Raw genomic sequence first — 115,343 nt, 5'->3', positions numbered from 1 at the left:
GGTAAACGTGGACAAACCCCCATCCGATATAGCGGGCGTTGTCTTTATTCCCCGGATTTTGTCTTATTTCAGGATGGGAGAGATACGCTTGAAAATAAGGAATTAAGGAGAGACACGTAATGACAAAGGCTGTTATCACGGCATACCAATTGATTTTAATGATGCCTCGTACGTAGAGATAGAGAGAAATCATTGCTAGGATGATCCATGAATAATGGAGTTGCATCGCCATTGCAATCGAGAGAAGATGCAGGAGTGTGTGCCCAAACGATTTGCTCTCTCGCATGTGATATGCCGACCAAAAATGCAACGCACCGAAAAAGAAGAGATAGGAAGGATTATAGATGACGTTTTCAAATAAAAACCATGGATTGAGCCAATACAGGAGTAAAAAAACAAGTTGAATCGTAGGGTTAAAAATTTGTTTAATGACTGCATTAAAAAGCAAGAAAGAGGCTAAATGCAGAGCAATCAAAAAAGTCATTGGTGCCCATGGCGAGTCCCATAGCATGAGCGGAACACCAACTACCAGCGCTGAGAGCGATCCGGGGACATTTCCGACCGCACTGGCAGCATTTCCATAGGATTGCCATACCCCCTTATGTGCTCCAAGATATCCTTTTTCTAGCATTTGAAACTGATCGCCGGTAAGAATTTGATGATTTGCATAGAGGAAGGAGAAAAATAAACCGATCAGTAATCCAAGTGAAAAGAGTAAAGTAAAATTGTTTTCTAGGATTTTAGATTGCAATTGTGTCCTTTAATGGTGACGAAACGTCCAAAGTTTATGAATAACGAATGTAATCAACGGTAATAGTATAACAACGATGAGCGTTTTTATATAACTATTGTATCCAACTAACATAGCAGAGAGGATAAGTGCGGCTAAAAGTGCTCCGAATTGAACTAGAAAGTAGCGAAATGCTTTGAGCGGTGAGAGGGGATGAAGAAAAACATACCGCGACTGCACGGTATAGGAAAAAATAAACGCGACGGAAAAACCGGCCGTATTAGCAAAAAAGAGTGATGAATTAACAGTATAAAGCCATAGAAAAGCAATTCCCAGATGGATAAGCGTTGAAGAACCACCGATTAGTGCATAACGGATCAGTTTGTTCTGATAGAGGTTGACAATAATAGTGTTAATATTCATTTTCGATGATGTATGCCGGTCTGCGTTTGGATTCCATATAGATCCGCCCGATGTATTCTCCCAAAATCCCGATTCCCATGAGCTGAATACCGCCGATAAATAAGATAATGGTAATGAGAGAGGCATAACCCGGACTGTCGATACCGTAAATCAAGGTTTTTACGATGATGACACTGCCGTAGACAAATGCCAAAAAAGCAATAATCATCCCCATATAGAGCCAAATGCGCAAAGGTACGGTACTAAAGCTGGTGATGCCGTCCAACGCAAAATTCCATAGCTTCCATCCGTTAAAACTGGTTGTACCGGCTTTGCGCGGCTGGCGTACGTATTCGACAACCGCGGTTTTAAATCCGACCCATGCAAATATCCCCTTCATAAAACGTTGATTTTCGGGGAGTTTTTGAATTTCTGTGATGACTTTTCGACTCATCAGCCGATAATCGCCGACATTATCGGGGATAGTAACCTGCGAAATTTTATTGTGCAGTTTATAAAAATATTCCGCACTCAGTTTTTTGGCAAAAGAGTCGGAGGTGCGATCGACTCTTTTGGCAACCACGACATCGTAGCCGCTTTCATATTCGCGGATAAAATCTTTGATGAGTTCTGGCGGGTCTTGCAGATCGACATCGATCGGGATGACGACTTCACCTTGGCATACGTCGAGTCCGGCAGTCATTGCGGCTTCTTTCCCAAAATTTCGGGAGAGATTGATGATACGGATATGGGGATAGCGTGCTTTAGAATCCAGCAATACATCGAGGGTCTTGTCCCGACTGCCGTCATTGATAAAAATGATTTCATAGGGTTTTTTGAACGATTCGAGAATAGGGGTAACAGAAGATAAAAAATAACCGATCACTTCTTGTTCATTGTAGCAGGGACAGATGAGTGATATAAAGGGGGGATTTACAAGGCTCATAAATATTTTCCCAAATACCACTCAATTGTTTTTACAATTCCTGTGTCGAAGGTCTCTTCTGCCTTCCATCCAAGCTCAGTTTCGAGTTTAGTGGCATCGATAGCATAACGACGGTCATGTCCTGCACGGTCTTCGACATAGGTGATAAGCTCTTTGTAGCTTTTAGCATCCTTTCGGGGTTTCATGCTATCGAGAAGGGAACAGATACGATCCACGATTTGATTGTTGTTACGCTCATTACGTCCACCGATGTTATAGACTTCTCCACTACGTCCGGTATGATAGACCAGATCGATCCCTTTGCAGTGATCCAACACATAGAGCCAATCACGGATATTTTTACCATCCCCGTATACCGGAATATGTTCACCAGAGAGTGCTTTGCGGATAACGGTAGGGATCAGTTTTTCATTATGCTGTTTGGGACCGTAATTGTTGGAGCAGTTGGTAATGACGGTATTCATCCCATACGTATGATGGTATGAGCGGACGATCATGTCTGATCCGGCTTTAGAAGCACTGTAAGGGCTGTTAGGTGCATAAGAAGTTTCTTCTGTAAACAGACCCGTTTCACCCAATGTTCCGTACACTTCATCCGTACTGATATGGTGGAAACGGCACCCCTCAAATCCCGATTTATAGAGAAACGGTTTTTCCATCCATGCTTTGTAGGCAACATCGATAAGGGTAAACGTACCGTTCACATTGGTTTGGACAAATACACCGGGGTTTTTAATTGAGTTATCGACATGGCTTTCTGCGGCAAAATGGATCACACCTTGAATATCGTATTGTGTGAAGAGCGATTCAACCAACGTTCGATCACAGATGTCCCCTTGGACAAAGATATGACGTTCATTTTGCGGTGCATCGGAAAGGTTTGCCATATCTCCGGCATAGGTGAGAAGATCAAGATTGATCAAACGAATATCGGGATATTTATTCAAAAAATACGGGACGAAATTACTTCCGATAAATCCGGCGCATCCGGTGACTAAAACAGTTTTCATTTGATTTCTCCTAATGTTATCAAACACGCCTTGAGGGAATCTCTCCAATAGGGTATGGTAATTCCAAAATCATTTTTGATTTTTGCTTTATTAAGTAAACTGTAATGCGGACGTGTAGCCGGCGTAGGATATTGATCCGTAGTGATCGGATTTACCTGAGAGGATATATCGGACAGTTCAAAAATAGCTTTTGCAAAATCATACCAGCTTGCAGCACCCTCGTTGCTGTAATGATAGATCTCAGGTATTTTATTATGAATTTTTGGAAGGATTTCTAAAATTGTTTCTGCTAAATCGTGTGCGTAAGTAGGAGTTCCTATCTGATCAAAAATTACCCCAAGGCTATCTCGCTCACGGCCCAGTCTCAGCATGGTCTTTACGAAGTTATTGCCGAATGAGGAATAGACCCAAGAGGTACGGATGATAATCGAATTGCTTGGAGCTGCCTCTAGGATTGCATTTTCCCCATCGCGTTTAGTCCGTCCATAGACCCCCTGCGGATCGGTCGGATCGCTTTCAATGTACGGGCGATGATTTTTCCCATCATACACATAATCAGTAGAGATATGGATCAGGGTACTGTCATCACGTTTGGCAATTTTAGCGAGCATCGAAACAAATCGGTGATTGATACTATCCGTCAGATCGCTTTCACTTTCAGCTTTGTCAACAGCTGTGTATGCGGCACAATTGATGATCGCATCGAAACGATTGTTATCAAAGTAATCTTCAAATTGATAGAGATTGCTTAGATCGAGGGTGCTGCGATCGGCAAAGGTAAACGTGTATTGAGGATAGTGAGAACTCAGTTCTCTCATTTCAGAACCCAATTGCCCGTTAGCCCCGGTAACCAGTACTTTAGACATAGAGATTGACTCCGTATTCAAACAAATCAGCATTCGATAACAGCGGTTGCTTGGTATCTTTGAGTGAGAGTTGAAGTTTATCCGTTGTAACATTCCAGTTGATACCTAGTGAAGGATCATCAAAGGCAATTCCACGATCACACTCAGGGCTGTAATAATTATCGACTTTATACGCAAAAGTACACGTTTCACTGAGTACCACAAACCCATGTGCAAAACCTCTCGGTATTAACAACTGGCGTTTGTTCTCTCCGCTCAGTTCAATCGCAACATGTTGACCAAATGTTGGTGAACCTCGACGAATATCGACAGCTACATCCAAAACACTCCCCTCGATTACTCGTACCAGTTTGGTTTGAGCAAACGGCGGAAGCTGATAATGTAATCCTCGTAGAATACCATAGGATGATTTGCTCTCGTTATCTTGACAAAAAGATATTCTAAATCCTAAAAACTCAGAGAGCTTGTCAGCACGAAATGTTTCTACGAAATAGCCGCGTTCATCTCCGTGGACTTTAGGATCAATGATAATAACATCCGGTATTGCAGTACGGGTAAACGTCATTCGCCGATTTTCCCTTCATTGGCTCTGCGGATCAAATATTGTCCGTATTGATTTTTTGAAAGCGGAAGGGCTAGATCGAGGAGCTTTTCTTTGGTAATGTATCCCATTTCATAGGCGATCTCTTCGATACAGGCAACTTTGAGCCCCTGACGGTTCTCGATAGTTTGAATGAACATACTTGCTTCCAAAAGACTTTCATGGGTTCCCGTATCGAGCCATGCATAACCTCGCCCCATCAGCTCTACTTTAAGAGCATTTTGAGCTAAATAGGCTTGATTAACGGTGGTAATCTCCAACTCGCCCCGCTCACTTGGCGTGATTTTTTTAGCAATCTCAACAACGCTATTAGGGTAAAAATATAAACCTACAACCGCATACGAACTTTTTGGTGCAAGAGGTTTTTCTTCGATGGAGAGGACATTTCCTTCTTTATCAAACTCTGCTACACCATAGCGTTCAGGATCTTTAACCCAGTATCCAAAGACAGTAGCCTTATTCTCCTCGGTTACGTTACTCACGGATTGAGCTAGCATTTTTGTGAGACCATGTCCATGAAAGATGTTGTCACCTAATACCAGACAGACATCGTCATTACCGATAAAATCGGCTCCCAAAATAAAGGCTTGTGCCAAACCATCCGGCGAAGGTTGAACACAGTATTCAAATTTCATACCGATATCGCTGCCGTCACCTAAAAGATCTTCAAAACGGGGGAGATCCGTTGGCGTGGAGATGATAAGAACTTCTCGAATACCTGCGAGCATTAATACGGAAAGAGGATAATAAATCATTGGTTTGTCATAGATCGGAACGAGTTGTTTACTCACTCCTTTGGTGATGGGATAGAGTCGTGTTCCGCTTCCACCAGCTAAGATAATCCCTTTCATATTGCTCCCATAAGATTATTTATACAATTATAGTCAAAACAGATTTTAGATCGGTTTAATCAACTTTAACAGTTCTTTCGCAATAATAACAATATGAAGTTATTAATGATAGATCGAAGCGGTTTTCAGCTGCAAACACGAAAAATGTTACTTGAAGAAGCTCTTAAAAATAGTATTGTTGATACGGCATCGACATTGGGAGAAGTATTTATTGCATTTCAAAAGGATAAATACGATGTGGTTATAGTCGATCATGGGATTGAAAACGGTCAAGGGTGTATCGACCATATTCTCCAAATAAGCCCGGATCAATCGATTTTGGTCGTTAGCGATGCAATACACTGTGTTATACCGAGATGTGAAGATTGTGTTAACAACCATTATATACGCCGTTTATTTAATCCGACACCGATTAAAAATATTGTCCGAATGGTAGAAGGATTCCGTAGATATGAATGTGACCATTATGATGCGGAGACAAATCATATAAGAGGGTAGTTTCATGTATGCAGATACAATTTGGATAGAGCCGAAAAAATTGATTTTAAAAGTGTTGTTTAATGGATTTGTGGAGGGTGGCTCCGAATACTGGATTCGAACCAGTGACCAAGTGATTAACAGTCACCTACTCTACCGCTGAGCTAATTCGGAATAAAACAATGAAGAAATCTCTAAACGTGGCTCCGAATGCTGGATTCGAACCAGCGACCAAGTGATTAACAGTCACCTACTCTACCGCTGAGCTAATCCGGAATGTTTATGAGGGCGTAATTATACGTTATGAAGGCTCAATTGTCAATAAAAATGGGGTTATTTAGAGCGTTTTCGATGAATATTTTCCGTCGGAGTAAAAAAAATCACATTAGAACGTTCGATTTGAGCAATTTTCCCTTGATTTAGCAGGATTTGAAAGCGTTCTTTGGACTCGGTATCAAAGAGGGCATCGATGTCTTCGGCGGTCAAAGGACGTTTGTCAAGGGTTGTCAGTATCTCTTCAGCACTGTAAGTGCTCGGCATTGCCTGCGCATGAGTACGTGAAACGATGTGAATCGGAAGCGATGGGTCAAAATACTGTGACAGTGTATAAAGCTCCTCAAAACCAAGCCCTTGTACCGCATAAGCCGGAGGACGATCAACCGTACCGATATCAATACGTTCACATCGGATATCCAGTAAGATACGGTTGAGTGCTTCTATTTCGCTGAGTGTGTCATTGATACCTTTGACAAATAAAATCTCTAAAAATAATTTCCCTTTAAATAGATGTGAAAATCGGATGATACTTTCGATAATTGTAGCGATTTCTATCCCCTCGGCAGGGCGATCTATTTTTTTGAATACTTCGGCTGTTGCGGCATCGAGAGAAAGCTTGACTTGGTCGAGCTTTAGAAGAGCATTAAAAACATTCTCATCGCTAAGGCAGGCACTGTTGGAGAGAATAAGGGTTTCAACAGAGCCTTTGAGTATATTTATCTGATCGATAAGCTCGTGTAAATGAGGATACATGGTCGGCTCGCCGTTAGCGGTTAGGGTAATGACATCGATATTAGAATGTTGTTTAAGCGCTTCGGTGAGGTCGTTTAGAATAGTATCTACCGGAGTTACAGTGTGCTGGTGTGGCATCGCCGGTGCAGGGGCAAGTTCACAGTAGAGACAGTCAAAATTACATTGTTTATGCGATGCAGAGAGGTCGATCCCAAGTGATACACCGAAACGGCGTGAATGTACGGGACCGAAAATGGTGGACATGATTAGGCTTTTTTACTCACACGTTGGCATTCACGAACGAAGTGTTGTGCATTTTCAACCGGAACATCCGGGAGAATCCCGTGTCCGAGGTTGAAGATATGGCGACGTCCTTCCATGATCTCTTGGATCGCTTCTACACACGCGGTAGTTTGCTCTTTTGAGTACAAACGGCACGGCTCCATATTCCCTTGCAATACGTATCGATCACCGAGCTTTTCTTTTGCCAGAGCCATAGGGGTACTCCAGTCGACTCCGAAAACATCGAAATTTCCATACACCTGATCCAAAAAGGCAGGAACCCCTTTTGGAAACATAATAACAGGAACATGAGGGTATTTTTCTTTTAAATATTCGGCGATTTCGACCATGTAGCTCCATGAAAACTCATCGTATTTACTAGGCTCAATCGCTGCCGCCCAGCTGTCGAAGATTTGAACAACATCGATTCCCGCTTGGATCTGTTTTTCCATGTAAAGTTTGACGACTTCGGTCACTTTTTTGAGTATTTTATGAAGCAGTTCAGGGTTTGAATACATCATTTTTTTGCATATATTGTAGGTTTTGGTCCCTTGTCCCTCGATCATATAGGTGGCGAGTGTCCACGGTGCACCGGTAAAGCCGATCAAAGCTTTATTATCATCACGCGCATCAAGTTGCGCTCTTAAAATCTTGATGGTATCGTAAACATAGGTAAGTTTAGAAGCCGCTTCATCTCCGCCGATCAGTTCATTTAGATCCTCTTCAGACGCGATCGGGTTTTCGAATACCGGACCTTCCCCTTTGATGAAATCAAGTTTCATACCCATTTCATTCGGAACGACCAAAATATCGCTGAACAAAATTGCAGCATCTACACCCACGATATCAACCGGCTGGATGGTGACTTCCGCCGCCATATCAGGAGCATGGCAAAGGTTCAAAAAGTTTCCGGCACGTTTACGCACTTCCATGTATTCAGGGAGATAACGTCCCGCTTGACGCATCATCCATACAGGGGTATAAGGAGTCTCTTTTCCAAAACACGCATCAACGAAAATCTTACTCATGGTGACCTACTTTGCTCAAGAAATAAAGACCAACAGCCAACGCTGTGATGGAAAGTGCGAGATAAAAAAGCTCTAAAGCACTATTATAAGGTGTATGTCCAGCTTTTTGGAAAAAGCTAACGACGAGTACCATAACAACGACTTTGGAAATTTTATCTTTGAGCTGATCGAGTGAATGAACCGCCAAAAGTTGGTTCTCTTTCCCACCTTCATCTTTTGCAGGATCAATATCGGAGATAAAGAGCTCATACAAACCAAATGAGAAAATAATCATAATGACACCGATAAGGTATAAATCGACCGCGCCGATGATACCTCCGACGACTTGTTCGTGAAAATTTTCCGGGTGTGCATGGGTGGCGTACGATTGGATGACATATACAGCGGTATTAAAGATATCAAAACTTGCAACCGCAAAAAGGAGCACAGCCCCTACAAGACCAAAAATAACAGCCAAGATAATAATAAAGCGTGAACTCCAAAGTCCGTGTTCAAAGAGATTTTCGATGAAGTTCATCTTTAGTTTCCTTGCATCTCTACCCATTTTTGGGCAATTCGTACAGCATTGGTTGCAGCACCTACACGAAGATTATCAGCAACAACCCATAAGTGAAGTACATTTTCACGATAAAGGTCATTACGGATACGTCCTACAAAGGTTTCATTTTGATCCATACACAGTGACGGCATTGGATAAATACTCTCTTCCGGTACGTCCATAACGATAATGTTCGGAGCTTTACGCAAAAGTTCTCGTGCTTCATCTGCATTGACAGCACCGTCAAATGTGAGGGTAAGGGTTTCCGCATGACCGCGAAGTGTAGGAATACGGACGCAGGTTGCACTCACCTCGATATCTTTGTGCATAATCTTTTGGGTCTCATTTACCATTTTGAGCTCTTCTTTCGTATAGCCGCTGTCGGTGAAAGAGTCAATTTGCGGAATAGCATTCAGTGCGATACGGTGCGGGAATTTTTTTGGTTCCACATCATCGAGTTTAAATGAGAAAAATGCTTGCATCTGTTCAACAAGCTCTTCCATCGCCGATTTTCCGGCACCGGAAGTTGCTTGATAGGTGCTAACATCGATACGTTGCAAATCGTACGCATCATCAAGAGGTTTGAGTGCTTGAACCATTTGAATGGTAGAGCAGTTCGGATTAGCGATGATTCCGCGATTCCGCCATTGAGCAATATCTTCAGGATTGACTTCAGGGACGACGAGAGGGACGTCCTCAAACATACGAAAATGGCTCGTATTATCGATAACTACCGCACCTGCTTTTGCAGCATAGGGAGCAAACTCAGCCGACACACTTCCACCGGCACTGAAGAGAGCGATTTCGATCTCTTCTTCGGTAAAGACGGTGGGAGTTAGCTCTTTGATAACGAGGTCGTGATCTTTGAACGTAACAGTATTTCCTGCACTGCGTGCACTAGCAAGTGGAACAAGTTTATTGAGAGGGAAATCGATCTCTTCAAAAATACGTAAAATTTCTTCTCCAACAGCACCGCTGGCACCAACGATAGCAACGTTATAACGTTTCATAGGAAGCTTTCCTTGAGGATGAACAGTAGTCACCCGTGAATATTTTTCGCGATTATATCCAATACGGACTTAGATGCGACCTAATCCTCGTGCTTCTAAGAAGAGGTCTTCCGTATCGATTATGGCCCCATCACTCAAAATAGCGGAACGTTCGACGACAGAGATAAGTTCACGAATATTTCCCGGCCAGTTGTATTGTTCCAAAGCGTTACGGGCACTTGGTGTAAATGATTTATTTTCAAAGCCGTACTGTGTGCAGTTTTGGACTAATATTGACTCGGCAATGGAGAGAATTTCTTCGCGTCGTTCGCGCAGCGGTGGAATATGAAGAGGGATAGTGTTAAGACGATAATATAAATCTTCGCGGAATTTTCCGTCGGTTATTTTTTGATGTAAATCCGCATTGGTAGCGCAAATGATACGGACATCGATTTTGGTATTTTTAGAAGCACCCAAACGGCGAATTTCGCGCTCTTGCAAGACACGCAAAAGTTTGGCTTGAAGAGGATAGGGCATCTCGGCAATTTCATCCAAAAACAGGGTTCCCCCTTCGGCTAACTCAAATTGCCCTATTTTCGCTTCGATTGCATCGGTAAAGGAGCCTTTCTCAAAACCAAAAAGTTCACTCTCAATCAGATTATCAGGAATTGCTGCCATGTTGATCGCGACAAAAGGTTTCGAGGTGCGGGATGAACTTTCATGGATGTGACGTGCAAAAAGCTCTTTTCCGACACCGCTCTCTCCAAGAAGCATAATGCTTGCATCCGTTGTTGCGGCTTTGGCAATGCGACCAAGGAGTTTGTCTAATGCAGGTGAACTTCCTAAAAAGCTATTATTCGTGGTGATAGGAGAAAAAGAATCTTTAGGTGTTTTTTTACTCACATTCGCGCTGCGCTCTATGGCGGTAATCAGTGTTTCGATTTCGAAGGGTTTGAGAAGAAAATCTTTTACACCGAGTTGTATCGATTCGATAGCGCGGGTGAGGGTGGCATTGCCGGTGATGATAATTACTTCATACTTTCCACCCAGGGTTTTAACGAACTCGATACCGTCCATTCCGGGCATGTTAATATCACTAATAACGAGATCGAAAGAATCATCGAGTTTTTTAAGGGCATCACGTGCATTTTTAAAAGTGTGAACATCGTATTTATCATAGTCACTCATCGCAATTTCGAGCGATTTACGCATATTAATATCATCTTCGACAATCGCAATTTTCATTTAGAACCCTTATTTTGATAGGGAGATTGTAACAGAGTGATCATTAAACTCGACTGCATAGCATCGTGTCGGAAGGGTGAGGGTTTGGAGACTTTGTACATTGGAAGAAGTTATTGTTTCGTTACTTTTAAGCCGCAGCTCATGCTCGGCGGCATATTCAATAAAAGTACTTCGTTCAAGATTTAAAACAGTTTCAAGTGTCGCACCTGAAAGTCGTGGAAGTGTCAGGATGAAATTGCCGTATTCGGTGCAGGGCTGCATCGCTTTGGATACGGTGAATTGTTCTTCAATGGGTTGAGCATTTTTAGTGGTGAGCCGATATCCTATATAGTAGTTATCGGCTGCGTGGATAAGAGTCGAGATTAATGCAAGACTCGAGAATACGAAAGGGCGATTTCCATTTCGACTTCGCACAGACCCTCTTTAAATGTAGTATTCATGATATTGGCACCGCGAACGATTGCCTCAACCGATGTTTTGGTACTTGATTGTTGCAACATCATATTTTTGATGGTATCTTGCCCTTCGACCTGTACCCCTTTGACCCGTTCTGCGATGAGACGGTATCCGTCCACCATTGCGGCGCGTTTAGCCAATGCGTACGCTTGGGCAGGAGAAGCGGTGACGGAAGGGGCTACCCCTTGACCAGTTACGGTGATAACCAGTTCGTTCTCAGCTTTTAAAATAGGTTCGACACAGTTGCCGTCTGTGCCGCTGTAGACACATTTGACTTTTTGGTCAGAGGATTCATCAGTCGAAAAAATACCCGCTTGCAGTGCAGATACACTGAGCAAAAGGGCGAGAGCAGCAGATAGTCTCATTCTGTTTCCTTGGAAATATTTGGAATAGTTGCTAATGAATAGCAAATACTATTCCAATTCCAAGGTTCCCTCAGGGGTTTCGGACTCTTCTTCCTCTTCGTCTTTCTTCGGACAACGAGAAATACTCGCGACGTCATCGCCTTTAATGATGTAAACACCACTGGTGTTACGCCCCGATTTCGCAATCGTTTGCATGTCGACACGGATCATTTTGCCCGCTTTGGTGAGCGCCATCATATCCATCGTCTCATCAACCATAAGACAACCGACAACCGTTGTTCCGGTTTTGGCATTGAGTTTCATTGCGATAACACCGGTTCCTGCACGGTTGGTGAGGCGGTATTCTTCAGCAGTGGTTCGTTTTCCGATACCTTTTTCACTCACCATCAAGATCTCTTCTTCATCGCTTTTGATAATGTTGGCATCGACAACGACGTCTCCGTCAATTTTGAATTTAATACCGCGAACCCCACGGGTGCTGCGTCCCTGATCACGGGTTTTTTCGATTTCAAATTTGATACACTGCGCGTATTTTGTTACGATAAAGAGATATTTGGTCTCTTCATTTGCGATGTGTGCAGTGATTAATGCGTCATCATCATCGAGAACGATTGCGCGGACACCGTTACTTCGGACGTTCGAGAATTCGCTAAGGGCGGTACGTTTGACAACACCGTTTTGGGTAAAGAATACGAGTGATTTGCTCTCATCAAAATCGGTAGTCGGGATAATCGAGCGGATTTTTTCATCCGCTTCGAGGTTGATGAGATTAACGACTGCTTTACCTTTGGCTGTACGGGAACCTTCCGGAATTTTGTACACTTTGAGCCAGTGGAGCTGTCCGCGATCGGTGACGAACATCAAAGTATCATGAGTGTTGCAGGTATAGAATTTCTCGATAAAGTCATCATCGTAGGTGGTAACGGCAATTTTGCCTTTACCGCCTCGGATCTGTTTTTCATACGCTACCAACGGTACGCGTTTGATGTATCCACGGTGGCTGATGGTGACAACCATCGGCTCATTCGGGATCAAATCTTCGATATTGATATCATCATAGTTGTCTTCAATATCGGTGACACGAGGGATATTGTATTGCTCAACGAGTTCAACGAATTCACCTTTGATAATCCCTTTAAGAACCTCTTCGCTTCGGAGGATGCTCTCAAGATAGTCGATGTGTGCCAAAATCTCTTTGAGTTCATTTTCGATTTTGTCACGCTCAAGACCGGTGAGTCGTTGGAGACGCATATCCAAAATCGCTTGGGCTTGGATCGGTGAAAATCCGAATTCGGAGATCAAACCATTTTTAGCCGCTTCGCCGTCATTGCTTGCACGGATGAGCTTGATAATTGCTTCGATATGATCGAGTGCTTTTTTCAAACCTTCCAAGATATGAGCACGGGCTTTTGCTTTTTCGAGATCGAAAATAGTACGGCGGATAATAACGGTTTTACGGTGGTTGATAAAGTGACCCAACATCTCTAAGAGGGTGAAAACACGAGGTTCTTGATTAAAGACGGAGAGCATGATGATCCCGAACGTAGTCTCCATATTGGTCGATTTATAGAGATTATTGAGGACGATTTCACTCATCGCATCGCGTTTAAGCTCGATAACGACGCGGATACCCTCACGGTCTGATTCGTCACGGATTTCAGAAATACCTTCGATGAATTTGTCTTTTACTAAATCGGCAATGGTTTCGATCAAACGGGCTTTGTTCACTTGATACGGAAGCTCATCAATGACAATAACATCTTTATTCGATTTTTTCTCGATATGAGTTTTGGCACGGATGCGGATACGTCCGCGGCCGGTTTCATAAGCGTCCAAAATCCCTTTTTTACCGTAGATGGTCCCCCCCGTCGGAAAATCGGGAGCTTTGATAAACTGCATGATCTCGATCAGAGAAGCATTCGGATTATCCATCAAGTGTACCAATGCGCTCAAAACTTCATTCGGATTATGAGGAGGGATGTTGGTCGCCATACCGACAGCGATACCACTCGAACCGTTAATAATAAGATTCGGGACTCGTGTCGGAAGAACCTCGGGCTCAAAGGTGGTACCGTCGTAGTTCTCAATCATATCAACAGTGTCTTTTTCAAGATCTTTAAGAAGTTCTCCCGCATAACGGGTCATACGCGCTTCGGTATAACGCATCGCTGCCGCGCTGTCTCCATCAACTGAACCGAAGTTTCCCTGACCGTCTACTAGCGGTGCGCGCATTGCGAAAGGCTGTGCCATACGAACCAAGGCATCGTAAACAGAAGTATCACCGTGCGGATGGTATTGCCCGATAACGTCACCGACGATACGGGCTGATTTTTTGTATTTAGCACCTGCGGAAAGGCTAAGTTTGTCCATGGCATAAAGAATACGTCTATGTACCGGTTTAAGACCGTCCCGGACGTCTGGAAGGGCACGCCCGATGATAACGCTCATCGAGTAATCAAGATAACTGCTCTTGAGTGTGTCTTCTATATTAATGTCATTTATTTCGCTGTTGTCTAGCAGATCGTTCATGCGGTCCCCAAAAGTGAAGATAATATGGCTGATTATAACCGAATGCGCCTTAAAATCTAAAAAATGCTTTGATTTGCTAAATTAGTTAAATAAGGTTACAATTATCCTAGACTATTCGATGGAGCATATACTATAATGAAAAAAATTGAAGCGGTTATCAAACCATTTAAACTTGAAGATGTAAAAGATGCCCTTGCCGAAATCGGTATCACGGGTATGACGGTAAGTGAAGTAAAAGGGTACGGACGACAAAAAGGGCACAGCGAATTGTATCGCGGTGCTGAATATGTTGTTGACTTTCTTCCTAAGATCAAAATGGAAATGGTAGTAGATGATGCAATGGTGGAACAAGTAGTTAACACGGTTGTAGAATCAGCACGAACCGGTAAAATCGGTGACGGTAAGATTTTTATCAGTGATATCAACCAAATTATCCGTATCCGTACAGGCGAAACTGACAGCGATGCGATCTAATCTTTGTACTCGTAATGGCGTTTGAGCCATAACGAGTAATTAAGACACTTCCTCACTCTTCAGTTATATTCTTTCCTTATAATTATAAAATAAGCTTGTTTTTAATTTCACCCTTCAAATTGATTAAAATTTAATCAACCATCTGCACTATTCACTTTCAATTACTCTGTACAATGGTATTCGACATTCAAGTTATAAGGAGAAAAAATGAAAAAGTGGCTTTTAGCTTTATCGCTACTGGGCGTATCGGCATTTGCTGATGACGCTAACGCAACAGCTGTTGTTGAAGCAGTGGCACCTGTACTTAATTCAGGTGATACTGCATGGATGATGATGTCAACAGCATTGGTTATGTTGATGACACCGATCGGTTTGGCATTGTTTTACGGCGGTATGACCCGTTCTAAAAATATTTTGAATACGTTTGCAATGATCTTCGGTGCATTTGCAGTAGCGATGATCGCATGGGTAATCGCCGGATTCTCTATCGCTTTCGGTACGGCAGAAGGCCCGATGAACCAAGTAATCGGTGGATTTGCAAATGTAATGCTTAGCGGTATCAGCTGGACTGATTTTGCAAGTGTTGAGTTGGGACAACTGTATCCTAAATTTGTATTTGTCGCGTTCCAAGGGACATTTGCTGCAATTACCGTTGCTATCGTTGCCGGTTCAGTCATTGAGCGTATGAAGTTCTCTACCTGGATGGTATTTGCATTTGTTTGGACAATCGTGGTTTATGCACCGATTGCTCACATGGTGTGGGGTGGCGGTTACCTTTTCAACGAGGGTGCGCTTGACTTTGCAGGGGGTACGGTTGTTCACATGAACGGCGGTTTGGCTGGACTTGTTTTGGCTGTTTTGATCGGCAAACGTGCGGGTTATCCAAAAGTTGCGATGAAACCGACAAGTGTTATCTTGACGGCTGTTGGTGCCGGTTTACTCTGGTTCGGTTGGTACGGATTTAATGCCGGTTCAGCTTTCGGTGCGAACGCGATTGCCGGTGTTGCTTTCCTAACAACAACCATCGCAGCTTCGGTTGCAACAGTGACATGGATTGTGGTTGAATATATGGTGTTCAAAAAACCGACCCTTCTCGGAGCGGCATCCGGTGCAGTAGCAGGTTTGGTTGCGATCACTCCGGCAGCAGGATTCGTAAGTGTTGGCGGGGCATTAATCATCGGTACCGTTGGTGCGGTAGTAGCATTCTTTGGTGTAACGGCTCTCAAGAAAAAATTGGGTTACGATGATTCTTTGGATGCGTTTGGAGTTCACTTCCTCGCAGGTCTTTGGGGTGCGATTTCAACCGGTATCTTTGCTTTGTACACACCAAATACCGATAACGCTCTTCTTTGGGCAGGGCCGTTGAAAGATTCAGGCGATCGTATGGGACAAATTATGGTTCAAGCTGAATCAGCATTACTTGTAGGATTATTTACTTTGGTCGGTACGATCGTGGTTTACTACATCGCAATGGCATTGACCGGCGGTTCACGTGTTAACGAAGAACAAGAGAGCCAAGGTTTGGATGAGTCTGTGCACGGTGAACGTGGCTTTAACCTATAAGGAGTAAACAATGAAAAAAATTGAAGCGGTTATCAAACCATTTAAACTAGAAGATGTAAAAGATGCTCTTGCAGAGATCGGGATCACCGGTATGACGGTAAGTGAAGTAAAAGGATACGGACGACAAAAAGGGCACAGCGAGTTATATCGCGGTGCTGAATATGTTGTTGACTTTCTTCCTAAGATCAAAATGGAAATGGTAGTAGATGATGCAATGGTGGAACAAGTAGTTAACACGGTTGTAGAATCAGCACGAACCGGTAAAATCGGTGACGGTAAAATCTTCGTCAGCGACATCAGTAAAATTGTCCGTATCCGTACGGGTGAAACAGATATTGAAGCCATTTGATTAAAATTTAATCAATACTTCTTCTACAATCCATTTAATTGGATATATAATGCACACCTTTATCTTAAACTAAAGGTGCTGCATGGATACTGCATACGTTATTGATACCCTCTTTGCCCTCTTTTCAATCACTCTAATTATCTTAATGGTTCCCGGTTTTGCCATGCTTGAAGCAGGTTTGGTTCGGACTAAAAACGTCTCCAGCGTTTTAACCGTCAATGTCATGATTTACGCGGTGGCTTCTATGGCATTTATTTTAATCGGATTTCATTTGGCATTTGGTGATGCTGAGACTACCACTATGAGTAAGTGGGCATTTTTTATGTTCCAAATGGCGTTTGTCGGTAAGGCAATCAATATTATGAGCGGTGGGGTCGGTGAACGGGCTAAATTATTACCGTTGACTTTGTTTACCATTATTATGGGAGCGTTTATTTATCCAACGGCGGTTAATATCAGTTGGGGAAGCGATTGGCTTAAAGATACGCTGTTGGATATCAATATGGTCGATTTAGCCGGGTCTACCGTCATCCACTCTACCGGAGGATGGGCGTTACTTGCGGCTATTTTGGTGATCGGATCACGTAAAGGTCGCTATATAGGTGATCAAATGCGTGTCATCCCTGCTTCTAATATTCCTTTAGTAGTACTTGGTGCGATGCTCCTTTGGATCGGATGGTTCGGATTTAATGGCGGTTCTGTGGGATCGATTGCGACGAAAGAGGCGGCAGACAGTGTCGCTTTAACGATTTTCAATACCAATGTCGCAGGTCTTGCCGGGGCAATTTCAGCAGGGATTTTGATCTACGCTCGTTACAAACTTTTTGATATTACCATGATTCTCAACGGTGCACTCGGCGGGTTGGTTGCAGTTACGGCCGGGGCTCATTTATTTACCCTGTATGATGCGTTGGCAGTCGGATTTATCGGGGGTCTTTTGGTTGTTCTTGCGATTCCTTTATTTGATAAAGTACGTATTGATGATCCGGTTGGGGCATTGTCAGTGCATTTGGTCAATGGTATTTGGGGAACACTTGCCGTAGGAATTTTTGCGAGCGATGCGGCAAAAAACATCACCTTTATGAATCAGCTCAAAGGAGTGGCTGAAATCGCAGTATTTGTATTCACCGTTTCTTTTGTAATTATCTATCTTATCAACAAAGTCTTTCCTTTCCGAGCAACCGATGAGGAGCAGCAGCAAGGACTTGATGTCAGTGAATGCGGACTCGAAGCATACCCTGAATTTAAAAGAGCAATCTGATTTATCACGCCATCGGAACGCGTCCCGATTGGCTACGTTAACACTAGGTTTCCCTCGGCAAGAAGCCCGCGCGCAGCATCCGCGCTTAATTCAAACCTCCTTAACACTTTTGTAACACTTCTACACTATTCTTCTACGGGGCATGTTGCCCTGCAAAAGACTCTTTTAACCACCGCGTTGTATAATTTGTTAATGTTGCTTGAAAAGGGAAAATATGTCTATTTATCGTGAGTATGATATCCGTGGTATTTTTGAAAAAGAGTTGAATGAAGAGACTATTACCCGTTTGGGGTACGCTTTGGCGGATGAAATGAAAGGGTTTGGTGAGTATGTTGCAGTGGGATATGACGCACGAAGCCATTCTCCGATTCTTTTTGAGTATTTGACTGCCGGACTCAATGCGGGAGGGATGAAAGTTCTGGGGATGGGGATGGTTCCGACTCCGGTTAACTACTTTTGTAATTATCAAGAATTTAAGGTGAATGCCGAAGGCAAAGAAGACCCCCTGGGGGGTAATGGTGTAACGGCTTGTGCATCGGTTATGATTACCGGTTCACATAACCCGAGCGAATACAACGGATTTAAAATCACGATCAATAAAGCCCCATTCTTCGGTGAATCGATTTATGCACTTGGTCGCAAGATCGACACATTGGCGTTTCCACCAAAGGTAGAGCGGCAAGTCAGTGAAATCGATGCTTTAAGCCGTTATAAACGTTTTATGGTCGAATCATTCGGCCATTTACGAGGGATGAGCGAGCGGATCGTATATGACTGCGGAAATGGGGTTGCCGGGCTCGCAATCGAAGATATTTTCAATGAATTGGGGCTCAAAACTAAAGGAATTTATGTCGATCCTGATGGCACATTCCCGAATCATCACCCGGACCCGAGTGAAGAGCATAATCTTGAAGACATTAAAAAGCTTCTCGCTTCCGAGGGTGATATTGCATTTGCGTATGACGGTGATGCCGATCGTATCGCCGTATTGACCCCTAAAAACAATATCAAAGGGGACATGATGGCTTTGCTATTTGCCCTCAAGATGAAAAATCCGACCGTCATCGGTGAGGTAAAATGTTCTCAAGTGATGTACGACACATTACGTGAGCGGGGTGCGACTGCCGTGATGTACAAAACGGGGCACTCGAATCTGAAAGTCAAAATGAAAGAACTTCATGCCGACTTGGCGTGCGAAGTAAGCGGACACATATTCTTTGCCGACCGTTATTTCGGCTATGACGATGCGATTTATGCAACATTTCGTATGCTTGAACTGGTGCAAGAAGGTATTGATCTCGATGCGGAGATTGCAAAGCTTCCACAGGTATTTTCAACCGAAGAGATCAAAGTTAAAACGACGGAACAGGAGAAATTCCCGCTTATCGCCAAACTAAAAGAGCTTTTACAAACACCGCCGTCGGATTTTCCTCCTATGCGTGATATCATCGATGTGGACGGTGTTCGGGTGATTTTCGATAAAGGATGGGGGTTGGTGCGTGCGAGCAACACTACTCCTGTTCTTGTGACTCGTTTTGAATCGACAGAGCAAGCCGAAGCGGTACGTTATGAGGACGCACTTAACGCTTTGATTCAAGAAGCTCAAAAACAGTTAAAGGTTTAAGATGAAAACTATCACATTAAGTATGCCGTTGGATATGCATCTGCATCTTCGTGACGGTGAGATGCTCGAATCCGTGGCACCTCTCACGTCTTACAGTTTTAGCGGTGCGCTAGTCATGCCGAATCTTGTTCCACCGGTTACGACGAAAGAGATGGTGAAAGAGTACAAAAAACGAATCAAACATGCTATCGGGCGAGATGATTTCGAACCTTATATGACCCTTTTTTATCAAAATTACAGTCGTGAATTTTTGGAAGATATACAAGATCATATTACTGCGATAAAACTTTATCCCAGCGGAGTAACAACTAATTCTGAGGGTGGTGTATCGAGCTTTGATATTGAAGCAATGCGTGAAACCCTTGAGGCAATGAGTGATCTTGGTATTATTCTTTCAGTACATGGTGAAACAAACGGGTTTGTAATGGATCGAGAAGCCGAGTTTATGTCGGTGTATGAGATGTTAGCCCTTAACTTTCCAAAACTTAAAATCATTATGGAACATATTACCACTGCGGATGCCGTAGCGATGTTGGACCGTCATGAGAATCTGTATGCGACAATCACGGTTCATCATCTCATTATCACCCTCGATGATGTGGCAGGAGGAATGTTGCGTCCTCATTTGTTCTGTAAACCGATTGCCAAACGTCCCGAAGATCGTGCGGCATTGTTGCGTGTTGCACTCGAAGCGCATCCGAAAGTGATGTTCGGTTCTGACTCCGCACCGCATCCGAAACATACCAAAGAGTCGTACGGATGCGGTGCAGGGGTATTTACCGCTCCTATCGCATTGCAACTTTTATGTGAAGTATTTGATGCCCATGAGAAACTGGATAATCTTCAGGCATTCGTCAGCGATAATGCACAGCAAATTTACGGTATTTGTGCCGAATTTAAAGAGGTTGTATTGGTGAAACATGACTTTGTGGTTCCTGATATTTATGGAACGGTTGTCCCCATGAAAGCGGGAGAAATTCTCCGATGGTCGATTGAACGTGTCGACTAAGATTTTGCTGCTCGAAGACGATTTGCTGTTTGGTGAGTCGATCATGGATGTTCTTGAAGAGGAGGGGTTTGAAGTTGTTCATTGTCGAAACGGTCAGGTAGCGCTTGATGCAACTTTCAAAAACCATTTTGATCTCTATCTTCTCGACATCAATGTTCCTCTGATTAATGGTTTATCCCTCTTAAAAGAGCTTCGACGTGCTAACGATACCACACCGACGATTTATCTTACCTCTCATCAGGAGATTGAAACCCTCTCCCATGCGTTTGAAATTGGAGCGGATGATTATCTTAAAAAGCCGTTTAATACCGATGAACTTCTCGTCCGTATTCAGGCATTACTACGTCGTAGTAAAGGGACGAACCGTCTTTGTATCGGAGACTTGTGTCTTGATGAATTGCATAAATGTATTTTGTTAGGGGGAAAAGAGATTCCTTTCTCTCTCAAAGAATATCAACTTATGGCTCTTTTTATTCGCAATGCGGGGGAAATTGTGACCAAAGAGATGATCATGGATAACCTCTGGAACCCCTCTGAGATGATTAGTGACGGAGCGATACGGGTCTATATCAACCGTCTCAAACAAGAGATCGGAAGCGAATTGATCGTTAATATACGTGGGGTAGGATATCGCCTTGTTCCGTAGTTTTACCATCGCTTTAGCATCCTTATACGTGACGACAACCGGTGTTTTAATTGCTGGAATCTATTATGTTCATCAAGTATTGGGTGTTCAAGAATGGGGGATTATCGCATTTGTTTCGCTTCTTATTACTCTTGTGGTCGGAGGTGTATTGGCTAAAATAGCAATTGCACCGTTGCGAGAACATTTTTACCATTTGGAACGTTTTTCGAAAGAGACGCTTCATGAGCTCAATCTCCCGATCAATACAATCACAGCGAATACGCAAATGCTGCGTAAAACGCATAATGATGAAAAGTCCCTCAAGCGCTTAGAGCGGATCGAGGTGGCGGCAGAGATGTTAAAAGAGCGGTATAATGAACTCGATTATTTGATTAAAAAGCAAACAGAGCGCGAATCAATCGAATCCTTTGATTTGCGTGAAGTTGTAGAAGAACGGTTAGGTTTTTTACGTTCTCTTTACCCTGCTGTGCACTGGGAAGTGAATATGGAATCTTGTGAAGTGCGTTTGGATCGGATCGGATTTGGTAAGGTGATCGATAATTTGGTTGAAAACGGGGTGAAATACTCTCCAGTGAACCCTCACATTACTATTTCACAGTACAATTATACCCTCACTATCTGTGATCGCGGAATCGGTATGGATGAGATCACTTTGATGCGCATCTATGATCGTTATTTCCAAAATGATACTACAATACCGGGATATGGAATCGGTCTAAGTCTTGTAAAACGGTATTGTGATCGACATCATATTATGTTGCATGTCTCTTCCAAAATGGGAGAAGGCACGTGCGTTAAACTTGAATTTAAAAAGGGGAAATAAATGGAAAACAGTAGCTGGTTGGAGCTAGCACACTCGGCAGTGGATTATGGGATTATTGGAATATTGGTGCTGATGAGTATCGTCTCATTATGGCTTTTTATTGAGAGGATAATGGCGTATGGATCAGTACGTATCGCTGATTATGAGACCAAAGAGGAACTTGAACTTGATTTGGGAAATAATGTCAGTACGATTGCCACTATCGGATCAAATGCTCCGTATGTCGGATTGCTTGGAACTGTCTTGGGAATTATGATCACATTTTATACGTTAGGTGATGTCGGTGCTGTTGATCCGAAGAAAATTATGACCGGTTTGGCTTTGGCACTTAAAGCAACCGCGATGGGTCTCGTCGTTGCTATTCCTGCTATTGTGTTTTACAATATATTACTCCGTAAAATGGAACGGCTTTTAGCACAGTGGGATATTAACGCTCACCAAAAACGAGGATAAATCTATGAGAATGAAGCGTATCGATACGATAAACGTTATTCCGTTCATCGATATTATGCTGGTTCTTTTGGTGATGGTTTTGACAACCGCTACGTTTATCCGAACGGGTCTTATTCCTGTTGATTTACCCGAAGCCAAAGGGACAGCGGCAGAGCATAAGCCCAGTGAACTCAAGCTTACGATTCAAAAAGACGGGACTCTAATGCTCGGGGAAGAGAAAACACCGATTACTTTGGCAGAATTTGAACAGCGTGTCATTGCCGGCGGTAAAGAGATGACGGTTGTTCTATACAGCGATAAAGAGGCAGCATTTCAAAACTTCGTCGGTGTTATGGATGTCCTCAAACGGTTAGGACATGAACAACTCTATATTGTGACCGATAAGCAGAAATAGTTGTGCATCAAATCAGTAATTACGTTTATGCACGCGATGAACTCTTAGGGTGGGATATTCCTACTGCGCGTCTTCCAAATCCGTATCACGATTTTCCCTACATGGTACTGGAAGGGGTTTTAAGTCCTGCCGAGTGTCGTGCTATCACTGCTCATGCATTAGCGGACAAAGAGGCCGTTCAGGCGGAACTACGTGGAGGTTCCCTCGATACCGCTATCCGTAAAACCGATATCCACACACTTAGCCCTGAACTACGACAAATCTATGATCACCGTTTTGAAGCTATCCGCCAAGAGATCGAAGATTTTTTTGCACTTTCGTTGAGTACGGCAACCGATGTGCAGGTGCTCGGATATGAGAGCGGATCCTTTTATGTCAAACACTCGGATGATGCGAGTGAACTTCGTGACCCACAGGGGAATGTGATCGGCTATCGCACGGTTGCCCCCGAGCGTAAACTCACTACGGTACTTTTTACTACTTCGTACACTCCCCATCCGACAGACCGCGACCATTTCAGCGGCGGAGAATTACTCTTTAACTATCTGTGCGATGAGCATGGCAATACGATAACCCTTCGTCCCGAAGCGGGTGATATGGTCGTATTTTTTAGTAACCCTTATTTCTCCCATGAAGTCCTTAGCGTTAAAGAAGGATACCGTTTAAGCCTAGTTCAATGGCATAATGCTCACAGTTAAGCTATAATTTCCTATCTTTTTTTCAAGGGCATTGATGCGCTATTTTTATACTTCTTTTTTTATTCTTATTATCGGGTTGATTGCCGGATATTTTTTGGGGGGATTTGAGGGGGTTTATATTGCCACTTTATTGGTTGTGTTGGAAATTTCACTCTCATTCGATAACGCCGTGGTTAATGCCAAAATTCTGGATACGATGGAACCAATTTGGCAGCAGCGTTTTATCCTTTTCGGTATGCCAATAGCCGTTTTTGGTATGCGGCTATTGTTCCCGTTGGCGATTGTATCGATTGTAACAGGGATGGGGCTTTTTGAGACACTTCAAGTCGCAATGGATGAGCCGCATCGCTATGAAGCGATCCTCAAAACAACTGAAACGACAATTTTTGCCTTCGGTGGAGCTTTTTTGCTCATGGTTTTTTTGGACTTCTTTTTTCAAGAGCACGATGTGAAATGGGTAACATTTGTAGAGGGTTCCAAAATGATGGAACATTTTTCTGGGGTTGCCAATATTGAGTTAATTACTGCTATTATGGTCGGAATTGGATTGGGGCATATCACTCAGGATTTTGGGGTTGTATTGGCCTTTATGTACGGGGTACTGCTACACTCATTACTCAATATGTTAGATCACTTTCTCTCTTCAGATACAGTCAAAAGCGGTATAGCCGGCTTTATCTATCTCGAAGTGTTGGATGCGAGTTTCAGTTTTGATGGGGTTATCGGGGCGTTTGCTTTAACAAGCAATATCTTTATCATTATGATCGGACTTGGAGTAGGGGCGATGTTTGTACGGAGCATTACCCTTTATTTTGTTGAGCACAAAACACTCTCTGAATTTCGTTATCTCGAGCATGGTGCACACTATGCGATCGGGATTTTGGCGATTATCATGTTGATGAAAATCACAACCCCTATCGGGGAAGCCGTGACAGGAACAATCGGTATCGGACTGATTTCAATTGCCTTTTTGCATTCTATTTGGGAAAATAAACAAGCGAATCAACTGTCGTAAATTTTCTTTGCCGTCTTTTTAGACGGCATCTTTTCTTTTCTTTTTCATCTTATAATATTTGAATATTCCATACATACTTATTATCATCCATGTCGATTCCATTATGAATGAAGCGAGATTCCAGTCGTATACCAGTGATACGATGATAAGCAATGCTCCGATCGTGTTTAGTACGGAGAAGGCTAAATCTTTTGCATCCATCTTTTCAAATTGTAAAAGCATATAAGCGATTATAATGACGATTACGCCAAGTATTCCGGTAAGGTCGGTTAGAGAGAGATTCATAGTATATTCCGAGATCAGGATTGGTGAAGAAGTGTATCGAAGAAGGATTAAAAAGAGGGGGTTTTGTTCAGCAAAATGACACCTGCGTGTCATTTTAATGCTGAACTCACATCATGCCAGGCATACCGCCGCCCATGCCGCTCATATCCGGCATACCACCGGCTTTGTCGTCTTTGATCTCATGGATCGTTGCTTCGGTAGTAAGGAGCATACTCGAAACCGACGTTGCATTGGTCAACGCGACACGTTCAACTTTCAATGGATCGATGATTCCCGCTTCGTACATATCGACGTATTCACCTGTTGCAGCGTTGAAGCCGATATTCTCATTGGTTGCACTAACGATTGTGTTGACGACAACACCCGCATCGTATCCCGCATTCTCAGCGATTTGTTTGACCGGTGCGGAGATAGCGCGAAGGATGATCTCCCATCCGATTTTTTGGTCGCCGGTAAGATCATGCTTCACTTTTGCCGCCGCACGGATCAATGCCGCACCGCCTCCGATAACGATCCCCTCTTCAACTGCCGCTTTGGTAGCTGAAAGTGCATCGTCAACACGGTCTTTTTTCTCTTTCATTTCGGTTTCGGTTGCCGCACCGACTTTGATAACCGCTACACCGCCGGAAAGTTTCGCAAGACGCTCTTGGAGTTTCTCTTTGTCGTATTCGCTGGTGGTTGTTTCGATTTGGGTACGGATCTCTTTGATACGTGAGTTTACCGCTTCTTTATCCCCTGCACCGTCAACGATGGTGGTGTTGTCTTTACTGATAACAACACGTGATGCTTGACCTAGGTCTGCAACCGTTGCGCTGTCGAGTGTACGGCCGATCTCTTCCGAAATAACTTGAGCACGGGTAAGAACAGCGACATCTTGGAGCATTGCTTTACGGCGATCACCGAATCCAGGAGCTTTAACCGCTGTGATATTCAATACACCGCGAAGTTTGTTAACCACGAGCGTTGCCAACGCTTCACCTTCGACATCTTCAGCGATGATGAGAAGAGGGCGTGAGCTTTTTTGAACTTGCTCTAATACCGGTAAAAGGTCTTTGAGATTTGAGATTTTCTGATCGAATAAAAGGATAAACGGATGATCCAATTCTACGATCATTTTCTCAGAGTTGGTGATGAAATACGGGCTGAGGTAACCGCGATCGAATTGCATTCCCTCGACAACGTCGAGTTCGTCATTGATCCCTTTTGCTTCTTCAACGGTGATAACACCGTCACGGCCTACTTTATCCATCGCTTCGGCGATCATAGCACCGATACGTTCATCGGAGTTTGCTGAGATAGTAGCGACTTGAGCGATCTCTTTTTTATCGTTGATCACACGTGATGCGGCTTTAAGCTCTGCCAAAATCGCTTCTGTCGCTTTGTCCATACCCCGTTTCATTTCAATCGGGTTAGCGCCTGCTGTGATGTTGCGTAGACCTTCTTTAAAAATCGCGTTCGCAAGGATGGTCGCTGTCGTCGTACCGTCACCTGCTTCATCCGCTGTGTTGGAAGCAACTTCTTTTACGAGCTGCGCACCCATGTTTTCAAGAGGGTCTTTAAGTTCTACCTCTTTGGCAACCGATACACCGTCTTTGGTAATGCTTGGTGCGCCATAGCTTTTTTGGATGAGGACGTTACGTCCGCGTGGCCCCATAGTAACCTTGACTGCATCAGTGAGTTTTTGTACCCCTGCGGCTAACTTGTTGCGTGCGTCGTCTGAAAAATGGATTTCTTTTGCCATGTTTAGTATTTCCTTCTTATATAGTAGTTAGTTATTTAATGATTCCGAATAAATCGTCGGTCTCAATGACCAAATACGCTTTTCCATCCAGTGTTAACTCGTTTCCGGCATATTTACCAAATACGACAGTATCACCGGAAGAGACGTTTTCTACTTCACTGCTTACGGCAATAACGGTACCTTGAGAAGGTTTTTCTTTTGCATTATCGGGGATGATAATACCCGATGCGGTTTTGGTTGCCTCTTCGAGACGTTGTACCAAGACACGTTTTCCAAGTGGTTGAAAGGTCATAGCGTTTCCTTCTTTAAATGAATTTTTATGTGGGAGATTGTACACGAGTTTGGATTAATTGTCAATGTCTTAGTCACTATGACTCAATTAAGATGAGCTTATATTATATATATTGGATTTAGTGTTTATGTTTGTTTTTACTTTTAGGTTTTAATAAGTAATGGTTCACTATAATTCCACCCTCATTCAATTATCTACACAAAGATGGCTGGGTAGCTCAGCTGGTTAGAGCGCTGGTCTCATAAGCCGGAGGTCGGGGGTTCGAGTCCCCCCCCCGCCACCATCTTACAATCATTCCGCCCATTTAAAACTCCACAAATTTTCTATTTCATCCACACCCATTCAACAATAATCTTAAAAAAATCACATATTGCTAAGTGAATCTTTTAAATAAAACCAGCTTCATATTTTTGTAACGAAAGATATATGATTTGGAGATATACAAAGCGTGCTTAATGTATAATATTTGATTAAATTTTAAAGAAAGTAGTCTCATTTATGCTTAAACCAATGATAAAATTTCTTTTTGCATTAATTGTTGTTACAAGCAGTTATGTTGTGGCAAATGATGTGCCTAATGGGTGCAGTCGAGATCAAAATCCAAACGAGTTTACCATCCTAAGCTATCATGAAATAGCCGATAAAAGTCAAACACTCGATTCAACCTATGCGGTAACTCCATCGAATTTTGAACAACAAATGCGTTGGTTGAAGGATAACGGTTATCACTTTATCAGTATAGACGATATTTTAAAGTATCGAAAAAGTGGTAAGCCGTTGCCTGAAAAAGCTGTTTTGATTACTTTTGATGATGGCTATCAGTCTGTTTACGCGAATGCGTATCCTATTCTCAAAAAATATAAAATCCCATCAGTTATCGCATTGGTCGGCAGTTGGCTACTCAAAGAAGATAAAGTAGATTTTAGTGGGCATATGATCCCACGCAGTGAGTTTTTAAGCCAAAAAGAGATTAAAGAGATGATAGGTAGTGGACTTGTAGAAGTTGCCAGTCATTCGTATGCTTCACACAAAGGAATACAGGGTAATCCGCAAGGCAATTTGCAGCCCGCAATAAGAACGCGCCAATGGATATGCGATAAGCACGCTTATGAAGATGAAAAAAGTTATGAGAAGCGTATCTATAATGATTTATTGGAAAATAATACTTTTTTAGAACGCTATACCGGGCAAAAGCCTCGTGTAATGGTTTGGCCATACGGGCATTACAACATTGAAGTACGCCGTATTGCAGAGAAGTTAGGTATGCCTATCGGATTAACACTGGATGATGGCAGTAATACCCGTATTACACCGTTGTGGGGATTGCGACGAATATTGGTTGAACACAAAATGACGCTACCGGATTTAGAGCTCAATATGTGGGTACGAAATGCTAACTTTACTGACGATGCAAGAACAACAAAAGCCGCCCATATCGATTTGGATTATATCTATGATACCGATCCGGTTCAACAGGAAAAAAACTTGGGTGTTTTACTCGATCGGATAAAAAGCTTGGGTGTTAACACCGTTTATCTCCAGGCTTTTGCCGATCCTGATGCTAACGGTGCGGCGGACTATGTTTATTTCCCGAACCGGAATATACCGATGCGTGCCGATTTATTTAATCGTGTTGCTTGGCAAATTTCAACCCGTACACAGGTAAAGCGTGTTTATGCGTGGATGCCGATGATCGCCTGGCAATTACCTGCCAAAAATCCGGCGGCCAAAGATACGGTAGTGACGTTGCAGGTTGATTCGACCCATCTGAATATGGGATATCCGAGATTGTCTCCATTTTCTCCCACAGCACGGAAAGTCATTAAAGAGATTTATGAAGATTTAGCCAAATCCGTCTATATTGACGGGATATTGTTTCATGACGATGTGACACTTTCTGATTTTGAAGATGACAGTGCTTCGGCACGTGCACAATATAAAAAATGGGGATTGCCGCAAAGCGTCACGGCTATCAGAAGCGATAAAAAAGAATTTCAGAAATGGACACAGCTGAAAACGCATTATTTAGATGAATTTGCCATGGAACTGGCGAAAATACTCAGAAATGAGCAGCCGGGGCTGAAAACAGCGCGAAATCTGTACGCTCAAGTGGCACTTAACAAAGATGCGCAGGAGTGGTATGCGCAAAGTTTGTCTGAATCGATCAAAAATTATGACTATACCGCGATTATGGCAATGCCGTATATGGAACAAGCGGATGATCATCAGCAGTTTTACGACAAAATCGTTCAAAATGTAAAACAGGAGCAATGCGGGTTGGAGCGGACCGTGATGGAGCTTCAAACCGTTAATTGGAGAAAAAACAATGAGCCGATTCCTGCCGGCGAGGTAAGCAACACTATGGAATATTTGTATGATTTGGGGGTTCATCATATTGCCTATTATCCGGACAATGTGTTTACCAACACCCCAGATTCCGATCAAATGAAACAAAGTTTTTCCAAAAAACCGTTGCGTATGCACACTTATCGTACCCGATAAACTAAGAAGGATTTTCTTTGATGACTTTTACTGTAATTTTGCATCTACTATGGCATACCGTCTTAGGGTTTGTGTTTTATTACCCGCTCTTTATGTCAAGTTTGTGGATCATAGGTGCCATCTTTTTTTATTTTAAAAACGAAAAACCTTATCTCAAATATACAATTCCACCCCTTAGAAAGGGTGAAAGCTGGCAAGGGGTCAGTATTTTGATTCCTTGTTATAATGAGGGGCAAAATGCGGTCGAAACCATTACGTATGCCCTGAATGTGAAATATCCCGAATTTGAGGTTATCGCCATTAATGATGGCAGCAAAGATAATACGTTAGAAATTTTGCTAGAGTTGGCAAAAACCAATCCAAAATTAAAAGTGGTTAATTTAGCCGCAAATCAGGGTAAAGCGTTAGGGCTTCAGGCCGGTGCATTAGTGGCTAAATATGAGTATTTGGTTGGTATCGACGGGGATGCTTTGATCGATGAGTATTGTCTGTATTGGATGGTGAAACACTTTATCCGTTATCCGGCAGTTGCCGCCGTAACGGGAAACCCTCGAATACGAAATCGCACAACGTTGCTGGGAAAAATTCAAGTCGGGGAATTTTCTTCTATCGTCGGTATGATCAAACGTGCACAGCGCAGTTTCGGTCGGATTTTTACCGTATCAGGGGTGATTACCGGATTTAGAAAAGCGGCGGTGCATGAGGTAGGCTATTGGAGCCCCGATATGCTGACGGAAGATATCGATGTTACCTGGAAACTGCAACGCAACGGTTGGGATGTCCGTTTTGAGCCTCGTGCTTTGGTGTGGATCTTGATGCCGGAGACGTTGAGCGGATTATGGAAACAACGTTTGCGTTGGGCCATGGGCGGGGTACAAGTTATGCTTAAAAACTTTAAGGTTTTATTTATGCCACGCCAAACCCATCTTTGGGGGCTTATGGTTGAGCTCATGTTAAGTACCTTGTGGGCGTATAGTATGGCATTGGTATTTTTAGTCTGGTTTATTAGTTTATTTGTTCCAGTAGCGTATCTAATGCCTCAGCAATCGCCTATTTTACCGGATCAAACCAGTGTGATTCTAATCGGTGCATGTTTGGTACAGTTTGCCGTGAGTAAATGGCTGGACGGCCATTATGATCAAGGGTTGGGGAAAAATTATTTTTGGATGATTTGGTATCCGTTTGCCTATTGGCTCCTGAATCTGTTTACTGCCGTAACGGCTCTTCCTAAGGTTTTATTCGCTAAAAAAGGTCGCGCTCGTTGGGTTAGTCCGGATCGTGGCGCGCATCAACAGGTCAAAAAAGGTTAAAAAAATGGAAACATTAATTATTAATAAACGCCATGAACTGCCTAGAACCAAACGGATAGTTTGGGACATAATAACTATTTTGCTGTGGGGTGGCTTTATCTATTTGTGGAAGCCGGTATTTCACGTATTTTATCGGATCATTACATTAGGTGCACCCTCAGAAGAGTTATCTGATTGGATTTTTGGTGAAATTCATAGTGTGACTTTTGAACATGCCCTCTATATGCTAATCGGAACCCCTATTGTATTGTTTGTACTTTCAAGACTAAATCGCCATCAAGCTCCCAGTGAGCATTTAATTTATCATTCGAGTGATTATTCCAATTATTTTAAGGTAAGTGATACAGAGTTAAAAGAGTGTGTAAATACTCAACTGGTTACGGTTTATCATGATGATCATGGACATATAACGCATCTGAATAACCAAATTGAAATAAAAAACCAGTAACTTTTTTAAGTGATTCATGTGTTATAATCTTCGAAAATAGCTCCTAAAAGGGATGCGTATCGATGCTGTTAACACTTATATTATTACCGATAGCAACGGCTTTTTTAATACTATACTCCTCTACACGCATACAGTATCTTTTGAGTGCTGCCGTTTTGGGAGTGGGGAGTTTCCTTTCAGTTTCTCTTTTTATGTCTACAGAAAGGGTGTCATTTCATCTCCCTTTTCTCCTTAATGCTATGATTATTGCTGCCGATCTCGTATTACTGATCTATTTTTTGGTTCAAGGGAAGAAGTTTAATAGCCCTAAAGTGATAGTGCTTGCCGCAGCTCAATTGTTGTTGTATATATATGCGGAGTATGCCGCCCCATCCGGAAGATCGGCAGAGATTGTGGTGGATGAACTTTCCCGATTTATGTTTTTGATCATCAATATTGTCGGAGGTATTATCGTCCTTTATTCGGTACGATATATGGAAGATGAGTCAGTTGAACCATATAAAAAACGGCATTTTATTGCTGCAATGCTCCTTTTCCTCTCTGTGATGAATGCCATAGTCTGCGCGAACTCACTTTTGCTTTTCTTCTTTTTATTTGAAATGACGACATTGGCATCGTATCAGCTTATTGCCTTTCGAAATGATGAAATCAGCCGAGCAAATGCCCTCAGGGCTCTTTGGATGAACCAGATCGGAGGGGTGGTGATTTTAGCGGGAACATTGGTCGCAGCTCTCGTTTTGGATACGGTGATGTTAGATACGCTGTTGCAACATTCCGGCGGTATGTTACTGTTTTCTGTAGCCTTACTGAGTATGGCCGCATTGGTCAAGGGGGCTTCGATTCCATTTGACGGATGGTTGCTCGGTGCTATGGTCGCGCCGACACCGGTGAGTGCGATGCTCCATTCGGCGACAATGGTCAAGATTGCACCGTATCTCATTTTGAAGCTGGCGCCGGTACTTGGAACGACGTTACTTGGAGGGGTTTTATCAATAACGGGAGCTCTTGTTTTTGTAGCTGCCGCCTATCTGGCATTGTCACGTTCGATTTTCAAAGAGATTTTGGGATACTCCACTGTGGCGCTTTTAGGGCTGATGATGGCTTTGGCGGCGATCGGCACGAAAGAGAGTATGATGCTCTCGATGGTGCTTATGCTGTTTCATGCCCTCTCCAAAGCACTGCTCTTTTTGGCGGCTGGGGTTTTGGAAAAGCAATATCATCTTAAAAGTATCGAAGAGATGAGTGCTTTGGTGCACCGTGCTCCCAAAACGGTCGGTTTCATAGTACTGGGGTTCGTTTCACTGACCTTGCCCCCGTTTGGGCTTTTTATGGGGAAACTTTTTGCTATTACCTCTGTCGCATCGCTTCTGCGGGAACGCCCTTTATTGCTGATCGTATTGGTATCCATGATCATCGGGAGTACATTGCTGGTACTTCTTTATTTTAAAGTCTCTTCCGCACTCCTCTCCAATCCATCCGATACCGTTCGCACGGAAAAGGAACGTATCCCGCAGGGGTTTAGCATCCCGTTGGTGTTGTTGAGTCTCCTTATCCTGTTTGCGGCGGTCGGATTTATCGTTATCCAGCATGATGTTTTGCTCGCTTTATTTACGTTGCCGCTCCTCTTTGTCTTCGCTTTACCGTCGATGATACGGAGTATGGAGCACTATGACCGTACTGCGATCTACCATTGCGGTGAGAAAGAGTCGTTTGATGCGGCATTGGTCTATTATGAGCCTTCCGTCCGAATAAAAGGGATGATCTATTGGGGATTTGGTATTCTTTTTGTAGCCGTAGCATTTGTCGGGGTGCTCTCATGATCTGGGTATGGATTGCCCTTGCTCCGATATTGGGCGGGTTGGTCTATGGGGGAGAGCGGGTATTGCGAGCTCGGATGCAGCGACGACTTGGCCCTCCGTTCTTACAGCCGTTTTACGATATGTTTAAACTCCTCGATAAACGGACACTCATTGTTCATGCTCCTCATGCGCTGTTGGCCGTTGCCCATTTTTTTGCCCTTTGGTTTAGTGTTGCGGCGATCTTTTTGGGATGGAATCTCCTCTATATTGTTTTTTTGCATCTTATTGCACAAATGTTGCTGATTCTCGCAGGCTACAGCGTACGATCGGCTTATTCGCATCTGGGAGCTAATCGGGAGCTGTTGATGCTCGTCGCGTATGAACCGATATTGATCCTCGTAGCCGTCGGATTGTATTTGGTGAGCGGGAGTTTCGAGATTACTGGGATGATCCAAAAGGGAAATTATTTGGCTCAGTTACCGCTGTTGTTTGCCGCATTGCTGATGATTGTCCCTATCAAAGTAAAAAAATCCCCTTTTGATGTCGGGGAAGCCCATCAGGAGATCGTAGGGGGAGTCGAGATTGAATATAGCGGCGTTTTTTACGAGTTTTTGTATATGTCCCGATTTCTCGAATATCTTTTTATTTATAGCTTTGTTTTTATTTTCGGAGGGGAATCAGTGTGGTTGGGGGCTGTTTTAGTCGCAGGGGTATTTCTGCTCGTCAATCTGGTGGATAACGCGACTGCCCGTGTCCGTACGCCGCAAATGATCAAAATTATCTATATGGCGGCTATGCCTCTGGCAGTTCTCAATCTTGTATGGATACTCCTATGAAGTTTTTTATCCCTTTTCGTAAAAAATCACCCTGGATTTTGCATTACAATGCCGGAAGCTGCAACGGGTGTGACATCGAAATCCTCGCGGCACTGGGACCGAAGTTTGATCTGGAGCGTTTCGGGGTGATCAACACGGGAAATCCGAAGCAGTCCGATATCTTTTTGGTGACGGGGCCGGTGACGTATCGTTCCCGTGAACGGCTCGTAGAGCTTTATTCTCAAATACCTGAACCCAAAGTGGTTATAGCGGTAGGATCATGTACGACGACAGGAGGGGTGTTTCGAGGAATGTATAACGTCGAAGACGGGATCGATCGCTACATCCCCGTCGATGTGTATGTTCCCGGTTGCGCTTCAACGCCTCAGCTCATCATTGATGCTATTGTCAAAGCATTGGATATTTTGGAAGCGAAAAGCAAAGAGATCGAGAAGCCGTTCAAACTCTTCGGTGCAATAGAGACCATAGGCAATAAACTCAGTCGCCTCAACATGGCAAAAAAGGTGGAACTGCATGAGAAAAATTGAGACCACACTTCCAACGCTTTTGGCGGATATCGGTACTTTTTACGAAGCTCGAAAATGGCATTTTTTGAGTGTCAACGGGATCGATCTGGGGGAAGGCAAAATAGAGCTTCAATGGATTTTTTCCCGTTATGGGATAAAAGATGAGATCGTGATCTATTATGCCCTCAGTGATTACACTACTCCTGTCCCCTCGGTCGTGAGCTTGATCCCCTCGGCGTTTATGGGGGAGAGGGAGATCGTCGATATGTTCGGACTCACGGTTGAGGGAGCGCTACGAGGGCTTTATCTTGATGAAGATTCTTTACCCCATCCGTTAAGGGGGGAATCATGAAAAAAACGATCCAAATTCCTCTGGGATCGCAGCATATCTCACTGCTGGAGCCGATCCGTTTTAAATTCGAGTGTGAAAATGAGAAAATCATCGGGGTGGATGCCGACGTCGGATTCGTCCATCGCGGCGTTGAACTGGCGTGTACCCGCAGTTTCGAGTTCAAGCAAGTGGGGTATGTTGTCGCCCGCGTTTGCGGTCTGTGTGCAATCACCCATTCGCTCTCGTATACACTGGCAGTCGAAAAACTGCTCGGTTACGTTGCCAACGACCGGATCAAATATCTGCGGATGCTGATGGTGGAACTGGATCGTATCCATTCGCATATGCTCTGTCTCGCCCACACGGCGGAGAATGCCGGATTTGAAGCTCTTTTTATGCAGATTATGGCCGATCGGGAACTGGTGATGGATCTGCAAGAAGCGATCAGCGGAAATCGTGTTCAGTTTGATTTTATCGCTATCGGCGGAGTGAATCGTGATCTGACCCCTGAACTGAGCGCGCTGATCCATAAAAACCTCGAATTGTTGTCGGATAAAATTGATACTCTGCTAGGGCTTTTTGATAACAACTGGTCGCTTTCATTGAAATACAAAGGGGTCGGTGTATTAACATTGGATCAGGCCTATACCTACAACGCATTAGGGCCTTTGGCGCGTGCGGCAGGGTTAGCGACCGACGTGCGTGTCGAGACGAGCGATTTTCCCTATGAGGCACTAGGGTATACGATGGTTCTTGAATCGACCGGGGATATTCATGCCCGTAACTTTGTCCGTCTTCGAGAGATTCTCAATTCGATTGCGATGTGCCGAAACATTGTGGATAATCTTCCCTCCGGTGAGATTCAGGAGAAGACCAAAGGTAAACCGAGCGGCGAGGCTGTTGTTCGTGTCGAGGCACCGCGCGGGGAGCTTTTTTATCTGGTGCGCGGTAACGGTCAGAATATGCTGGAGAGGGTGCGGATCAAAACGCCGACCTTTTCGGCTATTCCGGCGATGATGGAAGTATTTAAAGGCTCAGAGTACGCTGATGCCCCTGCCATCCTCGCCTCGTTCGATCCGTGCATGTCCTGCACGGCAAAATAGGATAAAATTATGATTCGTTCTATGTTTGAGGCTTTTAAAAATCTTTTTAAACCCGTACATACGGTAAACTATCCTGCAACCGAACTTGTCCTTCCGAAAGGGTACAGGGGATTGATCGAATATGACAAAGAAGCGTGCATTTTCTGCGATAAATGCGAGAAAGTGTGTCCTCCGGGGGCAATTTTGTTCTATCAGCCGCTAGAGGGGGAGAAAGAGTACCGCTACAACCCGTGGCTTTGTATCTACTGCGGCGAATGTGTACGTGCCTGCCCAAAACCGCAAGAGGCGCTATGGCAAAGCGAAACGAAACAGCAATCAGCGCTGAAAGAAGACGGGGCAAACGAGGGATGGTTTGTCTGGGAAGCAGCATGCAAACAAAGCCGTGAAGATTTTAAAGCGGCAAAAATCAAAAACAAGAGTGAGGAATCGGTATGAGAATCGTCATTGTAGGAGGCGGAATTTCTGCCGTTTATATCGCAAATTCCATTATGGAACAAATGCCGGAATCGGATATCCTCATCGTCTCTGATGAAGCGCATCCTCCGTATGATCGGATTCATCTTTGCTCTTTGGTCGATCATTCCAAATGTGCTGAGGGTATTGCCCTGGAACTTCATCCGAATGTACGGTTGGAACTGAATCAAAAAATTGTTTCTATCGATCCCAAGAGCAAACGTGTGTTTAGTGAACATGCCGTTTTCTCCTACGATAAGCTCATTATTGCAACGGGTTCTATCCCGAAATCTCTTTTTGATATTACCGGGATTGATAATGCGGCAACCTTTCGAAGTGTGCGTGATTGCGAAGAGATCGCACGCGGGATTGTCGGAAAAAATGTTGTCATCATCGGTGCGGGGCCGATCGCTTTGGAATTGCTCGACACATTGATGCATAACACGGAGGCGAAAAGCATTACGCTGATCGTGCGAAGCGATTATCTCTATTCTCGTGAGTTGAATTCTGCGGCCGTTGCACTGATACGGGGGATTTTTGAAGCCGATCCGCGTATTCGGATTGATTTTAACGATGCGATTGTCGATCGCGAGATCGTCGGATCGAAACTAACACGCATTTTGACCCGTAAAGGGACGGAAATAGACGATCCTTTCCTCATCTTCGGTGTCGGTATCGATCCGAATATCGCCTTTGTACGTGAATCGTTGGCGTGTGACAAAGGGATTTTGGTCGATGAAACGATGCGCACCTCTGATCCCGACATATTTTGTGTCGGCGAAGCGGCACAGCTTCGTGAGGGTGGATTTATCGCAGGACGGGTCAAAGAATGCACGTTGCAAGCCGATGTCGCGATTGCCAATCTGCTGAGCCGTGAAGCTTTGGAATTTCATGAAGCGGTATCGATCGACGGGCTTAAAGTGGGATCATTTTTATTTGCGGATGTCACTTCACCCACATTTAATCCGAAAGATCCGGATAACGAAACCATTCTTATCTCGCATGAAAATCGAATCGATCAATACATCGTTAATCACGACCGCCTTAAACGCTTTATCGGAATCAATACCAATATCGATCTTTTGAGACTGAAGCGTTTGATGGAACTGGATGAGCCGATCGATGCGGCTTATTTTTATTCCAACCGTCTGATGTCTGAAAACGGGCGGCTGGTTTGCAGCTGTGAAGGGGTACATGAGCAGGAACTGATTACTCTGATCCGAGAAAACGCCGTGACATCGTTCGCTGAACTCAAAGCATACACAAAAGCAGGACGTACCTGCGGACGGTGCAAACAGGATGTATGTGCGATTTTGGAGGCGACCCCTATCGATCCCGAAGAGGCGGCACGGTTAAAACAAGAGCGCGAAGCAGCGGCTAAAGAGGCTGAACTCGCGGTTGTTCGAGAACGGATTGAAAAATACAATCGTATCCACCCGAAAAATCAGCTCAGCAGTGACAATCTCGAAGAGGCGATTGCATCGTTTGAAATGAGTCACGAATACAACCGCTGGGTTTCGATGATCACTGCCTCAATGCATTTGCATCCCAGTTACGAAGAGGTGGTCAAAGAGGGGGTAACACAGCTGAATAAAATCCCGATCATTTGGCTGGAACTCGCCGATTGCAGCGGAAATTCGGAAGGGTTTATCAAAACAGCCCATCCTAAAATCGATGATCTTATCCTCAAATACATATCCCTCGATTACCATGAACTGCTGATGGCGGCATCGGGTGAGCAATCCGAACAAGTTCTGAGGGACATCGTCCAAAATGATGCGGGGAAATACGTACTCATCGTTGAGGGGGCAGTACCGATGGGGCTGGATGGAAAGTTCTTGCGCATCGGCCCAAAAGGGGAAACGGGAGTTGATCTGCTTAAACGGGTTGCCGCCAATGCGGCGGCGGTCATGGCGGTAGGATCATGCGCTTTTGATGGCGGAGTGGTTGCGGCAGCACCCAATCCAACGGGTGCGGTCGGGGTGAGCGAAGCGCTTGGACGCTCTGATATCATCAACCTTCCCGGATGTCCGGTCAATCCGATTAACATTGTCGGAACGCTGTTGCATTACATCATGTTCGATGAATTTCCCAAACTGGACGCTAAAAATCGTCCCGAATGGGCGTACGGATTTAGGGTGCATGACAACTGCGAACGCAGAGGTCATTACGATCTGGATGAGTTTGTCCTCGAATGGGGCGACGAAGGGGCTAAAAAGGGGTGGTGTCTATTCCAGATGGGATGCAAAGGCCCCTATGCCGATCTCAACTGCTCTCTCGTGAAATTTAACGAAGGGACGAGCTGGCCGGTGCAGGTAGGGCATGGATGTTTCGCCTGCGGTCAGGGGAAAATCGCGTTTGACCAATACGCCAATAACCGTAAATTAGAGGAGAAACCGCATGAGTAACCGAAAAATCGTTATCGATCCCATTACGCGGATCGAAGGGCATCTGCGGATCGAAGTTGAGATTGATGAAAATAACGTCATACGTGAAGCGTGGGCATCCGGACAGCTGTTTCGGGGGATTGAGACGATTTTGCAGGGGCGTGACCCCAGAGATGCCGGTCTGATTGCACAGCGAATCTGCGGAGTATGTACGAATGTCCATTACCGTGCTTCCATCAGTGCGGTTGAAGAAGCGTACGGCATCACGATTCCCCATAATGCTGAGATTATTCGCAATCTCGTTACGCTATCGCTGTTCGTCCAAGATCATATCGTCCATTATTACCATCTCCACTCACTTGATTATGTCGATATCACGGGAGCTTTAAACGCGGATTGTCTCAAAGCGTCGCTTGAAGCACAAAAGTGGAGTGCAAACCCCTATCGAAATTCCGTTGCCCATTTGGAGAGTGTGAAAGAAAAACTGAGCAGCTATGTCAAAGCCGGGCGTTTGGGGCTTTTTGCAAACGGCTATTGGGGACATGAGATGTATAAACTCTCTCCGGAACAAAATCTTATCCATATGAATCATTACCTCGAAGCACTCAATATTCAGAGAGATATCTCCAAAGCGATCGCGATTTTCGCGGGTAAAACTCCTCATCCCCAAAATCTTGTCGTGGGTGGAGTAACGAGTGTTGCCGAAATCCTCAACCCTCAGAGATTAAATGATTTCCTCTTTATTATCAAAGATGTGAGAGGGTTTATTGAGCGTGCCTACGTCCCTGATATGATGATGATTGTGGATGCTTATCGTGAGACAATCACATCAGGTGAGGGGAGAGCGAGCGGAAATTTCATGGGATGCGGCGGATACCGTTTTGGCAAACAGTCGGTTCTATTTGAATCCGGAGTGATTAAAGGGCATGATTTTGGGAATATTGCACCGTTTGATGCGGCTAAGATTACCGAAGAGGCGTCACGTTCATGGTATGAAAATAATGAACCGCTCTCTCCCTATGAGGGAGAAACTACACCGTTCTATACCGATCTTAACGAGGATGGAACCCTCAAAAGTGAAGGGAAATACAGCTGGGTCAAAGCACCTCGATACGATGGCGAAGTGATGGAAGTAGGGCCATTGGCTCGTATGATCATCGGATATAGTAAAAACTCTCCGGTGATCCGTCCCTATATGGAACGGTTTATGGAACGTTCCTCTCTGGAACTGATTGATTTTTCCACGACAATCGGGCGCAATGCAGCGCGTGCGGTAGAGGCGCAGATCTGCTGCGATTATCTTTTTGATATGATGAGTGATTTGATCGAAAACGTCAAATATTTTGATGAGACGACATGGACGAAATACAGTTTCGAAGAGATGCCTCATGAAGCGAAAGGGGCGGGAATTTTCGAAGTACCGCGCGGTGTTCTTGGGCATTTTATTCGGATAGAAGATGCAAAAATTGCTAATTATCAGGCAGTGGTTCCGACGACATGGAACGCTTCGCCTAAAGATTCCGCTAATCATCGCGGAGCCTATGAAGAGTCGTTGATCGGCATTACTTTATCGAATCCGGAACAACCGTTGGAGGTATTACGGACGGTTCATTCGTTTGATCCTTGTCTGGCTTGTGCGGTACACGTGATCGATGCAACGGGAAGAGAGTTGTCTGAATATAAACTTATAAGTTCGAACACCTTTTAAAAGTGAATTATAATTCAGTTTTAAAGAACTATCTGTCATAGTAAGAGATATCGGCATTTTATGATCTCTGGGAGATCGAGGAAATGAGTGACATGGATAAGATAGTTTTTTTTCTTGCATTGCAACAGTTCGTTTATGGGATAGGATGGTTAGTCGGGATAAAGCTTATTCCAGAAATACGCAGCGTGGGAATTTGGCTGAGCGGATTTGCTTTTTTTAGCGGGTTATATTTCATGGCCTCGCCTTTGAATGCGGTAGGAGTAGGCTTCTCGCATATTTGGATTGCACAGTTTCTTATTGTTGTGGTCATGATTATGGTTCGACGAGCCAATGAAGCGCTGTTCTTTGAACCCTATCGATGGAAAGAAGATGCGGGTCTTATCATATTTTTTGGGATCATTTCTGTGTGGACTTTGAGTTTCTCAATGCGAACATCCATCATCGTTATGACGGTCTCTTTTATCGTACTTTGGATGGGGATTCGAACGGTCATTATCTCGTATCGTTCTATTGTCAAAGAATTCGGTTTGACGATTACGCTGTTGGTCAATTTACCGATACTGTTTTTTTTACTTGTCAAAGGGGCTCAGGCATTTGCCATTATCAACCATCAGACGATTATCCATGATCCTGATACAGGGCGTTTGGAAAGTACATGGTATCTTGCATTGTTACTTGCCCTGACAGGATTGATGCATGTCAATTATGTTGTTATGCTATTGAAACGGCTTATTCAAAATCTGAATAAAATGTCAAAAACGGATGTATTGACAAATATAATGAATCGACGTGCAGCTGAAGAAGTTCTCTGCCATGAGATAAGAGAGATGGTTCGAGACGGAATCCCTTTTACGGTCTTAATGATTGATATTGATTTTTTTAAGAGTGTCAATGACCGATACGGACATGCAAAGGGTGATGAGGTATTACAGAGTGTTTGCAAGTGCATGCGAGATACCGTTCGGCGAAATGATTATGTCGCTCGGTTCGGGGGAGAAGAATTTTTACTTATTCTCCCCCATACAGCCTTAAAACAAGCCGTTGAATTAGGTGAGCGAATCCGTCAAAAAGTGGCTGATTTGCGTTTTGATACCGAGGATATTAAGATAACCATCAGTATCGGAGTTACCCAATCCAATTCTGATGATAGCGTGATGGAAAATATTTTATCCCGAGCGGATAAAGCATTATATGTTTCTAAAGAGCGTGGGCGTAATCAGCTCAATATCGAAATATAGTTATGAATGTGTATTCGCTATAATTACGTTAATGAATCTTAGACAGGAATAGAATTTGGCACGATTAACAAAAGAAGAACGTAAAGTTTCCATCATGACAAAAGCATTGGAATTATTTTCCAAAGAGGGGTTTTACCAAACGACAATGCCCTCTATAGCTGAAAAAATCGGAATGAGTGTCGGAAATCTTTATAATTATTTTACCTCGAAAGAGATGTTGGCGAAGGATTTAATACTCTATATCGCCAATATACTGGGGGAAGAGATTCGGAAAATCAATGAGAGCCCTCTCAACACCAAAGAGAAAATAGAAGCAATTGTTCATATGTATTTTAAAATTGCACAAGAACGCCCTGAGACGATTGAATATTTTTTGAGAGTTTATCTGTCGAATCGTGAAGTATTTCAAAACTGTTGTGAAGGGATGATCTGTGTATCCGCCTTTGTGACGGAACTGATGATTTTTTTCGAAGAAGGGGTTCGATCAGGCGAACTCAAAGATCAGGAATTTTTTAGCGCATTCGGTCTTTTTATGGGGTACTTGGGCGGGATGGTATTTATAAACGGTGAAAAAATTCTTCCCAAACCGTTGGAGAGTTATGAATCCTCCATCAGCGATAACATCTACAATGCCCTCAAATCCAACTAAACTCAAAATCATTTGGCTGCAGGGAATCACCTGCAACGGCAATACCCACTCTTTTTTAAATGATCCCTTGTTGGGAACGCTTTTGGATGAAGTAGAATTTATCCATCATCCGATCCTCCCCGCTCAAAAAACACTCAAAGAGGTGGTAAAAAAAATTCCTAAATCGGATATCCTCATTTTCGAGGGGGCATACAGTGCTTCTTTTGAGCGTGCGGGGGTGCCAATGGAGACCCTTTTACTTGCGCTTGCTTCCAAAACCAAACATATTATTGCGATGGGAAGCTGCGCAAGCTTCGGAGGGATTTTTAAAGAGGGGGCACCGGAGCATATCAGCGGAATATTATTTGATAAAGAGCAGGAGAGTGGTCCCTTACGTTCTATGCGAGAGAAAGTGATTACCCTCAGCGGCTGTCCCGCCCATCCGAAGTGGCTCAGTTTTGTCATCGATATGATCGTTTCGGGCAAAACGATTGCGGTGGATGAGTATCGCCGTCCGAAAGCGCTTTATTCTTATCTTGTCCATAACGGATGTTTACGCAATGAGTATTTTGAGTGGAAAGTGGACAGCGATCATTTCGGAACCAAAGAGGGGTGTCTCTTTTATGCTCAAGGGTGTCAGGGCCCGATGACGCATGGCAGCTGCAATAAAATTCTCTGGAATGAGGTGAGTTCCAAAACCAGAGCAGGCACACCGTGTGTCGGATGCACCGAACCTACTTTCCCCAAAAGCAATCTTTTCTCGACGAAAACGTACATGTCAATTCCCTCAGAGATGCCGTTGGGGATACCGAAACGGAGCTATCTGGCTCTGGCAGGAGCGGCAAAATCGTTCCATATTAAACGGCTCGAAGAGAGGTTGATCGATGATAACGCATGAACTGATCGAGCGGATCGAGGGGGAAGCGGTACTCGATTTTAAAACCGATAAAAGCGGAATCGTCCGAGATGCCAATATCCGTTTTTTACATTTTCGGGGAATGGAAGCGATTTTGGAAGGGCGTAATGCCCTCGATGCGTTGGTGATCACTCCCCGTGTCTGCGGTATCTGCGGTCATTCGCATCTGATTGCCACGGTGAAAATGATCGAAAATATCTACCAGAATGCAGGGGTCAAGATACGTATCAGCGATAAGGCAAAGGCTATTCGTCAAATCACGCTCTCGTGCGAATTGATCCAAAACCATATCAAATGGCTCTATTTGATAATGCTCCATGAGAGTGGCAAGCTTTTAGAAAAAGAGCCGAAGGTAGCGCTTAAAGCTTTGTATGTATCGTCTCAAGTAAATCAGTTGTGTGCCCTTTTCAGCGGTCAGTGGCCCCATAGCTCGTATGCTATCCCGGGAGGGGTGACGTGCGATCCGACCTATATCGAGGTGATGCAGGCGCTGAAAATTCTCTCCGAAGTGGAGCGGTTTATTGCTGATGAGGTATTGGGATGCACTCCTGAGGCGTTTAACCAAGCGATGAGCCAAAACACATTGTTGAGTCTCAAAGGGGATTTCGGAACCGTATTACGCAATTTTGAGCGGCTTGGACTTTTGGAACAGGGCAAAAGTCACGGTCGATTCTTGGTTCTGGGTGAGACCCAAGAGATTATCGTTCATTTAGAACGCAGCAGTGCGAGTTCGGATAATGTGAGTGAAGATATTTCCAATACCTTTGCGGAAGGGGGAAATACCTATGCCAAAAATGCCCTCTACAACGGAGAATTTTTTGAGACGGGACCGTTGGCGCGTGCTTTGGTTCAGGAACATACAGGCGTGAGTGCTCTGCATCGTTTATACGGAGACAGTGCGGTGACACGGATTACGGCTCGGGTCGAGGAGATGGTATCTTTGTGTGCACACGTGCGGCAGCTTTTGACATCACTTGATCTTTCTCAGCCTTCATTCATTACCCCTCCCTCTATTGAGAGCATCAGCGGGGAAGGGCTCGGGATTATCGAAGCGCCGCGCGGATCACTGATCCACCGTGCTACGATAGAAAAGGGGAAAATAGTATCGTATTCGATTATCACCCCGACGCAGTGGAATCTGGGGAACGGAACGCAAACGAATCTCGGTGTGGCGCAGAAGGCGATGATCGGAGCAGAATCGATCGCGAAAGCGTCGCTCCTATTCCGCACCTTTGATGTCTGTTCGGTGTGTACGACGCATTAAAATAAAACCGATCAGTATTTCAAAAAGGGCTTATATGACTATTATAGATACCATGGACGTATTCGCCGAAAAATTCGAGGGCGTTGATCTGCACGGCAAAAAGATCACCAAAGCCGAATTCGATGACTGCACCTTCGTCTCCTGCGATTTCAGCGAAACCTTTTTTTCCTCCTGCAAATTTACCGAATGCCGTTTCGAAAACTGCAACCTGAGCCTCATGAAGCTCACCAACACCAAAATGAGCGACGTCGAGTTTGTTTCGTGCAAGATGATCGGGATCGACTGGACGATGGCGGATTGGAAGAGCCTTCTCAATGCCGACCCGATCCGCTTTCGCGAGTGCATTCTAAACGACAGCAATTTTTTCGGTCTGAACATAGAGGGATTGATAATGCGGGAGTGCCGAGCTAAAGAGGTCGATTTTCGCAACGGAACGTTTCAAAAAGCCGATTTCACCCTGAGCGATTTCAAAGGGGCGCTGTTCGGCAATACTCATTTGGAGGAAGCCAACTTTACCGACGCTTCCAACACCTCTATCGATATACGCTCCAACCATCTCAAGGGGGCTATTTTCAACCGATATGAGGCACTTTTTCTGCTCGAAACGATGGGAATCGTGTTGGTTGATTGAGGTTTCTACTTCCGCTGTAAAATAACTTTTTCAAAATCTATCACTTACTTATAAAATAATATTTATTTATCGGTCTAAAATGTTAAAAATACCAGTATAAGTCCTAAATTTGAATAACAAACTCCCTTTTTAAATTAAATTTTACCTTTTAAATATTCGTTTAAGTTATCCAGACGTACAATACTGAATGATTGTTCATAAAAATTTGAGGAGGGGACCATGTCCGATAAAATAGAAGCAGTTAAAAAACTGTTTACTTCGAAAAGTTCGCGCGTTGAAACGAACAAGGGTGATACGTATTACCAAGAGTTGTTCGTAAAATGTGAAGCGCGATTAAATGAAATGCGTGCACAAACGCCTGCGAATAGACTCGATTTTTCAGAGCTTTTAGAAGAGAATGGCATTGACAGACGAGAGTTTATGAAATGGGCGAGTGCGACGACAGCTATGTTGATGCTTCCTCCTATGTTTACACCATTGGTTGCCGATGCGGCAGTTATGATGAACCGCGCTCCCGTTATTTGGCTGGAGCTTCAAGACTGTGCGGGTAACTCCGAAGCGCTTTTGCGTGCAGACGGACCTAAAATCGATGAGATCGTACTTGATATCATTTCTCTCGAATATCATGAGACGTTGCAAGCTGCCTCCGGTCATCAGGCTGAAAAACAGCTTGATGAGGCTATGGAACTTTTCAAAGGAAAATATCTTTTGTTTGTTGAAGGTTCTATCCCTATGGGAATGGACGGTAAATACGGAACTATCGGTGCAGCCGGTGAAACGTTCCATGATCATCTTATGCGCTGTTCTGAAAACGCGGCGGCAGTTGTAGCTGTAGGTGCATGTGCTACATTCGGCGGTATTCCGGCGGCTTCTCCAAACCCAACCGGTGCAGTTGGGGTTATGAGTGTGGTTAAAAACAAACCGATTATTAATATCCCTGCGTGTCCGGCTAATCCGGCAAATATGGTCGGGGTAATTTTACATTATTTATTGACAGGACAAATCCCTGAACTTGATTCACTATTACGTCCTAAATTTGCATTCGGTTATCGTATTCATGATAACTGCGAACGTCGTGCACACTTTGATGCGGGTGAATACGTTGAAGAATGGGGTGACAAAGGGGCTCAAAACAATTTCTGTCTCTATAAAATGGGTTGTAAAGGGCCTATGACCTTTAACAACTGTTCCATTGTCCGTTACAACGATGCGGTTAACTGGCCGATCGGTGTCGGACGCGGATGTATCGGATGTTCAGAACCCGATTTCTGGGATAAATACGCGTATGAGCGTCCAATGGCGGATGCAAAAATCAAAGCACCGACAGGTGGAGTAGAAAAAACCGTTGATGAATTCGGTTTGGGCATGTTGACGGCAGTCGGTATCGGTATCGGTATCCACGCAGCAGCCAGTGCCATAGCAGGTAAACGAGAAAAATCAGGAGAGAGCCATGAGTAAACATATTGTAGTTGACCCTATCACACGTATTGAAGGGCATTTGCGTATTGAAGCAGTAATTGATGAGAATAATACCATTGTCGATGCATACAGTGCTTCAACAATGTTTCGTGGTATTGAGACGATTCTACAAGGGCGTGACCCACGTGACTGCGGATTGTTGGCAATGCGTATTTGCGGTGTTTGTACCGGTACACACTATCAACGTTCTATCGAAGCGGTTGAAGATGCGTTTAAGATTACTATTCCTAAAAATGCACGTATTGTAAGAAACTTGATCCAGGGTGCATTGTATGTGCACGATCACTTGGTTCACTTCTATCATCTTCATGCACTGGATTTTGTCGATGTTGTTTCAGCTCTTTCGGCGGATCCGGCTAAAACGGCGGCAGAAGCACGTAAATGGGCAACTGTTGCAGGAGAATCTCCGTATATTGACGGAGAGAGTGAATTTAAAGCGATTCAAGATCGTGTGGCTAAATTTGTAAAACAAGGGCGTTTGGGTATTTTCGGTAATGGATATTGGGGAAATGCTCATTATAAATTGACTCCGGAACAAAACCTTATCGGTGTTGCCCACTACTTGCAAGCATTGGATATCCAACGTGATTTGGCAAAAATGCAGGCAATTTTCGGTGGGAAAAATCCGCATCCACAATCTATCGTTGTCGGTGGGGTAACGTGTGTTCAGGATATTCAAAACCCGGCACGTATCGCACTATTTAAATCACTTCTACTTGAAGGGCGTAAATTTATAAAAGAAGCGTATTTGCCGGATGTCTATATGGCAGGAACAATGTATGCCGGCGAAGCAACCGATTCAAAAGCGACATTTACAGAGCTTATGGCTGGAAAAGGGGTCGGTGGAACCGGCGGTGGATTGCTGAACTATATGAGTTACGGTGATTTCCGTTTGGATGATACCGGTTTTTATAAATCAGCACTTCTCTTCCCAAGCGGTGTCGTTTACGGTGGTGATATCAGTAAAGTAGCCGATGTAGATCAAGCAAAAATTGCGGAAGATGTGACTCACTCATGGTACAAAGGGGATAAACCTCTTCATCCGTATGACGGTCAAACGATTCCGGAATATACCGGTCTTGATAAACGCGAAGACGGTATCGCTTATCTCAAAACAAAAGAGAAATACAGTTGGATTAAATCTCCGATTTACAATGATACCCGTGTGGAAGTGGGGCCGTTGGCTCGTATGGTTATCGGTGTCGCACGAAAAGACAAACGTATTACAAAATACGTTACCGAGTTTTTACAACGCGGCAATCTTCCGATCACAGTATTGTTCAGTACTATCGGGCGTACGGCAGCGCGTGCTATTGAGACCTCACTAATGACTGATGTGATGCTAGAATGGGTAGATGAACTAGCGGCGAATGCTGCGGCTGGCGACCTTAAAACATGGACTGATTTTAATTTCGACGAAGTCAGTATGAGTACCAAAGGTATGGGACTTGCAGAAGCACCGCGCGGTTCTTTGGGACACTGGGTCAGTATCGCAGATGGAAAGGTAATTAATTACCAAGCGGTCGTTCCTTCAACCTGGAATGCAGCTCCACGTGACTATAAAGGACGTATGGGTGCGTATGAAGCGAGTTTGATCGGGACCAAAGTAGCCAATCCTGAACAACCGTTGGAGATCATCCGAACTATTCACAGTTTTGACCCATGTATCGCTTGTGCCGTACACGTTGTCGATACCAAAGGTAAAGAGCTTGCTGTTTACAAAGTAGATACCTCTTGCAGTATCTAAGGAGTTAACATGAATCAGGGGTACAAACAAGTTAAACGTATGACGCCGGCCATGCGCATTATCCATTGGATTAATGCGTTTAGTATGATCGGAGCGATTGCGACAGGTCTTTATATCGGGCATCCGTATTATCAGACATTCATTGCTGACGGTGCAGTCGATAAATATGTTATGGCATGGAATCGTTACGGGCACTTTATTATTGCGATCATCTTTGATGTGACATCGGTTGCGATCGTCTATCTGTATTTTTTCAGCCGTTTTGAAAAGCCGTATAAAAAGGTGATTCCAAATGCGAAAAACCTTACGGAGTTTAAAGATGTCGTCGTCAATTTGATGACGTTGAACCGTAAAAATGAGTTCGACTCAACACATTCGGACAGTTTTAATACGGTCTATTTCACGATTTTCCATTTGCTCCTTCTTTGGATGCTGTTTACCGGTCTCCAAATGTACGTGTGGGGATTGGGATCAGGACTAAGTTCAATCGGATCGTGGTGGCCGTGGATGTTACATGTTGCCACTGACTGGACATTGTATGTGACCGGCGGAAGTAAAATGGATGTACGGTTGTCACATCACTATACAATGTGGTTTATCATTTCCTGGATTGTGTTTCATATCTATTATCAGGTATGGAGAACAATTTTCTGGAAAGAGGCGGATATCGCTATCGTGGTCGGCGGTTCAAAATTCGTCAAAGATGATAAAGCCGGCAAAAAATAGATTCTGCACTTTTAGAGAGGAAGAAATCATTCTTTCCAAGCAAGCCGAAGAAGCGAAAGCTCTTCGGCTTTTTTCATAGAGTTTTCATATATTCCCTGCGGGGGATGGATGAAAGAACTATCGATTTAGTATCATGAAGGATTATTATGGCATTTACGTTAGAGGTGATGACCTCTTTTTCTCAACCTTATATAAAAAATTATTTGATTTCTACGATCCGCTCTTTTAACATTAAAGCAGTTGTTCATCAGCAAAAATCAAAAATTATTTGTGCTTTTGAGAGCAATCACGAAAAACTTCAAGAGTGTATTGAAGAGATTGGACTTACCCTTCCGGCTTCGTGTTTTATGACAAGTTCACAACATTATGATATGGAGGGGGAGCCTGAAGAGCTTCCTAGTTTCGACATTGAATATCCTCTTGGTCTTGGACTTTGTCCGAGTTGTCAGAAAGAGATGTTTGATCCTTCGTCAAAACGTTATTATTATCCCTTTACTCAATGTACCCATTGTGGTGGGCAATACGCTTTTTTTGAACACTATCCGTATGAACGGAGCAATACCTCCCTTAGTTATGTGCAACCGTGTTCGACATGCGAACAGGAGTCCAAAAGTCTCGGTCGTCGTGAAAAACAGGTATTGAACTCATGTCATGAGTGCGGTATCCCCGTCAAATTATTGCATAAAGACAAAGAGCGTTATGCCAACGATCCGGGAAGCTTTAGAACAATGTTTGAAGTCGCCGCAAAAGCATTGCGCGACGGTAAAACATTGTTGATGAAAACAACGATGGGATACCGTCGTTTTTACCGTGCAGAGAAACTGGAGTACGGCTGCGTATTAATGTTGGTTAATGCAACAAAAATCACAGAGTATTGCTCTTTGATTAATGATGAGTTTAATGCATTGCTTAGCATTGAACGCCCTATATTGCATGTGGCGCTCAAAGATGAAAACCTCAGAAATACCTTTGGCACCTCTATAGATGTTAAATATCCTGATGAGGGCTTTTCCATTTTACTAGGAAAAGAGTTGACGCTGCTGGGACTGGACTACATTGTTTATGAAGCATTGGAAAGCCCGTGTGAAGCTGATTTCGTGATGGAATTTGACTTGAATATCCAGTATCAAAGTGATATCCGCCTTTTTATAAACAAAGATATCAAATTTATTACTTCAGGTGAACGGGTTTCGTTCCCTTCACGTTTAGCGATCGGAACTGATACTGTAAGTATCGCGCACGGGCTTGTCGGGATTAGAGATGATAAAGGGATGTTGTTTGATCAAATGGGGCGTTTCACGTCTGCATCAACGTTTAAAGTCAATCAGCTTGAAACAGAGACACCTGCCGTTGAGTCAAATAATTTTCACACTATGGCTGAAGATGAAGCCTCTTTTATGTCGGTTATTGCGGAGCACGGTAAATTCGGAAGTAAAGTTGTGGGGGCTTATTTCCAGGATGAACCGTCATTTCTCTATTATGACGGTAAAAAAGTGATTCGTCTTGTTCCTCCGCATACGTTTAGCGCGGCAGGATTGATCGATAAAATGGGCACTTTGCGTGAGGGCTCGGATCGATTGATGGATAACATCAAAAATAAATTACCGCATGTATATGAGCTACTCTTAGACCTCGAACACAGCGATGTCACTCTTTTCGAAGCGACGGCAATGATTTTGGGGCTGGAAGATAAGAGTTATGAAGGAGTCATGCGAGAAGCTCTAAAATTTATTGGTAAAGGGGGACTTCAAATCGATACCAAAGTGCACGACAATCGATTTAATCATGTCGCCTTTTTATCCAGTATTATCAGCTATCAAATTGCGGGGGTAGATTCAGTATATCTAAGCTATTCTATCTTCGAATCGTTCGGAGACTATTTCAGTGAACTTTTGAATGAAATCAAAGAGAAAACCAAAGCGACGGATATTGTGCTGTGCGGCAGTTATTTCGGAGGGCAATCGCTCTTTAGCCGGTTGCAGAGAAATTTGAAAGCAACGCCTCCGCTATTGAATGTGAATTATCCGATCGGGAAGGAAAATTGCGTTGTCGGTGGGGTCTTCTTATAATCAAAGTGTCCGTATTCTTGTTCAAGGGATAGTTCAAGGGGTCGGATTTCGGCCATTTGTTTATCGTATGGCAAAACAGCATCATATAAAAGGGACAGTATGTAATACTCCTGCGGGTGTTGTGATTGAGGCTCAGGGCATCCGTTGTGCGTCATTTATAAACGCTCTTCGTACCAATCTTCCGCCGCGAGCGCGTATTGATTCAATGAGTATTAGTGATGTACCTGACAGTATCCAATACGATAATTTTGAAATATTAGAGAGCTTTATAGGGGAAGGGAGTGTCGCTATTCCTCTGGATTGTGCCTTATGCCCGGCATGTGAAGCAGAAATGGATGATCCCCTTAACCGCCGATATCGTTATCCGTTTATCAACTGTACTGATTGCGGGCCTCGCTATACGATTATACAAATTCCTCCGTATGATCGTGTCAGAACATCAATGAAACATTTTACAATGTGTCCGGAATGCGAAGCAGAATATAGCGATCCAAATTCTCGTCGTTACCATGCCGAACCGATAAGTTGTCCGCAATGCGGACCTAAGCTGAAAATGATCGATAATAAGGCCAATGTGATAGAGGGCGATCCCCTCGATCTTGCCGTGAAAATGCTCAAAGAGGGGAAAATTATAGCCCTTAAAGGGCTGGGCGGATTTCATCTTATGTGTGATGCCACTTCTGATGCCGCCGTTAGTGAATTACGTCGTCGCAAACATCGCAACGCAAAACCGTTAGCCGTGATGTTTCGTTCCTTGGAAGATTTGGAAACGTATACACTCATCAGTGAGGACGAGAGAAATCACATTGCCGGAGCAATTAAACCGATCGTAATCGTGCGTGCTAAGCAAGGTACGAACATTTCTAAATATATAGCTCCCACTATTGACAGACTGGGTGTTTTCCTCCCTTACACGCCCCTACACCGTCTTTTGTTTGAGCATATCGATTTTCCTTTGGTTGCGACCAGTGCCAATGTAAGTGATGAACCGATTATTGTCCGCACCGATGAGATTGTGAGTCGATTGGGTAATGTGGTTGACGCTGTTTTAACTCATGATCGTACCATCGTGAATGCTCTCGATGACTCCGTAGTGCAAATTGCACAGGCTAGGGTGGTGATGCTCCGAATGGGTCGCGGGTTTGCACCTCGTACTTTTCCTTTGATGAAGATGCTTAATGAAAGCGTTTTGGCAGTCGGGGCGCACCAAAAAAGTGCTATTGCACTCGGTGTAAAGCAAAATATGGTGCTTAGCGGTCATATCGGTGATCTGGGAAGTGTGGAAGCTGAGGATTATTTTGATAGGACGATACAAACCTTTAAACGGTTTTATGAATGTGAACCGACAGTGATTGCCAGCGATTTGCATCCGAACTATAGTTCGACACAGTATGCTGTTGCCACAAAGAGAGAGCATGTCACTTTGCAGCATCATTATGCCCATATTCTGGCGTGCATGGCAGAGTACACTCTGAATGAAAAAGTGCTTGGTTTTGCATTTGACGGGACAGGATACGGTGATGACGGGACACTTTGGGGCGGGGAAGTTATGATTGCCGATACACAGGGATATACACGGATCGGATTTTTAAAACCGTTTACCTTGCTTGGAGGCGATAAAGCGATTAAAGAGCCACGCCGAATCGCATTGTCACTGTTGTTTGAGTCTTATAGTCTGGAAGAGGTACTGGAGTTGAATTCTCCTACAACAGAAGCTTTTTTACCCCATGAGATAAGAACACTTCATCATATGTGGTTGAAAAAAATCAATGCTCCTCTGAGCAGTTCGATGGGTCGGCTGTTTGATGCCGTAGCATCCTTGGGCGGATTTATCCAAACGCTTGATTATGAAGGCCAGGGGGGGATGATCATGGAATCTTTTGTCGATCCATCGATTACGGAGCCGTTTGAATTTACTCTTTTGAACGGAGTGATTGATCTCTCTGAAATGGTGAAACAAATTATTGTTTTAACGGCTAAAGCGGATGTGAAACGGATTATCGCAAGCCGCTTTATCGCTACGGTTGAAGCAATAATGTGTAGATTCGCTAATCTACATCCTGAATTACCGATTGTCATCGGCGGAGGAGTATTTCAAAACCATGCGCTAATGTCCCGCCTTTATCGAGGGTTTGACTCGAACCGATTTTATGCCCAACAGCAAACCCCGATTAATGACGGATCCATTGCTTTAGGCCAACTTTATTACGTTATACACAACACAAAGGAAAAGAATGAACGCTAACGTTGCACTGATCGGGTCAGGAAATGCATTTTTTATGGATGAGGGGATCGGACTCTACGCCGGAAAATATCTCAAAGAGAACTTTACATATGAGCCCGCATTGGATATTGTTGACGGTGGAACCCTCGGGTTTCGTCTGATGCCGCTGCTCCAGGAATATGAGTATGTCATTATTGCCAATACCAGTTCCGATGATTCCAAGGCAATAGGGACGATTGATGTAATGAGCGGCGATGAGCTTATTGCCAATCAAGGGATCAAAAAAACGGCGAATGAAGTCGAGATCACGGAGATGCTCCAAATCTGCTCAATGGCCTCGCATTGTGCTCAAAGCACGATGATCAGTATTGTTCCTGAGGACATTATCAGCGTCTGTGTTGATGTGACTCCGGCACTGCGTACCGGATGGGATAGATATATTGAGGTTATTATCGAAGAACTCGCCAAATGCGGTATCACCGCGACCCGCAAAAGTGATGTGATGAGTTTGGATGAGATTTTAGAACAGTTTGCCAACCCGAGCATCGAACATGGAAAAGGGTTCTGATTCATGTCGGTTGTTGTATTGGGAGTCGGTAATGTTCTCGAAGAGGATGACGGTATCGGGATTTACGCGTGTGCCTATCTGAATGCCAACTATACCTTCAGCCCAGATATAGAGATCATCAACGGGGGGGTTGAGGGGATCAATCTGCTCAACCTCTTTTTAGAAAATGACCGCATTATTATCCTCGATACGATCAACCTCGACGATGAGGCAGGGAGCATTTACAATATCCCCTCGTATGAACTGAGCGGGTATGGGCTTAACAGCGGCGGAGCGCATGAGGTCGGAGTGATGCAATGTCTGGACATGATCGAGCTGATGGGGCATCCGCTCCCGGAATCAAACGTTATCGGGATTATCCCCAAAAGCATCACGTTTCATATGGGACTGAGTAGAGAGCTTACAGAGAGGTTTGATATCTATATAAATACAGTTATTAACTATCTAAAAACTATAAATATCGATGGGACAGCAAAAGAGACACTTAAGAACCTTACAGAGATTATCGATGCGTTTAAATACCCGAGCCGATAGGGGTCTAAAAATATGAGATTTGCCAAAATGAAGTTTCGATATAATGATGTCAACACACACAAGGTGACACTATGACGATTGCAATGAATAAAGCGATTGAGGATTTGCAGGAACTTACTCCAAATGAAAAAGGGTTTGTCGCACAATACCTGATTTCCTCTCTTGATACAGTACAGGATACTGATGCCCAAACTGAGTGGGCGGAATTGGCGAAAAAACGTTTCGAATCCTTGGAAAACGGTGACGTACAATCAGTAAGTTGGGAGAGTATCAAAAATCAGATTTTAGGTGCTTGAATGAAGCCGTTGCGCTTTCATCCTGATGTGAGCGTCGATGTCAAAGGCGCATATGAGTGGTATGAAGAGCGCTCAATCGGGTTAGGGTATAGATTTATTTCCCAACTAGAACACTCGTATGAAGCAATCAGCTATTTTCCGCAGATGTGGTCTCCTTTTGAACATGGATTCCACCGCTATGTTTTACCTCATTTTCCATTTTCTGTCATTTATAAAGAAACCCACGATGCCATTTTTGTACTTGCCGTGATGCATAATAGCCGTAAACCCGGATACTGGAAAGAAAGATTATAAAGCTATGCGTTTAAATACCCGACCCGCTAGGACGGAAATAGAGTTCTTCTAAAATCTTTGAGCGATCCTTGAGAGGGGTGTTAAATTTAAACTCCGCCTCTTTGAGGTAGTAGGGGAAGTGCTCATTGCTCACCCCTTTAAAGGCAGTAATAAACTGTTCAAAATAGTGCCAAAACTTGCTGATTGCATTGTCATATTCGGAAATTTTGATGATTTTACTGGTTCGCATGAATTTCGAAAACTCTTTAGTATAAACATCTTCAAGATTATCTTCCAAAAACTGTTGTTTATACATGCTTAACGAAGGCATCAGCAGAGTATAAACATGGTTTCCATATCCGAAGGTTAAAAAGTTATGAGAATCAAAAATAGCTCCCTTATCATGCCGTTTGGATTTTTCGATGTAGAGGTATTCTTCGTATTGTGTTTCTGAAGATCGATTTAGATTGTATTGATCTTCGCAATATTCAGCCGCTAGGTGACGGAATTTTTGATAATAGTTTAGGACTGTCACATAGCTAAGGTTGAGATTTTTGGATGCGATCAAAGCATTTTCATCGCGACAGAATAGATCGATCATCTGGAGGGTATTTTTCACTTTTTCCGGACTGTACTTTTTTTTACACGCGGAACATTTGACCATTCCATCACCCAGATGATAGAGTATATGATGACAGTAAATGCAGTGACGCAGCTCTTTCATAAGGGATATTGTAGCAAAGTACAATGTGACTTAACTATTAAAATATCCAAAGCAGGCTTGTTAGATAGGAAGTGTCTTCTTTTTTGACGTCTATCGGAGGGCAACTGTCATAACCGTATTTTGCTGTGAAACTTAGATTTAATTTTCCGTATATGGGAACAATCAGTTCGAGTGTCTGCACAGAGACATAATCAGAAATATCACCGAATTTGGGTTGATAATAGCCCAAATAGCTGAGTTTTGATTCGTTTATGAACGTTTGAGTAAAAGCAAGGTAAGTGTTGAGGCGGATGTTGTTTTCATTAGGATTGCTTTGTTGGTGTGCATAATTGATTTTTTCCAATAATCCGTCAGCACCAAAATACCCTTTCCCCCATTCGCTGGAATTTAAAAAGCGCCAACGCAACCCCGTTCCAGCCAGTGAGCGTGCATTAATATCTTTGAATTTGTCTTGTTCGGTTTGTAGGAAAAACTCGCCTGTAAACTCTTTGCGCTCATCGATGGCATGTATGTAACGCAAATGGGCATAGGTCTTATCTTCGTTCTTTGTCCCGTTGGATTTTCCGTAATCATAGGTTACTGTCCCCCATACTACATAGTCGATTCCTTGATCGTATTGCAACAATACTCCAAGCGAATATTCATCTTTTTGGGTGTTACCGCTTTTGGAACTGAGCGATCCGGAAACGTTTCCGCTCATGCCGGTTTTTGTACCAATATCAACCGGTGCGATGGTAACGAGAGCAAACAATGAGGTGGAAATAAACAAGGAGAGGAAAAGGAAAGAACGCAATAGAGACCTTTAAATGAAATAGGGTGCGAATTATAGCATCACGGGTGAGGTAACTTTTTTTAGATAATTAAAAATTAAATTGTTAACACCGTTATTATTAGGTTAAATGAACTATTTTGCTTTTGTGATAAACTGCTTTCATAAAGATAAAGGGGAGATTATGAAAGCGAAATTTTTTAGTACCGTTTGTATTGGTGTATTGGCCGTTAGCCCCATGGTTTGGGGTATGGATATGGGTGAAAATCATTCCCATCCGAAAAATACGGTAGTATCCGAGCAAACGATTCATGCCAGTGGAACGGTTAAATCGATTGCGGAGAATCATGAAAGTATCCGAATTTTTCATAATCCGATCCCTGAGCTGAAATGGCCATCCATGACAATGCCGTTTGATGTGATCGACCATGAGTTGACCCATCCGTTGTCAGTAGGCGATAGAGTCGATTTTGAATTCATCCAAAAAGACGGGAAAAATGTCATTGTACGGATGAAAAAACAATGAAGCGTGCGGCTTATATCTTAACCATGGTATTCATTGTTTCTCTGGGTGCTGAGGAAGGGGTTAAGTCACCTATTTCTGTACACGTTAAAGAGGGTAAGAGTGTCTACGCTCCGGTAAATCCTCCGATCAATTTAAGCGAAGAAGCACGTATTCAAGAACGTGATCAAAATGCAACGCGTCACGGTGCTCAACAATGAAAAAAGAAATTTTATGGTCATTAGCGGCACTTTTGGTATTGTCCGGTTGTTCGGCACTTTCCCAAAAGGAAGTATTTGATTCGATGAATCAAATGACTGCAAAGCGCGGAGCAGGAAACCTCACTTGGCTTAAAACGCCCCAAGAAGTAGATGAAGCTGGAATGCGTGTAAATACCCTCTTGAAAGAGCCTCTGAGTGAAGAGAATGCCGTTCGTATCACTCTCATTAATAATCACTCTCTGCAGCAAACGTATGAGCGGATCGGAATTGCCCAAAGCGATCTGGTGCAAGCGGGTTTAGTGACTAATCCGTTACTCGGGTATTCGGTCGGACATGGCGGGGGGGTGAGCACTACAGGGGTAACTGTGGAAATTGCTTTTTTAGATTTACTCTGGATACCGCTGCGCAAAGAACTCGGAGGTTTGGCTCTGGAAGAGACGAAGCTGAGTGTCGGGGATGAGGTGCTTAGAACCGTTCGGGATGCGAAAAAGATCTATATCGATGCACGTGTTGCACAAGAGGCAGTACGATTGAATAGTGAAGTGCTTAAATCGTATGAGGCATCAGTACAATTGGCAATGCGTCAATATAGCGCAGGCAATCTTTCTAAGCGGGACTTCTTGAAAATTCAGGATGAATACGCCCATGCGCGCCTTGAATCGATTCGTCTGAATCGGGAAAACGCAATGGCACGTGAAGCTCTCAATAAAATGATGGGAGTATACGCTGAGCAAACCGAATATCAACTGGATACGAAGGCATTGAGTCTCTCTGCAGCATTGCCGAAAAGTGACGGGCTCGAACGCCTCGCCCTTGCTAATCGCCTCGATATTGCCGCAGCTATGAAAGCAGTCGAATATGCGGCAAAAGAGGCAGGATATACCGAAAATACCCGTCTTCTCTCCGAAGTAACAGTGGAAGGGGGAAGTGAAAAAAGTACCGATTCGGCACGTTTCAATACAATCGGGCTTAAAATCCCTATTCCGATTTTTGACATGGGGCAGGCTCGTCTGAGCCGTACTCAAGCGTATTACAATCAGAGTGTTCAACGGTTATATGAAATAGCAGTTAATGTTAGGAGCCAAACGCGTGAAGCATACGCGCAGACCCGTTATGCCTATGAGAGTGCGGATGAGTACCAATCAACAATCGTAAAAGCCAATCAAAATATTATGGAAGAAACTCAGCGCTACTATAACGGTATGTTGGATGGTATTTATGAACTTCTCTCAGATCAGCGCCGCTATAGTGAGGCGAAGATAGAAGCCGTGAGGGCGATAGGGGAATACCAAAAAACGCGAGCAGATTTAGAGTATGTAATGGGAGGGGATCATAATGCAACAAAATAGACGCGATTTCTTAGGACTTGGAGCAACGTTACTCGCATCTGCCGGTTTGGCCTCTTCTCTTAAAGCTGAAGAACATGATCATAGTGGGCATGGTGCATCATCAATGCCTAAACGCCAACTTACTCTCGTCAAAGATCCGAAACGTGTTCTCTCTCCCGCTACGCTCATTACGCCTCAAGAGGGAAAAAATTACAATCCCGTTGTGACGCTAAACGGATGGAGTCTCCCTTATGAAATGAAAGATGGGGTCAAAGAGTTTCGCATTGTTGCCGAGCCTGTTGTGCGTGAGTTCGCTCCGGGGATGGTGGTGAACTGCTGGGGATACAATGGAACAAGTCCGGGACCGACAATCGAAGCGGTTGAGGGGGATCGGGTACGCTTTATTGTGACGAATAAACTACCGGAGCATACGGCGGTTCATTGGCACGGATTGATTCTGCCGAATGGGATGGACGGTGTCAGCGGATTAACACAGCACGGTATCGAACCGGGTGAAACCTATGTCTATGAATTTACCCTCCGTCACAGCGGGACGTTTATGTATCATCCCCATGCCGATGAGATGGTACAGATGGCAATGGGGATGATGGGTATGTTTATCGTTCATCCCAAGAGCCCAAAAGAACATAAAGTAGAGCGTGATTTTTGTTTTTTACTCTCCAGTTATGATGTTGCACCCGGTACGTATATTCCAAATCCCGCGACAATGACCGAGTTTAACCTTTGGAGCTTTAACAGCCGTGTTTTTCCGGGGATTGACTCGATGAATGTACGGCAAGGGGATCGTGTCCGTATTCGTGTCGGGAATCTCACCATGACCAACCATCCGATTCATATGCACGGCCATCCGTTTGAAGTGACCTGTACCGATGGAGGATGGGTGCCAAAAGGGGCGCGTTGGCCTGAAGTTACCATTGATATCGGCGTGGGACAAGTGAGAGCGTTTGAATTTGTTGCCACCGAAGAGGGGGATTGGTCGTTTCACTGCCATAAATCGCATCATACGATGGGACCGATGGGACACAGCGTCCCCAATATGATCGGAGTAAAACAAGACGATCTCACCGAAAAAATCAGCGATTTAATGCCCGATTATATGTATATGCCGATGGGTAAAAACGGAATGGCGGAGATGCAGGATATGACCGATATGGGGATGGCATTGCCGGAAAATACACTGCCGATGATGACCGGACAAGGGCCGTTTGGTCCGATTGAGATGGGGGGAATGTTTACCCTCGTAAAAGTTCGTAAAAATCAGCCTAAAGGGGATTACTCCGATCCGGGTTGGTACGAGCATCCGCAGGGAAGTGTAGCACGAAAAATATAAATAGGAATATTAGTACTATTTATGTAACAAAAAACGAGATTAGTCCTAAAAATATATAAGAAATGAAAAATTTTAGTTTCTTTTTACTCTAAAAACTTATAATCACTTATTCTGAATGATTATTCATAAATAGGGGCTTGAAAATGGAAATGGGATTAATGATCATTTTTTGGTATGGCATCTTGCACGCCTTCGGGCCGGATCATTTGAGCGCGATTACCGATTTTTCGATCGGTAAAGAGACGAAAAAAACATTTTGGATTGTGGGAGCTTTTGCCATCGGGCATGGGATAATGCTTTTTATGTTTGCAAAAATCTTGCAGTATTACACCTTGCCTGAAGAAGTTTTAGCGTATGGGGATGTGATTGCATCGAGTGTGATTCTCTCCATCGGGCTCTATTTGCTATACATGGTCTATGCGAATAGAATCCATTTGAAAACCCATACCCATGAGAATAAAAGACATGTTCATATTTGGTTCGGAAAGGAACACCAACACGAGTCTTCTTCGACTACATCGGCTTTTGGAGTGGGAGTTTTGATGGGCATCGGAGGGGTGCGCGGTATGTTGGTGACTCTCGGAGTACTACATGGGCAAGCAGTCGATTTGACGATGGTTTTGGCTTTTATCGCAGGGGTTATGGTGGTCTTTTTTAGTTTCGGTTTGGTCATTTCTTGGATCAACAGAGATATTATGACCAATATCAAAAATGTACGACGTGTTTTCGCTACGGTTGGAGCTATTTCAGTCCTCGTGGGCGGAAATATGCTTTTGGCATAATAATAGAAAATTTAAATAATAAGGATTTTAATAATGTGTAAAGACTGCGGCTGTTCTATTACCGATCATGATCATCATGACGATCATCACCACGACCACGACACTCATCATCACGATCACGGAGATCATGACCATCACTCTCATAGCCATCATGCGGCACATGAGACACTACATCATAATCCGCAGTTGAACGATTCTAAAACGATTGCGGTCATCAAAAAGATTTTGGATAAAAACGATCAGGAAGCGCATCACAACAGAGAGCATTTTAATGAGCACGGGGTATTAGCGATAAACCTTATGAGCTCACCGGGAAGCGGAAAAACAACCCTTTTGGAGAAAATGGCAGATTTGGCTCCGTTTAAATACGGGGTGATTGAGGGGGATTTGGAAACCTCACGCGATGCCGATCGCCTTATCGCCAAAGGGATCAGTGCGGTACAGATTCAGACGGGAAGCGCGTGTCATCTGGACGCGTTTATGGTTCATAAAGGATTGCATGATCTGCCGTTGGCTCCTTTGGATGTCTGTTTTATCGAAAATGTCGGAAATCTCGTCTGTCCGGCGAGTTACGATGTGGGATCGCATTTGAATATCGTTCTTGTCTCTATCCCTGAGGGGGAAGATAAGATCGCCAAATATCCGGTGATGTTCCGAGCTGCCGATCTGATTCTTATTACTAAAACCGATTTGCTCCCGTATTTTCAATACGACATCGAGCGCGAAAAAGCAGAAGCGCGAAAGATCAAACCGAATGTCGATATTTTAGAGGTGAACATCAACGATGAAGCGTCACTAAAACGGGTTATCGAGTGGATCGAATTTAAACGAAAGATGAGAGCCTAATATGTGTTTATCGATACCTTCAAAGGTCGTCAGTATTGATACCGAGAATAATGTTGCAACCGTCGATACGATGGGAATTCAGCGAACCGCAGGTTTGGATCTGATGGAAGAAGGAAGTGTGCAAATCGGCGATTATGTACTGCTGCATATCGGGTTTATTATGAACAAAATCGATGAAGAAGATGCTCTCGAATCGCTGAGAGTCTATCAGGAGATTTTAGAGAAACTTGACGAAGAAGATCGTCGGCAGTTAGTACTCAATGATGATAATTGCGTCAACCGAGAAGCTCCATGAGCTCTCTCGAACTCAAAGATCTTTATGACGGATTTCGCAATCCCGATGTGATTAAAAGCTTTCAAAAGTTGATCGCTGCCGAGGCAGAAAAACTGGATCGTACCGTGAACATCATGGAAGTATGCGGCGGTCATACCCACACGATTATGAAATACGGTTTGACCCAACTGTTACCCGAGAATATCAACTTTATTCACGGTCCGGGATGCCCCGTATGTATCATGCCCAAAGAGCGGATCGATCATGCCTACACCCTTGCGATGCAAGAGGATGTGATTTTGCTCACGCTGGGAGATATGATCAAAGTTCCCGGAAGCCACGGATCGCTCCAAGATGCCCGTGCCAAAGGAGCGGATGTCCGTTACGTCTATTCGCCGATGGATGCGCTGAAAGTAGCGGAGGAAAATCCGACCAAAAAGATCATTTTTTTCGCGATCGGGTTTGAGACGACCACCCCTATGAGTGCCGCATTGCTCGATGTGGTCATCAAACGCGATATCAAAAACATCTTTTTTCATATCAACCACGTTACCGTACCCGAAGTGATGAAAGAGTTGATCGATAGCCGTGATGAACACGTCAACAGCTACGACCACCGTATCGATGCCTTTATCGGACCCTCGCACGTCAGCGTAATCAGCGGATCGAAGATTTATGCGGTTTTCCCCGAACATTACCGTATTCCCGTCGTTGTTGCGGGATTTGAACCGGTTGATGTGATGGAAGCGATTTATATGATGATCAAGCAGTTTAACGAGGGACGTAGTGATTTAGAAATCCAGTATAAACGGCTTGTCACCCATGAGGGGAACCTCAAAGCCCAAGCATTGATCGAGAAGTATTTTGAAAAAGTGGATCTCTTCAAATGGCGGGGGATGGGAAATGTTCCCAACAGCGGTTTGAAACTGCGTGATGCATTTTCGGCGTACGATGCCGAAGTGCTTTACAAAGAGGTGCTTCCCTACGATGAGATCGACGATCACAAACTCTGCATCTGCGGCGATATTCTGCGCGGATTCGCAAAACCGCAACAGTGCAGTGTGTTTGGAACGGCATGTAAGCCGAGCTCTCCATTGGGGAGTTGCATGGTAAGTTCAGAGGGGGCATGCGCCGCTTATTATAAATACGGGAATCTATTATGACAAAAAATATTGTACTCGCCCAAGGCAACGGCGGGGAAGAAAACGGTGAACTGATCTCAAAAATATTTTACAAACATTTTAAAAACGAGATTTTGGAAAAAAGCGAAGATGCAGCGATCATCGACGGGGGGCGTTTAGCCTTTACTACCGACAGTTTTACCGTCAGCCCTATCTTTTTTGACGGCGGGGATATCGGGAAACTGAGTATTTGCGGTACGTGCAACGATCTTGCGATGATGGGGGCAAAACCGACTTATATGACGTGCGCGGTCATCGTCGAAGAGGGGTTTTCGGTCGAAGAGTTGGAGAAAATCGTCCGCTCGATGAAAAAAGAGCTGGAGATTAACGGTGCACTGATCGTTTGCGGTGATACCAAAGTGGTTCCGCGCGGAAGTGTCGATAAGATTTTTATTAACACGACGGGTGTTGGTGTCGTTCAAAAGAGCGGGATATCTTCGAACAGCGTGAGTGAAGAGGATGTGATCATCGTCTCCAACGAGATCGGCAAACACGGTGCGACGATTTTCGCCAACCGAGAGGGGATGGAGTTCAGCAGTAACCTCCAAAGTGATTGTACGTCGTTGTGGCCATTGGTCGAAAAACTTCTCTCTGAGGGGATAGCGGTCACCGCAATGCGCGATGCGACGCGCGGCGGTGTGGCGGCGGTGTTGAACGAATGGGCGAAGCAGTCCAAGGTATGTATCGAAGTCAACGAAGAAGCTATTCCGGTGAGCGATGAGGTACGGGGAATCTGTGAGATATTGGGATTCGAAGCGTACAATTTGGCGAATGAGGGGACGTTTGTCCTCGCCGTTAAACGTTCCGATGCCCAGCGTGCGGTGGAAGTGTTAAAAACATTCGAAGAGGGTTCAAAGGCGAGCATCATCGCCTCGGTAACCCATCAGCATGACGGACGGGTTCTCCTTCTCAGTCCGTGGGGATCGAAACGGTTTATGGATTTGCCGACGGGTGAATTATTGCCTCGAATCTGCTAAACGGGATAAACGTTGCGTATTTTATTGGTGGTCAGTGCTTTTAATTCACTATCGCAGAGAGTATTTTGTCATCTCAGAGATCGGGGTGAACAGGTCGGAATCGCTTTTGCGATCACCGAAGAACAGCTCATCACCGAAACGGAAGCATTTCTCCCCGATATTATCATCGCCCCGTTTTTAAAGAAGAGAATCCCGGAAACGATCTGGAGTACGATATCGACGTTTATCGTCCATCCGGGGATTGCCGGAGATCGCGGTGCCCATGCGCTGGATTGGGCCATTTTGAACCAATCCTCTGAGTGGGGAGTGACGATACTGCGCGCCAACGGCGAGTACGATGCGGGGGATATTTACGCCCACGGGACATTTGCTATGCCGCAGGGAAGCAAAGCGTCGATTTACCGTAACGAAACAACAGCTTTATCGATACGGTTGGTGGATGAATTGTTGAGGGTAGTCAATGATCTGACATTTATTCCGATAGCTCAACACTCAGAGAGCTTGAGCGGCTCGGCACACAGAGCAATGACACAGAGCGATCGTCGGATCGATTGGGAAAACGACACGACCGAGGAGATTCTCACCAAAATCCGATCCGCCGACAGCCATCCGGGTGTTCTCGATACTATCTTAGGATTGGAGTGCACCCTTTATGGTGTTCATCGTGAGGGGCGGCTTCGCGGGGGGATCAAAGAGATTTTGGCCAAGCGCGAGGGGGCAATTTGTCTAGGGACGAAGGATGGAGCGATCTGGATTACCCATCTCAAAGAGCGTCATCTCCCCAGTATCAAACTCCCCGCAACGTATGTTCTCAAAGATCGGCTCAAAGGGGTGATGGAAGATCGATTGCCGCTGTTTGTCGATCCGACCATGGAGACGTTCAAAGAGATTACTTATGTTGAGCGCGATGAGATCGGGTATCTCGGATTTGATTTTCATAACGGTGCGATGGGTGCCCATCAGTGTGTTCGATTGAAATACGCGTTCGATCATCTGAAACAATCGGGGATTAAACTACTTGTATTGACGGGGGGAGAAGCGTTTTTTTCCAACGGCATCCATCTGAACATCATGGAAGATTCAAAAAAATCGGATGAAGACGGATGGTCGAATATCCATTCGATGAACGAAGTGGTCAAATCGATTTTATTGTGCGATGAGGTGCTTACTGTGAGTGCCCTGCGACGTAATGCTGGGGCAGGCGGAGTCTTTTTGGCTCTTGCTGTCGATTTGGTTGTTGCGCGCGAAGGGGTTGTTCTCAATCCCCATTATCAAACCCTCGGGCTTCACGGGAGCGAGTATTGGACGTATACTCTGCCTCGCCGTGTCGGAGAGGAAAAGGCTCAGGAGTTGACCGAGAGCTGTTTACCGATCAGTGCCGTGCATGCAGAGGCTATCGGTTTGGTTGACACGGTTTTATCGGAAAATGATGAAGCTTATTTACAAGAGCTTCATCTGTATTGCAAGGGGCTGTGTGACGATGAAGATCGTTATTATGAGCTTTTGGACGCCAAACGTCAAAAAATAAATCACACTTCTTTTGTGGAGGAGATTCAGCGTCACCGCGAGGCGGAGCTTGAGCAGATGTATCCGAGTTTTTATGATTCTCTCAGCGATTTTAACCGTCTGCGCAAAGATTTCGTTTACAAGCTTTGTCCGATACAGACCCCAAATTATTTAAAAGGAGACCATTATGCATGAATATTCGATCGTGCAGGCACTGTTAACCCAGTGCGAGGATATAGCACGTGAAAATGAAGCCGAATCGGTAAGCAAAATCATCGTTAAAATTGGCAAAATGTCGGGCGTAGAACCTCATTTGCTGGAGATTGCGTTTAATACATTCAAAGAGAAGACGGTGTGTGACGGTGCCGATTTTGTGTTGAATGTACAGCCGTTGGTGATCGAGTGTAAAGCCTGTGGTGTACAGACAACGTTGGAAGAGATTTTTTATAAATGTCCTGCTTGTGAAAGTTTGGATGTCAAAGTAATCGATGGTGAAGATATGTATTTAATGACCTTGGAAATGGAGTAGAAGATGCAAGAATATTGGGAATTGTATATGAAAACAATCGATGGCAATATTGCCTCGGTTTTAGTGAATGCGGGGATTTCAGCTGATCTGCCGAGTGAGGATAAATTCACTGTCGGATTTATCAAACTCGCTATGAAAGCCCCGAACGATAAAGGACTTATTTCAGAAAATGAAGAAGCCCAACTCAGTTTTATCGAAGATAAAATCGAGATGGAGTCGCTGCGTTACCGTATTGGAAGTTATGTAGGTAAGATCGTCTCTAACGGTGAGATGACGTTTATCTATTATCTCAAACACGATTTTGAATGGCCGGATATGGTTCAAATGGCGATGAAAGAGTTCACTGATTACAGTTATGAATACGGTTCTAAAATGGACAGTGAATGGGAGATTTATTATAAACTCCTGTTTCCGACCCCTATCGAATGGCAGATGATTCAAAATCATAAAGTGTGTGATCATATGCAAACACAGGGTGATTCGCTTCACTTACCGAGGGCGATTGAGCATAAAGCGTATTTTGAAACGAGTGAACAGCGCGATGCTTTTATCCTTGTAATCGAATCTGAATCATTTAATGTAAAAGAACTTATCGATGCTAATGAAAACACCTCGATGATAGGGCTTAGTTTTTATCGCCAAGATAAACCTTTTTATTATGATATTGACAGTTTAACGCTGCATCTGATTGATCTATCGGTTCAAAATGGCGGAGCGTATGATGGCTGGGAAACCAGTGTCGTAAAAATTTCGTAATAATTCGCTGAAACCCTATTCACTTTTAAGAAAGTTTAATCTAATCACGGTAATAATGTGGGTAAGAACGTCTCACATAAATATCAAAAAAGGGGTTAATAATGAATACGGAAGAAATTATGAAAAAGATCAAAGAACACGAAGGGTTATCACGTCGTGATGCTCTAAAGATGATGGCTCTTTCCCCGGTAGCCGCATCGGTACTGGCCGGTACGGCAGCTCCTGCAACACTCGAAGCATCCTCCTCCAATGCAGTAGGTAAAATTGTGATTGTCGGCGGAGGTTCAGGGGCATTGATGGTGCTTGCCCGTTTACGCCGAGCATTGTCTAAGCCCGATATCACGATTATCGCGCCCAATGAAAAACATGTCTATCAGCCGGGTCAGATTTTTGTCGCGGCAGGTGAATATGAGCCTGAAGATATTATTTTTGATAATACCGGATACATCGGAGACGATGTAACATGGATCAAAGACGAAGTTGCCACGTTCGATCCCGATAACAATAAATTAACCACCAAAAAAGGGACAATTGTCGATTACGATTATCTTGTGGTTGCGGCCGGAGTCCAATACCATTATGAACAAATCGAGGGGCTGAGTGTCGATATGCTTGGTAAAAATGGTATTGCGAGTGTCTATCAAAGTGACCTTGCCGCAGGAACGGCGGAGGGAGCAACCATTACCCGTGATTGGTTCAATGCACTTCATGAAGCGGCAAAAACCTCCAAACCCCGTGTTATCTGCACACAGCCTTCCACTCCGCTTAAATGCGGCGGTGCACCGCAAAAAATTCTTTATCTCAGCGATGATTTCCTCAAGCGTGACAAACTAACCGCAGATTTTATTTTTGCGACTGCGGGTGAAAAGCTTTTTGCTCTTCCTGAAATTGATGCAGCTATCCATAAAGTACAAAAAGGGTACGGCAATATTACCAATAAATTCTCTCATAATCTGATCCGAATCGATGCAGAGAAGAAAATAGCGACGTTCCATCATAAGTACCAAGAAAAGGGTGCGTTTGATAAAGAGTACAACGAATATGAGATGATTGATAAAGAAGAAGAGGTAGATATGGAATATGATTTTATCCACATCTCCCCTCCGACGGCAGCGGTTGATGCGGTTGCTAACTCGTTGCTCGGATGGCAAAAAGGGACAGCTAAAGGGTGGCTTGAAGTGGATCGTGAGACGCTCCAGCACCGCCGTTATAAGAATGTCTTCGGTATCGGAGACGTATGCGGCATTCCGGTCGGAAAAACAGGAGGAAGTGCACGTCACCAAGGACCGATTGTGGTTGGGAATTTGATCTCGGTTATGGAGAAAAAAGAGCTGACATTGAAATTTGACGGTTATACCGTCTGTCCGCTCAAAGTTTCATACGGTCAGATTATTATGGCAGAGTTTAACTATGACGGTTTAGCACCATCCTTTCCTCTCGATCCGGCACAGCCGCGCTGGGTGTGGTGGGCATTTGACTTGTATATGCTTCAGCCGATGTACCGTTATTTGATGCTCAACGGATTGATGTAATCGATATCTCCTCGGGAGTAATCCCGTAGGATTTAAGCAGTAGTGCCGCACTGTTCACATCGCCCTTCTCCAGTTTGAGAGAAGCGGCATAAATTCTCCCTAGCATTCCCGTATGCGTTATAAGTGCATCTTCGATTTCACGGTTTGGATGAAGCGTTTGGAGCAGGCTCTCCATCGGAACGTTCATCAGTCCCTCCAATAACGAAAGCATTGCTATAAGTTGAATTTGTTCTAATTGATTTTCAGTGGGATAAGGGGTACATTTCTCCAATAATGAGATCATTCGATCAATTCGATTTTGGGCAAACACGGCATGAGAATTTTTTTCATCGATTGCTCTGGTCCCCGATTTGGAATATATGATCAGCAACAGCCACTGCATGAGAGAGCTTTTGCCGAAACGTTCGATAATATCTCGTATAGAAATGGCCCCTTCAATGTATTCCGGATGGGCTGAACGGAGAAATTGGAACAGCTGCAGTGTGAGGATACCCTGATATTTAAAAGAGTCACATACCTCTTCCATCGGAGCATTATCTTGAAGCAGTGTAAAAAGCTCCATAACATCCATGTACTGCGGATCAATCCGCTTTTGAGTTATGACATGCGCATGAGCAAAATAGAACCCTTGAAAATACTCAAAACCCAGTTGCTCATACGCTTCGGCCATTTCATAAAATTCTACTTTTTGGGCGATGAGTTTCATTTTGCCATATGGATTGGGAGAAAATGAAAACTGCTCGATATCGGTTTGTGTCACATCAAATTTTGCGAATTCGATATAGGGGAAGAGAGGCATAAAGGCTTCGAGGTAGTGTGGATTAAAAGATGCATTGTCCAAAGCAAACCGATGCCCAAGTGAGTGAAAATGGCGAATAGCTTCATGAATACGGGCCGTGATCTTCATTGTTTCCGAGAGTTCGAAGACAAATTTCTCTTTGGGTAGGGTACGCAGGATATCAGTCAGCAGCAACGGCCCGTCTGTATTGATAAAGGCTAACGTATCTCCGAATGCCGAAGTAGACCCGATTTGGTTGAGAAGATTGACCAATACTGATGCAGTAGCATGTCTCGGATCATCGATGACACACTCTCCATAACTGTCGCGATAAAAGAATTCATAGCCGATAATGCTCTCTGATCGGTCTAAAATAGGCTGCCGGGCAAGATTAAGAGTGTTGTGCATCATTGTGACTTTATATTTTAATGTCTTAAGTGTAGCGTAATTTGAGTATTATTTCAAAAAACAATAGATGGATTAAGCATGCAAGATCATAAAACGATTTATTTTAAAGATTATTTACCCAGCCCTTATAGTGTTGTCTCCTGTGCACTTGAATTTATTATTGAAGAGAGTTCGACACGGGTTGAGAACATTATGGAGATTAAAAGATGCGATCCCAATGCAAAAGAGTTGAGACTCGATGGAGAGATGCTCGATTTAGAACTTATTTGGGTGAATGATATTCTCTACTGCGAAGAGATGTATACTAAAACCGAAGAGGCTTTGATCCTTCCACTGGATTGCAATAGTGCCCGTATTCGGATCATTAATCGCATTTATCCGGATCAAAATACCGCGTTAGAGGGATTGTACCGTTCTGGCGGTATTTGGTGCACCCAAAACGAACCGGAAGGGTTTCGCCGCATCACCTATTTTATCGACCGACCCGACGTAATGGCAAAATTTACTACTAAAATCATTGCCAACAAAGAAACGTGTCCCGTATTGCTCAGTAACGGGAATTTACGCGGTACGGCGACGTTGGAGAATGGTAAACATATGTCTCTTTGGGAAGATCCTATCCCAAAACCGTGTTACTTGTTTGCTCTCGTAGCAGGAGATTTGGGTTCTATTACGGATACATTTATTACGATGAGCGGGAAAAAGGTCGATTTGGCGATCTACTGTGATCGAGGCAATGAAAACAAGTGTCACCATGCGATGCGCAGCTTGAAAAAATCGATGGAATGGGATGAATATACCTACGGATGCGAATACGATCTGGAAGTCTATAACATTGTGGCCGTAGACAGTTTCAATATGGGAGCGATGGAAAACAAAGGGCTCAATATTTTCAACTCCCATTATGTACTAGCGGATGAAGAGACGGCAACGGACACTGATTTTATGGGGATCGAGAGTGTGATTGCTCATGAGTACTTTCATAACTGGACCGGAAACCGTATCACATGCCGAAATTGGTTTGAGTTGACACTCAAAGAGGGGCTTACGGTTTTTAGGGACCAATCTTTCAGTGCCGATATGAATTCAGAGCTGACTCAGCGTCTGGATGATGTTCGTGCTTTGCGTGAACGTCAATTTGTCGAAGATGCCGGTCCCACTTCCCATCCGATCAAACCGGATCATTATATGGAGATCAATAACTTTTATACCGCAACCGTTTACGAAAAGGGTGCGGAAGTGATTCGAATGATGCATACATTGTTAGGACGCGAACGGTTTCGGACGGCAATGGATCGATATTTTGAGAATTTTGACGGACAAGCGGTAGGAACGGAAGAATTTTTATGGGCAATGGAGACACAAAGTCCGGTTGATTTGACCCAGTTCAAACGATGGTACTCCCAAGAGCGCACTCCGACCCTCAGAATTTCGGTGCAATACCGTCCGGATTCCGCTGAACTGGTGATGAAAATCATTCAGAATGTTCCGAAAAATGCCCAAAATAAGGAACAGCTTCCGTATGCGATGCCGTTTAAAATGGCTCTTTTAGCTCCCGATGGGAGTGAATATCCTCTGATAAGCGATGATATAACTCTCTTGCACGAGAATGTACTATGGATTGAAAATCAAATACATGAGATTTGTTTTAAAGAGATTTCCCAGCCGCCTCGCCTCTCTTTAAATCGCGGGTTCAGTGCACCGGTCATCATTGAATGCGACACAATCGATTACCCGTTTTTGATGGCAAATGAGCGTGACGGATTTGTCCGTTTCGAAGCGGCACACCGTTTTGGAATTGAAACATTGGAATCCATGATGGCGGGCAATGCGGTTAACGAACACTATATCGAGAGTTACGGTGCCATGTTGTGCGATCCGACAGTCGATCCGATGTTTAAATCCCAAATATTAGAACTTCCGACCATCACCACTTTGATGCAGCGTCAGGAAATTATCGATGTAGCGGCAATCGTGAAGGTTCAGGAGGAATTGAAGCGGGTGATTGCGAGACGTTATTTCACCGAATTGCAAACTATGATTAATGCCTTATTTGATCCGTCCAATGTTTTGATCGATGGTGAAAGTATGGGGAAACGCGCTCTCAAAAATCGATTGTTGGGGCTTGTAATGAGTTTGGATGAGGAATCGATCCGATACTTGTGTATACGCCAATATCGAGAATCGCTTTCCATGAGTGACCGTTTAAGTGCCCTTGATCTACTGGAAAACTATGCTCCAAATGATGTTGGCGAAGCGTTAAATGATTTCTATAGCCGCTATAAAGACCAAACGCTGGTCATGAACAAATACTTCGGTGTTTGTGCCTCATCTCGTCGAGAGGGGACTCTCGGACGCGTTTGGGCATTGCAAAATGATCCTGCATATGATCCTAAAGTCCCTAATCTTGTCCGAGCGTTGATCGGTTCGTTTGCCCGAAATCCGGTCGCTTTTTATGAGGTAAGCGGTGAAGGGTTTAGATTTGTAGCGGACAAAGTGATCGAGATCGATGCGCTTAATCCGCAGATCGCTTCGGGTCTTGCTGGGGCATTTAAAAATTACGGGAAACTTTCCGTCCTGCAAAAAGCGCAGATGGCGATGGAATTAGAGCGGATCAAAAACCATCCGGATCTTTCGAATAATGTATTTGAGATTATTACAAAGATTTTAGAAGCAGAGTAAACGCAACAATGTTCACCATTTCAACTGCTGGATAAGGTGATCGTAAACTTGCTGAATTTTATCGCTGTCAGGAGAGCCTTTATAATCCATTTGTGCACGTGCGACAGTCGTATTTTGATCCTTGATCGTGATGCGGATATATCCGTCAAAATCGGACCCCAATGATTTGCTTTGGGCATTGGTGCAGTGCGCGCTGTGGATATAGACTTCTGCTGTGTATTTTCCCTTTGGATCGTCTTTAAAGCCGCTTTTTAACGAACCGCTATCGATGATATGCAGTGAGGAAGGCGGATGGTTGATTGCATTGCGATCATTAATCTCTGTAAAGATCTCCCGTTCCAAACACCCGCTTAACGCGAGTGCACAGAAAAAGAAAAAGAGGTTTTTTCTCATGCGTTACGCGTGTGAGTGCTGAGTGCAGCAAGTGTGACCATGGGAGTGAGAATGTCCGTGAGTTTCTCCGTGATGGTCATGTTCCCCCAAGAGGGAATCAAAGTTGTCCGAAGTTACCTCTGCGAGCTCATTGGCATAAAAAAGCTTTAGGGCATCGCTTATTGTCAATCGCTCTTCTCCTGCAAAATAGACTTTGATTCCATAGCTTTTCAAGAGGGCGAACGGGTTTAATCCCAAATGGGAAGTGATGAGAACATCGACATTGTTCGCAATGAGGGTGCGGGCGACGTCACGTCCTCCGAGTTGTTCCATTTTGATGACATCGATCTGTGTTGCATCGGTCGCAAAAGCAAAAAATTTGGCGTTCCCGAAAAGGGGAGCGAGGGCAGCGTCGAGGGATGATGTTCTAATCGGCATGGCGATAATCATAATAAATCCTTAATGGTGTGAGCAGCTCATATCAGGCTGCATGAGGGTAAGCTGATTGGCTAGAAAAGCGTTCAGCGATTGTTCGACACTCACGGAAATGTTGTCGTGATACACCGCTAACCCTTTTCGTGCAAATCCTTGCAACGGCGAACCGCCTATTCCTGATACGATCAGGGCATCGGCTCCGAGAATACAGATATTTTCGACGGCACCGCCGCATCCGCTGCTTTTGTGCCCTTCGTTTTTAACGACGAGAACATCCACGGTTTTCCCTTCGGGACTCAGTTCAACAACGGTATAAAAGTTGGCTCTGCCGAAATGGGCGTCCCGTTTTGAGAGAAGCCCTTGGTGTTCATTGGTAGGAAAGACTATTTTTCTATTCATAGTGAAACTCCTTATGTAAAATATCTGGAGATAATTTAACATATGTAAAATTAAAATGATATTAATGGTAGCTTATAAAGAGTATAAGTTGTATTATATTGATGATTATTCCCTATTTGAAGGCTTCAGAAACTGTTTGGGTTAAAATGACTATAATTAACATATGTAAACAATAGGAAATACGATGAAGACCGGTAAAAAACGCAACATTACCTTTAAACCCACGTGCTTTTCATTCGGCCCTTTAACGCAAGCTCCCAAAGAGATGATGCAGTTGCGTGATGATGAACTCGAAGCGCTTTATCTCGCCGATTTCAAAGCGCTCTATCATGAAGAGTGTGCACAGGCGTTAGGGGTATCGCGTCCGACGTTTGCCAAGCTGATCAAGCAGGCCCGCAAAAAAATGGTAGAGATGATAATGTACGGCAAAGGGATCGAGCTCATACGGGAACCTCATAGTTTTACCCTTGTATTTCCTACCGATGATCGTATTTCTGTCCACCCTTATTTCCTGGTAGCAAAATACTTTGCATTTGCCAAAGTAGAAGATGGGGTTATCGGATCAATTACTTATAAAGAGAATCCCATTTATAAAGAGCTTTTCCAAAGCAAAAAAGAGATTGTCAATGACGAGAGTGCCAAAGGATTGGCGGCAGGCCGGATCATTCCACCCCTTTTAGAAGACGCAAACATTTTAGTAGCGCGAACATTGGGCGATGGAATACGTCGCAATATAGAAGGAATGGGGATAAGCATTGCCCTAACCGCAACCAGCGATCTTGATGCGGTGGTTGCAGAGCTTATAGTCTGAAAAAGCTGTTAGAGTTTATTTTCCATACCCATAATTGTCATAAAGATACCCAGCGATAGAGGTTGCTTCTTCTTTGGTTAAATTTCCTTTTTGCGAGGGCATAAGACCGAAACGATCGATCGATTGTTTCATACAGAGTGCTTTGGCCGCTGTGGGGTCAAAGATGTAGTCGACGATGAATTTCACCGCTTCGGGTTTGGCAGTTTTAACATCTTTTACATGGGTCATCACTCCCATAATCGGCGGAGCGATCATCGTATTCATTTCTTCAAATGAGGGTCTTTGTTTTAGATGGCATGCAGCACATTTTTCCTCAAATAAAATCGATCCTTTTTCCTGAGCCATTACACTCACAGCTGCGAAGGAAAAGAGAAGCAGACTTACACTGAACAGGCGTGATTTCATAATAAATCCTCCATAAATAATCTAGTATTCATTCTAATGTAGTTTAAATTAACTTATTATTAATATAATAATAAATAAATAATATATTTTTTAATAGACATGAAGAGAGTAAAGAGATGGTAAGAATTGAAATCCCCGGAATGGATATATTGGAAATTGAACATTTGATTTTGGACTATAATGGGACAATAGCGACCCTCAGGAATTGATAATTCCTTTGACCCACCCCTCCATCGTCTCATTGATCGCATACATAGGAGCTTCCAAAAAGGTAATGACAAAGTTCTCACCCATATCGCACACTCCGATAGAACGGGGGCGTGGTGCCATCATTTCAGGTCTTGGGAGTTTCTGACCGAAACAAAAGACAACCATCTTTGCCGCTTTCATTGCAGGGTTGATTTCTCCATCGAGCCCCTCTGTATGTGCATAGTGGTCAAATTCACCGATGTAAGCGGCAACCGGATTGGATGCGATTTGTTCTTTGAGATAGTTGATGATTAGATCAACATCAGAGTACATGGACTCATTTTTAGCGATTTCAAGAGTATAAATCGGGTATTTTTCCATAAAAATAGTTTGTTTCAACGTGTATTTCCTTAATGATAATTGATAGATTAGAAAAAATAGTTACATTCCCGGGATGCGGGGAATATATCCCATTTTCGACAGTTTGTAATACCACCCCCAAGCGATTTTCATCCAATGTCCAACAATCGGCATCGGAATCAGGGTCGCTTTTTTGTCATCGCGGTAAATGAATCCGGCACCGTTACCCATATCCATAACACAAAGGATATTGATGTGTTCTTTGTACCCTTTTGTTTCTCCCAATTTTAATTCATACTTTAGTGCGCTGTTATGCGCTGCATTTCGCGCCATAACTTCCGCAATGTGCCCTTGTTTTGCTTTCCAATCAGGTCCTTCGAGTGCGGCTGCATCGCCGATGGCGTACCATCCAGTTACCCCTTCGATCTCACAAAAATCGTTGATTCGGATAAAACCGGCACTGTTTTGAGGCAAATCAGACTCTTTGATAAAGCTGTGTGCGTCTCCTGCTGGGATAAACATCGTGAGATCGCTCTCCAACGTACTTCCATCTTCAAACACGACAGAGTTTTCTTCAAATCGAGTGATCTTCTTTCCGTACCGGGAGTTAAATTTATTTCGTCGGAACATTGTTTCCATCATTTTGAGCGCTTTTTCTCCCATTCGTGCACCGGGACTTGCCATCGGAGCGAAAAAGGTCATTTCATAATTGTCACGAATTCCGAGTTTTTTGAGATGATGGTGGAGGTTGAAAAAAAGTTCAAACCCCGGGCCTCCGCGAACACCGCTTGGGTCGTTGGGATTACCGCCGAAACCGAATGCGATTTTTCCGCTGCCTTTTTTTACTAAAGCGTCAATTTTTTTCTTGAGGAGGAGTGATTGTTCCGGTGCACCGCAGATGGAAAGGGTATGCTCAATTCCTGTGTGTTTCATTTTACTTGCACCCGTTGCTATAACGAGATGTTCTACGGTACGACCCCCGCCATTTTCGAGCGTGATGATTTTTGCATCAGCATGGATAGAAATAACGCGGTCAACGGTAAGGGTAAATCCGTGACGTGCAGCAATCTTATCGAGAGAAAAAGCAACATCATCAAAACTGTTTGTCCCAACCGGGATCCAAATTGCAATGGGATAGATGAACACATAGCTTCGATCGCTGATGAGCTCAACTTCAAACCCCTCTTTGCGGTAATAAATGGCTGCTTCGACTCCGGCGATACCTCCACCGATGATAAGAACATTTTTCATCATTATTCCCTTATTATTATGATATACAAATAATAATTATTGCTTTTGCCTATCGACAAGAATTATAATACCAATGACGTTTAAAGTCAATAGTATAGTTTATTTATATCGTCAATTTTTTGAAGAGAAAAGCTTTTTGATGAAGGTTGTTATTGCACGCAGTATTAAAATAAGAGGGTAGAGGATAGCGGTATAAACCAGAGGGTGTAGGAAGTTTCCCCTCTCGTGCATATGTGTAAACCTAGTAAAAGGTTCACTTAGCAGATCAGGGTGAACAATAATGCTCAGTAATAGTGCAACAGCACTAAAAAGCAGTATTTCCCTGAGTAGCTTTTTTTTCATTGTTACATCAATCCCCGCATCATTAAATGCCAATACATCGGTTTGAGCATATAGAGATCAAATGCCCACCAACTCCATCGTTCTTCACCTACTGCGAGAGGAAATGATGGTGCTGCACCGAGATAGTTGAACTCAGCAAGGATAATTTTACCATACTGTGTTTTGAGGGGACACACCGTATATCCGTCAAACTTCTCAGTGAGGGCTTTTTTCTCCATTTGGGCAATAAGGTTTTTGACCATAATCGGACCGTGATGGCGTGCGCTTCCTCCTGTTTTGCCCAGAGGGATACCGCAAACGTCACCGATTCCGAAGACGTTTGGATATCGGGTGTGCTGCAGAGTCTCTTGGTCTACTTCAAGCCATCCTGCGGCTGTCCCTTTTTGCCATCCCAGTGGAGAATTTTTAACCGCGTCAGGGGCAGACATCGGAGGGACGATATGGATGAAATCGTATTCCAAAGGGACACGTTCAACGGTGGTAATAACCTCGTACTCTTCCAAATCTTCATCATACGCCCCTTTTGTCTCCACTTTGGTTTCGAAAGTAGCGATTTTTTTCTCGGCATCGATGGCAACGAGGTTGTGTTTGAATTTGTTGGTGATATTGCCATAGCGGGGTTGGACTACTTTGTTCAAGGTTTCATTGACAGCAGGGACACCGAAGAGTTTATCGCCATTCAATGCAAAGGTAAAGTCAGCGCTTAATTTGGCCTGTTTGAGATAATCATCTGCGAGATATAGAATTTTTTGCGGGGCTCCGCCGCATTTGATCGGAGTTGCGGGTTGGGTGCAGATGACACGAGGATTCCCTTTTTTAGCCGCTTCCTTGACATCATTGAACCATTTCCATGTGATAGGTCCGCCATCAGCTGTCCCCTTTTCGGCATTATTGAGATAAACGCTTGAAATACCGTTTTTGCCGATCATATCGGCAGTGAGACCTTCAATTTTTTCATAATGGTAGACGAGCCCTGTGGCGACAACGAGATAATCGTAGGGTACTTTTTTGCCTTTACGGGTGATGAGGGTGTTATTGTCCGGATCAAACGTAGCCACTTCGTCTTTAATCCATGTGACATCATCGGGAATCAGATCGAGGTTACTTCCGATGATATCTTCAGGCTCATATTCACCTGCCGCGACGAAAACTTGTCCCGGTTGGTAAATGTGCACTTCATTGGGGGCAATAATAGTGATGTCGGGATTGGAGAGGGCACTGCGCAAACGGGCCATTGCCATAATTCCTCCGGCACCGCCGCCGACGATAACGATTTTTCCTTTAGCATCGGATGCGGACACTTTTGTTGTGGTTGTCGAAGAGGCGAGAACACCCGCCGCGATAGGAGAAAGTCCCATAAATTTCAACGCGTCACGGCGGCTCATCCCCGATTGGGGTGGTTCAAATAGTTTTTGATCGAGTTTAGACACAGATGCTCCTTAATATTGATAGCGCACAAATGCACGAAGTTCTTGAGAATGATCTAGATTTGGGTATAAAGGATTGTCCCAATAACAGGTTGTGTTTGCTCGATAATGATGATCGAGATAGGTATATCGTAATTGCGCGGAGAGGTTCTTACCGACGATAGGTATGTTCCAATACCCCTCATACGCGTTACCCCGTGTAGCAATTTTGGAACCGATAGCAGTGTCTTCAGCCCATGTCATAGGACTCCAATATTTACTACCATAGTTATATTCGACTCCAAAGCGTCCGCCGTTCGTCATCATATCGGGGAACAGAAACCCTGCCCAAAAGCTATAGCCGGTTTGATTTTCAGTAGAACCGAGCATTCGGTAGCCGTTGTTAGGGTTTGTTGACGTCATCGCAATACTTGCAAATACGGTGGAATTGTCCAGAAAGTCAATATCCTCATTTAAACCGTCAAGCTGATAAGAAAGAGCTGCTAGGTGGGTTGTTCCTGAAGCCGTTTTAATGGCATTATCCGAAATACGTTCCCCTTTTGAATTCATAATCATCGAATATTGAGCCATGAGTTTATTTTGTCCATTATCATAAATAGACATTGGCAGTATGATAAAATCAACTTGATTATCTGCATCACTTGTATTGACATCAATATAAGGGGTAGGTGTATCTCTGTTTACCGGATCATGTGCACGGCCATAAACGACTTTCAGATATGAACCCGGTAAAAAAACTTTATCCAGATTGAACTGCATCATTGCGCCATCAATTTCCATGTTAGTGATATGAGCAAGCGGTGAACCGGTATCTTGTGTTCCCTCCCGGTGATTTGCTAAGAACCCATCTGTTGCGGCACGACGGCCCACGCTGGCATTGATTGGTACATCTGAATCTTGTCCGAATTTATAGACCAAATAAGCTTGGCGTAAACGTACAGTGACGTCATTAGGACGAGAACTTTCTTGCCAAATTTTATCTTCTGCAACATTGGTATCGGCTCCCCAATTATAATATGCGGCAAGTTGACCGTTGAAGAAAAGATTATCATTTACTTTTGAACCCATACCTAGCCAAAGACGATTAGTAAGGAGGGAAGGGTTGGAAAAGTTTTTACCTGCGAGCGAATCGGATACTCCGGTTCGTGTTTTCGCATTATCAGCGTATTGATATCCAATATTGTGGTAGGCACTTCTAAAGTCGATGTCCCATTTGATATTATCATTGGCACTTTGAGAATTAACTTTTGAGAGAATATCTCCTTGCGTGACTTGTGTCTCTTTGAGTTCTGTCTGGTTTTCTTGGACTATGCCTTGCGCTTTTTCAAGCTTCTCAATTTTTTGCATCAGCATATTAATTTGAGCTTGCATTGCCGCTTCATCGGCAAAGAGGCTTCCACTGACAACTGTTGCCACTACAATCGATAAAGAAATTTTCTTCATTCAACATCCTTGAAATTAAATAATTTTTGCGTTGTATTTAGCAATAACAAAAACAGGGCGAATATAAGACACTTAAGAAGATGAGGTAAACGACGAAAAAAATCGTCGTCTTAGTAATTAGCAATTAGGGATATTTCCGCTGTCTTTTGCATTTGTATGTACGAAATCGTACAAGTGTTCTTCCACTTTTTTGAATTTGTCACTTTCGATAAATTCTTTACCTGCCGGGCATGCTTCAATCATTTTTTTGTTTAAAGTTCCTGCTTTATAGGCTTTTTCCCAATCAGCTTGTTTAAATTTGGCCGCAAATACTGCACCTGTAAATCCGCAGCTTTCTTTGAGATTTTTTTGATAGAGTTTTTTACCTTTATCAGCATCTGCGGAAGCGGAGATGCTTAATACGCTCATAGAAAGTAGAGCAACTAGGGCAGTTTTAGTGAATGTTCTCATTTTAGAGTCCTTTTTATTGCATATTTGGATTGACCAGGTGTATAAAATTACCCAAATGGTCGATGCGGAGATAGTACCTTTTAGAATATAAAAATAATATAAAGTTAATTAAAATATTACATGACATTATAATTGCAAGTTTAACCGTAAAATAATGTTTTTTTATATTGTATTATAATGTATGATATGGGGATAGAAAACACGTATATTTTATTAAAACGTATTGTGAAGAAATGTAACACTGCCTGCTTTCGTGATATATTTAGTATAAAATACAAGGCTAATTTTAAGGATGTGATATAAATGTGATGTAATGGGGTTATAATCAACTTTTATGGAATTCATCTAAGGAGAAGATATGGCGAGATTAGTTGTCCTCGGCGGCGGAGTCGCCGGACATACTGCAGCAACATTTGCGGCAGATTGGCTCGGAAAAGAACATGAAGTGGTAGTCGTTACCCCAAACTCGAAATGGAACTGGATACCTTCCAATATTTGGGTAGGTGTCGGCGGAATGACAAAAGAGGACGTAACATTTGATCTTGCTCCTGTCTATGAAAAAGCGGGTATTACTTATAAACAAGCTAAAGCGGTTAGTCTTAATCCTGAGGGAAATGGAACAACGGATAAATCTTTTGTTACCATCGAATATACAGGACAAGGAAAAGCAGGTCAAAGCGAAGAGGTCACTTTTGATTATCTCATCAACGCTACCGGACCAAAACTAAATTTTGCAGCAACTCCGGGTCTTGGCGATGCTAACGGTTTAGGTGAGTTCACTGTTTCTGTATGTACTGCGGATCACGCGGATCATGCGGCTCATGAGCTTACAAAAATCATGGATAAAATGCGCAAAGGCGAACGTCAAAAAATCCTAATCGGTACAGGTCACGGTATGTGTACGTGCCAAGGTGCGGCATTCGAATATATTTTCAACGTTGAACATGAAATCCGAAAAGCGGGTCTTCGTGACATGGCCGATATCCAATGGATCTCCAATGAATCATTCATGGGTGACTTCGGAATGGGCGGATTGCACATGAAAGTGGGCGGTTACGTTGTCAGTTCACGTATCTTTACCGAGTCTTTATTTGCTGAACGCGGCGTAAACTATATTACAGGTGCGCATGTCAACAAAGTAGAAAAAGGTAAAGTTACCTATGAACTTCTCGACGGTACAACCGGGGAAGAGACATTTGACTTCTCAATGTTGATTCCACCGTTTGCCGGTGTAGGTCTTAAAGCCTATAACAAAGCGGGTGAAGATATTACCGATACTGTATTCGCACCGAACGGATTTATGAAAGTTGATGCTGACTATACGCCAAAACCATATGCTGAGTGGAAAGCGTCTGACTGGCCACGTACTTACCAAAATCCGACATTCAAAAACATGTTCGCAGCAGGGATTGCATTTGCACCTCCGCATATCATCTCTAAACCGATGAAATCACCGAACGGTACCGTTATCAACCCGACTCCTCCGCGTACTGGTATGCCAAGTGGTATCATGGGTAAAGCGGTAGCGCACAGTGTTTGCGATTTGATCAAAAAAGGTCCTAGCGCACACTTGCATGAAGCTTCTATGGCGGAAATGGGTGCGGCATGTGTTGCATCTGCCGGTAAAGGCTGGTTAGACGGGCAAGCGGCAGCAATGACTGTTTATCCGGTTGTTCCTGACTTTGAAAAATATCCTGGAACAGGCCGTGATACTGATTATACTTTCGGGGAAATCGGACTTGCAGGTCACTGGATCAAACACATCTTGCATTATTTGTTTATCTATAAAGCAAAACTAAAACCGTTCTGGAAAGTAATTCCGGAATAAATATCGATTTAAAAATAACGTAATAGGAGACTATAATGGCAGTAAAACCTGAAGAATTTAACTTCGCGAAAAGTGATCAATTTCATACCGCGATGATCCCTGGAAAATTTGCACGTGCTATGCGTACATGCAAAATTTGGCAGTTTATCCGCTTCGTAATCATCAATCTTAAAATGATTATCGTTGTGAGTAAAAGTCACTAACACATTTTCCGATGGCTTTCATGCCATCGAGATTTCTTTTTAAAGTTATCCGCAAATGGTTCAACCACTACTCAAATACCCTGACCCTAATATCCGCCTGATCTCGGCTAATGTCCGTTTCTTTAATGATGAACTTCATACTTGGATCACTGATATGATCGATACCATGAAGGCACATGAACTTGATGCTTTGAGTGCCATTTTCATCGGTGTCCAATACAGTATTATTGTCCTTAAAGAAGCTGATATCTACACACCCTATATCAATGCCAGATTGATTAAACACTCAGGAACCTCTACCAAGACAGAACGGAGTATCTATTATGAAGGGATCAGTGTTGATGTTGACCGTTATGAGAGTGTGACGGTTGTTTATGAAGACGAAAACGCTGAACCTCATTATCGTGATCTTTCCGGAGATCTTGCCCGTATTTTTCAGCAACAGATTGATTATTGTTTCGGCAGTACGTTTGTGGATCGTGTTGATAAAGAGATGAAGCAGAGGATTAATGATCATCTGGAACATGGTCTTGTTGCGGGAGGCGGATCCTGTCCAATTATTTTTTATCGCGATTATTTTAAACGTGGGGCAAAATATCTGATTTCATTTACCGCTTTGACTTTTGTTCTCCCTTTTTTTGTTTCACCGACGATTCGCGAATGGGTTTATCGTGTTGATATATACGTGTTGATTGCAATACCGTTATTGTTGCTTTCGTACTTTTTATACGCGCAGTATGAAGCCAAAGTGTATAAACAGTGTACGAGTTGTCAAACCGGTAATATTATCGGCACTACGGCAATTTTGCTTTTTCAATATGCAATTATCAGTTTGGGCGTTTTTCTCTGGGTTGCACCAAAATAATAAAATATTATAATTTTAACGGTTTTTGAGTATCATATTCGTAAAATTGATAAATGCTAAGGAATCCGTATGCCGCTACCGGATATGTCCCATTTAGTTCGTTCAAAAGAGAGACTCCTTTCGGAAAAGGACGCTATTCTACATGAATGGGTTGAATGTGAATTGTGTATTTCCATCTTAGAACGACATGAGATTGAACCTGATTTTTTTCGAATTCACTATGCCGGAAGCGTCTATGATTATTTTATGGGGGTAGTTGCCGGAAATATGGCGATTGGAGAGTGTCCGGTAATCGCCGATTTGATCGACTATTTGAAAAATAAAGATCTTCGGGCTGATGAGCTTTTTGCGTTGTGTACCCACTTTAAACGTTCCGTTTTGAATGCTACGTATCGTTTAGAGATCAATACGCAACCGATTTTCAATGCGATCAGCTATTTGTTTGACCAAAATTTTGCAAGCGTCCTAAAACTTTATACGGATACGATTTATCAAAAAGAGCAGGAAGCGCTTAATGCTTCCAAAGCAAAAGAATATTTTTTATCCAATATGTCCCATGAGATTCGTACACCGCTCAATGCTATTTTAGGGTTTGTCTCACTTTTGCGGGACGAGACAACCAATCCGCGCTATCAGCAGTATCTTGATATTATCTCCAACAGCGGCGAAAACCTCCTCCATATTATCAACGATATTCTTGATTTCTCCAAACTCCGAAGTGGGGAATTTACGGTCGATCCGCAACCTTTTAATGTGCACGATGAAATATCGCACACTATGGAACTTTTCGTGCCGAGTGCCAACTCCAAAAGTATTACCCTGACCAGTTTTATCGATCCCTCAATCCCTTATGAGATTATCGCCGATGCATTGCGGATTAAACAAATTGTTGGAAATTTTCTGAGCAATGCCATCAAGTTCAGCCATCCGGGCGGAGCTATCCATGTAGAAGCAAGATGCAACGATGGGATACTTATCCTCTCCGTTAAGGATCATGGAATCGGTATCTCAGTGGGGGATCAAGAACGCATTTTTGATGCTTTTTCCCAAGCGCAAGAGGGGATAGTGAAGGTTAATGAGGGGACAGGTCTGGGGCTGTCGATTTGTAAGCAGTTAGCGGTACATATGGGTGGGACAATAGAGCTTGAATCCATTACAGGGGAAGGGAGTATTTTTAATCTCAAGATCCCTGTCATCGTCAACCGTGAGAGTGAGGTTATAAAATTTGATGCCTCTTTGTTTGCAGATACCCGATTCGGTCTTTTAACGTACGACTCTTCGGAGAGTTATAAACTTGAATCGCTCCAACGCTATTGGGACCATTTCGGACTCAATATCCAATTGGTTACAACGGTTCAAGAAGAGTGTGATCTTCTGATTTTTCTGGAAAGCTCGATGGATGATGAAAAGCGTGAAATCATTATCCGTAATCATATCCCCTCTGTCGCCATTTTGGATTTTTTAGATGATCGATACGATACGATTGAAACGATTGTCCCTTTGACCTTTCCGATTTACTGTACCAAGCTCCAAAGTGTATTGAGTGAGGTTTTAGGGGTAAATCAATCTTATTACCCTATTGACAACGGAGCAAAAGGGAAACGTGGATTTGTAGGAAAAATTTTGGTAGCGGAAGACAATATTGCCAATCAGGAGCTTATTAAAATTATTTTGGAGAAGTACGGTTTGGATTATATCATCGCTTCCAACGGGGAAGATGCATTGAATTCGTATCGTGCAGAGCATTTTGATCTTATCTTTATGGATGAACAGATGCCTAAAATGAATGGAAATGAGGCAACTGCGGCGATTTTGGAGTATGAAAAAGAGACGTTGAGAGAACATACTCCAATCGTGGCATTAACCGCTAATGTGATCAAGGGGGCTCGTGAACGCTCCATTCAAAACGGTTATGACGCTTTTTTGGGTAAACCGATTGTAATGCGCGAAATAGAACATGTGTTTGAACGCTATTTGATACCCACTTTGTTGCCTTGGCGTGAGCCTATTGCTTCTAAAACAATAAGCAGTCGAAGCGGAATCGATATGGATCATCTTAAAAGTGCTTTGATGCTTGAAGAGGAGCAGATTGAACATTTGCTAAAAATCTATCATCACAAGATGGAACATTCGCTGCAAGAGTTTTACGGTGCGATCAAAAATAAAGCCTATGTCGATATTGCATTCATTGCCCATGCGATTAAAGGTTCCAGCGCTAATTTTCGTTTTGAAGAGCTTTCCAGACTTGCCAATGTCATTGAAGAATTTGCGGTAAGTGAAGATGAAGATTTTGATTATCTTGAAGCATATGAAGTGCTTCGATCGGAATTTATCAAAAAGTTTGTGTAGATACTATTCTTCCAAATAGTACCCGACTCCCGAAGCATTTTTAATCACATCGGTCGGGAGTTTGGATCTGAGTCTCCAAACGAGTGTCCGTACACTGTTATCGGTCGCCCCTTTCGTCTCCCAAACATAATTGATCGCTTGTTCAAAATCAACGACACTTCCCAGTTGTGCCACCAAAAGGCGGATAAAAGCATTCTCTTTTTTGGTGAGTTTAATTTTTTGGTTTTGGTAATAGGTTTCACCCAATCCGGTATCGTGACGATACCCCTCGCCAAATTCAACAATCGGTTTATCGGAGAGTTTTTTGGCATAGACCAGTTTTTCGAGTTCTTCGCGATCCGATTTGAGTTCGTCGATATTGGAATTTCGTTTTCGCTCTTCTTTGAATCGGTAAAGTGCCATTTGAATAGTGGTATGGAGATTGATAGGATCGAACGGTTTTACAATATATCCGTAAGGCTCTGTTTTTTTCGCTTTAGCCAGCATATCGTTATCCGAATGTGCGGTTAGATAGATAAAAGGAAGCGGATTTTTATCTCGGATAAATTGCGCGAGTTCAATCCCGTCCATTGTCTTTTGCAAACCGATGTCGATAAGCGCGATATCGGGATTATAAATTTTAATTTTATTACGTGCAGTTACGGCATTATCGGCAATCGATATGACATCATATCCTTGTTTTTCAAGTGACATTTTCAAATTCATAGCCGTTACTTCATCGTCTTCTACCACTAGCACTTTGATGGCACTCATTAAGACCTCTTGAAATATCATAATTTGTGATGATTTTATCACAGTTTTTTAAAAAATTAATAGTTTGATTGGCAATAGTCATAATTTTATTGTTTCCTATTTCTCTTTCGTAACATAGGTTTTTTAGGGGAACTTCAATCCAAAAGGGTATAATCGCGACAATACACCTTGCTTAGGGATGCGCACAATGCTTGATTTTGATAAATTTACCAAATATTCCAAACCGGGACCGCGCTATACGAGCTATCCGACTGCATTAGAGTTTAGTGATGCTTTTAATTATGAGGGCTATCTCGACAAGCTTCATTCTCAGGACCCTTCGCGGCCGCTTTCGCTTTATTTCCACTTGCCGTTTTGTAAAAATGCGTGTTACTTTTGCGGTTGTAACGTCGTTTTTACCTCTAAAGAGGATAAGAAAGAGCGTTATATCGATTATTTGACACGTGAACTGCAAATTTTGAGTACCCACATTGATGTCAACCGGAGTGTTATTCAACTCCATTTCGGTGGAGGAACACCAACGTTTTTCGATGCGGATCAAATGCACCGAATCATTAGCGTGATTAAAAGTCATTTTAAAAATTTTACCGCCGATGCTGAAATCAGCTGTGAGATCGATCCTCGTCATATCAATGACGATCAGATGCGTGTCATGAGTGAAGCAGGGTTTAACCGTGTGAGTTTCGGGATTCAGGATTTTGACGAAAAAGTTCAGGTTGCCGTTCACCGTGTTCAGCCCTATGATATTACCAAAGCCGCGATGGAGTTGGCGCGTAAATACAACATGGTGAGTGTTAATGTCGATCTTATCTACGGATTGCCTCACCAAAGTCTGGAGACGTTTCAAAAGACCCTTGATTTAGCAATTTCGCTCGATCCTGACCGTTTTGCCGTATTTAACTATGCACATGTACCGTGGCTCAAAAAAACGATGCGTAAAATCGATGAGACGACCTTGCCTCATCCGGCGGAGAAACTTGCCATTATGCGTTATACCATCGATCACATGACCGAACGCGGCTATCGCATGATCGGAATGGATCATTTTGCCAAACCTCAAGACGAGCTCTTTAAAGCGATCGAAAAAGGGGAGTTGCACCGTAATTTCCAAGGCTATACGACCAAAGGGGGTGCGGATTTGATCGGTATCGGTCTGACTTCTATCGGAGAGGGAGCCGATTACTATGCCCAAAATTTCAAAGAGATGGACGCATATGAAGCTGCTATCGATGCAGGAAAATTACCGTATGAGCGAGGTGTAAGTCTGAATGAAGATGATCGTATCCGCCAATACGTTATTATGGAACTGATGAGCAATTTTAAACTTGATATTGGCCGATTTGAGCGGCTCTACGGGGTAAAATTTTCAGACTACTTTGCCGATGCTATTGAAGAGCTCAAGCCATTCGAAGCGGATGGTTTGCTCACAATGAGTCCTACATCAATAGAATGTTCGGTTACGGGAACGCTTCTTGTCCGTAATATTGCGATGCCATTTGATGCTTATATGAAACGTCACGCAAGCTCTGACAAAGCATTCAGCAAAACGGTGTAAGTGAATGGAAAAACGCGAACTCTTTCATTTTACGGACACCTCTGATGCTTGTATCAAATGCGGGAAATGTATCCCGGTTTGTACGATCCACAATGTCAATCCCGATGAGGTAACGTCTCCTCGCGGTTTTATCGATCTGCTCGGTGCGTATGAACGGGGTCAGCTGGAACTGGACAAAAATGCCAAAGCTATTTTTGAGAGCTGCTTTTTATGCACTAACTGTACCGATGTCTGCCCTAAAGCACTTCCGACGGATATGGTAATCGAACAGGTTCGTGCCGATATCGCCGATAAATACGGTATTGCGTGGTTTAAGCGGGCGTTCTTTTATTTGCTCCGTCACCGAATGACGATGGATATTCTCTTCAAACTCGGATATGTTTTCCAGACGTGCGGATTCAAAATCAAGGCAGAGATTAACTCGATGCAGCCGCGCTTTAATCTGCCGATTATCAAAAAGGACCGCCTTCTCCCTTCTATGGGGAAAACCTCGTTTCTCAACAGCTATCCGGAGAATATCCCTAATGGAGGGAAACGACGTGTGGCGATTTTCATCGGGTGTTTGGCGAACTATAACTACACTGAAATAGGGAAGGGGCTTTTAGAGATTCTTGAAGCGTTGAACGTTGATGCATTTATCCCGAAAAAGCAGCTTTGCTGCGGTGCACCGGCTTATTTTACGGGTGATTTTGCGACGGTCGATCATAACGCCAAAAAGAACATCGTCTATTTCGAGAGTTTTATCGATGACGTTGAGGCAATCATTATCCCTGAAGCAACCTGCAGTGCGATGATCAAGATTGATTACGAACACTTTTTCCACGATCAGCCTGAGTGGCTGGAACGCGCCCAAAAGCTCAAAGGTAAAATCTTTATGGCAACCGAGTGGTTGGAACAAAAAACAGAGTTAAAACAGCTTTTGGCATCCAAAGGGCGGAGTGATCTTACGGTTACCTATCACGATCCGTGTCATGCTCGTAAAATGCAGGGGATTTATCAAGAACCACGCCGTCTTGTTAGTCAAAACTACACGATTACCGAAATGAGTGATCCGAATGCCTGTTGCGGTTTCGGCGGTGTGACGATGCAGACGGAAAATTTCCATTTTGCCCAAGCTGCCGGAAAACCGAAAGCGGCTATGATTGCTAAAACTGGGGCTCAGATCGTTACCGCCGAGTGCAGTGCCTGCCGTATGCAGATCAATAATTCTATGAATGAGGCCGATGTCGATGTGGTGTTTAAAAACCCGATCGAGCTGATCGCCGAAGCGTTGCGAAAATGACTACGATAGAGGTCGAATCATTTTTAGAAACGTTTCAAACGCTTGTGATGGCTTCCATCACCCCTGAGGGTGAACCGCATGCCAGTACGGCTCCTTATGTTCGTGTGAAGAACGATTTTTACATCTTAATCAGTACTGTTGCTCAGCATGGGTGTAATCTTCTGGTAAATCCAAATGTATCTTTACTCTTTGTCGAAGATGAGTCGCAGTGTGTTCAGCCCTTTGCCCGTAAACGGGTGACGATCGAAGCAACCGTATCGGAGATCAATCGTGAGGATTTGCATTATTTAGTAGTGATTGACCGCTTTCATGCCCATTTTGATTCTCAACTTGTGGGTTCTCTTACCCAAATGGGGGATTTTCATCTTTTTAAACTCTCCCCTCAAAAGGGCAGTGTCGTTATGGGGTTCGGTAAAGCGTATCGTTTGGATCATAATTTAGAGGTTATGAGTCAAATTATGGGTCAGCACCAGCAGAAGCGATAAAGGGATACAATGGAATTTTGGAACCACATTTACGAGCATTTCAACCCCGTAGCGTTCAACATTTTTTCCATTCCCGTCCACTGGTACGGACTGATGTACGTCCTTGCACTCCTCTCAGCCCTCGTGATTGCAAAATGGATTGTAAAAAAAGACGGTATTTCGATCACGAAAGAACAGCTCGATGATTATTTCGTATATGCCGAAATAGGGGTTATCCTCGGGGCGCGATTAGGCTATATCCTCTTTTATGACACCCATACGATGTATTATCTCACGCAGCCTTGGCAGATTTTCAATCCGTTTATCGACGGGCAATTCGTCGGAATTCGGGGGATGAGTTTTCACGGGGCGATACTGGGCTTTTTGATCGGTTCGTATTTGTATCATCGCCGTCACGGCATCCCTTTTGGTCGCTTAATGGATTTGGTGGCGGTATCGGTTCCGTTAGGATACGTGTTCGGACGGATCGGCAATTTCCTGAACCAAGAACTCGTGGGACGCGTTACCGACGTGACCTGGGGGATTTATGTCTATGACACCCTACGTCACCCCTCACAGCTGTATGAGGCATTTGTCGAAGGGATTGTAGTCTTTGTGATTATTTATACGTATCGCCATCGTAAAGCGTTTGAAGGCGAGCTGATTTTACTTTATGGGTTTTTGTACGGAATCGGGAGGGGAATGGTCGAATTTTACCGCGCTCCAGACGCGCAGATCGGCTACATCGTCGGTCAATGGATGACACTGGGAATGGCATTGAGTTTTGCGATGGCGGGAGTTTCAGCTATGTTGTGGGTTTATTTTAAGCGACGTTCATGGTGAGCTTGTCGAAGGATAATGGTTCGACAATCTCAGGACGAACGGGGAGCTTACGCAAAACGGATACAGAAATAGTGTATCCCTTCTTCATAACGATATTCCAGATTAAATCGGTGTAGATCACATACCGATTGGGCGATGTAAAGCCCTAATCCTAATCCCCCATCTCCCCGTTCGGTGACAAATGCCTGCAACGCTTCTGCAACCGGACGTTTCAACGGTTCACCGCTGTTTCGGATGCATATTGTTTCAGTATTGCAGGCTATCTCTATCGGCAGTGAGGATGCATGCCGCACCGCATTATCAATCAGGTTTTGGAGTGCGCTGGTAAAGAGTGCTTCATCGACGGTCATGATTTGCTCACATCCACTCAAATGAACATTTTCTCTTCCAATCATCAAGTTATCGAGTGCGCTTTTAATCATTGTATCTAGACTCTGCGGAGTTTTAGCTAATGAAAATGCGTGCATTTTCTCGATATCGGCCATTTGACGGATCAGATGTTCGAGCCGTGAGAAGAGTTTGGAGAGTAGGTTACGGTTAGGGCTTGGCTCTTCGAGTTCGACGATGAGTTTCCCTTTGGTAATCGGGGTTTTGAGTTCATGCATAATATTGCGTAAAAAAAGTTCGCGCGATTTTTTGAGTCTGTTTTGTTTTTCCAATGCATCATTAAGAGCATTGGAGATGAGAGCGATTTCATCTTTTCCGTTGCTGTGGATATCGATAATCTCTTCCCCTTCACCGTAGCGCTGTATTTGCTCATAGAGATGTTTCAGGGGGTTGAGATTGCTCCAGAGCAACAGATACATACTCACCAACCCTCCCATCAGAGCACAAAACAAAAACCAGACGAAATAGTAGGTCGGTTCTTCGGCGGTATCCCGATAATACATGGTACAGTGTTCACGTGATAAGGCATACACGAATCCGTCATTATCTTTGTAGATAGTGACTTTTACATTACGTGACCGGAGTTTAGAGCGCATTGGCGGAGGTATCGGGATCGGTTCACAGCGGGGTGACAAGGTATCAATAGGTTTAAATCCCGCTTCTTGGAGTTCTTTGTTCTGTTCCATACAGCTTCGGATGGACGATTCTTCAAGGATACGTGAGAGCTCCATCGACCTATGGGCAAGAAGATGAAATTTTTGCTCTTTTTGCTCATTTAGTGCTGAAATAAAGAGTAATGATAAGACAATAAGGGCTAAAGCAAAGAAAGCGTGGAGTTTAAAAAAAACGGAGTGACGGCGTGAAATCATAGGGTAAATTGATATCCCATACCCCGAATAGAGCGGATGAGAGTAGGGTGTTTGGGATTCGTTTCGACTTTTTGGCGGATTCGGCTGATAAGGACATCGATACTTCGTTCACTGCTCTCCCAGCCGATCGATTCGACGTTGTTAGCGATAAAATCACGAGAGATGATTTGGCGTCGGTGTTTGATCAGTAGACTCAGAAGTTCGAATTCGGCGCGGGTGAGGGGGAGAAGCTCTCCCTCTTTATAAATACCGTTTTCATCAACCCGAAAAGTATCACTGCTGGCCTGAATCGTTTTTCCATTGATTCGGCGAAGAAGACTTTGAATCCGAGCAACGAGCTCTCTGGGCTCATAGGGCTTGGGGAGGTAATCATCGGCACCGAGTTCCAATGCGATGACCTTGTCTCCCAAATCACTCCGAGCCGAAGAGATAATGATGGGGATATCACTGCGCTCACGAAGCGCTTTGCACACATCTAACCCATCCATATCGGGGAGGGTAAGATCGAGTAATACCAAGTCGTAGGATTCGATTCCTAAAGAGGCTAATGCCGCCTTGGGATGGGCATATGAAATCACCTCCATCTGATAACGGCTCAGATACTGCGTGAGCAGATCCGAGATTTCGAGGTCGTCTTCAATCAGGAGGATTTTTATCATGCAAAATTACTTTTTATCGCACGCTTTGCAGTTCATACCGCCCATTTTGCCTTCACCCATTTTCATCCCCTTCATATCACCTTTCATCCCTTTCATATCGCCTTTTTGACACATTTTAGGAGCATTGGCTTCAAATGTTTTGCGTTGTTCAGGAGTGAGTACCGCCATCATTTTTTCGTGTTGTTGGTTATGGAACTCTTTTCCTTCTTCACGAAGTTTTTGAATTTGAGCTTTTTGGTCATCGCTAAGACCCAATTTTTCAAACGGTTTAGGAAGTTTAGATGTATTGCAGTCACATTTCATCATTCCTTGACCGCCCATCATTCCGCCATATTGCATTGGACAGGCCATTAATGCTGTTGCACCGAGGATCAGTGCGATACTTAGAATCTTTTTCATAGGGTTTCTCCGTTGTGGGTATTTTATCTTAGTATCATATCTCCTTACCCATAACAGCATAACAATAGAATGTTAATAATGTTAATGAAAGGAGTCTTCATTTTGCGTTTCGGTGATTCGTAAGAGGGTCAAAAACAGTACCGTAATAGCCGGTCCGATAATCATTCCCCAAAATCCGAAAGTGGAGAGCCCTGCGATGATCGAGAAGAAAATGATGAGTTCGTTGATTTTTTCTTGGGGCTTGATCAATTTTTGGTTAATTACTTTGATAATGACCGGTTTGATAAACGTATCGGCGATCACAGAGATGACAATAATGGTATAAAGCGCGATGAAAATGGCATTTTCACTATCTCCCAATGAGAATTCAAAGAGAGTGAACGGAAGCCACATAATGACCCCACCCACCACGGGGATGAGGGAAGCGAAGCCGTACATGATTCCAAACAGCAGACCGTTGTAGCCCATGTATTGGATGGCAATCCCGAATAATGCCCCCTCAAATACCGCCGTGGCTAAAATCGAGTAAAAAACGACGCTCATTGCCGAACGCATTTCAAACATAATCAAAGTACTCTCTTGTTGCGGAAAGTGGGCGGAACGTTTGAAAAATTCAAAAATATTACTCCCGTAATAGAGCGCAATAAAATAAAAAATCAAAATAAAAATGGCTCCCGAGAGAAATGACATTGCAAAACTTCCGATAAGTGTGGCATATCCAAGGATGTGCTGACTGAGTTCAGCGGGATTGAATCCGGCTAATGAAGCTTCTATTTTGGGCTCGATACGAGAGAGGGCAGGGGGAAGATGGCTTACCCAGCTGCGGAGCTTGAGATCTATGGTTGAGAGGGTGGTCGGATCGAGATGTTGAAGCATAAGGGAAAAATGGAATAAAAAATAGCCAAGCGGTGCGAAAAAGAGCAATGCCAGGAGAAGCGTTGATAATGTTGATCCCCATAAGCGGCTTCGCGTAAGGGTAATAAAACCCATTTGGATATGGTGGGTCGAGATGGCTAGAAGGATTGCGACGATGATACTCATCCAAAACGGTTCATACAGCCGATATATTGCATACGATACTATGAGCAACAGTATCAGGGTAAAATGCTCTTTTTTCATCCTGTCCCTTTAGTCAAATAGCGCATTCTGAGGAATACCGAATTTTAGCAATTCATAGGTTTTAGGGGTAGCCAAACGTCCGCGAGCCGTACGCTCCAAATAGCCGTTGGCAAGAAGGTAAGGTTCTAATACATCTTCGATCGTCCCTTCATCTTCACTGAGAGCGGCGGCAATCGTACTCAGACCCATCGCACGTCCTTTGGCCTCCATCAGCAGTTTCAACAGACGTATATCCATCTCATCAAATCCGTTGGCATTGATCCCCAGTTGATCGAGAGCATAGCGGGAACGTTCATGTAAAATGGTATTTTCGTTGGCAACGTCGGCAAAATCCCGAACCCGTTTTAAGAGGCGCAAGGCTATACGGGGAGTTCCTCGAGAGCGTTTGGCGATTTCATGCGCTGCTTGTTTATCGATGCTTTTGCCCAATTTTGTAGCGGCTTGAGTGATGATAATACACAGCTCATCAGGGGTATAAAACTGCATCCGAAAATTCATCCCGAAACGATCGCGCAGAGGGTTTGAAAGCATCCCGGCACGGGTCGTCGCACCGATAAGGGTAAAGCGGGGGAGATCAATTTTGACCGTTTGTGCCGCAGGACCGGAGCCGATGATGATGTCAAGGCGGAAATCTTCCATCGAAGGGTAAAGAATCTCTTCGACCGCAGGCGATAGTCGGTGTATCTCATCGATAAAGAGGATATCTCCCTCTTCGAGGTTCGTGAGGATCGCGGCGAGATCACCGCTTTTCTCGATCATTGGGGCGGCAGTGACTTTGATATTACTTCCCATCTCGTTAGCGATGATAAGGGCAAGAGTTGTTTTACCCAACCCCGGAGGGCCGTAAAAAAGGACGTGATCGAGCGCTTCGCGGCGTTTGCTGCTGGCTTCGATAAAGACTCCCAGATTCTTTTTGATCTGTTCTTGACCGATATAGTCATCCCAAGCACTTGGACGCAGTGAGGTTTCAGTAACTTCTTCGGCGTTAAATTTTTCGATTTCGACTATGCGTTCCATTGGTTTTAATATCTTCCTATCAGCGAAGGGTTCACATCGGAATTATTGATGCATTTTTGATAATCTACAGTGTCGGTAAACATGCAGGGACGTCCATTATAAGGCTGGTCATAGGAGTAGGATTTTACACTTTTACTTGAGCACCCTTCCAATATTAAGAGAATGAATATGAATAAAAGTTTAATAGATATATTCATCACTTGGAAATCCTCTATTTTGTACTTCGGTTTTGTAGTTAGCAGCAGCTTCTTTGACCGCCGCCGCGCCGTTCATATATTGTTTGACAAATTTCGGTACGAACGGCTCATAGAGCCCCAACATATCGGAAAAGACCAGCACTTGACCGTCTACCCCGTTGCCCGCGCCGATTCCGATGATGGGAATGGAAACACTCATCGCTACTCGTGTTGCGACGTCCGCTTTTACCCCTTCGATGACGAGGATAAAGGCTCCTGCTTTTTCCAGCGCTTGAGCGTCAGCGATCAGTGATAGGGCTTCGTCTTCGGTTTTACCTTTGACTTTATATCCCCCTTCAGCCCGAACGGCTTGGGGTAACAGCCCGATATGTCCGCACACTGCGATTCCGTTAGAGGTGAGATGGTGTACCAGATGGGCTTTATCCGCCCCTCCTTCGATTTTGACCGCGTCAGCTGAAGTTTCTCGGTAGACCTTCATTGCGTTTGAAAAAGCGGTTACTTCATCGATATAGCTTCCAAAGGGCATATCGGTAATAACAAAGGTGTTCGGCGCCCCTTTACAGACGGCATTGGTATGATAAATCATTTGATCCATCGTGATGCTCAGTGTGTCGGGATTGCCGCCGAAGCTCATATTGAGGCTGTCTCCGACGAGGAGAATGTCGGCACTCTCAGACAAAAGACGGGCAAAAATGGCATCATACGCGGTAATCATTACGAGCTTACGAGCACTTTTGCATTTTTGAATCGAACCGATTGTCAGCTTTTTCATTGTTGTCTAAACTCTCATTATGTATTAATGGAGATAGTTTACCCAAAATTTCCCTCTCAAAGATATTGCATGACACTTTAAAGTACATGATTAATGAAAAGCTCGATATAATTCACCCATTATAGGAGAGTTCATTATGGGGATACGGAGTGCTCTGGAAGCCAATTTCGACTTTGAAATCATTGACGAATTTTTAGATCATTACGCGATGATGACAGAGGTAATGGAATCTTTGATTATCGATTTAGGTAACGAAGAACGTTGTCATCGCAGTATTGAAGAGCTTTTCCGTATTTTTCATAACATTAAATCGGCTTCCGGCTATTTACAAATTCAACCAATGGTTCGTTTATCGACATTTGTGGAAGATGCACTTGAACAGCTTAGAACCCGAGATAAAGTTGTGAATGAAGAGACCATTACGTGGCTAATCAGCGTCTCTGATATGTTTATGCAATGGCAAGAAGATTTCAAGATGGATAATGAACTCTCTAAAATCCATTTTACCCTTTTAATTTTACCCGATATGGAGAAAGCGTGAAGCAACTCGTAGCTTACATTACTGCAGGATACCCTGACAAAAATTTTACAATCGATTTAGCCTTGGCTCTCGGTGAAAACGGTGTTGATACCCTTGAACTCGGAGTACCGTTTTCCGACCCTGTTGCCGACGGTCCCGTAATCGAAGCAGCAAATCAGCGAGCCCTCGAAGCGGGATTCCGTTTTTCCGATCTTTTAGATATCTCCGAAGCTATCGCCCCGAAAATCGATACTTTATGGATGGGGTATTTCAACCCGTTTTACCAATACGGTATGGAAAGATTGCTCGACAAGGCTAAAAGTATCGGCGTAAACGGTTTGATTATTCCGGATGTACCATACGAAGAGGCCAAAAACTATCATAGCCTTTTTGAAGATCGTGGTTTGGCCAATATTACATTTGTCGCTCCGACGGACGGTGAAGCGCGTATCGCGACCATCACGGCGGAGGCGCGTAAATTTGTCTATCTTGTTGCGTATGCAGGGATTACCGGAAGCGGCAAAGCGGAAGATTTGGCTCCGGTTTTAGAGATGATAAAACGTCACACGCAGACCCCCGTCTATGTCGGCTTCGGTGTCAACGAACAGAGTGCGCGTGAAAAAGTGCAGGGGGCAGACGGGGTTATTGTCGGTTCGGCGATCGTTAATGTCCTTTTGGACGATAGCCTTTCCAACACTCAAAAAATCGCTAAATGCTGTGAAATAACTCGCAACATCAAATCTCTTATCAATGCATAGTGTTGACGGAGTGTCAGTAGATAAATAATGTCTCGGTGGATTGCTTTTTTACTTTTCGTCACACTGAGCGCTTCTGCGGACGACACTCTTTATGATGAGTTAAAAAAAGAACAATCCGAAACCACTCTCTCGGATACCTCGCGACCAGACTCGTTACCTTCAATCCCAGAACCTTTTTATGAAAACCGATCTCCGGATTATGTTCCGTACTATATTAATGTCAATGATGAGCTTCCACCTCGATATAAAAACCTGATCGGAGATTCGGTCTCTCTCCAGTTCCTTATGATTTCATCGATCGGATTTTTGGCTATATTGCCTGATAGTATTACCAACTGGAATGCTGAAAAACTAAAAGAACGTTCCCTCGCGCAACGGTGGAAAGATAACGTTTCAACGACACCTGTTTGGGACAATGATAACTGGATGATCAACTACATCGGGCATCCGATCTCCGGTGCTTTTTATTACAGCTTGGCACGAAATGACGGGATGACGATCGGTGAATCGGCAGCGTTCTCCACCTTGATGTCCACCTTCTTTTGGGAATACGGCTATGAGAGTTTTGCCGAGATCCCCTCGATTCAGGATCTTATCTTCACCCCTTTATTGGGATCAATTTTAGGCGAACAGATGTTTACCCTTCAGAAAAAATTGGATCAGGCGGGGGGAGTAGTATTCGGTTCAAAAACATTGGGCACTATCAGCTATTTTATCTTGGACCCTCTGGGAGATATTGCCTATGGAATTGGCGAAACCCTTAACAACTTTAATTTCGATGCGGATGTGACGATGAGTATACAAACCTATCCGCAAGCCAAAACTCTACCGTACGATTTCAGAGTTCCTCAAGAAGATTCATTGTCGTTCAGAGAACGTGAATACGGTTTTGTTATAACCATTCGGTAGTGTAAAAAACCACCCTTTCATTTACGCGGCTTTAGGTATAATACGCTTATAACTTCGGTTATCCACGTGGGGGCGACATGGCTTCGACTGGATCAAGAAGGTTTAGGTTGCATCGCCGGACTGAGCAGCTCCGTTATACGGCTCACACTTGCTTAAACGCAAACAACACTAATTACCGTCCTGCTTACGCTGTAGCGTAAGTTTAATTAAACTTTAGGACTGCGCTACCTTCCTATGCTATAACTGGAAGGGCTTGGCGTATAACCCCTGTGATAGCTATATTCTTGGAATGTCTCGGACTTGAATGAATTTAGAGAATTGGATGATGTAGCTTTGCACGTTGTGTGATAGTCATCTGAAAAACAAACAACGTTACTAAGCATGTAGACGCCTTTACTTCCTTGGTTTAGGACTCCGGTTCAATCCCGGACGCCTCCACCATCTCTTTACTTTTATATCCTTTCATATACCCTCTATCCCTCCAATAAAACCCCATAGAATAGGGATTTGTTTCGTATTATTCCTTTTAGTTCCTTTTATGTAATTTCAGTATATCCACAAAATTAATGTGGTTTTAAATGTAGTTAGCTCACAATGTTGTTTAGAAGAGTATAAAATAACTACATAAAAGAGAAAGCTACGATGGCCAATCGAAAAGTAAGCCCACTCACCGATACAGAAATTAGAAACGTGAAGCCAAAAGAGAAGAAGTATAGTATTTCGGACGGTAACGGTTTACAGCTTACGATTACACCGGATGGAAGAAAGTTTTGGGAGATACGCTATACAATTGACGGTAAAGCGAAACAAACGACCGCCGGAATATACCCGGCCGTTTCTCTCAAGGATGCAAGAGCGAAACGTGATGAACTCAAATCAAAAGTTTCCAAAGGCACCGATCCGATCCGGGAGAAAAAAGAGCTAAAGATGATTAAACAAGCAGAGGAACAAGATAGCCAAAACACATTTGAGAAATGTGCGGCTGATTACTTTGAATTGATTCGAGGAAAAATCAGCGAAGGTCACTTTAACAAACAGTGGGGACGTTTAAAGTTAAATATCATTCCTTTCATCGGGGATATGCGAATGAGCGAAATCAAGCGTGATGATATTTTAGTTTATCTTACCCGCATTCAAGATCGAGGAGCGATTGAGGAAGCGCATAGGGTTTACAATATCGTTTCTCAGGTCTATCAGTATGCGGTAGCGAATCATCGATGTGAAAGAAACATCGCCGTCGATATAAGTCCGAAATGGACTTTAAAACCGGCTGTAAAACAACCCTATCCTACGATTACTGATCCAAAAGAGATTGGCAACTTACTTCGAGCTATCGATATTTATAATGGTACATACACGGTTCGTTGTGCTTTGCAGATAATGCCTTATCTTGCTTTACGACCAGGTAATATTGCAAAAATGGAATGGAGCGAAGTAGATTTAGATAAAGCTATCTTAACGATCCCCGCCAAAAAGATGAAAATGAATCGGGAACATTTGGTTCCTCTGGTTCCTCAAGTGATTGATATTCTCAGAGAATTAAAAAAACTAACTGGTAAAGGGCAATTTTGCTTTAGTACATCACGTACAGGTAATAGTAAATTAAGTGAGAATACATTACGAATGGCATTGTTTCGTTTGGGGTATTCTAAAGAAGAGATTGTTCCTCATGGGTTCAGAGCGATGTTTACTACTTTAGCGGAAGAGAATATTGAAGTACATGGTTTTAATAGTGATGTTATTGAAAAATGTACTGCTCATGAACCCAAAAATAAAGTTCGAGCGGCGTACAATCGAGCCGAGTATTGGCAAAGTCGGGTTAAATTAATGAATTGGTGGGCGGATTTTTTGGATAAAGTGAAAACGTCAACGGAAAAGTGACAAAATAAATCAACCGTTTTTATTTCACTTGTAAATTTTTATTGAATCAACAGTCTTGCCATACTCAGCTTCGATCATTTTCCATGTAATTTTTTCAAATACTTCAAATACTGTGGACTCATCCGTACCGAGAACCTTACTAAGCAACTTAATTTTCTCTCCATAATCAAGGGTTGGATGATATTTGTAAATACAAAACATGAGCGAATGAATGACTCCATCTTTTCTGAACGCATCTGATATTTGGCCGTTTGTTTGCTGAATTAGAGATTGAAAATCATTGGAGATACTTAACAGAATAAGATTGGTCGTGTTTTGATCCATTCCATTGATTAGACGGATTTTATATTGAAGTTGGTGTATTTCTACCTCGTTTAAATGAGTAAAACTATTATTGATAAGAAAACTTGGTAGAGAGTCATTGAGCTGAAAGATGTTTTGATATTCGATATCCGATTCTTTTGGACTATGCCGAATCTTATCTATATAAACTAAAAAGCGGTAATAGAAATCTGTGAAAAAATCAAATTTATTTGAGTGTTTCAAATGTTTGGTTACAAAGCCGAGATAGTCTAATTTCGATCTTTGCAATAACATTTTGAAATCTTCAAGCGTCTCGAACTTCGATATCTTTCCAGTGTCTAAAAACTCCTGAAGCTCTTCTTTCGAAAAATAAGTTTCCAATAATTTGAAAATAGGTCTACCTTGCCTCTTCCAAACATAGTAGCTTGGTTTTGATATATCCATAATTTTTAAAATAGTTTGTATCAAGTAAATGCTCCATATGTATAAAATGCTTACTTTATTGTGATTGTATCAAAAAAATGAGTAATATCTTGACACAGTAAGTATTTTATAGTAATATTCAAATATATACTTTAAAAGTAAGTATATTATACTAAAAGTCAATGGATGTATGCATGGAAGAAAAATACTATACGTCAGATGAAGTCGAAAAAGGTATAGACCAATTGCCAAAAATATCGAAGACAACTCTTAGAAATTTGAGGATGCTCCGGAAAATTACTTATACAAGAGTTGGTCGGCATTGTGTTTATAAAAAAGAATGGATTGAGGCCTATATCAACTCGAATATCCGTTCTGCTAAAAACAACACTTTGGGGGATACACATGAAAAATAGTACTTATCTTTCAAAATCGCTTCAATCAAAAGGAATCGATTTTGAGAATGTAGACAACAGTGCTCAAATTATTCAAAAGTCGCCGGAGTCAAAAGAACTGTATTCTGATTCTCTATTGCGTCCGCGAGCTGCTTCGCGGTATTTGTCAATGAGCGAGAGTGGGCTGTATCAATTATTAAAGAAGGGGGTACTAGTCTCTTACAAGCTTTCACCAAAGGTTACTGTACTAAAAAAATCGGAACTTGATGAATATGTCCAACGATGCATGAAAACAGCATGATTTGTACTGCGGAAGTGTGATATGTCTCAAAATCATTTAAGAAATCACTTAAAAAGCGAGTTTGCGCAAATTCCTAATGCGCTGATCGAAGATAGAGAATTATCGGCTACAGCAAGAGCGTTGTTTTGCTACCTAGCAGTCAAGCCCGATGATTGGAAATTTAAGATGAAAGATATTGCGGATGCACTGTTAATTTCTATACCGACACTACGCAAAGTTATTGCGGAATTGAGCACGACAGGTTGGATTGATGACGGTGGGCAAAATCGAGGAGAAAAAGGAGAGTTTGGTGCAAAAATCTTTTCTATCTATCCAACAAAATATCAGAAAATAGGGAGTTTTGAAGAGTGCAAGGTGAAAAAATCACCGCAACGGCAAAAACCCGCATCGGTAAAAAACCGTAGCGGTAAAAACAGCGCACTTAATAATACTCAGTCTAAAAAATACTCAAAGAGAATAAATACTTCATCCTCTTCATCTCCTCCAATTTTGAAAGAAGATGAGTTGGTTGGTTGTGAGATCGTCACAACTCCTAATCCCTATTCGGGACTTCCCGAAAACATTGAGGAGTTGTCCCGTCAAATCGTTATCGATGGAATCAATTCGATCGCTAGGGAGCGAGGGGGTGATTTTAACAAGTACCGCGAGGCACTTGTTAAAGAAATTCTCTCTGGTGGAACTAGAACGATTACAAATATCCGTAATCGTCGATCAAAACTGACTAGAGAACGGGGTGAGCAAATTCAAGCAGGTTTGCAAAGTCATGGCTTTGCAAATATTTTCGATTATCTTGAGGAGGAAATGAATGAACAAAAAAACGCTTGAAATGTGTAGTCGGATTGAATCATATTTGAAAACTCCGATCAAACATCTTGAGAGCTTGGGTCAAGGCGAAGATGTCAAAGTGCTAGAAGCAATGAGGCAGAAATATGAAAATGCAATTTATGACCACATGCGAAAGAATGGTCTAAAAAAAATGTCATTTCAACTTAGTCAGAATTTTTCGACTGAGTACAAAATCTTGTTTGAAGGAACAAAAGATGAAAACAAACACTAAAACCTTAGTCTTGGCCGCGTTGCTTCTCGCGTCAACGCCTCAAGTTGTTCTTGCGGGTGGGGGCGGTATCGCCGGAGCATCCGAGCCTACGCAAATTTTGAACAACATACAGCTTGTAAATCAGTATGCAAAACAAGTTCAGCAATACCAAACTCAATTGGAAAGTTTGACGAATCACATACAGCAAACGCAAATGATGGTTCAAAATCTTCAAATGCTCCCGGCGACCGTATGGCAAAAATTCGCAAATGATGTGATGAGCTTAAAAAACATTGTTCAGCAAGGCCAAGCCGTGAGTTTCGCGGCGGCAAACCTCGATTCACAATTTGCTGAAAAATACAAAGGGTACACAAGTTATGAAGCATCGGCCGCGCAATCGCTCGATGCTCGGACATCTTCGTTCACGCAACAATACAGAAACATAAATCAAAGCACGCGCGACAGCACTAACGGTACGCTCAAAGCCCTCAACACTCAGATGAACGCCCTCACTTCGGATGAGGCAACGATGAATATGTTGCAAAGTCAATCACGATCTGCTGACGGACAGCTAAAAGCAATTCAGGCGGCCAATGAAATCGCACTTCATCAAACCGACACATTGAAAAAATTGCAGTACACGTTAATGACGCAAGCATCAACACAAGCGTCATACATGGCGGCGACAAATGACAAAGAAACGGCGCAACGTGCGTTATCTGAACGTCGCCAACAATACACGATACCTAATACTAATCGGGCGGGCAATACTCGCCGGTATGAAAACTGGCGGTAACCTATGTCATTCAAATTTGATCCGATAAATCAAAGAGTAATTGAGGTTAAGGAAGCATCGAGATGGGAGCGTTTGAAACGTACCCCTGCTTCACCTTTATTGATCTTCAAGATTGTTTTCCCGGCTTTGTTGTTGTTCACTGTAGTCATGTATTACTGTTGATCCCATTTACATTTTAAAAATAGTAGGAGATTCACAATGAAAAAGGTTATTTTGAGCGCGGTATTGGCCGCTATGGTTTTGAATTTCACCGGTTGCGGTGATGATCGTAACGATGGGTTCAAAGAGCGTAAGCAAACACAAGGTGAACCGGATATTGATCGTCCTGGAAACACCAAACGTTATGAAAACTGGCGGTAGTTGCTATGAAGCGGCTCATTATTTTTTTTGGACTATTGCTCCCGGGTTTTCTGTATGGAGCGATTGACCCGGCGGCAAGTCACGGAGACACGCTTTTAGCGTCCTTTGAAGCGGCAAGTACACATTGGCGTTCGGTAATCGTTCCTGCGGCTATGTGGGTATTTGGTGCGCTTATAACGATAGATTTGGTCATTGAATTCGGAAAAATCGCCATGAGCGGAAAAGTCGATTTTAGCGATTTTATCCCTCCGCTGATTCAAAAGACGCTCATTATCGGATTTTTTATGATGCTCTTTCAATACTCGGATTGGCTTGCGACAATCCCGGATTCATTTGCGAAACTTGGGGATCAAGCATCGGGTGAAACAGTTGACCCCGATAATATTATTGCGAATGCGCTAAAAATCGTTCTTTCCTTAATGGAGGGGCTTTCGGTTTATCATTTGATAGATTCGATCACACTTTTTTTCAGCGCGATAATTATTTTAATTGCATTTGGTTTGATGGCGGCTCATCTGATTATGGCGTATATAAAATCTTATGTAATGTTGGCACTTGCTCCGCTTGTATTTTCATTGGCGGGGTTAACCCAAACGCGACAAATGGCGTATAACCCCATTTTTGCAAACATTAAGGTCGGTGCGGAGATTTTACTATTAAAGCTTTTTCTTGGCCTATCCATTACGATGATGCACGATTTCGCGGCGCACGTCGATAATGACAACGGCTCAATTTTTGTGATGATTATCATGTCGATCGTAATGGCTTCCGTTGTTCATATGTCGTCGGGGATCGTCGAAGCCCTTTTTTCCGGTACTGTCGCTCAAACCTCGACCGCCGGGCTTGGAACGGCGGCGGCTGTTGCCGGTGGTATGGCCGCCGGTGCAATGGGAGCCGCAAAAGGTGCGGCCGGAATGGGCGCGGCGGTCAAAGCCGCCTCTAATCTTGCTAAAGAGCAAAGAGCCGGGGGTGATTCCTCGGCTTCAACGATGAAGAATCTCAAATCAGCTTTCAAAGATGATTTTAAACGCTCTATGTCCGGAGAAAATCACGGCGGAACAATGGGTGGACGTATGGCGTTCAAAAACTCAACTGATTCGATCGGAACCACAAGAGATAAATTCAGAAAAGACCTCGCGGACAAAAGCGAGAAAACTCAAGCCCAAAACGCTGTTAATGCGACTCGCAACGAAGAAGATGCCCAACAAGCAGCTTACAATAAAGGGTAAGTAATGACACTCTTATTTAATCCAAATTATGAAATCTTTGACAGAACTATGGGAGAGTGGGAGCGGTTGGCGTTTTATGCTCTTGTGGTCTATTTTCGGGAACGGCTCTTGGTTGATCCTGAACAAACAGAATTTACAATTGATGCTGAAACACTCAAGCGGGTGATCGATTTTGAGATGGTATCCGAGGGGGATGAGTACGCCGCCCGGTATCAACAAAAATTCGAGTTTAACAATGATCCTCGAAAAGGTACTCCTATTAGTCAGTTATTCGACATTGTGGGACAGCTTAATTTCGAGATGGAGCTAAGAGAAGCGGATAAAATGACAAGATTCTCACCGTTTGCTTCGGTGAGTGCTCCGCAGAGTTTTGAGACGTTTACGATCGTATTGAACCATGTGTTTCACCGGTTGATCGTTGAACATTACAAGGTATTGATCTGTCACGATTGGATCAAAGCGGGGTTGAGTGATTTAGGTGCATTGGAGATATTCGACGCGATCATAGAACAACCGGATAGTTTCTCAATGATGATCCCGATCGATGAGACGGATGAGTACACGGACGCCGTATTAACGTATGCGCCCGGTATTGAAGAGATCAATGCAAAAACGGATCACCGACTTTGTATCGAGCCGGTCGAAGAGGGCGGCAAAATCGTTGGATTGAGAATTGTCGAACGTATTAATGCCTATTACGAATCAAATGAATCGGCGGCTTAATGATTCAATCGATGAACTATTAAACTTTGTAGCCATGATCGAATTTATAAAAAGCTAAAAATAGGGGCAAATAAGATTCCCGAAATAAGAGAATATGGCTAAAAAAGAAAGGTATAGTAAATGACAAGAATTAGTCTAACTATTAACTTTTGTAGCCATGTTTTAGTTTATCAAGAATCCAAAAAACGGGCATCAAAATCGTCATAACGATTCTCAATAGGAGGGGGTCACCTCCGCCCATGTGGCTCGGTTCGTCAATCTCTTTTTGGTGTTCCATGTTCAGACCTCAAAATGGTATTTAGATGGAACTATTTTATCACTCTTGTCATTTACTATACTTGACAAAAAAAGGTATTTATAAAACCGGATTAATGCGTATATTTTCGTATTAATCCGGATTAAAACGTACTTTTGCGGATTTCTCTATTTGGGGTTAAACAGTACGGAAAAATCCGGAAAAATCCGGATTATAACATGGGATAAACAAAACCGAAATAACCCGCAAAAATACGCAATTTTAGGCATTTTTACGCAAATTTGCGCAATTTTCCGCATTTATGCGCACTTATACGCAATTGCATGAAAAAGGGGGAGATCAGTTGCGTAAAATGTTACAAAATACGGTTGAATCTCAGGACAAGATAGGATAATGCCGCACATTTTGCAAGCAAAAAGTACACATTATCATCTTGAACTTACTCACGCTTCGCGTTCGACGTTGGAAAGGGAAAGGTCAAAAATGGGAAGAGCAAAACTATCGAAAGAAGAATTTAGAGGTAAAAAAATTAGTGTCCGGGTCAACGAATCGGAGTTGGCGGAGATCACCGAAAGGGCAAAAATGTACGGGATTCTACCGTCCGAATTTCTCCGCAGTCTATCGTTGAATTATCCGGTTAACTCCAAAGTGGATAAGTGGGCTTTTAAAGAATTATCTGATAGCCGGGCAGACCTTGGCCGGATCGGTGGGTTGCTCAAAATGTGGTTGAATAACGAGAGCAGAAAACCGGGATTGGATGAGAGGGAAGTTATTAATCTATTGGCGCAGATCAAAGAATCACAAGACTTCTTAACTCTATGCGCTAAAAAACTCGTTTCAAAGGAGTGAGTCATGATCGTTAAAAAAGTAGCAAAAATACGGAAAGAGGGCGGGGGGAGTTTCGGCGGTTTGGCCGACTATATTATGGACGTTAAGAACGAGGGAGAAAAAGCCCGGGATCATCAATTTACGAATTGTAATTTTGCTGATGATATACCCTTGAGCATTAGAGAGATCGAAGTGACTCAAGCTCTTAATACGTTATCAAAAGGTGATAAAACCTTTCACATGATCGTTTCATTCGTCGAGGATGAAAATCCATCCCTTGAGATGATGAGAGCTATAGAGGAAGAGTTTGTAAAATCGCTAGGGATGCAAAATCACCAACGTCTTAGCGTGATCCATGACAATACGAACAATCTACATATGCACATTGCCATCAACCGGATCGATCCCGAAACATTTACGATCAAAGACCCGTTCCGGGATATGTACACTCTCCAAAACAAAGCGATCGAGCTTGAGGAAAAATACAACCTCAAACGAACCAATCACTTACCAAAAGACCGGGAACCGGTACACATCAAAGACAAAGAGATTCATTCCGGCGTAACGAGCTTTTTATCATGGATCAAAGAGGACGTTGCCGGCGAGATCAAGGAGATTTTAAAAGATGAAACCAAATCCCTTGAGGACTTGCAAAAGACTTTAAACAAATACAACCTTGAGCTACGAGAGCGCGGAGCCGGGATCGTCATTTCAGACAAAGACCGGTCATTATTCGTCAAAGCCTCTGACGTTGACCGTGGATTGTCTAAAGGCAATTTAACGAAGCGTTTCGGTGAGTTCAAACCCTCCCGGATCGATGAACCGGCAGTGACCAAATTCGGTGCGAAAAAGTCCTCTTTATGGGATGAATACCAAAAAGAAACCAAAGAGAAACGCACCACCAAAAAAGAGCTACTTGAAACGCTCTCGAGTAAAAGTGAAAAAGCATTTAAAGAGCTAAAAGACGATTATGGCCGGCGGCGAGAGGAGCTTAAAAACAATCCGACGTTAAACAACCGGGTGAAGCGTGAAGCGTACCGGATACTAGGTGAAGAACGCGCCAAAGAGTTTAAATCCCTCAAGGATCAATTCACCGGTGAGCGATCGAAGATATACAAAGATAACGAGTTTAAGACCTATACCGATTACTTGACCGATAGAGCCGCAAACCGTGATTTAGAAGCACTCAATATTTTACGCAGAAAATCAACCAATGATCCGAGCGTTAATGCATTGATCCTCAAGGATGGAGAACGTGAGAACCAATATTTACGAACACTACCGGGACAAAAACCGCACGTATCGAAAAACGGTGACATCTTCTACAAAATCGACGGCGGCAAGATCATCGATGCCGGGCGATCGTTGAAATTCGTTTACGATAAAAGTGAAAAAGCTCTCCGGGAGTTTATGGACTTGGCCAAGATCAAATTCGGGACGATGAGCGCACTTGTGATCCAAGGGAGCGATGAGTTTAAAGAGCGGGTGGGTGAGTTGAACAAAGCAATGGGATTGAAGCTACACGTAGTAAATGACAAGAATAGAGAGATTGGGCAGAATCGGTCGGAGAAAAAGGGGATGGGATTGTAGCTGTTAGATCAATCAAGTTTCCTGTTGTTTTTTACCTATCAAGTGTTCAGATATAATCACTTGTATCTTACAGTAATGAGGCTAATGGTAAGCCTCTTTGTTAGAATGTAACCTGAGTAGTTTTACAGAAGTTGATGAGAGTAAACTTTTAGTTCATTAGCTGAATATTAAATTTAATACCAAAATTTATATCAATAATTCCACCGATTTGTGGTGACACATTACTTAATGTGACTTGTTTAGGTTGTTTGAATAGGTTAACTACTTCAAAAAAAATGTCACGATCCATAAACTCTACAAAAGTTACTTTGTACTTCTTGTTGTTCACAGAGAACTGTATATTTAACTGCTTGTTTTTATTCTCTATAATAGCAGTTGAACCATTTAATAGTTCTATTGATAAATCCTCATCTTTTAGATAATCTAAAACGCGGTCTTCATCGGATAGATTTTCATTTTCTTCATAATAGGCTTTTTCATCCTCACTCCACAGACTTTCCGCTTGTATCTCTTCTGCGGTCAGTTCGCCATTTTTTCTTCTTGATATATATTCTTCTCGTTCTTGTTCTTGCTCTTGTTCAAACATAACATCGGCAATATCATCTGTTGCAAAGTTAACTAAAAATTTTAATTCTTCTATCTTAAGCATTTTAAACTCATCTTATTGATTGATCAGCTTTGCCATGTACCCTTTGGCTATATCTAGAGCTATACCAAGTGTGAAGCCACCAATTTCTTTCATTTTTTCTTTCGTGTTATTCCAAACAGTATCATTTCTAAGTGCATCTAAAAAATCATGTCCTTTGGAAGTTATTCTAAAAATCATAAAGATAGCAAATCCTTTCATCACCACCGGTTTTGATGTCTCTATTAAGCCATCTTCAATTAGCAATTTTATGTGCTCTGAAAGTTTTTTATACTCTTCATCACTACCGTCATAAAGTGAAATATCATTTGATTGGATATTTCCACCCGGAGCTAAATTTTCCTCTAAATATATCATGATATCTCTAAGAAGGTCTAAATCTCTTTTCATGGCAATTCCTTCGCTTTTTTAATATTTGGCATTATATTTTGCCACATGTTTGGTGTACATTTGCCCATACAAACGTACAATTTTTTCTTGATGTGAACTTTTCACCATGCTTGCCGTTGTGTATCTGTCTTTTTAGAATATATCAATTCTCAATAACTTATCTACTTTATCATTTACTTTTGTATCTTATAAATGAAGAGATAGGAGGGAGAAAAAAGGGATGGGATTGTAAACCCGTATAAGAGTATCTGTAAAAATGTTTGGCAAATAAAGAAAAATTTGGTATGCTTTTTGAAGCTTTATAGAACTTTGCTTGCGTTCCCGCCATTTTTGGTATGCTAAAAAGTTTCGTCGGTGTCGTCGTATTGACCAAAACAGGCAATACAGGTAAGGGGAACAAATCTGGATTAATTATGCCTGCACAAATTGTCAAGGACAACATCATGTTTATTATTCATCACTCACAACTTGCAGATTCATTGTCTAAGCAACTAAATGCGTTAATCGAAAAACATCTCATAGAAACGTATATTCAAGAGTCGTTTACTGGTCTTGAAATCTCTTATGATGACATCAAAGTTTCAAATGGTCAATTACACCGATTGATTTCTTCTTCAATACAAATCAAAAGAACAGTCTTGCTTGATATGGTTGCAAAAGCTATGGGATACGGAAACCATCATTCTATGAAAAGTATCATGCAACGGCAAGAAAAAATAATTGATTTAAGAGGTAGGGGATTCGAATGGAATAATAATCTTAGCTTTGATGACTTTTATCAAAATCATTTTTGCCTTTTACGCCATTACACATCTTCAGCGCTCTTACGATCAATAAAAAAAGAAGGTTTGTTGCCTGTTTCATTATCTGGTGTAAAGTCGTCAAACTTAGATGCAATGAGTCCTAAAAATCAAAAAGACTATGTTCATTTTGTGGCGAATGAGGATAGGGTTTATTCAGAAAATGCCGTAAGGGTGCATGGCGGAGAAGAAATCGTTTTGACGGTTAAAGTTCCGCTCATATACCTTGAAGCAGATGACTATGGAGAAATATATTCCAAGAAAAACATCGATCCCAAAAATCAGTTAGTTTTATATGAAAAATTGACTAACGATCTTTTTCGAACTTGTAGGGTTCAGCATCCAATAGCTCCACATTATATTGTGGATATTAAAAGTATTTGAATAATATGATTTTATCATTGACCCCTGTATAGAGCAGGGATCAATGTTCTTTCAGAGATTCTACTAATTTACGATTTATTTAACCCAATTTTTAAAATTATTATATCCATCATCTGCATTCCACTTGTAAACGGAGAAAAAATTTGACAAAGGTATATTTTCTTTTAATGGCAACGTATGTTTTGTAGTAACTTTTGAACTACTGTCTATTTCTGTATAGTAATACCATTTCCCATCATCCTTTTTTTCAATTAAATCATATGAATTATTATCCGTAGCATATACCCCAATATAATCTAATGGATTTTTACCTAAATCTTTTGTCGCACTGTTTTTACACTTAATTCCATTAATATGAACCCCAAAAATATGTTTACCTTTTTTCAAGCTTTTTAATAGTTCATATCTAACCCATCGTCGGCTATAGGTTTCTGAACCAATTAATACACAAGTGTTAGATGTGTATGACAAGCCATTATTGATTAGTTTTTTTAAAGCCAAATTACTTTCTTTTTTAGCCTTCTCCCACATAGAAGAATCAAAATATCCGGCTTCTCCTGCATTTAATTTAAATTGCCCATGATTTCGAACTACATTGGCTCTAAAATCTATAACATCTTGGTAATGAAAACTAAAGAAAACCCTACTTGCCATTAGTAACTCCATTCAAGCAAAATTGAATACACTCGAAAAATGATTTAATATGATCTGTATTGGCTATAAAAATATAAGCAATTAATAAAATCAAAATGCCAAAATAAAAAGGAAATATGCTAATTGAAAACATTATTCTTACAACTGACTGTACATTATTTTTAAATTTCGTAGTACTCATATTAAATAAATCATCATCATGATCCATTCTATACTTGATAATCCATTTATGTAATTCTCTATACAATCTTTCTTGTTGTAAATAATATGCGTCAAGAAACCAAAATGCAAATAAAGGGATAAATGCTATAAATGTATGATTGCTATTGCCTTTTATTAAAAGCGTTGCAGCCACTAAGGTTACAGCCCAAGTTTTAACGTTAAAAGAATTACTAGCCATTCTTTTAATAATATCTTGAACTAGTTTTATCTCTTCAATTAAGATTTTTTCTTTGTCTATACTAGCCATCTGTTAGTTCCTTTCGATAGGCTTCAAACCATTATTCAGCCATCCACTGAAGATGATATATTTTGTCAAACTTTCTCTTACCCATAAAGCTTGTTCATTTTTACCAGATATTTCATCTTTATCAATATAGTAATACAGGCCTAGATACTCTTCACCTTTAAAATTCTCTTGGAATCCATTCCCATATTTTTTAATAGGTAAAATTGCCACCATCTTATCTTTAATCCCATCAAAATACCCTAGTTCCCAAGGCATCCATCTAGATGTACTAGAATTTTCAGAAGTAGCATAAATCAGACTTTTTGATTGTTTCATTCTTTTTTGTAGTATTTGAGCTGTTTCTTTTGTTACGTTGTCTCGACTGAGTAATCTGTCATTAATCCAATCAACATATACCTTATATCCAAAGCTTTCAAGCTCACGCTTTAAAGCCGGTATTATCGCTCTGTCATTATAACTGTGGGATAAAAAAATATCGAAACTATCAGAGTCACTTACATAGACAGAATGTGCTGATTTAAACAGTCTATTTGCATTTAGAGAGTCATAAGACTCTGAGAATGTGCTATAGCTATTCCTGTTTAGGTCATCATAGTTAAACAACGCCATAAATTTAATTCTCCTTATTGATTTTTATAATCTTCAAATATCTTAAATGCACAATTTCCATCATTTATCATATCAACACATTCTATTTCTTTGTTTAGTTCTTTTGCATATAAAATTTCCATTTCAACCCATTCTGAAAAGAAATTATTTTGTGGATCATTTGTATTTTTCGTTCTAATGAATAATACTTTCTTTGATTGCTGAATTCTCTTTTGTAAAACTATTTTTGTGTACTCACCTGCATATTGTCTCTTCAAAAAATCAGTATCATTAAACCAATCACAATAAACATGAAGATGTGATTGATTCAAAGATTTGATTATTTCTTTCACTAACCCATTATCTAAAAAGCTATGTGATATAAAATAATCAAATGTTTTTTTATTTTGAATTGAGTCATTTTCTATTCGTTGCAATAAATCTAAAGGCTTCATATCAAAACTTGTTTTTTCTGACATATACGATTTCTTTTTACCTTTGAAACCTTTTCGCAGTTTAACGTATCGTCCAAGGCTCTGTAAATGTTTAAACGCCATTATTCTAATTTGGCTATTTCGCTCACTATCATTCAATTTATAAAAAAATTCCAATGATTTTTCACATTCATATTTTTGCAATTCTTTTGCTATTTCCATTTTTTCTTCAGTAGTTATACCTTTTCTATGGTATGCATTAATAAAAATATCAATATATAAAGGTTCTACCTCTTGAATAAGTTCTTTAGCGTCATCAAATTTTTTACTTAACTTTGAGATACGAGATTTTGTTTTTTCTTGAAGCATTTTTATTTTTTTTATACGTTGTTCTTCATTAAAATTATCTCTATGTAACTTTCTTTGTCCCTCAGACAACATATGTTTTACTTTTGGAAGTCCATATAAATAGAATTGAGGTTGTATAGGTTTGTATCTTTTCTTTTTTCCAACTTTTACTAAAAAGTCATCTTTTTCCTTATAAAGTTTATATCTTTGTTCAATTATCCCCCATTCATAAGGGTATAGTTCTTTAAATAGAGTAAGTACATCTTCTTTGCTGTAGTTATATGGTAATACTGATTTAATAATATTTAGTGGAGATTTTAGAGATTCATTAAAGCTCATAATTTCTCCAACGTATTTTCTTTTTGTCATTCCAGGCATATGTAATTTTATCTGTCTTTCATTTTTAAAAAGTATACAACACTATAATTTGTTTTGTTTTATTAAGATACAATTTTTGACTATCAGTATTTTTTTTATATTAAATTACTTATTTTCAATCAAAGATTGTCTATATCTCAGGTAGAAACAAACTTGCATACGATAGTTAGATTAAGCTGAACCATTACAAATTATTGACACTATTACGATATAGTGTTATCAAGTGCACGATAAAAGTGTGGTAATATTCCGCACCACAAAATATGACCGTTTTGAAACGGCAATCATTAGGCTAAATGCCTTACAAATAGAAAGAACACAAAGATGGGAAACATACTTATCAACGTTAAAAACGAAACCGGCGGTTTTGAGTTTATCGGTTCACGCGGAGCAGGTGAAATTATCCGTGAAAAGATGAAGCCTGTATTGGATCAAAAGGGTGAAGTAACCCTCGATTTCGCGGGAGTAGATCAAGTTACTCAATCATTTATCGATGAGTTCTTTGGAATTTTTATTCGTGCTTTCGGGATTGAATACATCCGGGGCAAAGTAAAACTTGTCAATGAAACTCAAGGTATCAAAGATACTATTAACTTTGTTATCAAATACTCTAAAGAGCGTCAATCCGCTTAAAAAAAGTCCTCATCTTCTTCGAGGACATCCCCAACTAAAAATCTACGTTGAAAATCTGCAAAATCATGTGCAATGAATGATTGATAAAATTCAAATGCAACGACAACGCCTTTCCACGGGGTCGATAGTTTCTTAGATGTTATATTTTCATCTTTGTCACAGCGTACAAGTGTGTCATTGGAGATAATAACGAAACTCCCACCGGTCATTCTCAATATTTCAAACATTGCTGACAATCCAAACCCGGCATTTTTGGGAGCACCATACATGCGAGCGCGTGTAGAGGTAATTCCTTTTATTAATGCTTTTTGTATGGCTTCAAATTCATTGTCAACATCCGTGAAATTAAGACGCATATTTTCTAAAAATCCTACTCCACGATCCGCAACAACAAATTGTATTTTTTTCTTGGATGTAAAGTATTGTGCCATTGTGTAACCGCCGACGGAAGAGTGTGAATGATCGGAGACGTTATTCATTAGCTCCGAAAAAAGATATTGCAAATAATTTTTTAACTCTTTCCGATCACCTTGGGATAGAGTGGTAAAGTTTTGAAGCATAACATCTGTTAAGTGGCTACATATTGCTTCATGTCCTCGATTGTGCGTTTCAATGTTTTCAACGGGGCTATACGTCTTATTTGGCTTGTGATCGTTCAAAATTACCGTTCGGATGTATTCGCTTCCGGTTGTAATATCTAAGTGAGCATCATTTTGATAAGCTCTAATCATAGCCGCATAGATAGGTTCAGCATAGGAGGGACTTCCAAAGTTGATATTCGTGCCATCGAACAGATGCATATAGTTTTCGATATTGTCGATGGTAATGCCCATATAGTAATTCCTTTTGTGATTACGAATTTTATCTTTTTTTTAATAACTTCATATTTTATATTAGGCCAGAATAATGGGTATAAACTCACAAAAAAGCTTTTTCCTCTATAATGCTATTGATTTCTATGAAAAAAATCGAGTGTTATCAAGTATAAAAAGTAAAATTTTTGATTATGGATTATAAATGAGTATAAGTATGAAAACATATGCTTTTTTAATTATGAATAAAATTATTAAAGCTCTTCCACTAGCAATACTACTCTCTATCATTATGAGTATAGGTCAAGTAATTCAACCAATGTTCACTAAAATTTTTACTAGTGAATCAGTAAAGCTATATGACACCTTGAATGAAGGTGTAATTACAATCAATCAAGCTGATTTTATAGAATGGTTTTCTGCTTACTTCTGGCCATGGTATTTAATCCCATTTCTGTTAATAGTAAATTTTGCCTTTAAAGGTGAAAAGATCAAGAAAGTGTTGGTTTATTTAACTTTTCTTATTTTCTTATGCTTGATGGCTACAGATTTTTTGTTTTGTGTTTATAAAAATCCAGAGGATCATTTGTTAGCCAATATAGTATCAAATTTGATTGGTAGCCCAATAATCGCAATAATAATAATACTGTCTTTAGATACAGGAAATATAATCAATCAATATTTTGAAAATGAGCGTACAATTTACCGTAATTTGGTAAATGCAGTTACAGTTATTTGTTTAGGAATTTTGATAGCTTATGGTGCTTACTTAATAGATAAAAATATTTATGCTGTTACAGCATCTAAAATTGATTTATCAGTGAAATTTCCAGTACAAGGAGCTTACGGTATAGATTGTAGATTTCACTCGAAGTTTCCAGCCGTTTCACAAACATGTTTCCACTTTTTCAACGGCGAATCAGGCTGTAAAATTGTAGCGTAAAGCTACACTTCGGTCTCTTCTTTTTTCTTCGATTTTAGT

The 115,343-nt window shown here is 42.7% G+C and carries 124 protein-coding genes, 3 tRNA genes and 1 other RNA gene (1 of these 128 running past the window's edge); 80 read left to right on the top strand and 48 right to left on the bottom strand.

Translation table 11 applies throughout. The annotated features are described in order from the left end of the window. The 7 genes in view from PHI47_RS04035 to rfbA are tightly spaced (at most 9 nt apart) and all read right to left on the bottom strand, a layout consistent with a single transcriptional unit that may run on beyond the window. A protein-coding gene (locus PHI47_RS04035) for a 3-deoxy-D-manno-octulosonic acid transferase (protein WP_299934019.1) crosses the window boundary here: on the bottom strand, window positions 1–751 show its 5' portion. Its footprint begins 560 nt before the window's first position; the window shows 751 of its 1,311 coding nt (coding positions 1–751); the start codon lies at window positions 749–751; its stop codon lies beyond the left edge, outside the window. 9 nt (window positions 752–760) lie between these two features. Further along, on the bottom strand, window positions 761–1,153 hold the full coding sequence (locus tag PHI47_RS04030) for a GtrA family protein (protein WP_299934017.1): 393 nt from the start codon (window positions 1,151–1,153) through the stop codon (window positions 761–763). Beyond that, complete coding sequence (locus tag PHI47_RS04025) at window positions 1,143–2,078, bottom strand: glycosyltransferase family 2 protein (RefSeq protein WP_299934015.1); 936 nt, start codon at window positions 2,076–2,078, stop codon at window positions 1,143–1,145. The genes PHI47_RS04030 and PHI47_RS04025 overlap by 11 nt, the downstream gene beginning before the upstream one ends. Continuing rightward, window positions 2,075–3,088 (bottom strand): dTDP-glucose 4,6-dehydratase, encoded by a 1,014-nt coding sequence (rfbB, locus tag PHI47_RS04020; RefSeq protein ID WP_299934013.1) that lies wholly within the window; start codon window positions 3,086–3,088, stop codon window positions 2,075–2,077. Before rfbB ends, PHI47_RS04025 begins: the two co-directional genes overlap by 4 nt. Further along, window positions 3,085–3,954 (bottom strand): dTDP-4-dehydrorhamnose reductase, encoded by an 870-nt coding sequence (gene rfbD / locus PHI47_RS04015; RefSeq protein ID WP_299934011.1) that lies wholly within the window; start codon window positions 3,952–3,954, stop codon window positions 3,085–3,087. Before rfbD ends, rfbB begins: the two co-directional genes overlap by 4 nt. After that, window positions 3,947–4,519 (bottom strand): dTDP-4-dehydrorhamnose 3,5-epimerase, encoded by a 573-nt coding sequence (gene rfbC / locus PHI47_RS04010; protein WP_299934008.1) that lies wholly within the window; start codon window positions 4,517–4,519, stop codon window positions 3,947–3,949. Before rfbC ends, rfbD begins: the two co-directional genes overlap by 8 nt. Next, the gene (rfbA, locus tag PHI47_RS04005; RefSeq protein ID WP_299934006.1) at window positions 4,516–5,406 is read right to left on the bottom strand and encodes a glucose-1-phosphate thymidylyltransferase RfbA; all 891 of its coding nucleotides are present in this window, start codon (window positions 5,404–5,406) and stop codon (window positions 4,516–4,518) included. Before rfbA ends, rfbC begins: the two co-directional genes overlap by 4 nt. Window positions 5,407–5,499: 93 nt before the next feature. On the opposite strand from rfbA, the gene PHI47_RS04000 reads away from it, so the two are divergent. Then, window positions 5,500–5,904, top strand: coding sequence for a hypothetical protein (locus tag PHI47_RS04000; protein WP_299934004.1), 405 nt, complete (start codon window positions 5,500–5,502; stop codon window positions 5,902–5,904). A gap of 78 nt (window positions 5,905–5,982) precedes the next feature. Here the strand turns inward: PHI47_RS04000 and PHI47_RS03995 are convergent. The 10 genes from PHI47_RS03995 to gyrA form a co-directional block, all read right to left on the bottom strand. Next, window positions 5,983–6,057: transfer RNA gene (locus PHI47_RS03995), tRNA-Asn, on the bottom strand. A gap of 27 nt (window positions 6,058–6,084) precedes the next feature. Then, window positions 6,085–6,159: transfer RNA gene (locus PHI47_RS03990), tRNA-Asn, on the bottom strand. A gap of 57 nt (window positions 6,160–6,216) precedes the next feature. Continuing rightward, window positions 6,217–7,155: a radical SAM protein gene (locus PHI47_RS03985; RefSeq protein WP_299934002.1), complete on the bottom strand. Its 939-nt coding sequence runs from the start codon at window positions 7,153–7,155 to the stop codon at window positions 6,217–6,219. A gap of 2 nt (window positions 7,156–7,157) precedes the next feature. Further along, a complete protein-coding gene (gene hemE / locus PHI47_RS03980) occupies window positions 7,158–8,201 on the bottom strand; it encodes a uroporphyrinogen decarboxylase (protein ID WP_299934000.1) in 1,044 nt (347 codons plus the stop codon). Further along, window positions 8,194–8,718 carry a YqhA family protein gene (locus PHI47_RS03975; RefSeq protein ID WP_299933998.1) on the bottom strand — a complete coding sequence of 175 codons (525 nt, stop codon included), beginning with the start codon at window positions 8,716–8,718 and terminating at the stop codon, window positions 8,194–8,196. Before PHI47_RS03975 ends, hemE begins: the two co-directional genes overlap by 8 nt. Before the next feature lie 2 nt (window positions 8,719–8,720). Then, window positions 8,721–9,749 carry an aspartate-semialdehyde dehydrogenase gene (locus PHI47_RS03970; protein ID WP_299933996.1) on the bottom strand — a complete coding sequence of 343 codons (1,029 nt, stop codon included), beginning with the start codon at window positions 9,747–9,749 and terminating at the stop codon, window positions 8,721–8,723. Window positions 9,750–9,818: 69 nt separating this feature from the next. After that, the gene (locus tag PHI47_RS03965) at window positions 9,819–10,973 is read right to left on the bottom strand and encodes a sigma-54 dependent transcriptional regulator (RefSeq protein WP_299933994.1); all 1,155 of its coding nucleotides are present in this window, start codon (window positions 10,971–10,973) and stop codon (window positions 9,819–9,821) included. Between the two features lie 9 nt (window positions 10,974–10,982). After that, window positions 10,983–11,387: a hypothetical protein gene (locus PHI47_RS03960; protein WP_299933992.1), complete on the bottom strand. Its 405-nt coding sequence runs from the start codon at window positions 11,385–11,387 to the stop codon at window positions 10,983–10,985. Continuing rightward, a complete protein-coding gene (locus tag PHI47_RS03955; protein WP_299933990.1) occupies window positions 11,336–11,794 on the bottom strand; it encodes an LPP20 family lipoprotein in 459 nt (152 codons plus the stop codon). Before PHI47_RS03955 ends, PHI47_RS03960 begins: the two co-directional genes overlap by 52 nt. Window positions 11,795–11,842: 48 nt before the next feature. Next, entirely contained in the window at window positions 11,843–14,323 is a 2,481-nt protein-coding gene (gene gyrA / locus PHI47_RS03950; protein WP_299933988.1) for a DNA gyrase subunit A, read from the bottom strand. A 135-nt stretch (window positions 14,324–14,458) separates the two neighbouring features. On the opposite strand from gyrA, the gene PHI47_RS03945 reads away from it, so the two are divergent. From PHI47_RS03945 to PHI47_RS03890, 12 genes are all read left to right on the top strand, one after another. After that, the gene (locus PHI47_RS03945) at window positions 14,459–14,797 is read left to right on the top strand and encodes a P-II family nitrogen regulator (protein WP_299933986.1); all 339 of its coding nucleotides are present in this window, start codon (window positions 14,459–14,461) and stop codon (window positions 14,795–14,797) included. A 207-nt stretch (window positions 14,798–15,004) separates the two neighbouring features. Continuing rightward, on the top strand, window positions 15,005–16,360 hold the full coding sequence (locus PHI47_RS03940; protein WP_299933984.1) for an ammonium transporter: 1,356 nt from the start codon (window positions 15,005–15,007) through the stop codon (window positions 16,358–16,360). Between the two features lie 10 nt (window positions 16,361–16,370). Then, entirely contained in the window at window positions 16,371–16,709 is a 339-nt protein-coding gene (locus PHI47_RS03935; RefSeq protein ID WP_299933982.1) for a P-II family nitrogen regulator, read from the top strand. A gap of 82 nt (window positions 16,710–16,791) precedes the next feature. After that, window positions 16,792–17,970 (top strand): ammonium transporter, encoded by a 1,179-nt coding sequence (locus PHI47_RS03930; RefSeq protein WP_299933980.1) that lies wholly within the window; start codon window positions 16,792–16,794, stop codon window positions 17,968–17,970. Between the two features lie 214 nt (window positions 17,971–18,184). Beyond that, complete coding sequence (locus PHI47_RS03925) at window positions 18,185–19,594, top strand: phosphomannomutase/phosphoglucomutase (protein ID WP_299933978.1); 1,410 nt, start codon at window positions 18,185–18,187, stop codon at window positions 19,592–19,594. A gap of 1 nt (window position 19,595) precedes the next feature. Next, window positions 19,596–20,603, top strand: a complete 1,008-nt coding sequence (gene pyrC, locus PHI47_RS03920; RefSeq protein WP_299933976.1) for a dihydroorotase — start codon at window positions 19,596–19,598, stop codon at window positions 20,601–20,603. After that, window positions 20,593–21,249, top strand: coding sequence for a response regulator transcription factor (locus PHI47_RS03915; RefSeq protein WP_299933974.1), 657 nt, complete (start codon window positions 20,593–20,595; stop codon window positions 21,247–21,249). The genes pyrC and PHI47_RS03915 overlap by 11 nt, the downstream gene beginning before the upstream one ends. Next, window positions 21,239–22,072 carry a HAMP domain-containing sensor histidine kinase gene (locus tag PHI47_RS03910; protein WP_299933972.1) on the top strand — a complete coding sequence of 278 codons (834 nt, stop codon included), beginning with the start codon at window positions 21,239–21,241 and terminating at the stop codon, window positions 22,070–22,072. Before PHI47_RS03915 ends, PHI47_RS03910 begins: the two co-directional genes overlap by 11 nt. Beyond that, window positions 22,073–22,525, top strand: coding sequence for a TonB-system energizer ExbB (gene exbB, locus PHI47_RS03905; RefSeq protein ID WP_299933970.1), 453 nt, complete (start codon window positions 22,073–22,075; stop codon window positions 22,523–22,525). It begins immediately after the preceding gene. A 10-nt stretch (window positions 22,526–22,535) separates the two neighbouring features. Further along, window positions 22,536–22,919, top strand: coding sequence for a biopolymer transporter ExbD (locus tag PHI47_RS03900; protein ID WP_299933968.1), 384 nt, complete (start codon window positions 22,536–22,538; stop codon window positions 22,917–22,919). A 2-nt stretch (window positions 22,920–22,921) separates the two neighbouring features. Beyond that, window positions 22,922–23,617, top strand: coding sequence for a 2OG-Fe(II) oxygenase (locus PHI47_RS03895; protein ID WP_299933966.1), 696 nt, complete (start codon window positions 22,922–22,924; stop codon window positions 23,615–23,617). A 34-nt stretch (window positions 23,618–23,651) separates the two neighbouring features. Continuing rightward, window positions 23,652–24,632 (top strand): DUF475 domain-containing protein, encoded by a 981-nt coding sequence (locus PHI47_RS03890; protein WP_299933964.1) that lies wholly within the window; start codon window positions 23,652–23,654, stop codon window positions 24,630–24,632. Between the two features lie 18 nt (window positions 24,633–24,650). Here PHI47_RS03890 and PHI47_RS03885 read toward each other — a convergent pair whose 3' ends face one another. From PHI47_RS03885 to groES, 3 genes are all read right to left on the bottom strand, one after another. Next, complete coding sequence (locus tag PHI47_RS03885) at window positions 24,651–24,917, bottom strand: hypothetical protein (RefSeq protein ID WP_299933962.1); 267 nt, start codon at window positions 24,915–24,917, stop codon at window positions 24,651–24,653. Window positions 24,918–25,023: 106 nt separating this feature from the next. Then, a complete protein-coding gene (gene groL, locus PHI47_RS03880; RefSeq protein WP_299933960.1) occupies window positions 25,024–26,658 on the bottom strand; it encodes a chaperonin GroEL in 1,635 nt (544 codons plus the stop codon). A gap of 31 nt (window positions 26,659–26,689) precedes the next feature. After that, window positions 26,690–26,950 (bottom strand): co-chaperone GroES, encoded by a 261-nt coding sequence (gene groES, locus PHI47_RS03875; RefSeq protein WP_299933958.1) that lies wholly within the window; start codon window positions 26,948–26,950, stop codon window positions 26,690–26,692. A gap of 206 nt (window positions 26,951–27,156) precedes the next feature. Between groES and PHI47_RS03870 the strand changes: the two genes are divergently transcribed. From PHI47_RS03870 to PHI47_RS03745, 26 genes are all read left to right on the top strand, one after another. Then, window positions 27,157–27,233: transfer RNA gene (locus tag PHI47_RS03870), tRNA-Met, on the top strand. Between the two features lie 227 nt (window positions 27,234–27,460). Beyond that, on the top strand, window positions 27,461–29,452 hold the full coding sequence (gene pgaB, locus PHI47_RS03865; protein WP_299933956.1) for a poly-beta-1,6-N-acetyl-D-glucosamine N-deacetylase PgaB: 1,992 nt from the start codon (window positions 27,461–27,463) through the stop codon (window positions 29,450–29,452). Between the two features lie 20 nt (window positions 29,453–29,472). Continuing rightward, window positions 29,473–30,762, top strand: coding sequence for a poly-beta-1,6-N-acetyl-D-glucosamine synthase (gene pgaC, locus PHI47_RS03860; RefSeq protein ID WP_299933954.1), 1,290 nt, complete (start codon window positions 29,473–29,475; stop codon window positions 30,760–30,762). Window positions 30,763–30,766: 4 nt separating this feature from the next. Continuing rightward, on the top strand, window positions 30,767–31,210 hold the full coding sequence (pgaD, locus tag PHI47_RS03855; RefSeq protein ID WP_299933952.1) for a poly-beta-1,6-N-acetyl-D-glucosamine biosynthesis protein PgaD: 444 nt from the start codon (window positions 30,767–30,769) through the stop codon (window positions 31,208–31,210). Between the two features lie 62 nt (window positions 31,211–31,272). After that, window positions 31,273–33,030 carry a proton-conducting transporter membrane subunit gene (locus PHI47_RS03850; RefSeq protein ID WP_299933950.1) on the top strand — a complete coding sequence of 586 codons (1,758 nt, stop codon included), beginning with the start codon at window positions 31,273–31,275 and terminating at the stop codon, window positions 33,028–33,030. Beyond that, window positions 33,027–33,845, top strand: coding sequence for a complex I subunit 1 family protein (locus PHI47_RS03845; RefSeq protein WP_299933948.1), 819 nt, complete (start codon window positions 33,027–33,029; stop codon window positions 33,843–33,845). Before PHI47_RS03850 ends, PHI47_RS03845 begins: the two co-directional genes overlap by 4 nt. Then, window positions 33,842–34,372: an NADH-quinone oxidoreductase subunit NuoB gene (gene nuoB, locus PHI47_RS03840; RefSeq protein WP_299933946.1), complete on the top strand. Its 531-nt coding sequence runs from the start codon at window positions 33,842–33,844 to the stop codon at window positions 34,370–34,372. The genes PHI47_RS03845 and nuoB overlap by 4 nt, the downstream gene beginning before the upstream one ends. Beyond that, window positions 34,359–34,703, top strand: coding sequence for an NADH-quinone oxidoreductase subunit C (locus tag PHI47_RS03835; protein ID WP_299933944.1), 345 nt, complete (start codon window positions 34,359–34,361; stop codon window positions 34,701–34,703). Before nuoB ends, PHI47_RS03835 begins: the two co-directional genes overlap by 14 nt. Further along, on the top strand, window positions 34,700–35,785 hold the full coding sequence (locus PHI47_RS03830) for a nickel-dependent hydrogenase large subunit (RefSeq protein WP_299933942.1): 1,086 nt from the start codon (window positions 34,700–34,702) through the stop codon (window positions 35,783–35,785). The genes PHI47_RS03835 and PHI47_RS03830 overlap by 4 nt, the downstream gene beginning before the upstream one ends. 9 nt (window positions 35,786–35,794) lie before the next feature. Further along, window positions 35,795–36,220: a 4Fe-4S dicluster domain-containing protein gene (locus PHI47_RS03825; protein WP_299933940.1), complete on the top strand. Its 426-nt coding sequence runs from the start codon at window positions 35,795–35,797 to the stop codon at window positions 36,218–36,220. After that, complete coding sequence (locus PHI47_RS03820) at window positions 36,217–38,646, top strand: hydrogenase small subunit (RefSeq protein ID WP_299933938.1); 2,430 nt, start codon at window positions 36,217–36,219, stop codon at window positions 38,644–38,646. The genes PHI47_RS03825 and PHI47_RS03820 overlap by 4 nt, the downstream gene beginning before the upstream one ends. Then, a complete protein-coding gene (locus PHI47_RS03815; RefSeq protein ID WP_299933936.1) occupies window positions 38,639–40,333 on the top strand; it encodes a nickel-dependent hydrogenase large subunit in 1,695 nt (564 codons plus the stop codon). Before PHI47_RS03820 ends, PHI47_RS03815 begins: the two co-directional genes overlap by 8 nt. A 92-nt stretch (window positions 40,334–40,425) precedes the next feature. Then, window positions 40,426–41,571, top strand: coding sequence for a GGDEF domain-containing protein (locus tag PHI47_RS03810; protein WP_299933934.1), 1,146 nt, complete (start codon window positions 40,426–40,428; stop codon window positions 41,569–41,571). Window positions 41,572–41,626: 55 nt separating this feature from the next. Next, a complete protein-coding gene (locus tag PHI47_RS03805) occupies window positions 41,627–42,220 on the top strand; it encodes a TetR/AcrR family transcriptional regulator (protein ID WP_299933932.1) in 594 nt (197 codons plus the stop codon). After that, entirely contained in the window at window positions 42,201–43,097 is an 897-nt protein-coding gene (locus PHI47_RS03800; RefSeq protein ID WP_299933930.1) for a hydrogenase, read from the top strand. The genes PHI47_RS03805 and PHI47_RS03800 overlap by 20 nt, the downstream gene beginning before the upstream one ends. After that, window positions 43,084–44,379: a nickel-dependent hydrogenase large subunit gene (locus tag PHI47_RS03795; protein ID WP_299933928.1), complete on the top strand. Its 1,296-nt coding sequence runs from the start codon at window positions 43,084–43,086 to the stop codon at window positions 44,377–44,379. The genes PHI47_RS03800 and PHI47_RS03795 overlap by 14 nt, the downstream gene beginning before the upstream one ends. 34 nt (window positions 44,380–44,413) lie before the next feature. After that, complete coding sequence (locus PHI47_RS03790) at window positions 44,414–45,010, top strand: pentapeptide repeat-containing protein (protein WP_299933926.1); 597 nt, start codon at window positions 44,414–44,416, stop codon at window positions 45,008–45,010. A gap of 219 nt (window positions 45,011–45,229) precedes the next feature. Then, window positions 45,230–46,468 carry a hydrogenase small subunit gene (locus PHI47_RS03785; RefSeq protein ID WP_299933924.1) on the top strand — a complete coding sequence of 413 codons (1,239 nt, stop codon included), beginning with the start codon at window positions 45,230–45,232 and terminating at the stop codon, window positions 46,466–46,468. After that, complete coding sequence (locus PHI47_RS03780) at window positions 46,461–48,236, top strand: nickel-dependent hydrogenase large subunit (protein ID WP_299933922.1); 1,776 nt, start codon at window positions 46,461–46,463, stop codon at window positions 48,234–48,236. The genes PHI47_RS03785 and PHI47_RS03780 overlap by 8 nt, the downstream gene beginning before the upstream one ends. A gap of 9 nt (window positions 48,237–48,245) precedes the next feature. Next, complete coding sequence (locus PHI47_RS03775) at window positions 48,246–48,962, top strand: cytochrome b/b6 domain-containing protein (protein WP_299933920.1); 717 nt, start codon at window positions 48,246–48,248, stop codon at window positions 48,960–48,962. 146 nt (window positions 48,963–49,108) lie between these two features. Continuing rightward, window positions 49,109–51,031 (top strand): hypothetical protein, encoded by a 1,923-nt coding sequence (locus PHI47_RS03770; protein WP_299933918.1) that lies wholly within the window; start codon window positions 49,109–49,111, stop codon window positions 51,029–51,031. Beyond that, a complete protein-coding gene (hypF, locus tag PHI47_RS03765) occupies window positions 51,015–53,276 on the top strand; it encodes a carbamoyltransferase HypF (protein WP_299933916.1) in 2,262 nt (753 codons plus the stop codon). The genes PHI47_RS03770 and hypF overlap by 17 nt, the downstream gene beginning before the upstream one ends. After that, window positions 53,266–53,823: a hydrogenase maturation protease gene (locus PHI47_RS03760; protein ID WP_299933914.1), complete on the top strand. Its 558-nt coding sequence runs from the start codon at window positions 53,266–53,268 to the stop codon at window positions 53,821–53,823. The genes hypF and PHI47_RS03760 overlap by 11 nt, the downstream gene beginning before the upstream one ends. Before the next feature lie 3 nt (window positions 53,824–53,826). After that, the gene (locus tag PHI47_RS03755) at window positions 53,827–54,357 is read left to right on the top strand and encodes a hydrogenase maturation protease (RefSeq protein WP_299933912.1); all 531 of its coding nucleotides are present in this window, start codon (window positions 53,827–53,829) and stop codon (window positions 54,355–54,357) included. A gap of 71 nt (window positions 54,358–54,428) precedes the next feature. Beyond that, window positions 54,429–54,653, top strand: coding sequence for an addiction module protein (locus PHI47_RS03750; RefSeq protein WP_299933910.1), 225 nt, complete (start codon window positions 54,429–54,431; stop codon window positions 54,651–54,653). Beyond that, the gene (locus PHI47_RS03745) at window positions 54,654–54,947 is read left to right on the top strand and encodes a type II toxin-antitoxin system RelE/ParE family toxin (protein ID WP_299933908.1); all 294 of its coding nucleotides are present in this window, start codon (window positions 54,654–54,656) and stop codon (window positions 54,945–54,947) included. It begins immediately after the preceding gene. A gap of 10 nt (window positions 54,948–54,957) precedes the next feature. Here the strand turns inward: PHI47_RS03745 and PHI47_RS03740 are convergent, their stop codons facing one another. Next, window positions 54,958–55,650, bottom strand: coding sequence for a transposase (locus tag PHI47_RS03740; protein WP_299933906.1), 693 nt, complete (start codon window positions 55,648–55,650; stop codon window positions 54,958–54,960). Between the two features lie 37 nt (window positions 55,651–55,687). Further along, window positions 55,688–56,443: a DUF481 domain-containing protein gene (locus tag PHI47_RS03735; RefSeq protein WP_299933904.1), complete on the bottom strand. Its 756-nt coding sequence runs from the start codon at window positions 56,441–56,443 to the stop codon at window positions 55,688–55,690. Window positions 56,444–56,603: 160 nt separating this feature from the next. Between PHI47_RS03735 and PHI47_RS03730 the strand changes: the two genes are divergently transcribed. From PHI47_RS03730 to PHI47_RS03670, 13 genes are all read left to right on the top strand, one after another. Then, window positions 56,604–56,945: a copper-binding protein gene (locus PHI47_RS03730; RefSeq protein ID WP_299933902.1), complete on the top strand. Its 342-nt coding sequence runs from the start codon at window positions 56,604–56,606 to the stop codon at window positions 56,943–56,945. Then, window positions 56,942–57,142, top strand: coding sequence for a hypothetical protein (locus PHI47_RS03725; RefSeq protein ID WP_299933901.1), 201 nt, complete (start codon window positions 56,942–56,944; stop codon window positions 57,140–57,142). The genes PHI47_RS03730 and PHI47_RS03725 overlap by 4 nt, the downstream gene beginning before the upstream one ends. Further along, the gene (locus PHI47_RS03720) at window positions 57,139–58,491 is read left to right on the top strand and encodes a TolC family protein (RefSeq protein ID WP_299933899.1); all 1,353 of its coding nucleotides are present in this window, start codon (window positions 57,139–57,141) and stop codon (window positions 58,489–58,491) included. Before PHI47_RS03725 ends, PHI47_RS03720 begins: the two co-directional genes overlap by 4 nt. Next, window positions 58,478–59,821, top strand: a complete 1,344-nt coding sequence (locus PHI47_RS03715; RefSeq protein WP_299933897.1) for a copper oxidase — start codon at window positions 58,478–58,480, stop codon at window positions 59,819–59,821. The genes PHI47_RS03720 and PHI47_RS03715 overlap by 14 nt, the downstream gene beginning before the upstream one ends. Window positions 59,822–59,964: 143 nt before the next feature. Further along, on the top strand, window positions 59,965–60,603 hold the full coding sequence (locus PHI47_RS03710; protein WP_299933895.1) for a hypothetical protein: 639 nt from the start codon (window positions 59,965–59,967) through the stop codon (window positions 60,601–60,603). 33 nt (window positions 60,604–60,636) lie between these two features. After that, window positions 60,637–61,449, top strand: coding sequence for a hydrogenase nickel incorporation protein HypB (gene hypB, locus PHI47_RS03705; protein ID WP_299933893.1), 813 nt, complete (start codon window positions 60,637–60,639; stop codon window positions 61,447–61,449). Window position 61,450: 1 nt separating this feature from the next. Further along, complete coding sequence (locus tag PHI47_RS03700; RefSeq protein WP_299933891.1) at window positions 61,451–61,744, top strand: HypC/HybG/HupF family hydrogenase formation chaperone; 294 nt, start codon at window positions 61,451–61,453, stop codon at window positions 61,742–61,744. After that, window positions 61,741–62,886 (top strand): hydrogenase formation protein HypD, encoded by a 1,146-nt coding sequence (gene hypD / locus PHI47_RS03695; protein ID WP_299933889.1) that lies wholly within the window; start codon window positions 61,741–61,743, stop codon window positions 62,884–62,886. Before PHI47_RS03700 ends, hypD begins: the two co-directional genes overlap by 4 nt. After that, window positions 62,883–63,881 (top strand): hydrogenase expression/formation protein HypE, encoded by a 999-nt coding sequence (gene hypE, locus PHI47_RS03690; RefSeq protein ID WP_299933887.1) that lies wholly within the window; start codon window positions 62,883–62,885, stop codon window positions 63,879–63,881. Before hypD ends, hypE begins: the two co-directional genes overlap by 4 nt. A gap of 12 nt (window positions 63,882–63,893) precedes the next feature. Further along, window positions 63,894–65,582: a hydrogenase maturation protein gene (locus tag PHI47_RS03685; RefSeq protein ID WP_299933885.1), complete on the top strand. Its 1,689-nt coding sequence runs from the start codon at window positions 63,894–63,896 to the stop codon at window positions 65,580–65,582. Continuing rightward, window positions 65,575–65,916 carry a hydrogenase maturation nickel metallochaperone HypA gene (gene hypA / locus PHI47_RS03680; protein WP_299933883.1) on the top strand — a complete coding sequence of 114 codons (342 nt, stop codon included), beginning with the start codon at window positions 65,575–65,577 and terminating at the stop codon, window positions 65,914–65,916. The genes PHI47_RS03685 and hypA overlap by 8 nt, the downstream gene beginning before the upstream one ends. Before the next feature lie 3 nt (window positions 65,917–65,919). Further along, window positions 65,920–66,672: a DUF695 domain-containing protein gene (locus PHI47_RS03675; RefSeq protein WP_299933881.1), complete on the top strand. Its 753-nt coding sequence runs from the start codon at window positions 65,920–65,922 to the stop codon at window positions 66,670–66,672. 101 nt (window positions 66,673–66,773) lie between these two features. Next, complete coding sequence (locus tag PHI47_RS03670; RefSeq protein ID WP_299933879.1) at window positions 66,774–68,204, top strand: FAD-dependent oxidoreductase; 1,431 nt, start codon at window positions 66,774–66,776, stop codon at window positions 68,202–68,204. Here the strand turns inward: PHI47_RS03670 and PHI47_RS03665 are convergent. Next, complete coding sequence (locus PHI47_RS03665) at window positions 68,188–69,393, bottom strand: hypothetical protein (RefSeq protein WP_299933877.1); 1,206 nt, start codon at window positions 69,391–69,393, stop codon at window positions 68,188–68,190. The two genes, PHI47_RS03670 and PHI47_RS03665, sit on opposite strands and share 17 nt — an antisense overlap. Window positions 69,394–69,468: 75 nt before the next feature. On the opposite strand from PHI47_RS03665, the gene pepN reads away from it, so the two are divergent. Beyond that, window positions 69,469–72,072, top strand: coding sequence for an aminopeptidase N (pepN, locus tag PHI47_RS03660; protein ID WP_299933875.1), 2,604 nt, complete (start codon window positions 69,469–69,471; stop codon window positions 72,070–72,072). Between the two features lie 12 nt (window positions 72,073–72,084). Here the strand turns inward: pepN and PHI47_RS03655 are convergent, their stop codons facing one another. The 3 genes from PHI47_RS03655 to PHI47_RS03645 are packed head-to-tail and all read right to left on the bottom strand — an operon-like array spanning window position 72,085 to window position 73,278. After that, on the bottom strand, window positions 72,085–72,465 hold the full coding sequence (locus PHI47_RS03655; RefSeq protein ID WP_299933873.1) for a hypothetical protein: 381 nt from the start codon (window positions 72,463–72,465) through the stop codon (window positions 72,085–72,087). A 3-nt stretch (window positions 72,466–72,468) separates the two neighbouring features. Further along, window positions 72,469–72,894, bottom strand: coding sequence for a NifB/NifX family molybdenum-iron cluster-binding protein (locus PHI47_RS03650; protein WP_299933871.1), 426 nt, complete (start codon window positions 72,892–72,894; stop codon window positions 72,469–72,471). 9 nt (window positions 72,895–72,903) lie between these two features. Continuing rightward, window positions 72,904–73,278: a NifB/NifX family molybdenum-iron cluster-binding protein gene (locus tag PHI47_RS03645; protein ID WP_299933868.1), complete on the bottom strand. Its 375-nt coding sequence runs from the start codon at window positions 73,276–73,278 to the stop codon at window positions 72,904–72,906. A 184-nt stretch (window positions 73,279–73,462) separates the two neighbouring features. Between PHI47_RS03645 and PHI47_RS03640 the strand changes: the two genes are divergently transcribed. Next, window positions 73,463–74,089 (top strand): DUF134 domain-containing protein, encoded by a 627-nt coding sequence (locus tag PHI47_RS03640; RefSeq protein WP_299933866.1) that lies wholly within the window; start codon window positions 73,463–73,465, stop codon window positions 74,087–74,089. A 15-nt stretch (window positions 74,090–74,104) separates the two neighbouring features. Here PHI47_RS03640 and PHI47_RS03635 read toward each other — a convergent pair whose 3' ends face one another. The 6 genes from PHI47_RS03635 to PHI47_RS03610 form a co-directional block, all read right to left on the bottom strand. After that, window positions 74,105–74,494 (bottom strand): cytochrome c, encoded by a 390-nt coding sequence (locus tag PHI47_RS03635; RefSeq protein ID WP_299933864.1) that lies wholly within the window; start codon window positions 74,492–74,494, stop codon window positions 74,105–74,107. Between the two features lie 198 nt (window positions 74,495–74,692). Then, complete coding sequence (locus PHI47_RS03630) at window positions 74,693–75,082, bottom strand: DUF6858 family protein (RefSeq protein ID WP_299933862.1); 390 nt, start codon at window positions 75,080–75,082, stop codon at window positions 74,693–74,695. Window positions 75,083–75,124: 42 nt separating this feature from the next. Further along, window positions 75,125–76,294: an FAD-dependent oxidoreductase gene (locus PHI47_RS03625; protein WP_299934309.1), complete on the bottom strand. Its 1,170-nt coding sequence runs from the start codon at window positions 76,292–76,294 to the stop codon at window positions 75,125–75,127. 344 nt (window positions 76,295–76,638) lie between these two features. Beyond that, window positions 76,639–78,066, bottom strand: coding sequence for an FAD/NAD(P)-binding oxidoreductase (locus PHI47_RS03620; RefSeq protein ID WP_299933860.1), 1,428 nt, complete (start codon window positions 78,064–78,066; stop codon window positions 76,639–76,641). A 9-nt stretch (window positions 78,067–78,075) separates the two neighbouring features. Then, window positions 78,076–79,506 carry a DUF3373 family protein gene (locus PHI47_RS03615; protein ID WP_299933858.1) on the bottom strand — a complete coding sequence of 477 codons (1,431 nt, stop codon included), beginning with the start codon at window positions 79,504–79,506 and terminating at the stop codon, window positions 78,076–78,078. A 117-nt stretch (window positions 79,507–79,623) separates the two neighbouring features. After that, window positions 79,624–79,956 carry a cytochrome C gene (locus PHI47_RS03610; RefSeq protein WP_299933856.1) on the bottom strand — a complete coding sequence of 111 codons (333 nt, stop codon included), beginning with the start codon at window positions 79,954–79,956 and terminating at the stop codon, window positions 79,624–79,626. A 358-nt stretch (window positions 79,957–80,314) separates the two neighbouring features. On the opposite strand from PHI47_RS03610, the gene PHI47_RS03605 reads away from it, so the two are divergent. From PHI47_RS03605 to PHI47_RS03590, 4 genes are all read left to right on the top strand, one after another. After that, the gene (locus tag PHI47_RS03605) at window positions 80,315–81,784 is read left to right on the top strand and encodes an FAD-dependent oxidoreductase (RefSeq protein WP_299933854.1); all 1,470 of its coding nucleotides are present in this window, start codon (window positions 80,315–80,317) and stop codon (window positions 81,782–81,784) included. A gap of 35 nt (window positions 81,785–81,819) precedes the next feature. Beyond that, window positions 81,820–81,987, top strand: coding sequence for a hypothetical protein (locus tag PHI47_RS03600; protein WP_299933852.1), 168 nt, complete (start codon window positions 81,820–81,822; stop codon window positions 81,985–81,987). Window positions 81,988–82,042: 55 nt separating this feature from the next. After that, on the top strand, window positions 82,043–82,852 hold the full coding sequence (locus PHI47_RS03595; protein ID WP_299933850.1) for a peptide deformylase: 810 nt from the start codon (window positions 82,043–82,045) through the stop codon (window positions 82,850–82,852). 69 nt (window positions 82,853–82,921) lie between these two features. Continuing rightward, on the top strand, window positions 82,922–85,201 hold the full coding sequence (locus tag PHI47_RS03590) for a hybrid sensor histidine kinase/response regulator (protein ID WP_299933848.1): 2,280 nt from the start codon (window positions 82,922–82,924) through the stop codon (window positions 85,199–85,201). Window positions 85,202–85,204: 3 nt separating this feature from the next. Here PHI47_RS03590 and PHI47_RS03585 read toward each other — a convergent pair whose 3' ends face one another. Beyond that, on the bottom strand, window positions 85,205–85,975 hold the full coding sequence (locus PHI47_RS03585; RefSeq protein WP_299933846.1) for a response regulator: 771 nt from the start codon (window positions 85,973–85,975) through the stop codon (window positions 85,205–85,207). 166 nt (window positions 85,976–86,141) lie between these two features. Between PHI47_RS03585 and hemN the strand changes: the two genes are divergently transcribed. From hemN to lgt, 4 genes are read left to right on the top strand one after another with little or no spacing between them, the layout of a single operon-like run. Continuing rightward, a complete protein-coding gene (gene hemN / locus PHI47_RS03580) occupies window positions 86,142–87,509 on the top strand; it encodes an oxygen-independent coproporphyrinogen III oxidase (protein WP_299933844.1) in 1,368 nt (455 codons plus the stop codon). 4 nt (window positions 87,510–87,513) lie between these two features. Further along, entirely contained in the window at window positions 87,514–88,791 is a 1,278-nt protein-coding gene (locus PHI47_RS03575; protein ID WP_299933842.1) for a (Fe-S)-binding protein, read from the top strand. After that, on the top strand, window positions 88,788–89,276 hold the full coding sequence (locus tag PHI47_RS03570; protein WP_299933840.1) for a pyridoxamine 5'-phosphate oxidase family protein: 489 nt from the start codon (window positions 88,788–88,790) through the stop codon (window positions 89,274–89,276). The genes PHI47_RS03575 and PHI47_RS03570 overlap by 4 nt, the downstream gene beginning before the upstream one ends. A gap of 9 nt (window positions 89,277–89,285) precedes the next feature. Beyond that, the gene (lgt, locus tag PHI47_RS03565) at window positions 89,286–90,098 is read left to right on the top strand and encodes a prolipoprotein diacylglyceryl transferase (protein WP_299933838.1); all 813 of its coding nucleotides are present in this window, start codon (window positions 89,286–89,288) and stop codon (window positions 90,096–90,098) included. 47 nt (window positions 90,099–90,145) lie between these two features. On the opposite strand, the gene PHI47_RS03560 is transcribed toward lgt, so the two are convergent. The 6 genes from PHI47_RS03560 to panB form a co-directional block, all read right to left on the bottom strand. Next, on the bottom strand, window positions 90,146–91,354 hold the full coding sequence (locus tag PHI47_RS03560) for an ArsS family sensor histidine kinase (protein ID WP_299933836.1): 1,209 nt from the start codon (window positions 91,352–91,354) through the stop codon (window positions 90,146–90,148). After that, on the bottom strand, window positions 91,351–92,013 hold the full coding sequence (locus tag PHI47_RS03555; protein ID WP_299933834.1) for a response regulator transcription factor: 663 nt from the start codon (window positions 92,011–92,013) through the stop codon (window positions 91,351–91,353). The genes PHI47_RS03560 and PHI47_RS03555 overlap by 4 nt, the downstream gene beginning before the upstream one ends. 6 nt (window positions 92,014–92,019) lie before the next feature. Next, on the bottom strand, window positions 92,020–92,412 hold the full coding sequence (locus PHI47_RS03550; protein ID WP_299933832.1) for a hypothetical protein: 393 nt from the start codon (window positions 92,410–92,412) through the stop codon (window positions 92,020–92,022). 81 nt (window positions 92,413–92,493) lie between these two features. Beyond that, entirely contained in the window at window positions 92,494–93,531 is a 1,038-nt protein-coding gene (locus PHI47_RS03545; RefSeq protein WP_299933830.1) for an AI-2E family transporter, read from the bottom strand. A gap of 9 nt (window positions 93,532–93,540) precedes the next feature. Continuing rightward, a complete protein-coding gene (gene ruvB / locus PHI47_RS03540) occupies window positions 93,541–94,548 on the bottom strand; it encodes a Holliday junction branch migration DNA helicase RuvB (protein ID WP_299933828.1) in 1,008 nt (335 codons plus the stop codon). Between the two features lie 180 nt (window positions 94,549–94,728). Continuing rightward, window positions 94,729–95,517: a 3-methyl-2-oxobutanoate hydroxymethyltransferase gene (gene panB / locus PHI47_RS03535; RefSeq protein WP_299933826.1), complete on the bottom strand. Its 789-nt coding sequence runs from the start codon at window positions 95,515–95,517 to the stop codon at window positions 94,729–94,731. A gap of 136 nt (window positions 95,518–95,653) precedes the next feature. Here panB and PHI47_RS03530 point away from each other — a divergent pair, with 136 nt between their 5' ends. The 5 genes from PHI47_RS03530 (at window position 95,654) to PHI47_RS03510 (ending at window position 99,585) form a co-directional block, all read left to right on the top strand. Further along, entirely contained in the window at window positions 95,654–96,058 is a 405-nt protein-coding gene (locus PHI47_RS03530; RefSeq protein WP_299933824.1) for an Hpt domain-containing protein, read from the top strand. Next, a complete protein-coding gene (trpA, locus tag PHI47_RS03525) occupies window positions 96,055–96,795 on the top strand; it encodes a tryptophan synthase subunit alpha (protein ID WP_299933822.1) in 741 nt (246 codons plus the stop codon). Before PHI47_RS03530 ends, trpA begins: the two co-directional genes overlap by 4 nt. A gap of 27 nt (window positions 96,796–96,822) precedes the next feature. Continuing rightward, on the top strand, window positions 96,823–97,704 hold the full coding sequence (locus PHI47_RS03520; RefSeq protein WP_299933820.1) for a DUF3943 domain-containing protein: 882 nt from the start codon (window positions 96,823–96,825) through the stop codon (window positions 97,702–97,704). A gap of 68 nt (window positions 97,705–97,772) precedes the next feature. After that, window positions 97,773–98,145, top strand: a transfer-messenger RNA (tmRNA) gene (gene ssrA / locus PHI47_RS03515). A gap of 201 nt (window positions 98,146–98,346) precedes the next feature. Further along, window positions 98,347–99,585 (top strand): integrase arm-type DNA-binding domain-containing protein, encoded by a 1,239-nt coding sequence (locus tag PHI47_RS03510; protein WP_299933818.1) that lies wholly within the window; start codon window positions 98,347–98,349, stop codon window positions 99,583–99,585. Between the two features lie 24 nt (window positions 99,586–99,609). Here the strand turns inward: PHI47_RS03510 and PHI47_RS03505 are convergent, their stop codons facing one another. Next, complete coding sequence (locus PHI47_RS03505) at window positions 99,610–100,356, bottom strand: hypothetical protein (RefSeq protein ID WP_299933816.1); 747 nt, start codon at window positions 100,354–100,356, stop codon at window positions 99,610–99,612. A gap of 149 nt (window positions 100,357–100,505) precedes the next feature. Here PHI47_RS03505 and PHI47_RS03500 point away from each other — a divergent pair, with 149 nt between their 5' ends. From PHI47_RS03500 to PHI47_RS03465, 8 genes are all read left to right on the top strand, one after another. Next, window positions 100,506–100,727 (top strand): hypothetical protein, encoded by a 222-nt coding sequence (locus tag PHI47_RS03500; protein WP_299933814.1) that lies wholly within the window; start codon window positions 100,506–100,508, stop codon window positions 100,725–100,727. After that, on the top strand, window positions 100,717–101,007 hold the full coding sequence (locus tag PHI47_RS03495) for a helix-turn-helix domain-containing protein (protein ID WP_299933811.1): 291 nt from the start codon (window positions 100,717–100,719) through the stop codon (window positions 101,005–101,007). Before PHI47_RS03500 ends, PHI47_RS03495 begins: the two co-directional genes overlap by 11 nt. 21 nt (window positions 101,008–101,028) lie before the next feature. After that, on the top strand, window positions 101,029–101,832 hold the full coding sequence (locus PHI47_RS03490; protein ID WP_299933809.1) for a helix-turn-helix domain-containing protein: 804 nt from the start codon (window positions 101,029–101,031) through the stop codon (window positions 101,830–101,832). Continuing rightward, window positions 101,813–102,064 carry a hypothetical protein gene (locus tag PHI47_RS03485; protein WP_299933807.1) on the top strand — a complete coding sequence of 84 codons (252 nt, stop codon included), beginning with the start codon at window positions 101,813–101,815 and terminating at the stop codon, window positions 102,062–102,064. Before PHI47_RS03490 ends, PHI47_RS03485 begins: the two co-directional genes overlap by 20 nt. Then, window positions 102,048–102,839 carry a P-type conjugative transfer protein TrbJ gene (trbJ, locus tag PHI47_RS03480; protein ID WP_299933805.1) on the top strand — a complete coding sequence of 264 codons (792 nt, stop codon included), beginning with the start codon at window positions 102,048–102,050 and terminating at the stop codon, window positions 102,837–102,839. The genes PHI47_RS03485 and trbJ overlap by 17 nt, the downstream gene beginning before the upstream one ends. Before the next feature lie 198 nt (window positions 102,840–103,037). Continuing rightward, entirely contained in the window at window positions 103,038–103,199 is a 162-nt protein-coding gene (locus PHI47_RS03475; RefSeq protein ID WP_299933803.1) for a hypothetical protein, read from the top strand. Between the two features lie 5 nt (window positions 103,200–103,204). After that, window positions 103,205–104,428: a P-type conjugative transfer protein TrbL gene (trbL, locus tag PHI47_RS03470; protein WP_299933801.1), complete on the top strand. Its 1,224-nt coding sequence runs from the start codon at window positions 103,205–103,207 to the stop codon at window positions 104,426–104,428. A 3-nt stretch (window positions 104,429–104,431) separates the two neighbouring features. Then, a complete protein-coding gene (locus PHI47_RS03465) occupies window positions 104,432–105,151 on the top strand; it encodes a hypothetical protein (protein WP_299933799.1) in 720 nt (239 codons plus the stop codon). Between the two features lie 142 nt (window positions 105,152–105,293). Here the strand turns inward: PHI47_RS03465 and PHI47_RS03460 are convergent, their stop codons facing one another. After that, complete coding sequence (locus tag PHI47_RS03460; protein ID WP_299933797.1) at window positions 105,294–105,428, bottom strand: hypothetical protein; 135 nt, start codon at window positions 105,426–105,428, stop codon at window positions 105,294–105,296. Window positions 105,429–105,800: 372 nt separating this feature from the next. Here PHI47_RS03460 and PHI47_RS03455 point away from each other — a divergent pair, with 372 nt between their 5' ends. Further along, window positions 105,801–106,256 carry a DNA transfer protein gene (locus PHI47_RS03455; protein ID WP_299933795.1) on the top strand — a complete coding sequence of 152 codons (456 nt, stop codon included), beginning with the start codon at window positions 105,801–105,803 and terminating at the stop codon, window positions 106,254–106,256. A 3-nt stretch (window positions 106,257–106,259) separates the two neighbouring features. After that, entirely contained in the window at window positions 106,260–107,825 is a 1,566-nt protein-coding gene (gene traI, locus PHI47_RS03450) for a TraI/MobA(P) family conjugative relaxase (protein WP_299933793.1), read from the top strand. 148 nt (window positions 107,826–107,973) lie between these two features. Here traI and PHI47_RS03445 read toward each other — a convergent pair whose 3' ends face one another. Together PHI47_RS03445 and PHI47_RS03440 are read right to left on the bottom strand one after the other, a co-directional pair. Continuing rightward, the gene (locus tag PHI47_RS03445) at window positions 107,974–108,474 is read right to left on the bottom strand and encodes a hypothetical protein (protein ID WP_299933791.1); all 501 of its coding nucleotides are present in this window, start codon (window positions 108,472–108,474) and stop codon (window positions 107,974–107,976) included. Between the two features lie 12 nt (window positions 108,475–108,486). Next, window positions 108,487–108,861 (bottom strand): DUF2513 domain-containing protein, encoded by a 375-nt coding sequence (locus PHI47_RS03440; protein WP_299933789.1) that lies wholly within the window; start codon window positions 108,859–108,861, stop codon window positions 108,487–108,489. A gap of 335 nt (window positions 108,862–109,196) precedes the next feature. Here PHI47_RS03440 and PHI47_RS03435 point away from each other — a divergent pair, with 335 nt between their 5' ends. Beyond that, window positions 109,197–110,045 carry a hypothetical protein gene (locus tag PHI47_RS03435; protein ID WP_299933787.1) on the top strand — a complete coding sequence of 283 codons (849 nt, stop codon included), beginning with the start codon at window positions 109,197–109,199 and terminating at the stop codon, window positions 110,043–110,045. A 75-nt stretch (window positions 110,046–110,120) separates the two neighbouring features. Here PHI47_RS03435 and PHI47_RS03430 read toward each other — a convergent pair whose 3' ends face one another. The 4 genes from PHI47_RS03430 to PHI47_RS03415 are packed head-to-tail and all read right to left on the bottom strand — an operon-like array spanning window position 110,121 to window position 112,916. Beyond that, window positions 110,121–110,699 carry a TIR domain-containing protein gene (locus PHI47_RS03430; RefSeq protein ID WP_299933785.1) on the bottom strand — a complete coding sequence of 193 codons (579 nt, stop codon included), beginning with the start codon at window positions 110,697–110,699 and terminating at the stop codon, window positions 110,121–110,123. After that, entirely contained in the window at window positions 110,689–111,168 is a 480-nt protein-coding gene (locus PHI47_RS03425; protein ID WP_299933783.1) for a hypothetical protein, read from the bottom strand. Before PHI47_RS03425 ends, PHI47_RS03430 begins: the two co-directional genes overlap by 11 nt. A gap of 3 nt (window positions 111,169–111,171) precedes the next feature. Next, window positions 111,172–111,777, bottom strand: a complete 606-nt coding sequence (locus PHI47_RS03420) for a toll/interleukin-1 receptor domain-containing protein (RefSeq protein ID WP_299933781.1) — start codon at window positions 111,775–111,777, stop codon at window positions 111,172–111,174. Between the two features lie 14 nt (window positions 111,778–111,791). Beyond that, window positions 111,792–112,916, bottom strand: coding sequence for a hypothetical protein (locus tag PHI47_RS03415; protein ID WP_299933779.1), 1,125 nt, complete (start codon window positions 112,914–112,916; stop codon window positions 111,792–111,794). 324 nt (window positions 112,917–113,240) lie between these two features. On the opposite strand from PHI47_RS03415, the gene PHI47_RS03410 reads away from it, so the two are divergent. Next, window positions 113,241–113,549: an STAS-like domain-containing protein gene (locus tag PHI47_RS03410; protein WP_299933778.1), complete on the top strand. Its 309-nt coding sequence runs from the start codon at window positions 113,241–113,243 to the stop codon at window positions 113,547–113,549. Here PHI47_RS03410 and PHI47_RS03405 read toward each other — a convergent pair. Beyond that, on the bottom strand, window positions 113,546–114,382 hold the full coding sequence (locus tag PHI47_RS03405; RefSeq protein WP_299933776.1) for a hypothetical protein: 837 nt from the start codon (window positions 114,380–114,382) through the stop codon (window positions 113,546–113,548). The genes PHI47_RS03410 and PHI47_RS03405 overlap by 4 nt on opposite strands. A gap of 196 nt (window positions 114,383–114,578) precedes the next feature. Between PHI47_RS03405 and PHI47_RS03400 the strand changes: the two genes are divergently transcribed. Beyond that, window positions 114,579–115,304 carry a hypothetical protein gene (locus PHI47_RS03400; protein WP_299933774.1) on the top strand — a complete coding sequence of 242 codons (726 nt, stop codon included), beginning with the start codon at window positions 114,579–114,581 and terminating at the stop codon, window positions 115,302–115,304. Window positions 115,305–115,343: the final 39 nt, after the last annotated feature.

Origin of the sequence: Sulfuricurvum sp., from assembly GCF_028713855.1 — a bacterium.
Classification (GTDB): Bacteria; Campylobacterota; Campylobacteria; order Campylobacterales; family Sulfurimonadaceae; genus Sulfuricurvum.
The sequence above is the reverse complement of the archived record's forward strand: the minus strand, read 5'-3'. Positions and strand labels throughout refer to the sequence as shown.

Coding starts and splice junctions, on each gene's coding strand:
- PHI47_RS04030 (WP_299934017.1), bottom strand. CDS start 1,153: ATGAATATTAACACTATTATTGTCAACCTCTATCAGAACAAACTGATC.
- PHI47_RS04025 (WP_299934015.1), bottom strand. CDS start 2,078: ATGAGCCTTGTAAATCCCCCCTTTATATCACTCATCTGTCCCTGCTAC.
- rfbB (WP_299934013.1), bottom strand. CDS start 3,088: ATGAAAACTGTTTTAGTCACCGGATGCGCCGGATTTATCGGAAGTAAT.
- rfbD (WP_299934011.1), bottom strand. CDS start 3,954: ATGTCTAAAGTACTGGTTACCGGGGCTAACGGGCAATTGGGTTCTGAA.
- rfbC (WP_299934008.1), bottom strand. CDS start 4,519: ATGACGTTTACCCGTACTGCAATACCGGATGTTATTATCATTGATCCT.
- rfbA (WP_299934006.1), bottom strand. CDS start 5,406: ATGAAAGGGATTATCTTAGCTGGTGGAAGCGGAACACGACTCTATCCC.
- PHI47_RS04000 (WP_299934004.1), top strand. CDS start 5,500: ATGAAGTTATTAATGATAGATCGAAGCGGTTTTCAGCTGCAAACACGA.
- PHI47_RS03985 (WP_299934002.1), bottom strand. CDS start 7,155: ATGTCCACCATTTTCGGTCCCGTACATTCACGCCGTTTCGGTGTATCA.
- hemE (WP_299934000.1), bottom strand. CDS start 8,201: ATGAGTAAGATTTTCGTTGATGCGTGTTTTGGAAAAGAGACTCCTTAT.
- PHI47_RS03975 (WP_299933998.1), bottom strand. CDS start 8,718: ATGAACTTCATCGAAAATCTCTTTGAACACGGACTTTGGAGTTCACGC.
- PHI47_RS03970 (WP_299933996.1), bottom strand. CDS start 9,749: ATGAAACGTTATAACGTTGCTATCGTTGGTGCCAGCGGTGCTGTTGGA.
- PHI47_RS03965 (WP_299933994.1), bottom strand. CDS start 10,973: ATGAAAATTGCGATTGTCGAAGATGATATTAATATGCGTAAATCGCTC.
- PHI47_RS03955 (WP_299933990.1), bottom strand. CDS start 11,794: ATGAGACTATCTGCTGCTCTCGCCCTTTTGCTCAGTGTATCTGCACTG.
- gyrA (WP_299933988.1), bottom strand. CDS start 14,323: ATGAACGATCTGCTAGACAACAGCGAAATAAATGACATTAATATAGAA.
- PHI47_RS03945 (WP_299933986.1), top strand. CDS start 14,459: ATGAAAAAAATTGAAGCGGTTATCAAACCATTTAAACTTGAAGATGTA.
- PHI47_RS03940 (WP_299933984.1), top strand. CDS start 15,005: ATGAAAAAGTGGCTTTTAGCTTTATCGCTACTGGGCGTATCGGCATTT.
- PHI47_RS03935 (WP_299933982.1), top strand. CDS start 16,371: ATGAAAAAAATTGAAGCGGTTATCAAACCATTTAAACTAGAAGATGTA.
- PHI47_RS03930 (WP_299933980.1), top strand. CDS start 16,792: ATGGATACTGCATACGTTATTGATACCCTCTTTGCCCTCTTTTCAATC.
- PHI47_RS03925 (WP_299933978.1), top strand. CDS start 18,185: ATGTCTATTTATCGTGAGTATGATATCCGTGGTATTTTTGAAAAAGAG.
- pyrC (WP_299933976.1), top strand. CDS start 19,596: ATGAAAACTATCACATTAAGTATGCCGTTGGATATGCATCTGCATCTT.
- exbB (WP_299933970.1), top strand. CDS start 22,073: ATGGAAAACAGTAGCTGGTTGGAGCTAGCACACTCGGCAGTGGATTAT.
- PHI47_RS03900 (WP_299933968.1), top strand. CDS start 22,536: ATGAAGCGTATCGATACGATAAACGTTATTCCGTTCATCGATATTATG.
- PHI47_RS03890 (WP_299933964.1), top strand. CDS start 23,652: ATGCGCTATTTTTATACTTCTTTTTTTATTCTTATTATCGGGTTGATT.
- PHI47_RS03885 (WP_299933962.1), bottom strand. CDS start 24,917: ATGAATCTCTCTCTAACCGACCTTACCGGAATACTTGGCGTAATCGTC.
- groL (WP_299933960.1), bottom strand. CDS start 26,658: ATGGCAAAAGAAATCCATTTTTCAGACGACGCACGCAACAAGTTAGCC.
- groES (WP_299933958.1), bottom strand. CDS start 26,950: ATGACCTTTCAACCACTTGGAAAACGTGTCTTGGTACAACGTCTCGAA.
- pgaB (WP_299933956.1), top strand. CDS start 27,461: ATGATAAAATTTCTTTTTGCATTAATTGTTGTTACAAGCAGTTATGTT.
- pgaC (WP_299933954.1), top strand. CDS start 29,473: ATGACTTTTACTGTAATTTTGCATCTACTATGGCATACCGTCTTAGGG.
- pgaD (WP_299933952.1), top strand. CDS start 30,767: ATGGAAACATTAATTATTAATAAACGCCATGAACTGCCTAGAACCAAA.
- PHI47_RS03850 (WP_299933950.1), top strand. CDS start 31,273: ATGCTGTTAACACTTATATTATTACCGATAGCAACGGCTTTTTTAATA.
- PHI47_RS03845 (WP_299933948.1), top strand. CDS start 33,027: ATGATCTGGGTATGGATTGCCCTTGCTCCGATATTGGGCGGGTTGGTC.
- nuoB (WP_299933946.1), top strand. CDS start 33,842: ATGAAGTTTTTTATCCCTTTTCGTAAAAAATCACCCTGGATTTTGCAT.
- PHI47_RS03835 (WP_299933944.1), top strand. CDS start 34,359: ATGAGAAAAATTGAGACCACACTTCCAACGCTTTTGGCGGATATCGGT.
- PHI47_RS03830 (WP_299933942.1), top strand. CDS start 34,700: ATGAAAAAAACGATCCAAATTCCTCTGGGATCGCAGCATATCTCACTG.
- PHI47_RS03825 (WP_299933940.1), top strand. CDS start 35,795: ATGATTCGTTCTATGTTTGAGGCTTTTAAAAATCTTTTTAAACCCGTA.
- PHI47_RS03820 (WP_299933938.1), top strand. CDS start 36,217: ATGAGAATCGTCATTGTAGGAGGCGGAATTTCTGCCGTTTATATCGCA.
- PHI47_RS03815 (WP_299933936.1), top strand. CDS start 38,639: ATGAGTAACCGAAAAATCGTTATCGATCCCATTACGCGGATCGAAGGG.
- PHI47_RS03810 (WP_299933934.1), top strand. CDS start 40,426: ATGGATAAGATAGTTTTTTTTCTTGCATTGCAACAGTTCGTTTATGGG.
- PHI47_RS03800 (WP_299933930.1), top strand. CDS start 42,201: ATGCCCTCAAATCCAACTAAACTCAAAATCATTTGGCTGCAGGGAATC.
- PHI47_RS03795 (WP_299933928.1), top strand. CDS start 43,084: ATGATAACGCATGAACTGATCGAGCGGATCGAGGGGGAAGCGGTACTC.
- PHI47_RS03790 (WP_299933926.1), top strand. CDS start 44,414: ATGACTATTATAGATACCATGGACGTATTCGCCGAAAAATTCGAGGGC.
- PHI47_RS03785 (WP_299933924.1), top strand. CDS start 45,230: ATGTCCGATAAAATAGAAGCAGTTAAAAAACTGTTTACTTCGAAAAGT.
- PHI47_RS03780 (WP_299933922.1), top strand. CDS start 46,461: ATGAGTAAACATATTGTAGTTGACCCTATCACACGTATTGAAGGGCAT.
- PHI47_RS03775 (WP_299933920.1), top strand. CDS start 48,246: ATGAATCAGGGGTACAAACAAGTTAAACGTATGACGCCGGCCATGCGC.
- PHI47_RS03770 (WP_299933918.1), top strand. CDS start 49,109: ATGGCATTTACGTTAGAGGTGATGACCTCTTTTTCTCAACCTTATATA.
- PHI47_RS03760 (WP_299933914.1), top strand. CDS start 53,266: ATGAACGCTAACGTTGCACTGATCGGGTCAGGAAATGCATTTTTTATG.
- PHI47_RS03755 (WP_299933912.1), top strand. CDS start 53,827: ATGTCGGTTGTTGTATTGGGAGTCGGTAATGTTCTCGAAGAGGATGAC.
- PHI47_RS03750 (WP_299933910.1), top strand. CDS start 54,429: ATGACGATTGCAATGAATAAAGCGATTGAGGATTTGCAGGAACTTACT.
- PHI47_RS03745 (WP_299933908.1), top strand. CDS start 54,654: ATGAAGCCGTTGCGCTTTCATCCTGATGTGAGCGTCGATGTCAAAGGC.
- PHI47_RS03740 (WP_299933906.1), bottom strand. CDS start 55,650: ATGAAAGAGCTGCGTCACTGCATTTACTGTCATCATATACTCTATCAT.
- PHI47_RS03730 (WP_299933902.1), top strand. CDS start 56,604: ATGAAAGCGAAATTTTTTAGTACCGTTTGTATTGGTGTATTGGCCGTT.
- PHI47_RS03725 (WP_299933901.1), top strand. CDS start 56,942: ATGAAGCGTGCGGCTTATATCTTAACCATGGTATTCATTGTTTCTCTG.
- PHI47_RS03720 (WP_299933899.1), top strand. CDS start 57,139: ATGAAAAAAGAAATTTTATGGTCATTAGCGGCACTTTTGGTATTGTCC.
- PHI47_RS03715 (WP_299933897.1), top strand. CDS start 58,478: ATGCAACAAAATAGACGCGATTTCTTAGGACTTGGAGCAACGTTACTC.
- PHI47_RS03710 (WP_299933895.1), top strand. CDS start 59,965: ATGGAAATGGGATTAATGATCATTTTTTGGTATGGCATCTTGCACGCC.
- hypB (WP_299933893.1), top strand. CDS start 60,637: ATGTGTAAAGACTGCGGCTGTTCTATTACCGATCATGATCATCATGAC.
- PHI47_RS03700 (WP_299933891.1), top strand. CDS start 61,451: ATGTGTTTATCGATACCTTCAAAGGTCGTCAGTATTGATACCGAGAAT.
- hypD (WP_299933889.1), top strand. CDS start 61,741: ATGAGCTCTCTCGAACTCAAAGATCTTTATGACGGATTTCGCAATCCC.
- hypE (WP_299933887.1), top strand. CDS start 62,883: ATGACAAAAAATATTGTACTCGCCCAAGGCAACGGCGGGGAAGAAAAC.
- hypA (WP_299933883.1), top strand. CDS start 65,575: ATGCATGAATATTCGATCGTGCAGGCACTGTTAACCCAGTGCGAGGAT.
- PHI47_RS03675 (WP_299933881.1), top strand. CDS start 65,920: ATGCAAGAATATTGGGAATTGTATATGAAAACAATCGATGGCAATATT.
- PHI47_RS03670 (WP_299933879.1), top strand. CDS start 66,774: ATGAATACGGAAGAAATTATGAAAAAGATCAAAGAACACGAAGGGTTA.
- PHI47_RS03665 (WP_299933877.1), bottom strand. CDS start 69,393: ATGATGCACAACACTCTTAATCTTGCCCGGCAGCCTATTTTAGACCGA.
- pepN (WP_299933875.1), top strand. CDS start 69,469: ATGCAAGATCATAAAACGATTTATTTTAAAGATTATTTACCCAGCCCT.
- PHI47_RS03655 (WP_299933873.1), bottom strand. CDS start 72,465: ATGAGAAAAAACCTCTTTTTCTTTTTCTGTGCACTCGCGTTAAGCGGG.
- PHI47_RS03650 (WP_299933871.1), bottom strand. CDS start 72,894: ATGATTATCGCCATGCCGATTAGAACATCATCCCTCGACGCTGCCCTC.
- PHI47_RS03645 (WP_299933868.1), bottom strand. CDS start 73,278: ATGAATAGAAAAATAGTCTTTCCTACCAATGAACACCAAGGGCTTCTC.
- PHI47_RS03640 (WP_299933866.1), top strand. CDS start 73,463: ATGAAGACCGGTAAAAAACGCAACATTACCTTTAAACCCACGTGCTTT.
- PHI47_RS03635 (WP_299933864.1), bottom strand. CDS start 74,494: ATGAAATCACGCCTGTTCAGTGTAAGTCTGCTTCTCTTTTCCTTCGCA.
- PHI47_RS03625 (WP_299934309.1), bottom strand. CDS start 76,294: ATGAAAAATGTTCTTATCATCGGTGGAGGTATCGCCGGAGTCGAAGCA.
- PHI47_RS03615 (WP_299933858.1), bottom strand. CDS start 79,506: ATGAAGAAAATTTCTTTATCGATTGTAGTGGCAACAGTTGTCAGTGGA.
- PHI47_RS03610 (WP_299933856.1), bottom strand. CDS start 79,956: ATGAGAACATTCACTAAAACTGCCCTAGTTGCTCTACTTTCTATGAGC.
- PHI47_RS03605 (WP_299933854.1), top strand. CDS start 80,315: ATGGCGAGATTAGTTGTCCTCGGCGGCGGAGTCGCCGGACATACTGCA.
- PHI47_RS03600 (WP_299933852.1), top strand. CDS start 81,820: ATGGCAGTAAAACCTGAAGAATTTAACTTCGCGAAAAGTGATCAATTT.
- PHI47_RS03595 (WP_299933850.1), top strand. CDS start 82,043: ATGGTTCAACCACTACTCAAATACCCTGACCCTAATATCCGCCTGATC.
- PHI47_RS03590 (WP_299933848.1), top strand. CDS start 82,922: ATGCCGCTACCGGATATGTCCCATTTAGTTCGTTCAAAAGAGAGACTC.
- PHI47_RS03585 (WP_299933846.1), bottom strand. CDS start 85,975: ATGATATTTCAAGAGGTCTTAATGAGTGCCATCAAAGTGCTAGTGGTA.
- hemN (WP_299933844.1), top strand. CDS start 86,142: ATGCTTGATTTTGATAAATTTACCAAATATTCCAAACCGGGACCGCGC.
- PHI47_RS03575 (WP_299933842.1), top strand. CDS start 87,514: ATGGAAAAACGCGAACTCTTTCATTTTACGGACACCTCTGATGCTTGT.
- PHI47_RS03570 (WP_299933840.1), top strand. CDS start 88,788: ATGACTACGATAGAGGTCGAATCATTTTTAGAAACGTTTCAAACGCTT.
- lgt (WP_299933838.1), top strand. CDS start 89,286: ATGGAATTTTGGAACCACATTTACGAGCATTTCAACCCCGTAGCGTTC.
- PHI47_RS03560 (WP_299933836.1), bottom strand. CDS start 91,354: ATGATTTCACGCCGTCACTCCGTTTTTTTTAAACTCCACGCTTTCTTT.
- PHI47_RS03555 (WP_299933834.1), bottom strand. CDS start 92,013: ATGATAAAAATCCTCCTGATTGAAGACGACCTCGAAATCTCGGATCTG.
- PHI47_RS03550 (WP_299933832.1), bottom strand. CDS start 92,412: ATGAAAAAGATTCTAAGTATCGCACTGATCCTCGGTGCAACAGCATTA.
- PHI47_RS03545 (WP_299933830.1), bottom strand. CDS start 93,531: ATGAAAAAAGAGCATTTTACCCTGATACTGTTGCTCATAGTATCGTAT.
- ruvB (WP_299933828.1), bottom strand. CDS start 94,548: ATGGAACGCATAGTCGAAATCGAAAAATTTAACGCCGAAGAAGTTACT.
- panB (WP_299933826.1), bottom strand. CDS start 95,517: ATGAAAAAGCTGACAATCGGTTCGATTCAAAAATGCAAAAGTGCTCGT.
- PHI47_RS03530 (WP_299933824.1), top strand. CDS start 95,654: ATGGGGATACGGAGTGCTCTGGAAGCCAATTTCGACTTTGAAATCATT.
- PHI47_RS03520 (WP_299933820.1), top strand. CDS start 96,823: ATGTCTCGGTGGATTGCTTTTTTACTTTTCGTCACACTGAGCGCTTCT.
- PHI47_RS03510 (WP_299933818.1), top strand. CDS start 98,347: ATGGCCAATCGAAAAGTAAGCCCACTCACCGATACAGAAATTAGAAAC.
- PHI47_RS03500 (WP_299933814.1), top strand. CDS start 100,506: ATGGAAGAAAAATACTATACGTCAGATGAAGTCGAAAAAGGTATAGAC.
- PHI47_RS03495 (WP_299933811.1), top strand. CDS start 100,717: ATGAAAAATAGTACTTATCTTTCAAAATCGCTTCAATCAAAAGGAATC.
- PHI47_RS03490 (WP_299933809.1), top strand. CDS start 101,029: ATGTCTCAAAATCATTTAAGAAATCACTTAAAAAGCGAGTTTGCGCAA.
- PHI47_RS03485 (WP_299933807.1), top strand. CDS start 101,813: ATGAACAAAAAAACGCTTGAAATGTGTAGTCGGATTGAATCATATTTG.
- trbJ (WP_299933805.1), top strand. CDS start 102,048: ATGAAAACAAACACTAAAACCTTAGTCTTGGCCGCGTTGCTTCTCGCG.
- PHI47_RS03475 (WP_299933803.1), top strand. CDS start 103,038: ATGAAAAAGGTTATTTTGAGCGCGGTATTGGCCGCTATGGTTTTGAAT.
- trbL (WP_299933801.1), top strand. CDS start 103,205: ATGAAGCGGCTCATTATTTTTTTTGGACTATTGCTCCCGGGTTTTCTG.
- PHI47_RS03465 (WP_299933799.1), top strand. CDS start 104,432: ATGACACTCTTATTTAATCCAAATTATGAAATCTTTGACAGAACTATG.
- PHI47_RS03460 (WP_299933797.1), bottom strand. CDS start 105,428: ATGGAACACCAAAAAGAGATTGACGAACCGAGCCACATGGGCGGAGGT.
- PHI47_RS03455 (WP_299933795.1), top strand. CDS start 105,801: ATGCCGCACATTTTGCAAGCAAAAAGTACACATTATCATCTTGAACTT.
- traI (WP_299933793.1), top strand. CDS start 106,260: ATGATCGTTAAAAAAGTAGCAAAAATACGGAAAGAGGGCGGGGGGAGT.
- PHI47_RS03445 (WP_299933791.1), bottom strand. CDS start 108,474: ATGCTTAAGATAGAAGAATTAAAATTTTTAGTTAACTTTGCAACAGAT.
- PHI47_RS03440 (WP_299933789.1), bottom strand. CDS start 108,861: ATGAAAAGAGATTTAGACCTTCTTAGAGATATCATGATATATTTAGAG.
- PHI47_RS03435 (WP_299933787.1), top strand. CDS start 109,197: ATGCTAAAAAGTTTCGTCGGTGTCGTCGTATTGACCAAAACAGGCAAT.
- PHI47_RS03430 (WP_299933785.1), bottom strand. CDS start 110,699: ATGGCAAGTAGGGTTTTCTTTAGTTTTCATTACCAAGATGTTATAGAT.
- PHI47_RS03425 (WP_299933783.1), bottom strand. CDS start 111,168: ATGGCTAGTATAGACAAAGAAAAAATCTTAATTGAAGAGATAAAACTA.
- PHI47_RS03420 (WP_299933781.1), bottom strand. CDS start 111,777: ATGGCGTTGTTTAACTATGATGACCTAAACAGGAATAGCTATAGCACA.
- PHI47_RS03415 (WP_299933779.1), bottom strand. CDS start 112,916: ATGCCTGGAATGACAAAAAGAAAATACGTTGGAGAAATTATGAGCTTT.
- PHI47_RS03410 (WP_299933778.1), top strand. CDS start 113,241: ATGGGAAACATACTTATCAACGTTAAAAACGAAACCGGCGGTTTTGAG.
- PHI47_RS03405 (WP_299933776.1), bottom strand. CDS start 114,382: ATGGGCATTACCATCGACAATATCGAAAACTATATGCATCTGTTCGAT.
- PHI47_RS03400 (WP_299933774.1), top strand. CDS start 114,579: ATGAAAACATATGCTTTTTTAATTATGAATAAAATTATTAAAGCTCTT.